At 70.8% G+C, this 115343-nt stretch carries 103 protein-coding genes (1 of these 103 running past the window's edge); 63 read left to right on the top strand and 40 right to left on the bottom strand.

Features of this window, described 5'->3' with window-relative positions; translation table 11 throughout:
- The 4 genes from IEY82_RS25765 to IEY82_RS25750 form a co-directional block, all read right to left on the bottom strand.
- Positions 1-485, bottom strand: partial view of an LLM class flavin-dependent oxidoreductase gene (locus IEY82_RS25765; protein ID WP_225262674.1) — the 5' portion only. The gene continues 358 nt to the left of window position 1, outside the view; 485 of the gene's 843 nt are visible here — the first part of the coding sequence; the start codon lies at positions 483-485; the stop codon falls past the left edge of the window.
- Between the two features lie 111 nt (positions 486-596).
- Entirely contained in the window at positions 597-1427 is an 831-nt protein-coding gene (locus tag IEY82_RS25760) for a GNAT family N-acetyltransferase (protein WP_225262676.1), read from the bottom strand.
- A gap of 129 nt (positions 1428-1556) precedes the next feature.
- The gene (locus tag IEY82_RS25755) at positions 1557-1904 is read right to left on the bottom strand and encodes an STAS domain-containing protein (RefSeq protein ID WP_189126789.1); all 348 of its coding nucleotides are present in this window, start codon (positions 1902-1904) and stop codon (positions 1557-1559) included.
- Between the two features lie 34 nt (positions 1905-1938).
- Positions 1939-3390: an LCP family protein gene (locus IEY82_RS25750; RefSeq protein WP_189126788.1), complete on the bottom strand. Its 1452-nt coding sequence runs from the start codon at positions 3388-3390 to the stop codon at positions 1939-1941.
- A gap of 80 nt (positions 3391-3470) precedes the next feature.
- Between IEY82_RS25750 and IEY82_RS25745 the strand changes: the two genes are divergently transcribed.
- Positions 3471-4490, top strand: coding sequence for a glycosyltransferase family 2 protein (locus tag IEY82_RS25745; RefSeq protein WP_189126787.1), 1020 nt, complete (start codon positions 3471-3473; stop codon positions 4488-4490).
- A gap of 16 nt (positions 4491-4506) precedes the next feature.
- On the opposite strand, the gene IEY82_RS25740 is transcribed toward IEY82_RS25745, so the two are convergent.
- Positions 4507-5781, bottom strand: a complete 1275-nt coding sequence (locus tag IEY82_RS25740) for a bifunctional cytidylyltransferase/SDR family oxidoreductase (protein ID WP_189126786.1) — start codon at positions 5779-5781, stop codon at positions 4507-4509.
- A 106-nt stretch (positions 5782-5887) separates the two neighbouring features.
- Between IEY82_RS25740 and IEY82_RS39965 the strand changes: the two genes are divergently transcribed.
- The 8 genes from IEY82_RS39965 to IEY82_RS25700 all read left to right on the top strand — a co-directional run bounded on the left by IEY82_RS39965 (position 5888) and on the right by IEY82_RS25700 (position 13957).
- Positions 5888-7330, top strand: coding sequence for a CDP-alcohol phosphatidyltransferase family protein (locus IEY82_RS39965; RefSeq protein ID WP_189126785.1), 1443 nt, complete (start codon positions 5888-5890; stop codon positions 7328-7330).
- Entirely contained in the window at positions 7327-7950 is a 624-nt protein-coding gene (locus tag IEY82_RS39960; protein ID WP_189126784.1) for a DUF5941 domain-containing protein, read from the top strand. Before IEY82_RS39965 ends, IEY82_RS39960 begins: the two co-directional genes overlap by 4 nt.
- 74 nt (positions 7951-8024) lie before the next feature.
- Complete coding sequence (locus tag IEY82_RS25725; protein ID WP_189126783.1) at positions 8025-8603, top strand: IS607 family transposase; 579 nt, start codon at positions 8025-8027, stop codon at positions 8601-8603.
- Complete coding sequence (locus IEY82_RS25720) at positions 8596-10257, top strand: transposase (RefSeq protein WP_189126782.1); 1662 nt, start codon at positions 8596-8598, stop codon at positions 10255-10257. Before IEY82_RS25725 ends, IEY82_RS25720 begins: the two co-directional genes overlap by 8 nt.
- Positions 10258-10338: 81 nt before the next feature.
- The gene (locus tag IEY82_RS25715; protein ID WP_189126781.1) at positions 10339-11073 is read left to right on the top strand and encodes a phosphocholine cytidylyltransferase family protein; all 735 of its coding nucleotides are present in this window, start codon (positions 10339-10341) and stop codon (positions 11071-11073) included.
- Between the two features lie 27 nt (positions 11074-11100).
- The gene (locus IEY82_RS25710; protein WP_189126822.1) at positions 11101-12141 is read left to right on the top strand and encodes an iron-containing alcohol dehydrogenase family protein; all 1041 of its coding nucleotides are present in this window, start codon (positions 11101-11103) and stop codon (positions 12139-12141) included.
- Positions 12119-12886: a CDP-alcohol phosphatidyltransferase family protein gene (locus IEY82_RS25705; RefSeq protein WP_189126780.1), complete on the top strand. Its 768-nt coding sequence runs from the start codon at positions 12119-12121 to the stop codon at positions 12884-12886. The genes IEY82_RS25710 and IEY82_RS25705 overlap by 23 nt, the downstream gene beginning before the upstream one ends.
- Positions 12887-13072: 186 nt before the next feature.
- Positions 13073-13957, top strand: a complete 885-nt coding sequence (locus tag IEY82_RS25700) for a glycosyltransferase family 2 protein (RefSeq protein ID WP_189126779.1) — start codon at positions 13073-13075, stop codon at positions 13955-13957.
- Between the two features lie 151 nt (positions 13958-14108).
- Here IEY82_RS25700 and IEY82_RS25695 read toward each other — a convergent pair whose 3' ends face one another.
- Positions 14109-14822 (bottom strand): acetoacetate decarboxylase family protein, encoded by a 714-nt coding sequence (locus tag IEY82_RS25695; RefSeq protein WP_189126778.1) that lies wholly within the window; start codon positions 14820-14822, stop codon positions 14109-14111.
- A 92-nt stretch (positions 14823-14914) separates the two neighbouring features.
- Between IEY82_RS25695 and IEY82_RS25690 the strand changes: the two genes are divergently transcribed.
- Both IEY82_RS25690 and IEY82_RS25685 read left to right on the top strand, forming a co-directional pair.
- The gene (locus IEY82_RS25690) at positions 14915-15370 is read left to right on the top strand and encodes an RNA polymerase sigma factor (protein ID WP_308425870.1); all 456 of its coding nucleotides are present in this window, start codon (positions 14915-14917) and stop codon (positions 15368-15370) included.
- Positions 15367-16287, top strand: coding sequence for a hypothetical protein (locus IEY82_RS25685; RefSeq protein ID WP_189126776.1), 921 nt, complete (start codon positions 15367-15369; stop codon positions 16285-16287). The genes IEY82_RS25690 and IEY82_RS25685 overlap by 4 nt, the downstream gene beginning before the upstream one ends.
- Here IEY82_RS25685 and IEY82_RS25680 read toward each other — a convergent pair.
- The 4 genes from IEY82_RS25680 to IEY82_RS25665 form a co-directional block, all read right to left on the bottom strand.
- On the bottom strand, positions 16284-16715 hold the full coding sequence (locus IEY82_RS25680) for a hypothetical protein (protein ID WP_308015955.1): 432 nt from the start codon (positions 16713-16715) through the stop codon (positions 16284-16286). The genes IEY82_RS25685 and IEY82_RS25680 overlap by 4 nt on opposite strands.
- A gap of 245 nt (positions 16716-16960) precedes the next feature.
- Positions 16961-18076, bottom strand: a complete 1116-nt coding sequence (locus IEY82_RS25675) for an acyltransferase family protein (RefSeq protein ID WP_189126775.1) — start codon at positions 18074-18076, stop codon at positions 16961-16963.
- 275 nt (positions 18077-18351) lie between these two features.
- A complete protein-coding gene (locus IEY82_RS25670) occupies positions 18352-19965 on the bottom strand; it encodes an LCP family protein (protein WP_189126774.1) in 1614 nt (537 codons plus the stop codon).
- Positions 19966-20165: 200 nt separating this feature from the next.
- Positions 20166-21704 (bottom strand): hypothetical protein, encoded by a 1539-nt coding sequence (locus tag IEY82_RS25665; RefSeq protein WP_225262679.1) that lies wholly within the window; start codon positions 21702-21704, stop codon positions 20166-20168.
- An 85-nt stretch (positions 21705-21789) separates the two neighbouring features.
- On the opposite strand from IEY82_RS25665, the gene IEY82_RS25660 reads away from it, so the two are divergent.
- From IEY82_RS25660 to IEY82_RS25650, 3 genes are all read left to right on the top strand, one after another.
- Positions 21790-23802: a hypothetical protein gene (locus tag IEY82_RS25660; protein WP_189126773.1), complete on the top strand. Its 2013-nt coding sequence runs from the start codon at positions 21790-21792 to the stop codon at positions 23800-23802.
- 95 nt (positions 23803-23897) lie between these two features.
- A complete protein-coding gene (locus tag IEY82_RS25655; RefSeq protein WP_225262682.1) occupies positions 23898-24791 on the top strand; it encodes a glycosyltransferase family 2 protein in 894 nt (297 codons plus the stop codon).
- Position 24792: 1 nt separating this feature from the next.
- Positions 24793-25854, top strand: coding sequence for a glycosyltransferase family 4 protein (locus IEY82_RS25650; protein ID WP_189126771.1), 1062 nt, complete (start codon positions 24793-24795; stop codon positions 25852-25854).
- On the opposite strand, the gene IEY82_RS25645 is transcribed toward IEY82_RS25650, so the two are convergent.
- Positions 25755-26714 (bottom strand): lysylphosphatidylglycerol synthase domain-containing protein, encoded by a 960-nt coding sequence (locus tag IEY82_RS25645; protein ID WP_189126770.1) that lies wholly within the window; start codon positions 26712-26714, stop codon positions 25755-25757. The genes IEY82_RS25650 and IEY82_RS25645 overlap by 100 nt on opposite strands.
- Before the next feature lie 1178 nt (positions 26715-27892).
- Between IEY82_RS25645 and IEY82_RS25640 the strand changes: the two genes are divergently transcribed.
- From IEY82_RS25640 to IEY82_RS25605, 8 genes are all read left to right on the top strand, one after another.
- Positions 27893-28285 carry a hypothetical protein gene (locus tag IEY82_RS25640; protein ID WP_189126769.1) on the top strand — a complete coding sequence of 131 codons (393 nt, stop codon included), beginning with the start codon at positions 27893-27895 and terminating at the stop codon, positions 28283-28285.
- A gap of 75 nt (positions 28286-28360) precedes the next feature.
- The gene (locus IEY82_RS25635; protein ID WP_225262684.1) at positions 28361-29188 is read left to right on the top strand and encodes a class I SAM-dependent methyltransferase; all 828 of its coding nucleotides are present in this window, start codon (positions 28361-28363) and stop codon (positions 29186-29188) included.
- A gap of 32 nt (positions 29189-29220) precedes the next feature.
- Positions 29221-30135: a lysylphosphatidylglycerol synthase transmembrane domain-containing protein gene (locus IEY82_RS25630; RefSeq protein WP_225262686.1), complete on the top strand. Its 915-nt coding sequence runs from the start codon at positions 29221-29223 to the stop codon at positions 30133-30135.
- Between the two features lie 94 nt (positions 30136-30229).
- Positions 30230-31348 (top strand): glycosyltransferase family 4 protein, encoded by a 1119-nt coding sequence (locus IEY82_RS25625; protein WP_189126768.1) that lies wholly within the window; start codon positions 30230-30232, stop codon positions 31346-31348.
- Between the two features lie 18 nt (positions 31349-31366).
- On the top strand, positions 31367-32461 hold the full coding sequence (gene manB, locus IEY82_RS25620; RefSeq protein WP_189126767.1) for a mannose-1-phosphate guanylyltransferase: 1095 nt from the start codon (positions 31367-31369) through the stop codon (positions 32459-32461).
- A 148-nt stretch (positions 32462-32609) separates the two neighbouring features.
- The gene (locus IEY82_RS25615) at positions 32610-33503 is read left to right on the top strand and encodes a DNA-3-methyladenine glycosylase family protein (RefSeq protein WP_189126818.1); all 894 of its coding nucleotides are present in this window, start codon (positions 32610-32612) and stop codon (positions 33501-33503) included.
- Between the two features lie 53 nt (positions 33504-33556).
- On the top strand, positions 33557-36124 hold the full coding sequence (locus IEY82_RS25610) for a bifunctional FO biosynthesis protein CofGH (protein ID WP_189126766.1): 2568 nt from the start codon (positions 33557-33559) through the stop codon (positions 36122-36124).
- A gap of 82 nt (positions 36125-36206) precedes the next feature.
- Positions 36207-37955: a substrate-binding and VWA domain-containing protein gene (locus IEY82_RS25605; protein WP_225262688.1), complete on the top strand. Its 1749-nt coding sequence runs from the start codon at positions 36207-36209 to the stop codon at positions 37953-37955.
- Between the two features lie 31 nt (positions 37956-37986).
- On the opposite strand, the gene IEY82_RS25600 is transcribed toward IEY82_RS25605, so the two are convergent.
- Entirely contained in the window at positions 37987-38763 is a 777-nt protein-coding gene (locus IEY82_RS25600; protein WP_189126765.1) for an ABC transporter permease, read from the bottom strand.
- Entirely contained in the window at positions 38760-39710 is a 951-nt protein-coding gene (locus IEY82_RS25595) for an ATP-binding cassette domain-containing protein (RefSeq protein ID WP_189126764.1), read from the bottom strand. The genes IEY82_RS25600 and IEY82_RS25595 overlap by 4 nt, the downstream gene beginning before the upstream one ends.
- A gap of 49 nt (positions 39711-39759) precedes the next feature.
- Here IEY82_RS25595 and IEY82_RS25590 point away from each other — a divergent pair, with 49 nt between their 5' ends.
- The gene (locus tag IEY82_RS25590; RefSeq protein WP_189126763.1) at positions 39760-40542 is read left to right on the top strand and encodes a TetR/AcrR family transcriptional regulator; all 783 of its coding nucleotides are present in this window, start codon (positions 39760-39762) and stop codon (positions 40540-40542) included.
- A gap of 76 nt (positions 40543-40618) precedes the next feature.
- Here IEY82_RS25590 and IEY82_RS25585 read toward each other — a convergent pair whose 3' ends face one another.
- The 3 genes from IEY82_RS25585 to cofD form a co-directional block, all read right to left on the bottom strand.
- Positions 40619-41362, bottom strand: a complete 744-nt coding sequence (locus tag IEY82_RS25585) for a lytic polysaccharide monooxygenase (protein ID WP_189126762.1) — start codon at positions 41360-41362, stop codon at positions 40619-40621.
- 90 nt (positions 41363-41452) lie between these two features.
- A complete protein-coding gene (locus IEY82_RS25580; RefSeq protein ID WP_225262691.1) occupies positions 41453-42925 on the bottom strand; it encodes a coenzyme F420-0:L-glutamate ligase in 1473 nt (490 codons plus the stop codon).
- Positions 42922-43860, bottom strand: coding sequence for a 2-phospho-L-lactate transferase (gene cofD, locus IEY82_RS25575; protein WP_189126761.1), 939 nt, complete (start codon positions 43858-43860; stop codon positions 42922-42924). The genes IEY82_RS25580 and cofD overlap by 4 nt, the downstream gene beginning before the upstream one ends.
- Before the next feature lie 180 nt (positions 43861-44040).
- Between cofD and IEY82_RS25570 the strand changes: the two genes are divergently transcribed.
- Both IEY82_RS25570 and IEY82_RS25565 read left to right on the top strand, forming a co-directional pair.
- Positions 44041-46569, top strand: coding sequence for a hypothetical protein (locus tag IEY82_RS25570; RefSeq protein ID WP_189126760.1), 2529 nt, complete (start codon positions 44041-44043; stop codon positions 46567-46569).
- Between the two features lie 319 nt (positions 46570-46888).
- On the top strand, positions 46889-47149 hold the full coding sequence (locus IEY82_RS25565) for a WhiB family transcriptional regulator (RefSeq protein WP_049564653.1): 261 nt from the start codon (positions 46889-46891) through the stop codon (positions 47147-47149).
- A gap of 98 nt (positions 47150-47247) precedes the next feature.
- Here IEY82_RS25565 and IEY82_RS25560 read toward each other — a convergent pair whose 3' ends face one another.
- Positions 47248-47688: a metallopeptidase family protein gene (locus IEY82_RS25560; RefSeq protein WP_189126759.1), complete on the bottom strand. Its 441-nt coding sequence runs from the start codon at positions 47686-47688 to the stop codon at positions 47248-47250.
- 135 nt (positions 47689-47823) lie between these two features.
- On the opposite strand from IEY82_RS25560, the gene IEY82_RS25555 reads away from it, so the two are divergent.
- Genes IEY82_RS25555 through IEY82_RS25535 form a run of 5 tightly spaced genes read left to right on the top strand, consistent with a single transcriptional unit; the run spans position 47824 to position 51810 of the window.
- A complete protein-coding gene (locus tag IEY82_RS25555; protein ID WP_189126758.1) occupies positions 47824-48192 on the top strand; it encodes a DUF3499 domain-containing protein in 369 nt (122 codons plus the stop codon).
- Positions 48193-48232: 40 nt separating this feature from the next.
- Entirely contained in the window at positions 48233-49582 is a 1350-nt protein-coding gene (locus IEY82_RS25550) for a phosphomannomutase/phosphoglucomutase (protein WP_189126757.1), read from the top strand.
- Complete coding sequence (locus tag IEY82_RS25545) at positions 49579-49740, top strand: Trm112 family protein (protein ID WP_189126756.1); 162 nt, start codon at positions 49579-49581, stop codon at positions 49738-49740. Before IEY82_RS25550 ends, IEY82_RS25545 begins: the two co-directional genes overlap by 4 nt.
- A complete protein-coding gene (locus tag IEY82_RS25540; RefSeq protein WP_189126755.1) occupies positions 49737-50843 on the top strand; it encodes an SIS domain-containing protein in 1107 nt (368 codons plus the stop codon). The genes IEY82_RS25545 and IEY82_RS25540 overlap by 4 nt, the downstream gene beginning before the upstream one ends.
- A gap of 43 nt (positions 50844-50886) precedes the next feature.
- A complete protein-coding gene (locus tag IEY82_RS25535) occupies positions 50887-51810 on the top strand; it encodes a cation diffusion facilitator family transporter (protein WP_189126754.1) in 924 nt (307 codons plus the stop codon).
- A gap of 40 nt (positions 51811-51850) precedes the next feature.
- On the opposite strand, the gene IEY82_RS25530 is transcribed toward IEY82_RS25535, so the two are convergent.
- The gene (locus tag IEY82_RS25530) at positions 51851-52321 is read right to left on the bottom strand and encodes a GerMN domain-containing protein (RefSeq protein ID WP_189126753.1); all 471 of its coding nucleotides are present in this window, start codon (positions 52319-52321) and stop codon (positions 51851-51853) included.
- Positions 52318-52677, bottom strand: a complete 360-nt coding sequence (locus IEY82_RS25525; RefSeq protein ID WP_189126752.1) for a MerR family transcriptional regulator — start codon at positions 52675-52677, stop codon at positions 52318-52320. Before IEY82_RS25525 ends, IEY82_RS25530 begins: the two co-directional genes overlap by 4 nt.
- Before the next feature lie 101 nt (positions 52678-52778).
- Here IEY82_RS25525 and ahcY point away from each other — a divergent pair, with 101 nt between their 5' ends.
- Complete coding sequence (gene ahcY / locus IEY82_RS25520; protein WP_189126751.1) at positions 52779-54206, top strand: adenosylhomocysteinase; 1428 nt, start codon at positions 52779-52781, stop codon at positions 54204-54206.
- Between the two features lie 169 nt (positions 54207-54375).
- The gene (locus tag IEY82_RS25515) at positions 54376-55611 is read left to right on the top strand and encodes an adenosylhomocysteinase (protein ID WP_189126750.1); all 1236 of its coding nucleotides are present in this window, start codon (positions 54376-54378) and stop codon (positions 55609-55611) included.
- 36 nt (positions 55612-55647) lie between these two features.
- Here the strand turns inward: IEY82_RS25515 and IEY82_RS25510 are convergent, their stop codons facing one another.
- Positions 55648-56280 carry a DUF305 domain-containing protein gene (locus tag IEY82_RS25510; RefSeq protein ID WP_189126749.1) on the bottom strand — a complete coding sequence of 211 codons (633 nt, stop codon included), beginning with the start codon at positions 56278-56280 and terminating at the stop codon, positions 55648-55650.
- A gap of 162 nt (positions 56281-56442) precedes the next feature.
- Here IEY82_RS25510 and IEY82_RS25505 point away from each other — a divergent pair, with 162 nt between their 5' ends.
- From IEY82_RS25505 to IEY82_RS25495, 3 genes are all read left to right on the top strand, one after another.
- The gene (locus IEY82_RS25505) at positions 56443-57864 is read left to right on the top strand and encodes an LVIVD repeat-containing protein (protein ID WP_189126748.1); all 1422 of its coding nucleotides are present in this window, start codon (positions 56443-56445) and stop codon (positions 57862-57864) included.
- Between the two features lie 177 nt (positions 57865-58041).
- Positions 58042-59469 (top strand): LVIVD repeat-containing protein, encoded by a 1428-nt coding sequence (locus IEY82_RS25500; RefSeq protein ID WP_189126747.1) that lies wholly within the window; start codon positions 58042-58044, stop codon positions 59467-59469.
- 126 nt (positions 59470-59595) lie between these two features.
- Positions 59596-60939, top strand: coding sequence for an LVIVD repeat-containing protein (locus IEY82_RS25495; protein WP_225262696.1), 1344 nt, complete (start codon positions 59596-59598; stop codon positions 60937-60939).
- A 7-nt stretch (positions 60940-60946) separates the two neighbouring features.
- Here the strand turns inward: IEY82_RS25495 and IEY82_RS25490 are convergent, their stop codons facing one another.
- Entirely contained in the window at positions 60947-61987 is a 1041-nt protein-coding gene (locus IEY82_RS25490) for an RDD family protein (protein ID WP_189126745.1), read from the bottom strand.
- Positions 61988-62038: 51 nt separating this feature from the next.
- On the opposite strand from IEY82_RS25490, the gene IEY82_RS25485 reads away from it, so the two are divergent.
- Positions 62039-63031: a stage II sporulation protein M gene (locus IEY82_RS25485; RefSeq protein WP_189126744.1), complete on the top strand. Its 993-nt coding sequence runs from the start codon at positions 62039-62041 to the stop codon at positions 63029-63031.
- A gap of 84 nt (positions 63032-63115) precedes the next feature.
- Here IEY82_RS25485 and IEY82_RS25480 read toward each other — a convergent pair whose 3' ends face one another.
- The 5 genes from IEY82_RS25480 to IEY82_RS25460 are packed head-to-tail and all read right to left on the bottom strand — an operon-like array spanning position 63116 to position 68582.
- On the bottom strand, positions 63116-64489 hold the full coding sequence (locus IEY82_RS25480) for a DUF58 domain-containing protein (protein WP_189126743.1): 1374 nt from the start codon (positions 64487-64489) through the stop codon (positions 63116-63118).
- Complete coding sequence (locus tag IEY82_RS25475; protein WP_189126742.1) at positions 64489-65466, bottom strand: AAA family ATPase; 978 nt, start codon at positions 65464-65466, stop codon at positions 64489-64491. Before IEY82_RS25475 ends, IEY82_RS25480 begins: the two co-directional genes overlap by 1 nt.
- Positions 65456-66634 (bottom strand): DUF4350 domain-containing protein, encoded by a 1179-nt coding sequence (locus IEY82_RS25470; RefSeq protein WP_189126741.1) that lies wholly within the window; start codon positions 66632-66634, stop codon positions 65456-65458. The genes IEY82_RS25475 and IEY82_RS25470 overlap by 11 nt, the downstream gene beginning before the upstream one ends.
- On the bottom strand, positions 66631-67248 hold the full coding sequence (locus IEY82_RS25465) for a DUF4129 domain-containing protein (protein WP_189126740.1): 618 nt from the start codon (positions 67246-67248) through the stop codon (positions 66631-66633). Before IEY82_RS25465 ends, IEY82_RS25470 begins: the two co-directional genes overlap by 4 nt.
- Complete coding sequence (locus tag IEY82_RS25460; RefSeq protein WP_189126739.1) at positions 67245-68582, bottom strand: DUF7847 domain-containing protein; 1338 nt, start codon at positions 68580-68582, stop codon at positions 67245-67247. Before IEY82_RS25460 ends, IEY82_RS25465 begins: the two co-directional genes overlap by 4 nt.
- A 270-nt stretch (positions 68583-68852) precedes the next feature.
- Between IEY82_RS25460 and mtrA the strand changes: the two genes are divergently transcribed.
- From mtrA to IEY82_RS25430, 6 genes are all read left to right on the top strand, one after another.
- Entirely contained in the window at positions 68853-69530 is a 678-nt protein-coding gene (gene mtrA, locus IEY82_RS25455) for an MtrAB system response regulator MtrA (protein ID WP_189126738.1), read from the top strand.
- A 19-nt stretch (positions 69531-69549) separates the two neighbouring features.
- Complete coding sequence (mtrB, locus tag IEY82_RS25450) at positions 69550-71292, top strand: MtrAB system histidine kinase MtrB (protein WP_189126737.1); 1743 nt, start codon at positions 69550-69552, stop codon at positions 71290-71292.
- Positions 71279-73042 (top strand): LpqB family beta-propeller domain-containing protein, encoded by a 1764-nt coding sequence (locus IEY82_RS25445; RefSeq protein ID WP_189126736.1) that lies wholly within the window; start codon positions 71279-71281, stop codon positions 73040-73042. The genes mtrB and IEY82_RS25445 overlap by 14 nt, the downstream gene beginning before the upstream one ends.
- A gap of 55 nt (positions 73043-73097) precedes the next feature.
- Positions 73098-73856, top strand: a complete 759-nt coding sequence (locus tag IEY82_RS25440) for a ComF family protein (RefSeq protein WP_189126735.1) — start codon at positions 73098-73100, stop codon at positions 73854-73856.
- Between the two features lie 602 nt (positions 73857-74458).
- The gene (gene hpf / locus IEY82_RS25435) at positions 74459-75109 is read left to right on the top strand and encodes a ribosome hibernation-promoting factor, HPF/YfiA family (protein ID WP_189126734.1); all 651 of its coding nucleotides are present in this window, start codon (positions 74459-74461) and stop codon (positions 75107-75109) included.
- Positions 75110-75269: 160 nt separating this feature from the next.
- Positions 75270-75968, top strand: a complete 699-nt coding sequence (locus IEY82_RS25430) for a response regulator (RefSeq protein WP_189126733.1) — start codon at positions 75270-75272, stop codon at positions 75966-75968.
- Here IEY82_RS25430 and IEY82_RS25425 read toward each other — a convergent pair.
- Positions 75961-77160 (bottom strand): winged helix-turn-helix domain-containing protein, encoded by a 1200-nt coding sequence (locus IEY82_RS25425; RefSeq protein WP_189126732.1) that lies wholly within the window; start codon positions 77158-77160, stop codon positions 75961-75963. The two genes, IEY82_RS25430 and IEY82_RS25425, sit on opposite strands and share 8 nt — an antisense overlap.
- 83 nt (positions 77161-77243) lie before the next feature.
- Positions 77244-77504, bottom strand: coding sequence for an HGxxPAAW family protein (locus IEY82_RS25420; protein ID WP_189126731.1), 261 nt, complete (start codon positions 77502-77504; stop codon positions 77244-77246).
- Between the two features lie 226 nt (positions 77505-77730).
- Between IEY82_RS25420 and secA the strand changes: the two genes are divergently transcribed.
- Entirely contained in the window at positions 77731-80523 is a 2793-nt protein-coding gene (gene secA / locus IEY82_RS25415; protein WP_189126730.1) for a preprotein translocase subunit SecA, read from the top strand.
- An 84-nt stretch (positions 80524-80607) separates the two neighbouring features.
- On the opposite strand, the gene IEY82_RS25410 is transcribed toward secA, so the two are convergent.
- The 3 genes from IEY82_RS25410 to IEY82_RS25400 all read right to left on the bottom strand — a co-directional run bounded on the left by IEY82_RS25410 (position 80608) and on the right by IEY82_RS25400 (position 83421).
- A complete protein-coding gene (locus tag IEY82_RS25410; protein ID WP_225262698.1) occupies positions 80608-81039 on the bottom strand; it encodes an Rv3235 family protein in 432 nt (143 codons plus the stop codon).
- Positions 81040-81320: 281 nt separating this feature from the next.
- On the bottom strand, positions 81321-82646 hold the full coding sequence (locus IEY82_RS25405) for a PTS transporter subunit EIIC (protein ID WP_225262701.1): 1326 nt from the start codon (positions 82644-82646) through the stop codon (positions 81321-81323).
- Between the two features lie 34 nt (positions 82647-82680).
- On the bottom strand, positions 82681-83421 hold the full coding sequence (locus IEY82_RS25400; protein WP_189126729.1) for a GntR family transcriptional regulator: 741 nt from the start codon (positions 83419-83421) through the stop codon (positions 82681-82683).
- A gap of 126 nt (positions 83422-83547) precedes the next feature.
- Between IEY82_RS25400 and IEY82_RS25395 the strand changes: the two genes are divergently transcribed.
- The 6 genes from IEY82_RS25395 (at position 83548) to nagZ (ending at position 88970) form a co-directional block, all read left to right on the top strand.
- Positions 83548-84582, top strand: coding sequence for an SIS domain-containing protein (locus IEY82_RS25395; RefSeq protein ID WP_189126728.1), 1035 nt, complete (start codon positions 83548-83550; stop codon positions 84580-84582).
- A 50-nt stretch (positions 84583-84632) separates the two neighbouring features.
- Positions 84633-84869, top strand: coding sequence for a PTS sugar transporter subunit IIB (locus tag IEY82_RS25390; protein WP_189126727.1), 237 nt, complete (start codon positions 84633-84635; stop codon positions 84867-84869).
- Positions 84870-84880: 11 nt separating this feature from the next.
- Complete coding sequence (locus tag IEY82_RS25385; RefSeq protein ID WP_189126726.1) at positions 84881-85327, top strand: PTS sugar transporter subunit IIA; 447 nt, start codon at positions 84881-84883, stop codon at positions 85325-85327.
- 55 nt (positions 85328-85382) lie between these two features.
- Complete coding sequence (locus IEY82_RS25380) at positions 85383-85643, top strand: HPr family phosphocarrier protein (RefSeq protein ID WP_189126725.1); 261 nt, start codon at positions 85383-85385, stop codon at positions 85641-85643.
- The gene (locus tag IEY82_RS25375; protein ID WP_189126724.1) at positions 85640-87397 is read left to right on the top strand and encodes a phosphoenolpyruvate--protein phosphotransferase; all 1758 of its coding nucleotides are present in this window, start codon (positions 85640-85642) and stop codon (positions 87395-87397) included. The genes IEY82_RS25380 and IEY82_RS25375 overlap by 4 nt, the downstream gene beginning before the upstream one ends.
- Before the next feature lie 244 nt (positions 87398-87641).
- Positions 87642-88970 carry a beta-N-acetylhexosaminidase gene (nagZ, locus tag IEY82_RS25370; protein ID WP_189126723.1) on the top strand — a complete coding sequence of 443 codons (1329 nt, stop codon included), beginning with the start codon at positions 87642-87644 and terminating at the stop codon, positions 88968-88970.
- Here nagZ and atpB read toward each other — a convergent pair.
- Complete coding sequence (gene atpB, locus IEY82_RS25365) at positions 88967-89761, bottom strand: F0F1 ATP synthase subunit A (protein ID WP_189126722.1); 795 nt, start codon at positions 89759-89761, stop codon at positions 88967-88969. The two genes, nagZ and atpB, sit on opposite strands and share 4 nt — an antisense overlap.
- A gap of 139 nt (positions 89762-89900) precedes the next feature.
- Here atpB and IEY82_RS25360 point away from each other — a divergent pair, with 139 nt between their 5' ends.
- The 4 genes from IEY82_RS25360 (at position 89901) to IEY82_RS25345 (ending at position 92622) form a co-directional block, all read left to right on the top strand.
- Positions 89901-90545 carry an HAD family hydrolase gene (locus IEY82_RS25360; RefSeq protein ID WP_229697675.1) on the top strand — a complete coding sequence of 215 codons (645 nt, stop codon included), beginning with the start codon at positions 89901-89903 and terminating at the stop codon, positions 90543-90545.
- A gap of 31 nt (positions 90546-90576) precedes the next feature.
- Positions 90577-91077, top strand: a complete 501-nt coding sequence (locus IEY82_RS25355) for a DUF6912 family protein (RefSeq protein ID WP_189126720.1) — start codon at positions 90577-90579, stop codon at positions 91075-91077.
- A gap of 116 nt (positions 91078-91193) precedes the next feature.
- Positions 91194-91820: an HAD family hydrolase gene (locus IEY82_RS25350; protein WP_189126719.1), complete on the top strand. Its 627-nt coding sequence runs from the start codon at positions 91194-91196 to the stop codon at positions 91818-91820.
- 79 nt (positions 91821-91899) lie between these two features.
- Positions 91900-92622 (top strand): HAD family hydrolase, encoded by a 723-nt coding sequence (locus IEY82_RS25345; protein WP_189126718.1) that lies wholly within the window; start codon positions 91900-91902, stop codon positions 92620-92622.
- A 73-nt stretch (positions 92623-92695) separates the two neighbouring features.
- Here the strand turns inward: IEY82_RS25345 and IEY82_RS25340 are convergent, their stop codons facing one another.
- The gene (locus IEY82_RS25340) at positions 92696-94288 is read right to left on the bottom strand and encodes a penicillin-binding transpeptidase domain-containing protein (protein WP_189126717.1); all 1593 of its coding nucleotides are present in this window, start codon (positions 94286-94288) and stop codon (positions 92696-92698) included.
- A 108-nt stretch (positions 94289-94396) separates the two neighbouring features.
- Between IEY82_RS25340 and IEY82_RS25335 the strand changes: the two genes are divergently transcribed.
- The 3 genes from IEY82_RS25335 (at position 94397) to IEY82_RS25325 (ending at position 98231) form a co-directional block, all read left to right on the top strand.
- Positions 94397-95314 (top strand): LysR family transcriptional regulator, encoded by a 918-nt coding sequence (locus IEY82_RS25335; RefSeq protein ID WP_189126716.1) that lies wholly within the window; start codon positions 94397-94399, stop codon positions 95312-95314.
- Positions 95311-96162, top strand: a complete 852-nt coding sequence (locus tag IEY82_RS25330; RefSeq protein WP_189126715.1) for a serine hydrolase — start codon at positions 95311-95313, stop codon at positions 96160-96162. The genes IEY82_RS25335 and IEY82_RS25330 overlap by 4 nt, the downstream gene beginning before the upstream one ends.
- 107 nt (positions 96163-96269) lie before the next feature.
- Entirely contained in the window at positions 96270-98231 is a 1962-nt protein-coding gene (locus IEY82_RS25325; RefSeq protein WP_189126714.1) for an acetoacetate--CoA ligase, read from the top strand.
- Between the two features lie 17 nt (positions 98232-98248).
- Here the strand turns inward: IEY82_RS25325 and IEY82_RS25320 are convergent, their stop codons facing one another.
- Together IEY82_RS25320 and IEY82_RS25315 are read right to left on the bottom strand one after the other, a co-directional pair.
- Positions 98249-98806: an NADPH-dependent FMN reductase gene (locus IEY82_RS25320; protein WP_189126713.1), complete on the bottom strand. Its 558-nt coding sequence runs from the start codon at positions 98804-98806 to the stop codon at positions 98249-98251.
- A complete protein-coding gene (locus tag IEY82_RS25315; RefSeq protein WP_189126712.1) occupies positions 98803-100512 on the bottom strand; it encodes an NmrA family NAD(P)-binding protein in 1710 nt (569 codons plus the stop codon). Before IEY82_RS25315 ends, IEY82_RS25320 begins: the two co-directional genes overlap by 4 nt.
- 102 nt (positions 100513-100614) lie before the next feature.
- Here IEY82_RS25315 and IEY82_RS25310 point away from each other — a divergent pair, with 102 nt between their 5' ends.
- Positions 100615-101634, top strand: coding sequence for an AraC family transcriptional regulator (locus tag IEY82_RS25310; protein ID WP_189126711.1), 1020 nt, complete (start codon positions 100615-100617; stop codon positions 101632-101634).
- A gap of 10 nt (positions 101635-101644) precedes the next feature.
- On the opposite strand, the gene IEY82_RS25305 is transcribed toward IEY82_RS25310, so the two are convergent.
- Entirely contained in the window at positions 101645-102394 is a 750-nt protein-coding gene (locus IEY82_RS25305; protein ID WP_189126710.1) for an SDR family oxidoreductase, read from the bottom strand.
- 100 nt (positions 102395-102494) lie between these two features.
- On the opposite strand from IEY82_RS25305, the gene IEY82_RS25300 reads away from it, so the two are divergent.
- Together IEY82_RS25300 and IEY82_RS25295 are read left to right on the top strand one after the other, a co-directional pair.
- Positions 102495-103283: a TetR/AcrR family transcriptional regulator gene (locus IEY82_RS25300; RefSeq protein ID WP_189126709.1), complete on the top strand. Its 789-nt coding sequence runs from the start codon at positions 102495-102497 to the stop codon at positions 103281-103283.
- A gap of 11 nt (positions 103284-103294) precedes the next feature.
- Complete coding sequence (locus tag IEY82_RS25295; RefSeq protein ID WP_189126708.1) at positions 103295-103945, top strand: GNAT family N-acetyltransferase; 651 nt, start codon at positions 103295-103297, stop codon at positions 103943-103945.
- Positions 103946-103973: 28 nt separating this feature from the next.
- Here the strand turns inward: IEY82_RS25295 and IEY82_RS25290 are convergent, their stop codons facing one another.
- The 4 genes from IEY82_RS25290 to IEY82_RS25275 all read right to left on the bottom strand — a co-directional run bounded on the left by IEY82_RS25290 (position 103974) and on the right by IEY82_RS25275 (position 108604).
- Positions 103974-105470, bottom strand: coding sequence for an NADH-quinone oxidoreductase subunit NuoF family protein (locus IEY82_RS25290; protein ID WP_189126707.1), 1497 nt, complete (start codon positions 105468-105470; stop codon positions 103974-103976).
- A gap of 28 nt (positions 105471-105498) precedes the next feature.
- On the bottom strand, positions 105499-106278 hold the full coding sequence (locus IEY82_RS25285; RefSeq protein ID WP_189126706.1) for a LamG domain-containing protein: 780 nt from the start codon (positions 106276-106278) through the stop codon (positions 105499-105501).
- 263 nt (positions 106279-106541) lie between these two features.
- Positions 106542-107963, bottom strand: a complete 1422-nt coding sequence (locus IEY82_RS25280; RefSeq protein ID WP_225262703.1) for a DUF1996 domain-containing protein — start codon at positions 107961-107963, stop codon at positions 106542-106544.
- Positions 107960-108604 carry a DUF4142 domain-containing protein gene (locus IEY82_RS25275; protein WP_189126705.1) on the bottom strand — a complete coding sequence of 215 codons (645 nt, stop codon included), beginning with the start codon at positions 108602-108604 and terminating at the stop codon, positions 107960-107962. Before IEY82_RS25275 ends, IEY82_RS25280 begins: the two co-directional genes overlap by 4 nt.
- Positions 108605-108712: 108 nt before the next feature.
- Here IEY82_RS25275 and IEY82_RS25270 point away from each other — a divergent pair, with 108 nt between their 5' ends.
- The 4 genes from IEY82_RS25270 (at position 108713) to IEY82_RS25255 (ending at position 115286) form a co-directional block, all read left to right on the top strand.
- On the top strand, positions 108713-109267 hold the full coding sequence (locus IEY82_RS25270; RefSeq protein WP_225262707.1) for a sigma-70 family RNA polymerase sigma factor: 555 nt from the start codon (positions 108713-108715) through the stop codon (positions 109265-109267).
- A complete protein-coding gene (locus IEY82_RS25265) occupies positions 109267-109464 on the top strand; it encodes a zf-HC2 domain-containing protein (RefSeq protein ID WP_189126704.1) in 198 nt (65 codons plus the stop codon). Before IEY82_RS25270 ends, IEY82_RS25265 begins: the two co-directional genes overlap by 1 nt.
- Before the next feature lie 84 nt (positions 109465-109548).
- The gene (locus IEY82_RS25260) at positions 109549-110361 is read left to right on the top strand and encodes a tryptophan 2,3-dioxygenase (protein ID WP_225262709.1); all 813 of its coding nucleotides are present in this window, start codon (positions 109549-109551) and stop codon (positions 110359-110361) included.
- Between the two features lie 38 nt (positions 110362-110399).
- Positions 110400-115286, top strand: coding sequence for an NAD-glutamate dehydrogenase (locus IEY82_RS25255; RefSeq protein WP_189126703.1), 4887 nt, complete (start codon positions 110400-110402; stop codon positions 115284-115286).
- The last annotated feature ends 57 nt before the right edge of the window (positions 115287-115343 follow it).

Genomic DNA, 115343 nt, shown 5'->3' with positions numbered 1-115343 from the left:
GGGCCGACCACCCCGGCCAGCAGCGGAGGCGGCTCGGCGGGCGGGTGGACGAGTGAGACGCCGTCGAGCCGCACGTGACGGCCGCGCATGGTCACCGTCTCGCCCCTGAGCAGCCCCTGGACCGAGGTGATCGTCTCCTCCAGCAGGCTCAGCGGGGACGACACGGCGGCCCCCGCCTGCCGCATCCACGCGGGCACCCCGTGCCCGATGCCCGCCGCGAGCCGCCCGGGATGCAGGCGGGCGAGATTGCCCAGCTCCATGGCCAGCAGCGCGGGGTTGCGCAGGGGAGCGGGCGTGATGCCGATGCCCACGCGCAGCCGCGAGGTCATGGCCAGCGCCGTCGCCGCCGAGGAGATGGCGCCCGTCCAGCCGAGGTCCTCCACGACCCACAGGTCGGACACCCCGTCGGCGGCGTCGAGCTCGCGGGCGAACGGCACGAGCCGCTCCGGCGGCAGCCCGCGGTCGAACATCACACCTAACCGCATGCCTGACTCCCCGCCTGATGTCACGCCGGCCTCCGACTGCCCACGTCGCGCTGCTCGGCACAGGTCAACGACACGTGCTCGCCTCTCACGGCATCCATACGCGCTCGCCTCTCACGGCATCCTCCAGTAGTAGCGGAACACGCGGCCGACCTCGGAGTAGCCGGCCCGCAGGAAGGCCGCCGCGGTCGGGGTGTTGGCGGTGTCGGTGGCGGCGACGATGCGTTGCAGGCCCGCCTCGGCGAGGGTGCGGGTGCCCTTGGCCAGCAGGTCGTCGACGTAGCCGTGGCCGCGGTGTTCGGGCACGACGCCGATGTAGGCGATGGAGTGGTCGTCGGGCGCCACCAGGCCCACGGGCGAGTCGCCGAGGTAGCCGATGACGAACCAGCCGGGCTTGGCCTTGCGGTTGACCAGGTCGTCGTACATCCACCGGGCCTCGTGCTCGGCCCCCTCGGTCGCCACCTCGACCCGCGTGTCGTAGTCGAGTGAGCCGTGCGAGATGCGTACCAGCAGGTCGAGCACCTCGGCCGGGTCCAGCCGCCGGGCGGCGACGTATCGCAGCCTGCCCGGCTCCTCTGGCAGGTCACTGCCGGCCTGCCATTCGAGCATCAGCCGCTCGACCTCCATCACGAACCCGGCCGCCGTCAGGGCCTCGTGCTCGACGGCCCGGTCGACGGTGGGGATCAGCCCAGGAGGAAGGGCGATGTCATGGATGATCTTGTTGAGCCGCATCGCCGCGAGGCTGTCCCGCAGCAGCCGGGCGGCCGTCTCCGGATCGGGGCCGGGGTCGAACTGCCAGGTGATCACCGGTGGCGCGTCGCGGAAGGGCGCCCAGAACGCGAGCCGCGCCTGGCCTTCCGTGAAGCACCACTCGGGCCGGGTCCTGCCCTCTTCGTACGCGGCGACCAGCTGGGATCGGGCAGGCTCGGGGAACTGATCGAACAACGTGAAAGCCTCCACCTGAAGGGCTCTCCCGGGCTCTACGCGGCCGGAGGGAGGTGCGCACCGACTGACGTGACCATCGTCTCGCACACCTCCGTCTCCGCGCGCGACGCCTCCTGGTATGAGGGCTGCCTAGGCCGCCGCGCCGAGGGCCGTGCGCGCGTCGTCCATCGACGCGCTCGTCTCGAAGTGCCGGTCGAGGTTGGTGATCGTCAGCAGGTGACTGATCATGCCAGGGGCCAGCACCAGGATCATCCGGCCGTGCCGGCGCTGGACGTGGTTGAGGCCGGCGACCAGCACGCCGAGCCCCACGGAGTCGCAGAACGGAACCTCGGTCAGATCGAGGACGAGATGGAGCGGATGGGGGAGGGCGAGGGCCTGATCGAGCTCCGCCCGCAGGCGGGGCGCGCCCGCCGCGTCGAGGTCTCCGACCACGCGGAGCACAGTGCAGGGATCCTCTCGCCAGCAGCTGACCACCATGGGTGTGACGTGCCCGTAGGCGGGATCATTATGCCTACTTTTTACAGATGTTCTGGGTTGCCGTCTTGGTTTCCGGTGTAGCGCCGGTGGACGGCTTTGCGGTCGGCGTGGACGTCACCGAGACTTTCTTGATCTTCGGCTGGTCGCTGCCGAGGATCACCTCGATCCCCTTCGTGTCGACCTCGCGCAACTCGGCGCCCGGGATGGCGGCGGCGACCGTGCGGGCGGAGTCCTCGCGATCGGGTCCGTAGCGGATGAGCGTCTTCTTGTGGTCCTTACGCGTGGTGTTGCCCGGCTCGCCGGGCACCGCGAACCCGGCCGCGACCAGCGCCGCCTTGCTGCGCGCGCCGAGCCCGGTGATGAGCGTGCCGTTCTTGACCACGAGCGAGATGCGCTCCGGCGGGATCGTGAGGGCGGTCGGCTTGGCGGAGGCCGAGGCGCTGGGCGAGGGGGTGGGCTCGGCCAGGTCCTCGTCGGCGGCGATCCGGGCGAACATGTCGCGCGCCGCGTCCTTGTCCCACAGCACCGCGGACTCGCCGGTCGGGGTCTTGAAGTCGACGTTGGACAGCGGCACGTCGGCGAACTTCACGTCGTTCAGGGAGACGTCCCTGAGCTGGGTGGCGAGCCCCATCAGCCCGTCGTCGGGGTCGACCTTGACGGTGCGCAGCGTGGAGTTGACGAACGAGGCCAGCCGGGCCGGGTTGGCCAGCGTGCCGGCGCTCAGCGCGCGGTCGAGCATCGCCGAGATGACCTGCTGCTGCCGGTCGATGCGGTCGAGGTCGGAGCGGGCCGTGGCGCGGGTGCGGGCGTAGCCGAGGGCCTGCGCCCCGCGCAGCTCGTGGGTGCCGGCGGCGAGGGTGAGCCCGGTCTTGGGGTCGTTGATCGGCACCGGGGTGCACACCGTCACCCCGCCGAGCGAGTCGACGACGTCGATGAAGCCGAGGACGTTGACCTCGATGTAGCGGTTGATCCGCAGCCCGGTGGCGTGCTGCACGGCCTGGACCGCGAGCTTCGGGCCGCCGAACTGGTAGGCCGAATTGATCTTGTGTTCGCCCTGGCCGGGGATGGTCGTCCAGGTGTCGCGGGGCAGGCTCACCACGGTGATGCGGGTGTGGTCCTCGGACAGGCGGATGACCATCATCGTGTCGGTGCGCTGGCCCGACTCGCGGCCGAGCTTGAGTTGGTTCTGCTGCTTGCGGGTGAGGTCGTCGCGCTTGTCGATGCCGACGAGCAGGATGTTCATCGCGCCGCGCGGCGCCGACTCGGCCACGCCGGCGTCGACCGAGCCGATCTGCCGGGGAGTCGCCCACACCACGCCGGTGCCGACCAGCACTCCGGTGGACAACAGGCCGGCGATGATCACATTTCGGCGACGGGCCCTGGCGCCTCTGCCACGCCTTCGCCGGCGACCGCCCGCGAGCCTGACGCCGCCGTAGGCGTCCCCGCCCACGTGCACCCCAGCGTCCTCCTCGCCCGGGTCGCGCATCCCGTCCCCCTCTGTGCTGCCGGAGGATCGGGCCTTCGATTGCCCTCCTCCCCTGGTCGTACAGTAGCGTGAGCCCCGCCATGAAGCAGTTCCCCGACTCGCCGCACGCGCCAGCGGAGACACGTAGCTGGCCACCCATCTCCGTCGTCATGCCGGTCCTCAACGAGGAGCGGCACCTACGCGAGGCCGTGTCCCAGGTCCTCGCCCAGAGCTATCCCGGCGAGATCGAGGTCGTCCTCGCCGTGGGGCCCTCACAAGACCGCACCCAGGAGGTCGCCGAGGCCATCTCCCAGGCCGACCGCCGGGTCGTCGTGGTGCCCAACCCTACGGGCCGCACCCCCAACGCGCTCAACGCCGCGATCGCCGCCTCCCGCAACGGCATCATCGCCAGGGTCGACGGGCACGCCATGCTGCCCTCCGACTACCTGCGCGTCGCGGTCGAGACGTTGGAGGAGACCGGCGCCGACAACGTGGGCGGCGTGATGGCCGCCGAGGGCGTCACCGCCTTCGAGAAGGCCGTGGCGTGCGCCATGACGTCCAAGATCGGCGTCGGCGCGGCGGCCTTCCACGTGGGCGGCACGGCCGGCCCGGCCGACACGGTCTACCTGGGGGTGTTCCGCCGCACGGCCCTCGACCGGGTCGGCGGCTACGACGAGCACTTCCAGCGGGCCCAGGACTGGGAGATGAACCACCGCATCCGCAAGACCGGCGGGCTCGTGTGGTTCCAGCCGCGGATGCGGGTCTCCTACCGGCCCCGGCCCACCGTGAAGGCACTGGCCAAGCAGTACTTCCACTACGGACGCTGGCGGCACGTGGTCTCACGCACCCACGAGGGCACGATCAACCTGCGCTACCTCGCGCCGCCGGCGGCGGTGGTGGCGATGGCGCTCGGCCTGGTCGTCGCGCCGTTCTTCCCGCTGTCGCTGATCGTCCCGGGCGGCTACGCGCTGGCCATCCTCGCGGGCTCGGCCCTGACCAGCAGCGGGCATCCGGCGGCGGTCAAGCTCAGGCTCCCCCTCGTGTACGCCACCATGCACATCTCCTGGGGCTGGGGCTTCCTGACCAGCCCGCGCAAGCTCGCCCGCCCACCGGGTTCGTGAGGCCGGGCGGCGTCCGTCAGGCGCCGCCCGGCACCCGCCCGGTGAGCCCGGACACCAGGATGTCGAGCCAGGTCTGAGCCGGCGCCCCGGGGTCGACGCAGTTGACCCGCACCCCCTCGCCGGCCCACTCGGCGGCCAGGGCCCGGGTCAGGTCGGCGACCGCGGCCCGGGCCGAGGAGCGGAGGCTGTGGGCGGCCCCGCCTTCGGTGTGGCCGTGGGTGCCGATCAGCAGCCCGCCCCGCGTCTCGCGCAGGTGGGGATGGGCGGCCCGGGCCACGTTGACCGGGCCCAGGTAGCCGGTCCGCAGGGTCTCGTCGGCGGCGTCGGCGAGCCCGCCCAGGTGCGGGACCTCCGGCGCGTAGACCACGTGGTCGACCCGCCCCACCGAGGCCAGCGCCTTGACGACCGCGTCGTGGTCCTCGACGCGCACCTCCCCGGCGAACACGCGCGTCCGAGCCCCCTCCTGCTCGGCCAGGAGCGCCAGGTCGCGCCCGGGGCCGAAGACGACCACGGTCGCGCCGTCCAGGCCGGCCCGCCGGCCCGCCGGCCCCGGCGCGGGCACGCCCGCGTCGGCCAGGTGGAAGAGCCGCTCGGCGAGGTGCAGGTCGTCGGGGTGGGTGACCTTCATGTTGCGCTCGCTGCCCGGCACGAGGTGGATCGGCACGTCCGGCAGGTAGCGCAGCACCACGCCGCAGTCGTCGGTGGCGGGCCGCCGCTCGAACTCGGGGTCGGCGAGGGCCCGCTCGTAGGCCTCGCGAATGACCGACAGCCGGAAGCACTGCGGGGTCTGGGCACGCCTCAACAGCGACCTGTCAAGGACGTCGCCGATGATCTCGCCGCCGGGCCCCGGAGCGGCCACCAGGATCGTGTCGGAGCTCGGGATGGCCACCTCCACGGCCGTGTGGGTCTGGAGGGCCCGGACACACGCCGTGATGATCCGGGGCTCCAGGAGAGGGCGTACAGCGTCGTGCAGGAGCACGTCGCACTCCCGGTGGCCGATCGCTCGCAACGCCCGCCAGGTGCTCTCCGTGCGGCTCTCGCCACCGTCGACGATCTGGCCGACCTTGCCGAAACCGCGGCGCTCCACGATCTCCCGCACCTGGTCGGCGTAGCCGGGCGTCATCAGCACCACGATCTCGTCGATCTCGGGCGAGCCGTCGAACACGGCCAGGGTGTGCTCCAGGATGGATCGTCCGGCGATCGGGATGAGCTGCTTGGGCGTGCCGCGCCCGACACGCCGGCCGACACCGCCCGCCAGAATCACGCCCACAGTGGACAACCGGGAATTCATACGGCGAGCGTAACGGCCCGGTTCCGTGTTATCGCGTCGCCCTGTCGCTACGCTGTGTCCACGCACTCCCTCGCGACCGGGAGGACCTGCGCTTTTGACTGATTCCATGACGCGTGCCAGCGCGACCACCTCGGTGGTGCTGCTCGCCACGACCCCGGCCGGCCGGCTTCCCTGCGGCGACGGCACCCTGCTCGACCGGATCAACGACCAGCTCGCCACGCTTCCAGTCCGTGACGTCCACGTGCTCTCGCCCGGCGACGGGCTCGGCGCCGACCTGCGCGGCGTCGCCAAGATCGTGAGGAGCGCGGAGGGCGCTGTCGTCGTGCTGCCGGCCGACCTGGTGGCGCACACCGAGGCTCTCGCGTCGCTGGTGGAGGACCCGTCTCGGGCCACGATGGCGCTGATCTCCCATGACACCGTCGAGGGCCCGTTGCGGCCGCCCGTCCGCGACGACAACGGCGTGGTCGGCGCCTCGGGAAGCTCCTTCCACACGGTTCCCGAGGCCAACGCCACGTTCCGGGGCGTGCTCCAGGTGAGCGAGACCGATCTCGCCACGCTGGCCGACCTGGCCGAGGAGCTGGCCGACCTGGCCGAGGCGGGCAAACTCGGGCCCGTCACCACGGTCGAGGCGATCGACCTGCTGCTGGTCGGCCTGGTGCGGTCCGGCGTGCGGGTGCGCGCCGTCCGGCTCGGGCCCCTGCACGCCGACCGCGTCACCGGCCAGTCCTCCGCCGAGGCGGCGATCGAACGGCTGGCCGAGGTGGACGAGGCCGAGGTCCGGCTCGACGGCGCGATCAAGTCCCGCGACGGCTTCTTCGCCACCTACTTCGTCTCGTCCTGGTCGCGCCACCTGGTGCGGCCCGCCGCCCGGCTCAAGCTCACGCCCAACTCCGTCACCGGCATCTCGGTCGCGCTGGCCGTGCTGTCGGCGGTGTGGTTCTCGGCGGGCGACCGCACCGCGCAGATCTGCGGGGCGGTGCTGCTCTACCTGTCGTTCGTGCTCGACTGCCTCGACGGCCAGCTGGCCCGCTACACCCGCACCTTCTCGCCGCTCGGCGCGTGGGCCGACGGCATGGCCGACCGGCTGAAGGAGTACATCGTCTATGTCGGCCTGGCCTTCGGCTACGCCGCCGGTGTGCCGTCCGGCCCTGGCGGGCCCGACGGCATCTGGTACCTCGCAGCCGCCGCGATGATCCTCCAGGTCGTACGCCACTCCGTCGACTTCTCGTACGGCGGGGCGCTGGCCGACGCGAGACGGGTCGGCGCGCTGTGGGCCAAGCCGGCGCGCTCGCTGCTGGAGCCGGCCGACGCGGCCCGCCACAACGTGCCGAGGCAGGGCGTGCTGCGGCTGGCCCAGCGGATGGAACGCGAGTCGATCACCCGCTGGGCCAAACGAATGATCGTGTTGCCGATCGGGGAGCGGATGGCGCTGATCGCGATCACCGCGGCGGTGTTCAACGCCCGCGTGACGTTCCTGGCCCTGCTGGGGTGGGGCGGGGTGGCGGCGGCCTACCAGCTCGCCGGCCGGATTGCGAGGTCGGCCCGATGATCACGGTGCACATGACGCCGGTTCCCGACAGCAAGGTCGTCGCCTACCGCGACGACGGACCGCTCTCGCGCGGCATGGGCCTGCTCGTGGCGGGCCAGTTGCCGCCGCTTCCGCCGGTGATCGCCGGGACGTTCGTCACCGGCGTGCTGCTGCTGCTCGGCGTGGCCGGGTCCGACGGCATCGCGTTCTTCGCGCCGCTCGTGACGCTCCTGCTGGCCGGACCGGGCAGCTCCCATCCGCACGACGGCCGGTTCGACTGGCTGGTGCCACCGATCCTGCGGATGATCGAATACTCGTTCATCGCGGCCTGCGGCTTCGCCCACGACGTGCATCCCGCGTTGATCTTCCTGCTGCTCGGCGCGCTGGCCTTCCATCACTACGATCTGGTCTACCGGCTGCGCCAACACGTCTATCCGCCGCCGTGGCTGTCGACGGCGGCGCTCGGCTGGGACGGCCGGATGCTGGTGATCTCACTGACCGCCGTCGTCGGCTTCATGACCGGCGGGTTCGTGCTGCTCGCGGTCTACCTGTGGGCGTTGTTCGGCTGGGAGAGCCTCACCTGCTGGCTCGCCGCGCCCCGCTCCAGGGTGGAAGCCACCCCACCGGTCGCGCCAGACTAGGGGCTGGCAACTGCTGCTGATTGAGTGTTTGTTAGTGACCATTACTGTTCAAGGGTGGTGTAGCGTCTTGTCTTGTGAACCTGACGGAATGGGCGCGAGCGCAGGGAATCGCTCCTCGCACCGCGTACCGCTGGTTCCGTGAGGGCACGTTGCCGGTTCCCGCGGAGCGAGTGGGGCCACGCACGATCCTGGTCAACATCGACGCGAACACCTCACCGCCGGTGACCGGCGGCGTGGGTCTGTACGCCCGCGTCTCCTCCCACGATCAGAAGGCGGACCTGGAACGCCAGGTCGCCCGGCTGTCGCAGTGGGCGGCGAAGGCGGGGCACACGGTCGTCCGTGTCGAGTCCGAGATCGCGTCCGGTATGAACGGCGGGCGCATGAAGGCCCGTCGTCTGCTGGCCGATGCGAAGGTGACGACCGTGGTGGTCGAGCATCGTGACCGGCTGGGCCGGATGAACACCGAACTCGTTGAAGCCGCGCTGGAGGCCGCTGGTCGTCGTCTTGTCGTCCTGGATGACGGTGAAGTCGAAGACGACCTCGTGCGGGACATGGTCGAGGTGCTGACCTCGTTCTGCGCCCGCCTGTACGGTCGCCGCTCGGCGAAGAACCGGGCGAGGAAGGCCCTGAAAGCGGCGGCTGCCGATGAGTGAGACGCCGAAGAAGAGGAAGAAGGAGCAACCGCGCGCCATCGATGCGCCGTTCGTCGCCCTCGGCCCGTCCGGTGTGGCGATACGCGACCGTCTCAAGAACCTCACGATCGAGGACGACAAGGTGTTGCGGCTGATCGGTGATCACCTGGGCACTCTGGCGTCGCTGGACCTCAAGGTACGCTGCGCGGACGGAAGCGATCACAGCCCGGAGAAATGGGCGGCCCGTAAGCAGCGGCTGACCTGCGAGTCTTCGTCCCGATGGGCCGGGTCGATCACGAAGGCCACGCACGATCAGTGGGCTCTGTCGCGCCGTTGCCAGCTCGCCCACATCGAAACCCTCGAAGCCGGTGTGCGCATGCTGATGCACCGGCTGTCGCAGCCGCTCGGGGACAAGGGCACCAAACGGGCTGCGGGCGGCTACCGCTCGAAGGGCGAGTGGTTCCACAAGTCCCGTCGCCTGCACATCCTTCGGCACCGCCTCGACAGGGCCCGCACCGATCGCGAAGATGGGCGCGTGCATGTGGTGCGCGGCGGCAGGCGACTCCTGGGCGCCCGCCACAACCTCGGCAAAGCCCAGCTCACCGAGCATGAGTGGCGGCAGCGGTGGGAAGCCGAGCGCTGGTTCCTCGCCGCCGATGGAGAGTCAGGCAAACGCTTCGGCAACGAGACGATCCGCCTCACCCCGGACGGCGAAGTCTCCATCAAGCTCCCAGCCCCGCTGGCGCACCTGGCCAACAGCGAGCACGGCCGGTACATCCTCGCCTCCAAGGTCGCCTTCGCGCATCGAGGACACGAGTGGCGCGACAGGATCGACAGCAACCGGGCCGTGGCCTACCGCATCCACCTCGACGTGGAACGTGGACGCTGGTACCTGACCGCATCCTGGCAACGCCCGGTCGTCACGACCGTCCCGCTGGAGACCGCCCGCGCGAACGGCATGATCGGTGTCGATACCAACGCCGATCACTTTGCCGCCTACCGGCTCGACCGGCACGGCAACCCGGTCGGTGAACCACACCGGTTCTCCTACGACCTGTCCGGGCCGGCCGATCACCGTGACGCGCAGATCCGGCACGCCATCACCCGACTCCTGCACTGGGCCAAGAGCTGTGGCGTGGCCGCCATCGCGATTGAAGACCTCGACTTCACCGCCGCCAAGACCCGCGAGAAGCACGGCCGTAAGAAGCGGTTCCGCCAGTTGATCTCCGGCATGCCCACCGGCAAGCTCAAGGCCCGGTTGATCTCGATGGCCGCCGAGGCGGGTCTGTCCATCGTCGCGGTCGATCCCGCCTACACCTCTCAGTGGGGAGGCCGGCACTGGCAAAAGCCGCTGGTCTCCCCGCGCCGCACAATGTCCCGTCACGATGCCGCCGGTATCGCGATCGGGCGACGCGCCCTCGGGCACCCGATCCGGCGACGGACGGCACCGCCCCCACCCGGCCAGAGCGATCGTGTGGGGCATCGGACCGTCCAGGCCGGGCCAGGTATCCGAGGACGTGAGGAAACCCGCCCACCCGTCACGGAGCGTGCACATGATGCACGTACCCGAACGGGGACCACACGAGGAACGCGGGAGACCAGCGCGTCCAAGACCGTTCGGGATGCGCGCAATGCCGGGACGTGGGTCCAAGACCCACTCCTGATCATTGATTAGGAACGGTTTGATTACCCGCGGAGGGGTCAAAGCCAACTAACCTTTGGCCCTACGTAGTCATGTTCGACTGAGGAGTGCACGTTGCTGGGAATGGTGCTGGCCGCTGGAGCCGGAAGACGTCTGCGGCCCTACACCGACACGCTGCCCAAGGCGCTCGTGCCGGTCGACGGTGAGACGACGATCATGGACATCTCGCTGCGCAACCTCGCCGCGGTCGACCTGCGCGAGGTCGTGGTCGTGATCGGCTACGCGGCGCAGGCCGTACACGACCGCAAGGAGGAGCTGGAGCGGCGGCACGGCGTCAAGCTCACGCTCGTGCACAACGACAAGGCCGAGGAGTGGAACAACGCCTACTCCCTCTGGTGCGCCCGCGACTACTTCGCGCAGGGCGCGCTGCTCGTCAACGGCGACACCGTGCACCCCGTCTCGGTCGAGAAGACGCTCCTGTCGGCCCCCGAGACCAGCGAGATCCTGCTCGCGGTCGACGACGTCAAGAAGCTGGCCGACGAGGAGATGAAGGTGACCCTCGACGACGCCGGCGCGCTCAGGCGCATCACCAAGCTGATGGACCCGGCCGAGGCCCACGGCGAGTACATCGGGGCCACCCTGATCCGGCCGGGCGCCGCCGAGGGCCTGGCCGACGCGCTGCGGGCGACGTTCGAGCGCGACCCTCAGCTCTACTACGAGGACGGCTACCAGGAGATGGTCGACCGTGGCGCGCGCATCAACGTGGCGCCGATCGGCGAGGTCGACTGGGTCGAAGTGGACAACCACGACGACCTGGCGAAGGCTCGCACCATAGCCGTCCGCTACTGAGGAGGCGGGATGCCGCTTCTAGCGCGAATGTTGCCCGCGCCCCTGACCATGTCGGTCAGGCGCGGCGCGGTGGCACAGCTCGGCGCCCTGCTGGCCGACAGCAGGGTCGCGACGTCCGGCAGGGTCGCGGTCGCCGTCGGCCCCGGCCAGGGTGACCACATCGAGGGCCTGATCGCGCCCACGCTGGGGGAGGCCGAGGTCTTCAGGGTGGCCGACGGGTCGGTCGACGCGGCCGTCTCGCTCGGCGCCGACCTGCGCAAGGGCGCCTACGAGGTGGTCGTGGGCGTCGGCGGCGGGCGCACCATCGACGCGACCAAGTACGCCGCGTCGCTGGCGGGCATCCCGATGGTCGCCGTGGCCACCAACCTGTCCCACGACGGCATCTGCTCGCCCACCGCCTCGCTGGTGTACGAAGGCGGCAAGGGCACGTTCGGCGTGCCGATGCCGCTGGCGATCCTGGTCGACCTCGACTTCGTGCAATCCGCGCCCCGGGTGCTGGTCAGGGCGGGCATCGGCGACGTGGTCAGCAACCTGTCGGCCATCGAGGACTGGCAGCTCGGCAACGTCGAGCACGGCGAGCCCATCGACGGGCTGGCCTGCTCGATGGCGCGCACCGCCGCCGAGGCGCTGATCGGCCGCGCCGACTCCATCGAGTCCGACGCCTTCCTCATCGTCCTGGCCGAAGCCCTGATCCTGTCGGGCATGTCGATGGTGATCGCGGGCTCGTCCCGGCCCGCGAGTGGTGGAGATCATGAGATCCTGCATGCCGTGGATCAGCTCTTTCCCGGCACCTCCAACCACGGCGAGCTCGCCGGCATCGGTGCCGCTTTCTGCTTCTCCCTCCGGCAGGACACGGCCAGGCTGGCGCAGGTGACCGACTGCCTGCGCCGTCACGGGCTGCCGGTCGTCCCCGCCGACATCGGGCTGACCAGCGCGCAGTTCGCCGAGGCCGTGGCGCTGGCCCCGTCGACCCGTCCCGGCCGTTACACGATCCTGGAGCACCTAGACATGGGCGACACCGAGATTCGCGATCGGGTGGAGGACTATGTCCGGGCCGTCGGTCGCTGAGCTCCGGCGGGTCGCGCAGCCCGCCGGCACCATGGACCGTGAGAGCGGTGAGCACTGGGCGGGCTCCCTCTACATGCGCAAGGTGTCGCCCTACCTGACCTGGCTGCTCGCCAAGACGCCGATCTCGCCCAACCAGGCGACCTGGCTGATGATCGTGAGCGGCCTGGCCGCCGCGGTGGTGGTGGCGCTGCCGGGGCTCTGGGCGGCCGTGCTCGCGGCCCTGCTCATCCAGCTCTACCTGCTGCTCGACTGCTCCGACGGCGAGCTGGCCCGCTGGACCGGACGCACCTCGATCACCGGCGTCTACCTCGACCGGGTGGGCCACTACCTGTGCGAGGCGGCCCTGCTGGTGGGGCTCGGCTTCCGCGCCTCGGAGGTGCTGCCCGACTGGTACACCGTGCTGGGCCTGGCCACCGCGCTGGGCGCGATCCTGATCAAGGCCGAGACCGATCTCGTCGACGTGGCCCGGGCCCGCGCGGGCATGCCGGCCGCCACGGAGTCGGCCGCGGGCCAGATGAGGTCGGGGCTGCTGGCGCTCGGCCGCCGGATCGTGGGGGCGACCAAGTTCCACCGTCTCGTGCAGGCGGTCGAGCTGTCGATCCTCGTGGTGGTGGCCGCCGTGGTCGACGTCTTCACCGGCGACCTGCTGGCCACGAGGGTGTTGCTGGTGGCCTGTTTCGCGGCTGCGGCGCTGCAGACGGTGCTGCATCTGGTGAGCATTCTGGCATCGAGGCGGCTTGCGTGATCTTCTTCCGGAACCGTCAGCGCGTGTCGTCCGTCGTATTGATCGGACGTCCGCTGTTCGGTGGGGGTTCAACAGCGGTTCCGATACGCTTAGCTCCACCAAATCCAGGAAATGACAGACCAGCAGACTCGGTGATCATGAAAGAATGCTCCGCCCGTGCTCTCAACGCGTCAGGACGATGATTCGTTGAAGATCTCGTGCGTCATCCTCACCATGGGCAACCGGGTCGCGGAGCTGAACCGGGCGGTCGAATCCGCGCTCAACCAGGTCGACGGCGACGTCGAAGTGGTGATCGTAGGCAACGGCGCCGACGTGCCCGCGGTGTCGGCGACGCCACCCGAGGGCTCGGCCGCGACCGTGAAGACGATCCGGCTTGACAGCAACACCGGCATTCCGGCCGGCCGCAACCGCGGTGTCGAGGAGTGCTCGGGCGACGTCGTGCTGTTCCTCGACGATGACGGCTGGTACGCCAACCAGAAGGTCGTCGCGCATGTTCGAGACCGCTTCGCCACCGAGCCCGACCTCGCGGTGATCTCCTTCCGGGTGATGGATCCCGAGGGCGGCATCGGCCAGCGCCGCCACGTCCCCCGCCTGCGGGCGGGCGACCCGCAGCGCTCCTCGCCGGTCACCACCTTCCTCGGCGGCGCCTCGGCCATCCGGCGCTCGGCCTTCCTGCAGGTCGGCGGGCTCCCCGAACGCTTCTTCTACGCGCACGAGGAGACCGACCTGGCCTGGCGGCTGCTGGGCGAGGGCTACCGGATCGAGTACGACGCCGAGACGGTCATGTACCACCCGCAGGTCCCGCCGACACGCCACGCGGAGTTCTACCGGCTCAACGCCCGCAACCGCGTGTGGCTGGCCCGCCGCAACCTGCCGTGGCCGCTGGCGGTCCTCTACCTGCTCGACTGGATCGTGCTCACCCTGATTCGCGAGCGTGGCTCCGGTGTCGCCCTCAAAGCCTGGTTCACCGGCTTCTTCGAGGGGCTCCGCACATCCGCCGGAGAGCGCCGTCCGATGGCCTGGCGCACGGCCTGGCGCATGGTCAAGCTCGGCCGCCCGCCGATCGTCTGACGTCGACGGCCCGACCACTACGGCACTACGGCCTGACCACTACGGTCTGACCGCCACGGCTTGACCTGCGCGGTCTGACCTGCGCGGTCTGACCTGCGCGGTCTGACCTGCGCGGTCTGACCTGCGCGGCCTGGCCTGCGCGGCCTGGCCGTTACAGGCGCTCCGCGCCGCCGAAGGTCATCGTGACGTGCGCGACCGTCGAGCTGAACAGCGCGCGTTTCGGCAGGCCCAGCTCGCTCAGCTCCTTGGCGACCGGGTGGTTGCCGAGCCTGATCAGCGCGCCGCCCGGACGCGCTCGCACCCCGCGTGCCTGGACCGACCACGGCACGCGGCGCGTCACCCCCTCCTGGTGGGTGAAGGCGTCGAGCGGCATCATCGCTCCGGGCCCGATCAGCGGCACGCCGGGTTTGAGCAGCATGTCGAGCACCAGCCGACCGTCCTTGCGAACGATGCACCGTTTGTACGGCGAGTCGAGCCGCAACTCGATGTCGGCCAGCTCCTTCGGGAAGCCCCAGATGGTGCGCCCCGCCTCCAGCGTGAACCGCTGGTCGACGGGGAGCCAGTGAATGAACACCCCGGCCTGCCGCAGATCGCCCAGGCCGGGGGAGCCGGTCGAGCCGGGCGGCCGGATCAGGAACGCCACGCCGAACTCGTGGTAGGTGTCGAGGTCGCCGTCGAGGTAGTCGACGAACGTCAGCGCGCAGATCGCCTTGCCGGGGAGGAACTCGGCCACGTCCAGCCCCGAGTAGGCGATCACCGCCCTGGCGGCGTCGGCGCGCACGGGATACATCGCGCTGCAGACGCTGGCGTCTCTCACCCGGACAGGCATGCTGACCGTTCGGCCCTGGATCAGATGCGATGCCATGCGTCCAGTACATCAATCGGGAAGGGCTGTGACCATTCCTTCCTGGTGCGCGTCTGTTCTGTTGTGACAATCGCTAGCACGCGGAGGGCGACATCATCGAGGAGCTGTACCGCGAGCACTGGCCGCTCGTGTGCGGGTTCCTCCTACGCCGGACCCGCGATCCCCACCTGGCCGAGGACCTCGCGCAGGAGACCTTCGTCAAGGCGACCCGGGCGCTGCTCGGCTGGCGGGGTGAGAACGCCGCCGCCTGGCTGCTGGCCATCGCGCGCAACGTCCTCCTCGACCATGTCCGGCGCAGCCGCCACGAGCCGGCGCTGCCTGACCCGGACGAGCTCGGCGTGCCGCCGCTGCACGTCGAGGCCCTGGACGTGCACGACGTTCTGGACCGGCTGCCCGAGCGGCACCGCAGGCTGCTCACCCTGGTCTACCTCGACGGTTTCTCGATGGTGGAGGTGGCCGCGATGACCGGCAGAAGCCATTCGACGATCAAGACCGCGGTGTGGCGGGCCAGAGCCGCGTTCGCCGACAGCTACGGAGCCTCCCGATGACCGAAGACGATCTGCCGCCCATGCCGGACTTCGACCCCCGCAGGACCCGCCGGGCGGTCCGCAGGGGCCTGGTGCGGACCACCTCCATGGTGCTGGCGGCCCTGACCGTGGTCGCGCTGGTGGCGACGCTCGGCTCGGCCCTGGTGCAGAAACGCGGTGACCGGCAGCAACGGATGACCGACGTGCTCGGCACCGCGTTCAAGATCTACAACCCGGCCTACAACCTGAGCGTCGAGCACTGCTGCGAGGCCACGCCGTTGTCGTTGTCGTTCACGGTGAGCGGCAGCCCGATCCGAGCGGCGGGAGGCTTCACCGGCTACGGCGGCTCCGGCCACACCATCACGCAGGACTTCTTCGGCCGGGTCGGCAGGCTGCCACTCGGCAACTCGGCCAACACCACGCTGAGCACCGCGCTGGCCAACGTGCGGACCGGAAACCAGCCGGCGGACAGCAGCCGGAAGGTGCTGGCCAGGCTGCCCGAAGGGCTCAACGCGCTGGCGGTCGTCGAGTTCGACCGGCCTCTCACGCCCGACGAGCTCGTACGCTTCGGCCGCGACCACGGCGCCTGCCCGAAGAAGGTCGTCTACGAGCAGCGGCCGAGGGCGATCCCCATCACCTGGGGCACGACCACCTGGGACAGAGCTCCGTTGCCGAACAGCGGCATGTGCTACGAGACGCCCCGGGACTTCGTGAAGAACCTCCGGGCCTGGACCGGACTGCTGCGCGACCATGACGACGCCAACCTGCGCCACTTCGACCTGACCCTGGATCGGCTGCGCAAGGCGGCGGACGCCGGGCTGGCCTACGCGTACGTGGACAACCTGGTCACGGTCGGGAAGCTGCGCCGCCTCCTCGACGATCCGCGGGTCCGCACGGTCCGGGTGGCCGACGTGACCTACGACGTCGAACGGCCCTAGACGGTCAGCGGCTGGACCGGGGCGCCGAGCCCGGCCCAGGTCTCCATCAGGGCGACGAAGTCCGGGGCGTGGTCGGGCCAGCGGTGGTGCAGGCGGGCCTCGGCGTGGCCGCGGGCGCCGAGCTCGGCCCGCCGTACGGGATCCTCTTTCAGGTCGAGCACGGCCCGTACGACAGCGCCCACGTCCAGGGGCACCACCACCCCGCAGCCGGCCCGTTCGACCAGCGGGGCGGCCGGCGGGGTGGTGACCGGGCGCACGTCGCGGTCGGCGGGCCCGATCAGGTCCATCCGGACGCCGTGCGGGACGGGCCGACCGGCCACCTCGATCAGCTCGGCTACGCCGTGTCCGGCGGACAGGCGCCCGATGTGGACCACCCGGGTGTCGCCGGGAGGGGGCGGCGCCGCCGCCACCACGGTGGCCTCCGGCACCAGGGCGGGCGCGGCCGTATCCCGGGTCGCGGGGCACGTCGATCGCGGTGATGCCCATCGCGGGCGTGACGTTGAAGTGGGTGAACGGGGCGACGTAGGTCACCTCGTGACCTGCGTCGAGCAGCGCCCCGATCTGCCGATGCATGATCCGGGCGTCCTCGGGGTGGTGGACGATCGTGGCGACGCAAACCCGCATACGCCGATGCTGAGCGGCCAGCGGGTCAGGGGCGTGAACGCGGGCCGAACTACCGCTTAACTTCCCTGGAGGGCCGGCGGTACAGCCAGGTCAGGCGAGGTTCGAGGACCCACTTGAACACCGTGCGCGTCTCGGGCAGGCACAGCACGATCGCCAGCGCGAAACAGCTCGCGCTGATCGCCAGCACGCCTAGCGGGCCGTACAGCCACGGGAACTCCAGCCAGCCCATCTCCTTGGCGATGAGCACGGGCACGCCGTGCAGGAGATAGCAGTAGAGGGTGCGGGTGCCGAGGTCGGAGTACCAGGTCTCCTTGCGGGGGATCAGCGCCAGGACCGCGAAGCACATGGCCAGCGCGCAGACCAGCAGCCCGGTGCGCACGCCGAGGCCCATCCACCAGGACAGGTCCATGTCCTGGTAGCTGTTCTTGTAGTAGAAGGGCTTCAGGCTCGCCTTGGGCGCGATGAGGACGGCCACGGCGGCGGCGGCCAACAGGACCACCGCCGAGAGGATCTTGATCCAGCGGCGGTTGAGCATCTCGAAGTGCTCGGGCTGCATCACCAGCCCGATGACGAAGAACGGCATCAGACCGAAGAAGCGGTCCATGCTGAAGTCGCCGGAGATCTGTGAGAACCCGGCGAACAGATAGATCGCGATCGCCACCGGGATCGGATATTTCATCCGCTTCCACACCGGCGTGGACAGCCGCCAGAACAGCAGTGCCAGCAGGTACCAGTTGAGCCACGCCGGGTCGATGATCGTGAGAGACCACTTCTGGCCCAGCGCGAAGCGCAGCGCGGCGTAGCCGACCTCCACGATCACGTAGGGGACGAGGAACGTGTCGACCAGCTTGTTGGTCTTCGCGTTGGAGTTCCAGAAGTTGCGTGACAGGTAGCCGCTGATGAGCACGAACAGCGGCATGTGGAAGGTGTAGACGAAGATGTAGAGCGTCTTGGCGGAGTCGGCGCCGAGCGTGGGCACCAGCGAGTGACCGATCACGACCAGCGCGATCAGGATGAACTTGACGTTGTCGAGGTAGGGGTCGCGCTTGCGCTTGGGCGGCTCTGGCTCGGGCTCCGGCTCGGCGTCGGGCCGCTCCTGCTCCGTGTCGCCCGGCCGCACGCCGCGCGGATCGGTCTGGTCGCCCCAGAAGGTCTGCTCGGGCAACGGCCAGCTGGCTCCCGTGCTGGCGGGGCCGGAGCTCTCGCCAGGGGCCTCCGGGCGTGCGGGGGGCGTGACCGGGGGAGAGTGCTTGGTCTCAGACACTACGGAGTCGCTCAGCTTCGCTCGGGGCCGGGGGAACGCGACAACCGCCACGCCTGACGAGAACCCTTGACGACGCGGGCGAGAGGTGTCGCCGACCCGCATTACATTATCCCGGCCGGACGGGTCCTGTCTCTCGCCTCGGTCGCCAGACCCCTGTTACACAGGGAATCCGGAGGTCAGGTGCAGACATTCTTCTGATCTGCGGTGATCGTGCTGTTATTGACACTGTCGGGGAGCTTGGTCACCTTGACCGCCTTGAAGTCACCGCCGACGATCAGTTGGATCACCGGCGTGCCCTTGGCCTTAACCCCCTCGGAGGGCAGGGGCACCGGGGAGACGTAGGCGTCGGTGGTGGACGGGATGATCTTGCCCGCCGTGGGCGCGGGCTTGGGGGTGACCATCCCGGCGAGCACGTTGGCGTAGTCGGCGCCGGTCGCGGCCCGCTTCGCGTAGCGGATCTGGGTGGTCGGCTGGGGCTGGCCGTCGGCGGCCGTGTAGTTGCCCACTCCGGTGACCTTGAAGCCCTGTTTGCTCAGCATGTCGGCGACTTCCTTGGCCTTGCCCATCGTCGTCGTGCCGTTGAGCACCTGGACCTGCACCTGCTCGGGCTTGATGGCGACCTTGGGCTTGCCGGTGCTCGCCGACGGCTCGGGGGTGGCGACCTCGGTGTCGCTCTTGATCGCGTTGAACAGCTCGTTGGCGTCGGGCTGCTTCCAGACCACGCGGTTGGCGTCCTCGGGGTCGGGCATCCAGGGGATCGTGGTGAACGTGACCCCGCCCGCGGTCATCTTCTGGGCGCTCTGCGCGATCTGGATGAGCTGCTCGGGGTCCTCGGCCAGGTCGGGGTCCATGGTCACCGACTGGGCGGCGGCCTTGACGAAGCCGGGGAGCTTGACCGGGTTGGTGAGCAGGTCGCTGCTGGTGGCCTTCTGCACCACCTTGGTGAGGAAGATCTGCTGGCGCTTGATGCGCTGGATGTCGCTGCCGTCGCCGTACTTGCGCAGCCGTACGTAGCCGAGTGCCTGCTCGCCGTTGAGGAGGCTCTTGCCCGGGGGGAGCGTGAGCTTGGAGGCCTTGTCGTTGACGCCCGACTTGAGGCAGATCTCGATGCCGCCGAGCGAGTCGACGATGTTCTTGAAGCCGCTGAAGTCGACCTCGACGAAGTGGTTGATGCGGATGCCGGTGAGGGTCTCGAGGGTGGAGATGGTGCACGCGATGCCGCCTGAGTTGTAGGCGGAGTTGATCATGTCGCGGCGGGCCGGCATCTCCTGCTTGGTCGTCTCGTTCTTGCACCTGGGGATCTGCACCATCGAGTCGCGCGGGAAGCTGACCAGCCTCGCCTGATCGCGGTTGGGCGAGATGTGCATGAGGATCATGGTGTCGGTGCGCTTGCCGCCGGCGTCGGCGGTCCTGGCCAGCTCCTGGCCGTATTTGGCGTTGCCCTCACCCGCCCGGGTGTCGGAGCCGACCAGCAGCACGTTGAGCGCGCCGGTGGCCGGAGGCCGCGGGTTGATGATGTCGTCCTTGATGCCCTTCTGCTTGATCTCGCCGAAGGCGTCGCGGTAGAGCGTGTAGCCGGTCAGGGAGCCGACGACCATCAGGCTGGTGGTCGCGATGCTCACCCAGGCCAGGATCCGCATCTTGCCGTTGCCGTCGCCTCCCCCGCGGTGGCGGCGTGGCGGCGGGCCCTCGGGAGGAGGTGGCGGCGCCGCCCGACGGGCGCCGCGGTGGCCGGGATCGGTCTGGGCGGTCCTGCGGTCCTCCAAGGACGCGCTCCTGTAGTCGTTCATGCGCCCCCTCGCCCAGTCCGTCGCGCGCCGGCTCGGTCTCTCTTTGCGCCACGAGACTAGGTCACGTACGGCGTACCCGCAGCCAGGACTGGGAGATCAGCCGTGACCCGAGCGTGATGTTTCAAGGGCAGATCATACTCAGAGCTGGACATTTCGTGGAATATCAAGGGCAAAATCTTTGCCTTTTGCCAGCGCGCGGCTCACGGCGCGCGGCTCACGCACAGCGCGGCCGCCAGGCACGCCAGAGGCACGGCCGGCAGGACGTACCTGTAGTCGAACTCCGCCACGGCCGGTGGCACGATGAGCAGGACGACGGCCGTCGACCAGGGCAGCAGCCAGCCGGGCGGACCCGCGACGCGCCACCCGCCGGCCCGCTCACCCGGCCGGCCCGCGACGCGCCGCCGGCGGACGATCGCGACCACGGGCGGGACCAGCAGGATCACCAGCAACGCGGTGCCGGGCAGGCGCGCCACGTCCTGGTAGGCGCGCATCCAGCCGGCGTAGGGCTCGGCCACCTCGGTGCCGATCGGGCCCGCCTCGTAACGCCGGCCCATCTCCACGCCCAGCCGCGCGGCCCAGCGACCCGGCGGGGGCGGTGACGCCGACGGGAACTCGTAGTAGTCGTAGATCTCCTGGTCGGGGTAGATCGGGCGGCCCCAGACGAAGGTGCGGCCGAGCTCCGTCAGCACCGAGGCCGCGTAGTCGAGCGGCTGGCTGCGGATGGCCAGCGCCGCGAACCGGCCCGCCAGGTCGTCGGTCTCCTGGCTGAACGTGATGCCGGGCAGCACGACCAGCGGGGAGTCCTTGGCCCAGAGATAGTCCTGCGAGGGCGGCCGCCGCTCGGCGGGCCGCGGATCGCACAGCACCCGCAGCTCCGGCGGCGGATCCATCTTCGCGCAGTCGGCGAAGGACATCGTCCGGGCGTAGAGGAAGGCGCCGTTGGCCCCGACCAGGCCGACCCGCTGGTAGGTGGCGTGGAACCAGGCGCCGTAGACGAGCACCGGCACCAGCGCGGCGGCCAGCAGCACCCCGGCGAACCTGATCCGGCCCCCGACCCGCCCCCCGACCCGCCCGCGCAGCACGAACCAGCCCGCCAGCACCACGATCAGCGGTTGCCCGACCGTCCGCGTCAGCGTGGCGGCGGCGAGCAGCAGCCCGATGGCCACGGCCGAGCCTGTCACGGCCGGGCCTGTCACGGCCGAGCGTCTGCCCGCCAGGCTCAGCGTCACGGCCGCCACGACCAGGAACATGAACAGCGTGTCGGAGACGAGCAGGTGCTCGACCTCGATCTGGTAGGCGTCGAGCAGCACCGGCACGGTGGCGAGCGTGGCCGCCCACCTGGGCGCCCGGCGCGCGGCCCGGTAGATCAGCACGCCGGTGGCCAGCCCGAGCAGGTGCTGCACGGCGGTCACCATGGCGAAGGAGTGGAACGGCTCCAGCAGCTTGAGGAACGCCGAGTAGCCCGCCGGGCGCACCAGGTCGGGACGCGGCCGGAAGACGGTGACGATGTAGGTGTAGGAGTCGGGGAACCACAGCGCCGGGCGGTAGCCCAGCATGGTGAGCACGCGCAGCGCCGTGCCGGCGGCCAGGATCACCAGGAACCAGCGGTGCCGCCGCAGCGCCGGGAGCGCCCGCAGCCACGAGCGCGGGCCCGCGGCCGGGCGGCGCCTGGGGCCGGGGGAGCCGGCACCGGCGGGGTCGAGCTCTCCCGTGACCACCCGCACGACCTCCTGTTTCACCGGCTCCTCGGGTACGGTACCCGCGTTTCGCACCGCCCCGCGTCACCCAGGCGCGCCTCCCGGTTGGATACCCTCGCGATCACCGATGGGATCCGACCGGCTCGACCAGGCGCGACGGCCATCGGCGGGCCGGGTGCTCGCCGTGGTCTCGGTGCTGCCCGCCCTCGTGGTGGCCGGCTGGCTGGCGTCGGGGCTGGCGCTGCTGCTCCTCGGCCACTACCGGCCGCTGCCCGCGCTGGCGCTCGGGCTGCCGGTCATCGCCGCGTTCTGCGTGGTCGCGCTGCGTCACCTCGGCGACGTGGTCGAGGCCACCGCGCGGCAGGTCGCCGCGGTCGTCGCCGTCGCCGCCGGATCGACGGCCTTCAACCTGGTCATGCACGCCGAGGCGCTGATCGTCCGGCGCGACCCGGCCACCTACGCCCAGTACGCCGTCTGGCTCGCCGGGCACGGCTCGCTGCCGATTCCGGCCCAGGCCGAGGCGTTCGGCGGGCCCGACCCGTGGCTGATCTTCGAGAGCGTCGGCTTCTACGGGGTGGACGGCTCGGTGGTGCCGCAGTTCATGCCGGGACCGCCGCTGCTGTACGCCGCCGGGGCCTGGCTCGGCGGGTTGCTGCTGACGCCGCCCGTGCTGGGCGGGTTCGCGGTGCTGCTGGTGGCGGGGGTGACGGCCCGGCTGGCGGGCGGGCGGTGGGCGGCGCCGGCCGCGCTCGTGTTCGCGGTGAGCCTGCCGATCCTCTACACCTCGCGCACCACGCTCAGCGAGATCCCGTCGCTGATCCTGCTGTTCGGCGGCATCGCGCTGCTGCACGACGCGATGTCCGGACCCGTGCCGCGCCGGGCGGCGGGCGCGCTGGCCGGGCTGGTGTTCGGGCTCGCGGTCCTGGTCAGGATCGACGGGCTGCGTGACGTGCTGCCGGTCCTGGTGTTCGCGGGGCTGCTCATCGGGATGCGCCGGCTCGGCCGGCCGCCGGGGGCGATCGGGGCGCCGCTGCTGGCGGGGGTGCTCGCCGGAGCGGGGGTGGGGCTGTTCGCGGCGTACGAGCTGGCCGCGCCGTACCTGACCTACCTGTCGCGTTCGGTCCGGCCGCTGCTGATGATCTGCGGCGCCGTGCTGGCGCTCACCCTCGTCGGCGCCGCCCTGGCGCCGTGGCTCGCGCGGATCCGGCTGCCGCGCCGGCTGCCGGAGATCGGCGCGGCGCTGGTCGTGCTCGTCGTGGCCGGCCTCGCCGCCCGCCCGTGGTTCCAGACCGTACGCCGTACACCGACGACGCCCGAAGACCGGCTGAACAGCCTGTTCATCGAGCAGATCCAGCGGGACAACGGGCTGGCCGCCGACGCCACCCGGCTCTACTTCGAGCAGTCGCTGCAGTGGGTGTCCTGGTACGTCGGGGCGCCCGTGATCGTGCTGGCCACGCTGGCGGCGGCCGTGCTGACGCGCCGGCTGCTGCGGGACGGCCGGCCGTTCGCCTGGCTGCCGGCCCTGGCGATCATCGGCTTCACCACGGTCACCACGCTGCTGCGCCCCGAGATCACCCCCGACCATCCATGGGCCTCCCGCCGCCTGGTCCCCGTCGTCATCCCCGGCCTGATCCTGCTCGCGGTGTGGGGGCTGGGCCTGCTGCGCGACCTGGCGCCGGGCAGGCGCTGGGTGGCCGTGCTGGGCGTCGTGCTCCTCGTGGCGCCGCCGGCCGTGACCTCGATCGGCACCGCGTTCACCCCGGTCGAGCGGGGCGAGCGGGCGGCCGTGGCGGCGCTGTGCGAGCGCATCCCGGCCGACGCCTCGGTCCTGATCGTCGAGCGGGTCACCGCTGAGCGCTTCACCGAGGTGGTGCGCGGCACCTGTGGCTTCCCGTCCGCCCAGGTGCGCCGGGTGGTCGACGACACGGCGCCCGACGCCGAGGTGCACCGGCTGATCCGCCGGGTCCGGGCCGCCGGCCGGGTGCCGGTCGTGCTGGGCGCGGACGCGGAGCAGGTCTCGGCGTACGGGTCGCCCACGCAGGTGATGGGCCTGGTCACCCGCCAGGACGAACGCTCCCTCGTCAGCCCGCCGGACGGCACCTGGTCGTTGCGGATCAACGTCTGGATGGCCGTGGGCTGATCGGCGCGCGGCGGTGATGTGGGCTCGGGGCCCTGCCGGGCAGAGTAATCTCGACGCACGTGAACACGCCCGAGACCTCTCAGAGTGGAATCACCGTGGAAGAAGCGCCATACGTCACGATCGTCCTGCCCTGTTACAACGAGCAGGACCACGTCATCGACGAGGTCGAGCGCATCACCAAGGCGATGGACTCGAGCGGCTACACCTACGAGCTCGTCGCGGTCGACGACTGCTCGACCGACGCGACGCTGGCCCGGCTGCAGGAGGCGGCGGACAGGTTCCCCTACCTGCGGGTGCGCGCCTTCCACCGCAACGGCGGCTCCGGCACCGTGCGCCGGATCGGCACCCAGGAGGCCAGGGGCGAGATCGTCGTCTGGACCGACGCCGACATGACCTACCCCAACGAGCGCATCCCCGAGCTGGTGCAGATCCTGGAGAAGGACCAGACGATCGACCAGGTGGTCGGCGCGCGCACCAGCGAGGAGGGGTCGCACAAGCTGCTGCGGGTCCCGGCCAAGTGGGTGATCCGCAAGGTGGCCGAGAAGCTGGCCGGGCAGAAGATCCCCGACCTCAACTCCGGGCTGCGCGCCTTCCGCAAGTCGGTGGCCAGGCCCTACCTGCGGCTGCTGCCGCCCGGGTTCTCGTGCGTCACGACGATCACGCTGTCGTTCCTGTCCAACCAGCACGACATCTTCTACCTGCCGATCGACTACGCCAAGCGGGCCGGCACCTCGAAGTTCAGCTTCGTCTCCGACGCCTACCGCTACATCCTGCAGGTGCTCCGGATGATCATGTACTTCAACCCGCTCAAGGTGCTCATGCCGCCCGCGCTGTGGCTGGTGGCGATCGGCCTGGTCAAGGGTGTCTGGGACATGATCCAGCACCCGTTCTACTTCCCCGCCAACACCGTGATGATCTTCCTGTCCGGGATGCTGATCGGGTCGGTCGCCCTGCTGGCCGACCTGATCGTGCGGTCGCGGGGCGAATAGCGTGCGCATCGCCATCGTCGGCCCCACCTATCCGTACAAAGGGGGCGGGGCGCAGCACACCACCGAGCTCGCGCACCGGCTGGCCGCGCTGGGCCACGACGTGGTGATCGAGTCGTGGCGGGCGCAGTATCCGTCGTTCCTCTACCCCGGGCAGCAGACGATCTCCGCGCCCGAGGGCACGCCCTACCCCGCGACCCTGCGCGAGCTCGACTGGCGCCGGCCCGACGGGTGGTTCGCCGCCGGTCGGCGGCTCCGGTCGGCCGACCTGGTGGTGCTCGCCGTGCTCAGCCCGGTGCAGGTGCCCGCCTACCTGGGCATCCTGGCCGGGCTGCGGCGCGGGGCGCGGACCGTCGCGCTCTGCCACAACGTGCTGCCGCACGAGCGCAAGCCGTACGACCGGCCGCTGATGAAGGCGCTGCTCAAACGGGTCGACGGCGTGCTGGCCCATTCCGAGCAGCAGGCCGCGCTGGCCCGCGAGCTGACCTCCCGGCCGGTGAGCGTGGCGGGGCTGCCGCCGCACCTGCCGTCCACCCACGCCACCCCTGGCACCGGGGTCCACCACCGGCTGCTGTTCTTCGGCATCGTCCGCCCCTACAAGGGGCTCGACCTGCTGCTGCGGGCTCTGCCCGAGGGGGTCGGCCTGACCGTGGCCGGTGAGTTCTGGGGCGGGCTCGACGGTACGAAAGCGCTGGTCGACGAGCTGGGCCTGGCCGACCGGGTGGAGCTGCGGCCCGGCTACGTGGCCGCCGAGGACGTGCCCGAGCTGTTCGCGCGGGCCGACGCGCTGGTGCTGCCCTACCGGCAGGCGACCGCGAGCCAGAACGTGTGGCTCGGCTACGAGCACGGCGTGCCGGTGATCGCCACCCGGGTCGGCGCGCTCGCCGACCACGTCACCGACGGGGTCGACGGGCTGCTGGTCGAGCCGGGCGACGTCGGGGCGCTCCGCCAGGCGATCGAACGCTTCTACGCCTCCGGTGAGCCCGAGAGGTTGCGGTCGGGCGTCAAGGCGGTCGACCCCGAGCCCTTCTGGTCGGCGTACACGGGCGCGCTGCTGGGCGCCTGACGGCCCAGCAGCCACGCGACTCCCGCGGCCACGGCGTCGGCCAGCGTGAACGCCAGCCGCGACACCACGGCGACCGCCAGCGCCGCGGGCGTGCCGATGAGCGGGGTGAGCACCAGCACGAGGGCGCCCTCGCGCACCCCCACCCCGGCGGGCACCACGAAGAAGAGCAGCCCGGTGGCCCAGGCGAAGGCGTAGGCCCCGGTGGCGATCACGTAGAGGTCCCACCGGCCGGCGAGCAGCCAGATGTGCAGGCCGTACACGAACCAGCCGAGGGCGGTCCACGCGACGGCGACCAGCACCGTGCGGCCGGGCAGCACGCTCTCCAGCGGCTCCTTGCGGGCGAGCCGCAGCGCCAGGTTGAGGCCCCAGGTGAGCATCCGGGGATGCAGGCCGACGACGATCAACGGCAGGAGCAGCAGGAGATACCAGGCCTCGCGGACGGCCTGCTGGGAGGCGAGCGTCGCGGCCGCGATCGAGATGGCCACCCCGAGGTTGATCACCAGGGCCAGCGAGATGCAGGCGAACGTCCGCCTGGGCGGGCTGCCGTGGTCGCGCCCGAGCTCCATCATCGCCGCGTACGCCCAGACCGAGCCCGGGATGTACTTGCCCAGCTGGCCCACGAACATGATCCGGCCTGTCACTCTCAGTGACAGTGGCGAGCCGAGTCCGGCCAGCACCTGACGCCAGGCCACGAGCATGCAGAACTGGCCCAGCAGCACCGCGCCGAACGCGCCGAGCACCGCCCACGGCGACAGCCCGCCGACCGCCGCCAGGGTGGCGTCCCAGTTGCGCGCCAGGCCGTAGCCGAGGAAGCCGAGGGCGACCAGCGCGAGCGATGCGCGCAGCAGGCGGCGAAACATCCGCCCAGGGTACGCGCGCACCCCTACCGGCGGGTAGGGCCCAGGTTCGGAAGTCATCCCGGGTCGACGCGATGGAATTCCGGTGGACCGCATACTTACGCATGGTCGCTTTACGAATACGGAGAGTGAAACGACTTCGGTGGCCACCTTCCGGCGCCGCGGCACGTGCCGGGCAACACGCCGGGCCGCGAAATTTTACCTTCTCCGCTTCTGTGGCCCCGGAGGCCTGATCGATAATCCGTGGCCGGTTCTGTCCGGCGAAATATAAATCAATGTCCGGGCGTAATCGGCCGACCGGTCGATTGTCTGTGAGAAGAGTTCTCGGTGGGCTGTGGTTCTGATTTTCGGGAGCGGGTCAGGGGGCTGCCGTAATGATCGGGAGGGCGCTCCGCGGGATCGACCCGAACTGCTCGGTAATTGAAATCTAGACGAAACTCGCGTGGTGTTTCGAGCCATCTGGGTGGCGATCGTGCGGATTGACGGTCGGGCTCCGTGCCGCCCTGTTGTGCTTCGGCGTACTTTGATGTGATTTATTGGGAATTGGAGTCTGGGGCGGGGGGATCAAACTAGGGCATAAACCGTCAAGTGGGTGCCGAGATCCCTACCTTCCGTAGGCGGACACCTACTCCTAGCAGGGGGTTTGGCCTCGTCGGGCTGTTCTGGGCCCTTCGGGCTGGTTGGGAGATGTACGATTAAGTGATTCGACTTGCGACCGCCGCCCGGTGGTCGTGGTCGGACAGGGGGCGTGGCGGAGTCGCCGCTCATTGTGCGACGCGACGCCGTCCCTTCCCGATTCCGAGGCGACTGTCTGTTGAGTCCAGGTGGGCATCGGAATGAAGAGGTCTTCCGCGGCAACGGGAGGCCTCTTCGCATTTCCGGACCTAAGCCGGCCGGTCCGAAAGCGACTTCGCGCGAAAGAAAGTCCGCCGACATCCACGCGACTTTCATCATGGACCGGCGGATCCTCGGCGCTCCGGTCATGTGGCGCGAGGCGGGCCGAAGGTGTCACACTCCCTACAAGGAACTTCCGCGAATCGTTCTTGTTTGCCGACAGGCGTTCCACGGGATTCCGCAGGCCAGTGCCGACGGCCATGACCAGCCGTGTCAGGTGCCCACCTGGACTCAACGCATACACCACCACCCATCGTCGTTTCGGTATTCGCGGAAAGGACAACACGATGACCGCGTCGACCACGCCTGCCTCGGGCAGGGACCAGAAGTGCGACAGGCCCCGGAAGTTCGGCGGAGCCCGGAAGTTCGGCGGGATTCGTAAGTCCGGCGAGGGCGGGAGCCCGGCCGGCCGGTCGTCCGGGAGATCGCGCGCCTCCCGGGCGATCGTGTTCGCCAGCGTGCTGCTCACCCACGTGGCCTTCGTGGTCACGCTGCTCCCGCACGGCTACGACCTCTGGATCGTCCTCGGGGCGGCCACCACCACCTGCGTGGCCGCGGGCCAGGTGACGCGTACGGTCACCCTGGGTCAGGACGTGGCGGAGGCTCCCGGCTCGCTGCTGAGCCGGATGGTGGCCTGCTGGATCCGGGCCGTCGTGGCGAACGTGCCCACCGCCGAGTGAGGGCCGGCGTGCGCCGGGCGATGCCGCGGCCGGTTCGACGGCCGGGGGCGCCCGGCGCAGGTACTGTTGGGCGGCGTGGGTAAGGAACGCGTCGCGCAGCTCGAATACTCCGAGTTCCAGTCGGCCATGCTCGACGAGGACAAACGCCGGCGCAAGGCCGCGAAGATCATCGCGGTCCTGGAGCACTTCCACGGGCCGCTCACCGGGCTGACCGTCGGCGACGTGGGCTGCTCCGCCGGGTTCATCGCCGACGAGCTGGCCGGAGCCGGCGCGGCCCGCACCCTCGGCATCGACATCGACGTGCCGGGGCTGCGCCGGGCGGCCGACCGATTCGGCGAGCGGGTGGCGTTCGTCTGCGGCGACGGCACCGCGCTGCCGTTCCCCGACGGCTCGATCGACGTGCTGGTGTTCAACCACATCTACGAGCACGTGGTCGACCCCGACGGCGTGGTGGCCGAGATGCACCGGGTGCTGTCCGACCGCGGGGTGCTCTACCTGGGCCTGGGCAACCGGCTGGGCGTCATGGAGCCCCACTACAAGCTGCCGTTCCTGTCCTACCTGCCGCCGGCGCTCGCCGACCGCTACGTGCGCGCCTCCGGTCGCGCCGACCACTACTACGAACGCTTCCGCACCCGCCGGGGCCTGCGCCGGATGCTGCGCGCCTTCCACGTCTGGGACTACACGTTCCCCGTGCTCGCCACGCCTGCCCGCTTCGCCGGCTCCGAGTTGTTCCCCGGCGCGCTCGGCCGGGTGGCGCGGGCCGTGCTCGGCCGCACTCCGCGGGCCGTGCTGCGGCTGCTGCTGCCACTCGTGCCGACCTATCTGTGGGTGGCGACCAAGACGCCGCGCGCTCCGGCGGGCGCCGCGCTGCCCAGGCCGCCCGAGCGGGTCCGCCCGCTGTGAGCGCGGCCGGACCTCCAGGGCCGCGCCCGGCCGTGAGCGGCGGACACGAAGCCCTGCCCGCGGGTCCGGCCAGGGCCCGGCGCCCGCTCCTGCGGCGGGTCCTGCGCCTCGGGTTCCTGCTGGTCGCCCTCGGCTTCGGCGGGTGGGCCGTGGCGAGGCAGTGGGACGCCGTGCTGGCCGGGTTCGCCAGGCTCAGCCTGCCGATGGTCGCCGCCTCGCTCGGCGCGGTCATCGCCGCGCTGCTCGGCGCCATGCTCACCTGGCGCACCCTGCTGGCCGATCTCGGCTCGCCGCTGCCGTTTCGCCCCGCGACCAAGGTGTTCTTCGTGGGCCAGCTCGGCAAGTACATCCCCGGAGCCGTGTGGCCGGTGATCGCCCAGATGGAGATGGGGCGCGACCTGGGCGTGCCCCGATCCCGCAGCGCGGCGGCGTTCTTCCTGATGATGCCGGTCCAGCTGGCCAGCGGGCTGCTCGTCGCGCTGGCCACGCTCGGCTGGAACCGCTACGGCTGGCTGCTGCTGCTCATCCCGGTGCTGCTGGTGCTGCTCGAACCCAAGGTGATCAACGGCCTGATCGGCTTCGGGCTGCGCAGGCTCAAGCGCGAGCCGCTGGAGCGCCCGCTCACCCGGCGGGGGATGCTGACCGCGCTCGGCTGGGCGCTGGCGGGCTGGATCTGCTACGGGCTGCATCTCTACTTCGTCTTCCCGCAGGGTGGCCTGATCTTCGCCGTCGGGGCGTTCGCGCTGTCGTGGTGCCTGGGCATCATGACCTTCGTGGTGCCGGCCGGTGCCGGGGTGCGCGAGGTGGCGATGGTGGCCGTGCTGTCACCCGTGCTCGACGCCGGCTCGGCGATCGCCGTCGCCCTCTGCTCGCGCATTGTCATCATCATTGGGGACCTGATCTGCGCTGGTTTGGCGGGGATGGCGGCTCGTCGCCGCCATGGGTGATTTAAGCCACGATTTGGGGGAGGCTGGTCATAAGCTGAACCCCAGAGGGGGACGCCGGATCCCACGTTGATCTTGAGGGGAGAAGATCTACGTAATGCCTCGAGTGCTCGTCGACGCGGCGGCGGTCCCCGCGGACCGTGGCGCACTGATCAGATATGTGGACGGGCTGGTCTCCGGGCTCGACCGCGCGGGAGCCGACCTCGTGGTCGTCTGCCAGCGGGCCGACGCCGGCAAGTACGAACGGCTGGCGCCGTCGGCCCGTGTCATGCCGGGCCCGGTCGCGATCACCAACCGGGCCGCCCGGCTCGCCTGGGAGCAGACCGGTGTGCCGTTGCTCGCCCGCCAGGCCGGGGCCCAGGTCATCCACGCGCCCTACTACTCCATCCCGCTCCGCTCCGGCCTGCCCACGGTCGTGACGGTGCACGACGTCACCTGGTTCACCGACCCCGAGCAGCACGGCGCGGTCAAGGCGTCGTTCTTCCGCTCGGCCACCCGCACCGCCGTCCGCCACGCCAACCGGGTCATCGTGCCGTCCAAGGCGACCAGGGAAGAGCTGGTGCGGGTGCTCGCCGCCGACCCGACCCGCATCGACGTCGCCTACCACGGCGTCGACCAGACGCTGTTCCACCCGCCCACCGACCTGGAGAGGCGGCGCTCGGCCGAGCGGTGCGGGCTGCACGGCCGGCCGTACGTCGCCTTCCTCGGCGCGCTCGACCCCCGCAAGAACGTCCCCAATCTGATCCGCGGCTTCGCCGCCGCCGTCAAGAACCTCGACGAGCCGCCCGCGCTGGTGCTCGGCGGCGGCGTGCACGAGGACGACGTCGACGCGGCCTGCCGCGAGGTGGAGGCCACGGTCAAGGTGGTGCGCCCCGGCTACCTCGGGGTGCCCGACCTGGCGGGGTTCCTCGGCGGGGCGGTCGTGGTGGCGTTCCCGTCGCGCGGCGAGGGCTTCGGGCTGCCGGTGCTGGAGGCGATGGCCTGCGGGGCGCCGGTGCTCACCACCCACCGCACGTCGCTGCCCGAGGTGGGCGGCGACGCCGTGGCCTACACCGAGCCCGACGCCGACAGCATCGCGACCGCGCTCGGGCAGCTGCTGGCCTCTCCCGACAGGCGCCTGCGGCTGCAGGAGGCGGGGCTGGCCAGAGCCCGTGAGTTCACCTGGGAAGCCTCGGTCGAAGCCCATCTCAGCTCCTATCAACGAGCCATCGAATAGTTCGGTAGCCTCACCGGGATGATGGAGAGTTCACTACCGGCCCTTGAGGCGATTCTGCTGGTCGGAGGGCAGGGCACGCGCCTGCGTCCGCTGACGCTGGGCACGCCCAAGCCCCTGCTGCCGACCGCCGGGGTGCCGTTCCTGGCGCACCAACTGGCCCGTGCCCGCTCGTTCGGGGTGCGCCGGATCGTCTTCGCCACTTCGTACAAGGCGTCGATGTTCGAGCCGGTCTTCGGTGACGGCGCGGCGTTCGGGCTCTCCATCGAGTACATGACCGAAGAGACGCCGCTCGGCACGGGCGGCGCGATCCGCAACGCCGCCGAGGCGCTGACGTCGGCGCCGTCCGACCCCGTGCTGATCCTCAACGGTGACATCCTGTCCGGCCACGACATCGGCCTGCAGGTGCGCGAGCACCTCAGTCGCGACGCGGCCGTCACGTTGCACCTCACCGAGGTCGACGATCCCTCCCGGTTCGGCTGCGTCCCCACCGACGACGAGGGCCGGGTGACGGCCTTCCTGGAGAAGACCCCCCACCCGGTGACCAACCGGATCAACGCCGGCTGCTACGTCTTCACCCGTTCGGTCATCGACCGGATCCCGCGTGGAGAGGTCGTCTCGGTGGAGCGGGAGACGTTCCCCGGGCTCATCGAGTCGGGTGAGCTGGTCCTGGGCTACGCCGACCGCACCTACTGGCTCGACGTCGGCACCCCGGCCGCCTTCGTCCGCGGCTCCAGCGACCTGGTCCTCGGGCGGCTCGGCTCGCCGGCGCTGCCCGGCCCGCCGGGGGAGTTCCTGGCGCTCGACGGAGCGTCGGTCTCCCCGGAGGCCAAGGTGCACGGCGGCTCGGCGGTGGGCTCCGGCGTCGTGGTCGAGGCGGGGGCCGTGGTCTCGGGCAGCGTGCTCTGCGACGGCAGCGTGGTCCGCTCGGGCGCCACCGTGGCCGACTCCGTGATCGGCGTCGGCGCGCGGGTGTGCTCGGGTGCCGTGGTGCGTGACGCGGTGATCGGTGACGGCGCCGTGGTGGGTCCGGGCAACGAGCTGCGGGCCGGGATCCGGCTGTGGCCGGGCGTCGAGCTGCCGGAGTGCGCGGTCCGCTACTCCAGCGACGTCTGACCTGCCCTCAAGACTCCAGTGACGTGCTGACCTGCCTTCAGGGCTCCGGCGGCCTCTGACCTGCCCGCGGGGCCCCGGCGGCGGCTGATCCGGCCTCCGGACTCCGGCGTCTGGTTCGGGTCCCGGGGCGGGGCACACTGGACACGTGATGGAGCGCAGGTGGACGCCCGAGGGGCCGCTGGACGTGGAGCTCGCGCTGAGCCCGCACCGGCGCGGTTCCGGTGACCCCGCCTGGCGCAGGACCCTCGACGGGGCCGTGTGGCGCACCTGCCGCACTCCCGACGGGCCCGGCACGCTCAGGGTGAGCGTGGCGGTCGGCACCGTGGCCGGGCAGGCGTGGGGGCCAGGAGCCGGGTGGCTCCTGGAGACGCTGCCGGCGCTGCTCGGCGCCGATGACGACGTCTCGGGATTCCGGGTCGAGCACGAGGTGCTGGCCGACGTGGCCAGGAAGCACGCCGGGCTGCGCATCGGCAGGACCGGCCGGGTCATGGAGGCCCTGGTGCCCGCCGTGCTCGAGCAGAAGGTCGTCGGCCGTGAGGCGTGGCGGGCCTGGCGCTGGCTGCTGCACCGCTACGGCGAGCCCGCCCCCGGACCGGCGCCCGACGGCATGCGGGTGATCCCCGAGGCGGAGGTGTGGCGGCAGATCCCCTCCTGGCACTGGCACAGGGCGGGGGCCGAGGCCGTACGGGCCCGTACGATCGCCACCGCCGCCTGGCACGCCGCCAAGCTGGAGGCGGCCGGCACCACCGAGGAGCTCGACCGGTTGCTGCGGGCGTTGCCCGGGATCGGCGTGTGGACGTCGGCCGAGGTGCGGCAGCGGGCCGTCGGCGATCCCGATGCCGTCAGCGTGGGCGACTTCCACCTGGCCAAGATCGTCGGCTATGCGCTGACCGGTGAGACGACCGACGATCCCGGGATGCTGCGGCTGCTGGAGCCCTACCGGGGACACCGGCACCGCGCCGCGGTCCTCATCACGCTCACCGGCCTGCGGGCGCCCGCGCGGGGGCCGAGGATGCCCGCGCGCGACTACCGCTCCTTCTGACGACCGCCCCCTGAGTGCGCTCGGCGAATCCAGACACACGTAGTGTTCCGTACATGAGTCTCGTCAGTGATTCCGCCCTCCGTCGTGCGCTGGCCCGCGCGCGAGACGGGAAAACCCTTGACGTCACCGAGGCGACCGTGTTGCTGCACGCCCGAGGCGCGCACCTGGACCCGCTTCTCGACCACGCCTCCCGGGTGCGGGACGCCGGGCTCGCCGCGGTCGGGCGGGAAGGGGTGATCACCTACAGCCGCAAGGTGTTCATCCCGCTGACTAGGCTGTGCCGCGACCGCTGCGGCTACTGCACCTTCGCCACCGCGCCGCACAAGCTGGAGGCGCCCTTCCTGAGCCCCGACGAGGTGCTGGAGATAGCCCGGCAGGGCGCCGCGATGGGCTGCAAGGAAGCGCTGTTCACGTTGGGGGACCGGCCGGAGGACCGCTGGCACCAGGCGCGGGAGTGGCTCGACGCGCACGGCTATGACGACACGCTCTCCTATGTGCGGGCGATGGCGATCAGGGTGCTGGAGGAGACCGGGCTGCTGCCGCACCTCAACCCGGGCGTGCTCGGCTGGCGTGACCTGCAGCGGCTGAAGCCCGTGGCGCCGTCGATGGGGATGATGCTGGAGACCACCTCGCGGCGGTTGTTCGAGGAGAAGGGCCAGCCGCACTACGGCTCCCCGGACAAGGACCCCGAGGTACGCCTGCGCGTGCTGGAGGACGCCGGGCGCTCCAACGTGCCGTTCACGACCGGGATCCTGATCGGCATCGGCGAGACCGTCGAGGACCGCGCCGAGTCGATCTTCGCGATCCGGCGGGTGGCGCGGGAGTACAACGGCGTCCAGGAGGTCATCGTGCAGAACTTCCGCGCCAAGCCCGACACGGCCATGCGCGGCCTGCCCGACGCCGACCTGCAGGAGCTGGCGGCCACGATCGCCGTGGCCCGGCTGGTGCTCGGGCCACGGACGCGCCTGCAGGCGCCGCCCAACCTGGTGGACTCCGAGTACGAGCTGATGATCCGCGCCGGGATCGACGACTGGGGCGGCGTCTCGCCGCTGACGCCCGACCATGTCAATCCCGAGCGCCCCTGGCCGCAGATCGACGACCTGGCCGCCCGCACCGAGGCCGCCGGGTTCCGGCTGCGCGAGCGGCTCACCATCTATCCCGAGTACGTGCTGGCCGGCGAGCCCTGGCTGGACCCGAGGCTGTTCGGTCACGTCCGGGCCCTGGCCGACCCCGACACCGGGCTGGCCCGGGAGGACGCGGTGCTCGAAGGGCGGCCGTGGCAGGAGCCGGACGGCGGCTTCGCCCCCTCCGGGCGGGTGGACCTGCACGTCGAGGTCGACACCTCGGGACGCACCGCCGACCGCCGCGACGACTTCGACCACGTCTACGGCGACTGGGACGCCCTGCGCGACCGCCTGGACCCCGCCGCGAAGGGGAGCGTCACCGCGAGCACGCCCGCCGAGGTGCGCCAGGCGCTCAGGAAGGCCGAGAGCGACCCCGCCGGGCTCACCGACGCCGAGGCCGTGGCGCTGCTGTCGGCCGAGGGCGAGGCGCTGGAGGAGCTGGCCGGCATCGCCGACGAGTACCGCAGGCAGGCCGCGGGCGACGACGTCACCTACGTGGTCAACCGGAACATCAACTTCACCAACGTCTGCTACACCGGCTGCCGGTTCTGCGCGTTCGCCCAGCGCCGCACCGACGCCGACGCCTACACGCTGAGCCTCGACCAGGTGGCCGACCGGGCCGAGGAGGCCTGGCTGGCCGGCGCGACCGAGGTGTGCATGCAGGGCGGCATCCACCCCGACCTGCCCGGCAGCGCCTACTTCGACATCGCCAGGGCGGTCAAGGCCAGGACACCGGACATGCACGTGCACGCCTTCTCCCCGATGGAGGTCATCAACGGCGCCAGCCGTACGAACCTGTCGATCGAGGAGTGGCTGCTGGCCGCGAAGGAGGCCGGGCTCGACTCACTGCCGGGGACCGCCGCCGAGATCCTGGACGACGACGTGCGGTGGGTGCTCACCAAGGGCAAGCTGCCCACCAGGGAGTGGATCGACGTCATCACCACCGCCCACCGGGTGGGCCTGCCGACGACGTCCACGATGATGTACGGCCACGTCGACACCCACCTGCACTGGGTCAGGCACATCAAGCTGATCAGGCGGTTGCAGGAGGAGACCGGCGGGTTCTCGGAGTTCGTGCTGCTGCCGTTCGTGCACACCAGCGCGCCGATCTACCTGGCTGGCGTCGCCCGGCCGGGCCCCACCGCGCGGGAGAACCGCGCCGTGCACGCGCTGGCCCGCATCCTGCTGCACGGCGCGATCGGCAACATCCAGTGCTCCTGGGTCAAGCTCGGCGACGACCTGTGCCGCCAGGTGCTCCAGGGCGGGGTGAACGACCTCGGCGGCACGCTCATGGAGGAGACGATCAGCCGGATGGCCGGGTCGGAGAACGGCTCGTACAAGACGATCAGCGAGCTGCGCGAGATGGCGGAGCTCAGCGGGCGGCCGGTCACGCAGCGCACCACCGGGTACGGCCGGCCGAGCGCCGAGCGACTGGCCGCCTCCGAGGCGAGTGACGGCGTCTGCCAGAGCGTCCGAAGGGTCCTGCCGATGGCGTAGGTATAACATGTTCTAGATTGCACTTGCGCCCGCTATGGGAGTCGCTGGAAGAATCGTCACTCCCCTGGAGAGAGGTTCACCCGTGCGGTTGGGTCGACACCGCGCCGCGTTGAGTCCAGAGCTGCGGCGAAGGAAGGCACTCCAGCGAGGCATGCTGGCCGGGTTCACCGTCGTGGCCGTCGTCGCGGGCACGCTCGTGGTCGTGTTCGGCGGTGGCGGCGCGCTGTGCTCCACACGAGAGCCTGTTCTGGTCAGCGTGGCCGCCGCGGTCGACGTGGCGCCGGTGGCGATGGAGGCCGCCGCGCGCTTCAACGAGACCAAGGCCACGACCGGCGGCAGGTGCGTGCTCGTACAGGTCACCGAGCAGCCGCCGGCCACCGTGCTGCGCACGCTGATCGGCGATCGGGCGGGCGTGCTGCGCGAACGGCCGGACGGCTGGATCGCCGACTCCTCGGCCTGGATCCGGCTGGCCCGCAAGCAGGGCGCGAGCGCGCTGCCCGCGGGCGAGAGCGTGGTGGCCACCTCGCCGCTGGTGTTCGCCACCCGGGGCTCGCTGGCGCAGCGCTTCTCCGTCGGCAAGACCGAGATGAACTGGCGGATGGTCTTCCCCTCCACCGTGCGGGGACGGCTCAAGCCCAACGAGAGCGAGCCGGACGTCGTGCGCGTGCCCGACCCCTCGCTGGCCGGCGCGGGCATCGCCACGGTCGCCGCCGCCCGGGACGTCGTGGGCACCGGCCCGGAGGCGGACAAGGCGCTGACCGCGTTCGTACGCTGGGCCCAGGCCGGTTCGGCGCCTGACTACCGCACGATGCTGACCGCCGTCGACGACCGTGCGTTCTGGCAGCGACCGGTGGTCATCGTGCCGGAGCAGTCGGTGTGGGCGCACAACCAGCGCCTGTCGCCCGACCCGGTCGTGGCGTTGCACCCGCGTGAGGGGACGATCAGCCTCGACTATCCGTACGTGGTGACCGCGACCGACCCGGTGGTGGCCGAGGCTTCGACGATCTTCGCCGACTGGCTGAGCGGCGCGGAGGCGCAGGAGATGGTGCGCCGGGCCGGGTTCCGGTCGGGCGACGGTCTGCAGGGCCCGATCTCGCCGGGGCCGCAGATCCCGGCCGAGACGCCCAAGACCCGCTCCTCGGTCTCCCCGGAGGACATCGACGAGGCGCTGCGCGCCTGGAGCCGGTTGGCCCCGCCGACCAACATCCTGGTGCTGGCCGACACCTCCAAGCACATGGCCGAGCCCATGAAGGGGACCACCCGGGTGGGCGTCGCGCTGGAGGCGGCCAAGATCGGTCTCCAGCTCTTCCCCGACTCCACGCACATGGGGTTATGGGAGTTCGCCCACAAGGTGGGCCAGATCAGGGACTACCGGCAGTGGGTGGGGCTCGGCCCCATCAACCAGCCCGAGACGGGCCAGCTCGTCCGTCGGGGCGTCCTCACTGAGCTGACCAAAACGATCAATGCGCACCCCCGGCTGGAGAGCTCGCTCTACGACTCGATCCTGAGCGGCTTCCGCGAGGTCTCCAGCGAATTCCGCGAGGAGATGAACAACACGCTCCTGGTGATCACTGCGGGCAAGGACGACGGGCGCGGCGTCAAGCTCCAGACGTTGCTCGACCGGCTGGAGGGCGAGTGGGATCCGGACCGGCCCGTCCAGATCGTCGTCATCGCGTTCGGCAGCGGCGTCGACCGGGACAGTCTGACCAGGATCACGACCGCCACCAACGGCTCCCTGCACGTGGCCCAGCAGCCGGACGAGATCATCGACGTCTTCCTCGCGGCGCTGGCGCGCCGCCTGTGTCACCCCACCTGCAAGCCGGCGGCGTGAGGACCGGCGCGCGCCGCCGGGTCGAGCGGAGCTAGGCGGAGGTCCTGCGGCGGAACAGTAGTGCCGCGATCGGCACGCTGACCAGCACCATGCCCGCCAGCCAGGCTGCCGTCACCGCCCCGGAGGAGCCCATCGGCTGGTTCAGGAGCAATGATCGGAGCGTCGCCACGATCGGAGTGATCGGCTGGTTCTCGGCGAAGTCGCGCAACACGTCCGGCATGGTTTCGGCCGGTACGACCCCGTCCGACAGGTACGGCAGGAAGAGTACGACGAAGCTGAACGCGCCGGCCGCCTGGGTCGACCTGACCAGCAGCCCCCAGAGCACCGCCAGCGACGACATCGCCAGGACGTACCCCGTCACCACGGCCAGCGCCAGGGCCCAGTCGGCCGGCGTGGCATCCGGCCGAAAGCCCAGGGCGACCGCCGCGAGCAGGGCGAATCCGGACGCCGCCACGTTGCGGATCACCGAGGCGACCACATGCCCGGCGGGGACCGTCCAGCCGCCGATCGGCAGCGTGCGCAGCCGGTCGATCATGCCCGCTGTCAGGTCGTCGGCGATGTTCACGGCGGTCAGCGCGGCGCCGTACCCGCCGGACATGAGCAGCACGGCGGGCACCACGAAGTCGATGTAGGCCAGCCCGCTGGAGCCGGTGGTGATCGCCCCGCCGAAGACGTACACGAACAGCACCATGATGATCACGGGCAGAGCGGTGTTCACGATGAGGCCGTCGAGGATGCGCAGCTCGCGGCGCAGATTGCGGACGACGAGGCGGTGCAGGTCGCCCGCCGCGGTCAGGGCGGCGCTCATGCCGCGACCGCCGTGAGCTCGAAGAAGACGTCGTTGAGGGTCGGGGTGGACAACGCCACGTGCTCGACGACGACGCCCGCGCGATGCAGCAGGTCCAGCGTGTGGCGCAGGTGGTCGGGGCCCTGGACGGCCAGAGTGATCTCGCGTTCGCCCGCGCCGGGACGCGTTTCGGCCTCGCCGAGCGCCGATCTGGCGCGAGGGACGTCCTCGGTACGGGACAGGCGCAGTATCAGGCGTTCGGCGCCGACCTGGCGCTTCAGCGCGGCGGGGGAGTCGTCGGCCACGACGCGGCCGCCGTTGATCACCGCGATGCGGTCGGCGAGTTGGTCGGCCTCCTCCAGGTACTGCGTGGTGAGCAGGATGGTGGTGCCGCCCGCCAGCAGTTCGCGGATCACCGACCACAGCTCGGCCCGGCTGCGGGGGTCGAGCCCGGTCGTGGGCTCGTCGAGGAAGAGGATCCGTGGCGCTGACACCATGCTCGCCGCGAGGTCGAGACGGCGCCGCATCCCGCCGGAGTAGGTCGCGACCCGCCGGTTCGCGGCCGCGGCCAGATCGAAGCGCTCCAGGAGCTCCTGCGCCCGTCGCCGCGCCTGCCGCCGGCCCAGGTGGTAGAGGCCGGCGAACAGCTCCAGGTTCTCCCTCCCGGTCAGCAGGCCGTCCACGGTGGCCTGCTGGGAGGTCAGGCCGATCAACCGGCGCACCGCGACGCCCTCGCGGGTGACGTCGTGTCCGCCCACCGTGGCGGTGCCGCCATCAGGGGCGAGCAGTGTGGTCAGGATGCGCACCGTGGTGGTCTTGCCGGAGCCGTTGGGGCCGAGCAGAGCCAGCAGCGAGCCGGTGGGCACGGTCAGGTCGATCCCGGCCAGCACCTGCGTGCTGCCGAAGGACTTCGTCAGTCCTCGGACGAGTACAGCATCTGTGAATGACGTACTGTGTATGACGTTCATAGTTTTAACTTAATGCACAATCCAAGGAGTGGGTCAAGGAGGGGATTCGATGGAGCAGGAGCGGCCGCTGCCGTCCGTGGTGGAGCGCATGTGGGGGCGTGAGCCGGTGCCACGCCGGGGGCCCCGGCCTCGGCTGGATCTGGCCACGATCACCACCGCCGCCATCGAGATCGCCGACGCCGAAGGCTTGGGCGGGGTCTCGATGGCCAGCGTGGCCTCGCGGGTCGGGGTGGCGGCGACCGCGCTCTACAGGTACATCGGCAGCAAGGACGACCTGCTCACCATCATGGCCGACGGCGTCGCCCCGCCGCCGCCCGAGCCGGAGGGCAGGTCCTGGCGGGACTACCTCGCCCTCTGGACCCGGATCCAGCGCGACCTCCTGCTGGAGCACGCGTGGCTGCTGTCCGTCGGCCGGCTGAGTCCGCCGCTGGGCCCACGGCGGCTGCTGTGGTTCGACCGGGCGCTGGCCGCTCTCGACGGCACGGGGCTCGATCACGGAGAGAAGATCAACGTGGCCAGCACCCTGACGGGCTACGCGCTCACCGATGCCGCACTCGTCCACGGCATCGGCGGCGGGGCCCCGCAGCCGGAAGAGCACGCGATCGGCGGAGCCGCCGAGTACGGCGAGGTGCTCGCCGGCTTGCTCGACCCCGCGGCCTACCCGGCCCTGTCGGCCGCGATGCGCTCGGGCGTCATGCGCGGCGCCGAGGGGTGGGTGGAGGACGAGGACTTCGTCTTCGGACTCAATCTGCTGCTCGACGGCATCGAGGCGCTCATCGGGCGACGGGCCTCAGAGGAGCGGAGCTGCTGTGGCGAGGGTGTCCCGGAGTGACGGACCTCTTCCACGGCGGCTCCGCTCCCTCGTTCACGGGCCCTGACGAACGGGCCCTGACCGAACGGCGCCGGTTCTAGAGGCGCTGCCAGAGCGCCGGGACGTTCGGCGGCTCCCAGCCGGTGAGGGCGGTGTGTGCCTGGATGCACCGGTAGGTCAGGCCGGCGTAGGTGACCTGGGAGCCGACGGCGTAGGCGGTGCCGGCCTTCCAGGTGCCTCCGGGCGTCGAGGTCGGGGTGGGGGTGGGGGTGGGGGGCGGCTGCGTCGGCGTGGGCGTCGGCGTCGGAGTGGGGGTCGGGTTTCCGCCACCGCCGCCGATCTGCAGGTCGACGCAGGCGTAGAAGGCGTTGACCGTGTCGGCGATGTTCCAGATGGCGAGGACCTTCTGCCTGCCGGAGAACCCGGACAGGTTCACGGCGTGGGAGACCGTCGCGCCGGGTTGCCGGCCGCCGTCGTTGAACACCGCCACCCGGGTGCCGCCGATGTAGTACTCCCACGTGCTGGTGGCGTGCCGGGCCGTGAGGGTCCAGTTGAAGGTGACCGAGGTGCCGACCGAGGTCGCGGGCCAGGGCTTGCTCTCGTCGCTGAGCTGGGCGAAGCGGGCGACGCCGCCGTGGCAGTTGCGCTGGCCCTTGGGGCCTTCCACGCTCTGCGGCTCGTAGATGATGTCACCGCAGCCGCTCACCTTGCCCTGGGCGCAGAGAGCCTGCCGGCTGGGGGGTGAGTTGATGTAACCGTGAGCCAGCGCGGGCTGCGCGACGATCATCGTGCCGGCCATGGCGATCACCGCCGCGGCGACTAACGTGAGGGTTCTTCGCATGCGAGTGCTCCTCTACATGGGGGGTTCGCCCTAATGTAAAGGAAAGTTTCCTAACGGTAAATGGTTCTTGACTGCTCCGGGTTGATCGTGTCAGCGCGTCAGGATGAAGTCGCCCGGGTCGCGCGGGGCCCGGTCGCGGGGCGGGGCGGCGGCGTGGCCGACCGCGACGCACCCCATCGGATCCCACGACCCGGGCAGGTCGAGCACTTCGCGGACCACCGGGCGGCAGAACATCGTGGACGACACCCACGCCGAGCCGAGCCCCTCGACCGCGAGCTGGATGAGGAGGTTCTCGACGCCCGCGCCGGTGGCCACCACGAACATCTCCCGCTCCGCCGCGTTGCGCCGATCGTCGCGGTAGGTGTGGGAGCCCTCCATCACCAGGCAGGGGACGATCAGATAGGGGGCGCGGCGCAGCACGTCGCCGCGCCTGACCCGCTTGGCGATCGACTCCTCGGTGAAGCCGTCGCCTTGCAGATCGGTGATCCAGGCCTCGCGCATCGCGTCGAGCAGCCTGCCTCGGGTCTCGGCCGACTCGACCAGGACGAACCGCCACGGCGTCGTGTGGTGGGGAGCCGGGGCCGCGATGCCCGCCGCCACCGCCCGCCGCACCGCCGCAGGATCGACGGGCTCGGCGGAGAACTCCCGGATCGTACGGCGGGCGAACACCACGTCGCGCGCCCCGTAGCGGAACAGGTCCTCGTCGGCGGGCCGGAGCAGCGGCCGGACCCCCGGGCCGTCGCCGGCCGTGACGAGATGGGCGAGACCCCGCACGATCGCGACCGGGACACCGGCCAGCTTGCCCTTGACCAGCTCGGCGGCCGAGGCGATCTCGTCGGCCAGCGCGGTCACGGTGGCGCTGAGCGGGTTGCCGTAGGAGTCGACGGCCCCGCGGAAGTCGTCGACCGGGGTCACTCCCGCGGCGCCGATGGCCACGTCGGTCAGGCCCTGGCGCCACGGGCGGCCGAACGTGTCGGAGACGATCACGCCCACGCCCGCGGGCAGGCCCGCCCGGATGCGCCGGGCCGAGGCGTCGGGGTCCTCGGGGAGCAGCAGGACGGTGCCGGGGTCGGTGTTGGAGGTGTCGACCCCGGCCGCGGCCATCACGAAGCCGTGGCGGGTCTGGGAGATCACGGTGTCGCCGCGCCTGGCGACCACCCGCTCGGTCTCCTCCTCGATCGCCGCGGCGCGGTCGGGGGCCTGCCGGATCCGGCCCTCGGCCTTACTGACGATCTTGGACGTGATGACGACGATGTCGCCCTCGCGCAGATCGGCGCCCTTCAACAGGGCGGCCACGTCGTCGCCCGGCCGTACCTCGCCGATGCCGAGCACGGGGATCACCTCGACGGTCCCGCCGACGGACGGCACGGCGCGAGCCGGGTCGGTCTCGGTCGATGTGCCGTCGGGTGGGTCGTGCGGGCCGGACTTGGACGGTGTGTTGTCGTGCGGGGTGGTGTGGGGCGATGTGGGGGTGGTGTCGTGCGGTGGGATGTCGTGCGGTGGGATGTCGTGCGGTGGGATGTCGTGCGGGGTAGTGTCACGCGGGGTGGTGGCGGGGGTCATCGGGCGAGCTCCTGGGCCAGGTCGAGAGCGGTGCGGGCGATGTCGGCGGCCGCGTCGACGTCGTGCATGATGATGGGCCCGGCGACCACGCGGACGCCGTCGAGGGCGACCCCCTCGTCCTCGGGCGCCACCAGCCATCCGTCGATCAGGTCGGCGCCGTAGAGGTCGAGCACCGCCTGGGCCGTGGTCTCGACGCCGATGGCCGTGAGGCAGGCGTCGGCCATGCCGCGCACCGGCGCGCCGCCGACGATGGGGGAGACGCCCACCACGGTCTTCGGCAGCAGCGCGTCGCGGATGCCCGGGACCTGCAGGATCGTGCCGATGCTCACCACCGGGTTGGACGGAGGCAGGATCACCACGTCGGCCTCTTCGATCGCCTCCAGCACACCAGGGGCGGGTCGTGCGGTGTCGACGCCCACCAGGGCGATCGACTCGGCGGGGACCGAGGCGCGCAGGCGTACCCACCACTCCTGGAAGTGGATCGCGCGGCGGCCCTGCTCGTCACTGATCACCACGTGGGTCTCGCAGCGGTCGTCGGACATCGGCAGCAGGCGGACGCCGGGCTGCCAGCGGACGCACAGCGCCCGCGTGATCTGCGACAGCGGATAGCCCGCCTCCAGCATCTGCGAGCGGACGATGTGCGTGGCGAAGTCGCGGTCGCCGAGCCCGAACCACTGCGGCTCGACCCCGTAGGCCGCCAGCTCCTCCTTGACGACGTGGGACTCCTTGGCGCGACCCCAGCCCTGCTCCTCGTCGATGCCGTGGCCGAGGGTGTACATGACCGTGTCGAGGTCGGGACAGACCCGCAGGCCGAACAGGGTGATGTCGTCGCCGGTGTTGCCGATCACGGTTATCTGGGCATCCGGGGCGGTCGCGCGCAGACCACGCAGGAAGCGGGCGCCGCCGATGCCGCCTGCGAGGGAGACGATGTGCATGCGGCCCAGTCTTCCACCGGCCTCCGACACGCCTGTCTGGGGAGTCAGCTTTACCGCCAAAAAACCCGTCATAGTGGTCGAAGTGCGGCTTTTGGGGTTGAAGAGGTTCCAGGTACCTCCGTCGTGACAGTCAGCGATGTGGCAAACTCCCTTCGGGCTAAAGGGTCGATGGGGGTAGTTGTGAGCAAACTTGACGTCGCCCGGCTGAGAGAGCCGGCCGCCTGGCTGATGCTCGCGGCCGGCGGACTGAACGTGCTGGTGGCGATCGGCAGAGTGCTGATCGGCCCATCGGGCATGGCCGGCGTCGGCCTGTCATTCGCCGACCGCGCCGCCATCGGTTTCGGCGGCTTCACCAGCCCGGTCACGACCGCGCTCCTCCTGGGATCGGTGCTGCTGGTCACCAAGGTCGGGCCGCCCTCGTCCAAGGCCAGGCCCATCACCTCCATCGCGGCCGGGGCGCTCGGCCTCGCCACGGTGTTCGGCGCCCTGTCGTTGCTCCTCGGCCTCTTCTCCGGCGACGGTGCCCGGTCGCTGGTGGAGTTCCTGCTCACCGGGGTGCCCCTGCTCGCGCTGACCGCCGTCGCCCTGGTCTACCTGCTGCCGCAGGTCCTGCCCGAACGGCCCGCCTACCCGCAGAGCCACGGCCAGCCGCCGCACGCCGCCCCCGCGTACGGCCAGCAGCCCGGCTACGGCCAGCAGCCGCCCGGCCAGGGCCCGCCGTCCTATGGCCAGCCCGGTTACGGCCAGCCCGGATATGACCAGCCCGGATATGACCAGCCGGGTTACGACCAGCCGGGTTACGACCAGCCTCCCGGTCAGGGTCCCGCCTCGTACGGCCAGCAGCCTGGTTACAGCCCGCAGCCGCCGAGTTTCGGCGGCCACCCCGACGGCCCCGCGCGTGACCAGCAGTCCCACGTCCAGGCCGGACACGGGCAGCAGGAGCCCTACCAGCAGCCCGCGCCCCAGCCCAGGGCCGCGCTGCCCGCCGCCCCGGCCGACCAGCACCACCCTCAGCAGGACCCCTCGTTCGGGCCCGACCCCCAGGGCTACGGTCAGCCGGATGCGGCTCAGGGCTCCATCGACACGTCGCCGGGTCAGCATCATCTGCCGTCGGGTCAGCCCGGTTATGGGCAGACCGATCCTGCGGCGGGCCGGCCGGACGCGTTCGGACAGCCGGACCAGCGCGGTTACGGCCAGCCCGACCCCTCACAGGGCTACGGTCAGGCCGACCCTGCGCAGGCTCACGGTTACGGCCAGGCCGACCCCTCGCAGGGGTACGGTCAGCAAGGTTCCTCCTATGGCCAGCTCGAGCCGCAGGGCCATGGTCAGCCGGATGCGGCTCAGGGCTCCATCGACACGTCGCCGGGTCAGCATCATCTGCCGTCGGGTCAGCCCGGTTACGGGCAGACCGATCCTGCGGCGGGCCGGCCGGACGCGTTCGGCCAGCCGGATCAGCGCGGTTACGGCCAGCCCGACCCTTCACAGGGCTACGGTCAGGCCGACCCTGCGCAGGGTCACGGTTACGGCCAGGCCGACCCCTCGCAGGGGTACGGTCAGCAAGGTCCCTCCTATGGCCAGCCCGACCCCCAGGGCTACGGTCAGCCGGATGCGGCTCAGGGCTCCATCGACACGTCGCCGGGTCAGCATCATCTGCCGTCGGGTCAGCCCGGTTACGGGCAGACCGATCTTCCGGCGGGCCGGCCGGACGCGTTCGGCCAGCCGGACCAGCGCGGTTACGGCCAGACCGACCCTTCGGGCGGCCAGTCGAACTCCTCGCCCGGCCGGGCGGACCAGCAGGGCCATGGCCAGTCCGCGGCCCCGCTCGGCCAGCACGGCTCGTCGGCGGGCCGGCCCGACCAGCGCGGCTACGGGCAGCCCGACCCATCCCCGGGACACAGCCCACAGGGAACGTCCTACGGCCAGACCGACCCATCCTCGGGGCACAGCCCGCAGGGAACGTCCTATGGTCAGGCCCCATCCTCGGAGCACAGCCCGCAGGGGACGCCCTACGGGCAGCCCGACCAGGGCTACGGGCCGACCAACCAGACCCAGGTGTACACCCCGTCGGAGACGCTCCCCAACAGCGGCTACCAGCCGGCCCCCTACGTCCCCGCGGACAGCCAGCCCAACGCCTACAGCCCGGCGGCGCACTCCTACGCGCCGTCCCAGGACAGCGGCGGGTTCGGGGCGCCGGCCGGGCAGCAGCCCAACGCCTTCAACGCCCCCGCCGACCCGGTCTACCCGGCCGCCGAGACGGCGCCGAGCGTGCCGTACCCGCCGGCCGCCGCGCAGGGCGGCCAGCCCTTCACCGGCTACTCGGGACACGAGTACGCGACACCCGCGTACCAGGAGCCCGACCCGCCGGTGGATCCGCGCTCCCAGCAGCTCCTGGACGCCTACCAGCAGGCCGAGACCTACCAGCACTCCCTGTCGGGCGCGCAGGGAGACCTGCGCGTACCCGACTACTCGGGTCAGCCGCCCAGGCCGCACGACGATCCGTTCGGCCACCCGCAGCAGCCTCAGCAGGGCCAGTACGAGCCGCAGGCCTACCGGCCGCAGCACCAGTCGGGCGGCTGGGAGCCGGCGCCGGACTCCACGGTCAGGCTGGACCAGCAACTCGGCGGCGACGCGCTGGGCGAGCGGCCCAGGCACGGTGACGACCCGATCGACCCCACAGCCATATACACCCCCAACGAGCCCCGCAGGTAACGGACCCGCAAAGCACGGCTAGAGAGAAGGTGGGCCACGGGCGGGCGTCTATACCGCCCTGGTACGGTTCCGACCGCTGACAGCGAATGAACACGCCAGGCCGATGCGCCGGATTCGGGGCGGAGGCCGGGTGCGAACATCACATGCCGAGCACACCGGGGCGAGGGCTGGCCTTTCCCCGGATACCGGCATGCCGCTTGACGCCGCGCACGACACGCGCGTGTAATTACAACCATGTTGTTACGCCTTCCTGTGGGTGGGTAATAAGGAAGGCGTCCATGGGGGGCTCCATTGCGGGCGGGCGGCAGGGAGGTGTGCAGTGACCGATCTGGTCATCGCACAAGATCAGCTTGACGCTGAAGAACTCGGATGGCAGGAGCGCGCACTGTGCGCGCAGACTGATCCGGAAGCGTTCTTCCCGGAGAAGGGCGGCTCCACCCGAGAGGCCAAGAAGGTCTGCCGATCGTGCGAGGTTCGTGCCGAGTGTCTTGAATACGCACTCGAGCACGACGAGCGGTTCGGCATCTGGGGTGGGTTGTCCGAGCGGGAGCGCAGAAGGATCAAGCGCCAGGCCGTTTAGGGATATCTGCGAAGGGGTCACGCGGGCTGCCGCGTGACCCCTTTCCGCAGGTACGGCGCCTTGCCCGATCATCAGCCAGGAGGCCGCGAGTGCCGCCCCTAGCGCCGGTCGTCGTAGCCGGGGTCGACCGTCTCGGGTGACAGGCCCAGCAGCGCGGCCACCTGCTCGACCACCGTGTCGTGGACCAGCGCCCCCAACGTGTCGCGGTCGCGGGCGCGGGCTTCGAGCGGTCGGCGGTAGATCACGACCGAGGCGGGCTCGGCGCCCGTGGCGGCGAGGGCGCGGCCGAACGGGATGGGCTCGGCGCCGATGCGCGGGCCGTCGCCCAGCTCGCTCAGCGGCGGCACCTCCTCCACCGCGAACTCCACCACCGACAACTGCCTGCCCCACTGCGGCCGGAGCCGGTCGACGGCGTCGAGCACCAGGTCGTCGAACCGCTCGCTGCGCGACCGGGCGAGCGGGACGTGAGAGGGCGCCAGCGGGCCCCGCAGGCCACGGCCGTGCCGGTCACGACGCCTCGGCCCGCGCTTCTCAGTCACCTGCCAAGTCTAAGCGGAGACCGCATCGGTGCATGTGGGTGGAAAGGCTGCGACAGGTGTCCGAATTGTGGCGACACGCTCGTTAAGAGCGCTCAGATAGTGGCGCCTCGCACTCTTACCAGATACGGTCCCTCCGTGAGCCCCGTCCGCCGCTGTTCCCGCACCGCTTGCAGCCAGCCTGCCGTCTTCACGCTCACGTACGTATACGCCGACTCGACCGCAGTCCTAGGCCCTCTGGCGACGTACGCCGAGCCACACTGCTACGACCTGTGCGCCGAACACGCCGAGCGGCTGACCGCTCCCCGCGGCTGGGAGGTGGTCCGTCTCCCCACCGACGGCGGCTCCCCGAGTTCCGACGATCTGGAGGCGCTGGCCAACGCCGTCAGAGAGGCCGCCAGGCCGACCCCCACCGGTGGCGCGGAGCCGGTCGGACAGGGGGTCGAGGTCGGTCGCCGGGGCCACCTGCGGGTTCTCCGGTCCGCCCAGCAACATCGTGACCGGTAGGCTCGTCCTGACGTAGTCGACCTAGGGGCGGAGCTGGAGAGTGGGCGACCTCGCCAAGATCTTCAAGGCCTACGACGTTCGCGGTGTGGTGCCCGACGAATTCGACGAGGCGGCCGCCGAGGCCGTGGGAGCGGCCTTCGTGGAGGTGACCGGGGCCGGCGCGGCCGTGGTCGCGCACGACATGCGGGAGTCCTCGGGGCCGCTGGCCGCCGCGTTCATCCGGGGCGCCCGCTCGCGTGGAGCCGACATCGTGCACGCCGGGCTCGGCTCGACCGACCTGCTCTACTACGCCAGCGGCAGCCTCGGCCTGCCGGGTGTGATGTTCACCGCCAGCCACAATCCCGCCCGCTACAACGGCATGAAGATGTGCCGCGCGGGCGCGGTGCCGATCGGCGGCGACTCGGGCCTCACCGAGATCCGCGACCGGGCCGCCGAGCTGGTCGGCGTCACCGCGCCGCCCGTCGGTGACCTCGTCGAGAGAGACCTGCTCCAGGGCTACGCCGACCACCTGCGCAGCCTGGTCGACCTGTCCGCCGTCCGGCCGCTCAAGGTGGTCGTCGACGCGGGCAACGGCATGGCCGGTCACACCGTGCCCGCCGTCTTCGACGGGCTGCCGATCGAGCTCGTCCCGCTCTACTTCGAGCTCGACGGCTCCTTCCCCAACCACGAGGCCAACCCGATCGAGCCCGCCAACCTGGTCGACCTGCAGCGGGCCGTCGTCGAGACGGGCGCCGACCTGGGCCTCGCCTTCGACGGCGACGCCGACCGCTGCTGGGTGATCGACGAGCGCGGCGCGTCGGTCTCGCCGTCCACCGTCACCGCGCTGGTGGCGGCCCGCGAGCTGGCCAAGCACCCGGGTTCGACGATCATCCACAACCTGATCACCTCGCTCGGGGTCCCCGAGATCGTCCGCGAGCACGGCGGCGAGCCGGTGCGCACCCGGGTCGGCCACTCGTTCATCAAGGCCGAGATGGCCCGCACGGGCGCGGTCTTCGGCGGGGAGCACTCCGCCCACTACTACTTCCGCGACTTCTGGTTCGCCGACTCGGGCATGCTGGCCGCGATGCACGTGCTGGCCGCGCTCGGCGAGCAGGACGGTCCGCTGTCGCAGGTGGTGGCGGCCTACTCCCGCTACCACGCCTCGGGTGAGATCAACAGCACCGTCGACGACCAGGACAAGGCGCTGCGCCAGGTGCGTGAGGCCTTCGAGTCCCGGGGCCGGTTCGACGAGCTCGACGGCCTGACCGTGACCGGGTCCGGCTGGTGGTTCAACCTGCGCGCGTCCAACACCGAGCCGCTGCTCCGGCTGAATGCCGAGGCGGCCGACCAGACCACGATGACGGCGATCAGGGACGAAGTCCTCGCCATCGTCAGAAAGGTGTCAGTGTGAAGATCGACGACTGGCTGCTGGAGATCCTGGCCTGTCCGGCGTGCAAGTCGCCGCTGCGCGCGGAGGCCGAGGAGCTGGCCTGCACGGGCTGCGGCCTGATCTATCCGGTCAGGGATGACATTCCCGTCCTGCTCGTCGACGAGGCCAGGAAGCCGTGATCTGGGAGCCCGAGCGGCTCGACGACCAACAGCACCTGACCGACGGCGATCCCGGTGGCATGCTGCTCGCGGTGGCCGCCTCGGCGGCCCAGGTGCGCACCGGCTACCGGACCGCGATCGAAGCGGGCATCGACCGATTGGCGGCGCAGGGCCGGCCGCGCGCGATCGTGGTCGCCGGCATGGGCGGATCGGCGATCGCCGGCGACCTCATGGCGGCGGTCTGCGGCCGGGGCGCCCCGACGCCGTTCGTGACCCTGCGCTCCTACCAACTGCCCGGCTGGGTCGGCGCGACCGACCTGGTCGTCGCGGTCTCCTCCTCGGGGCGCACCGAGGAGACGCTGTCCGTGGCGGCCGAGGCCGTCCGGCGGGGTTGCTCGCTGCTCGCCGTGGGCGGCGCGGGGTCGCCCCTGGAGGCGGTGGCCACGCAGTCCTCGGCCCTTTTCGTCCCCGTCCCCACGAGCGGTCAGCCGAGGGCCAATCTCTGGCTGCTGACCGTGCCGCTGATCGTGGCCGCCGCCTCGCTCGGCCTGGTCCAAGCCGACGCCGCGTTGTTCGAGGACGTGGCCACGGCGCTGGAGAACATCGCCCACCAGTGCCGCCCGTCCAGCGAGTCGTTCGTCAATCCCGGCAAGACGCTGGCCATGGAGCTGGCCGAGAGCCTGCCGATGATCTGGGGCACCTCGCCGCTCGCCGCCGCCGCCGGCTACCGGCTGGCCTGCCAGCTCGGCGAGAACGCCAAGTATCCGGCCGTCTTCGGCGAGCTGCCCGAGGCCGGCCACAACCAGCTGGTGGCCTTCGACGGGCCGCTCGCCCAGCGCGACCTCTTCGCCGACACCCCGTCCCGCACGCTGCGGCTCGTGATGCTGCGCGACGCCGACGAGCACCCGCAGGTGACCCGGCAGCGCGAGGTGTCCCTCCGGCTCGCGCGTGACCGTGACGTGCCGGTCACCGAGCTCGCGGGTGAGGGCGCCCATCCCCTGCAGCGGGTGGCGACGCTGATCGGGCTCGGCGACTACGCGAGCACCTACCTGGCGCTCGGCTATGGAATCGACCCGACACCAGTGGCGGCGATCACAGAACTGAAGGCCAGGATTTCGCAATAGGATCCCTTTTCATGCCATTAATGCTTATGAGTGGAGTGCGTCGGTGAGTGCGAGCGGCGGTACCAAAGCGATCGTTGCTGCCCTGATCGCGAACATGTCCATCGCGGTGGCCAAGTTCGTGGCGGCGTTCTTCACCGGGTCGTCGTCGATGCTGGCCGAGGGCATTCACTCGGTCGCCGACTCGGGCAACCAGTTGCTGCTGCTGATCGGCGGCAAGCGGGCCCAGCGGGCGCGCACCAGGGAGCACCCGTTCGGCTACGGTCGTGAGCGCTACTTCTACGCCTTCGTGGTGGCCGTCGTGCTGTTCACGATCGGCGCGGCCTTCTCGCTCTACGAGGGCGTGCACAAGATCGCCGACCCGCACCAGGTGGAGGCGCCGATCTGGGCGTTCTCGGTGCTGATCTTCGCGATCATCGCCGAGGCGTTCTCGTTCCGCACCGCGATCAAGGAGTCAAACGCGGTGCGCGGCACGCAGTCGTGGACCTCCTTCATCCGCCGGTCCAAGTCGCCGGAGCTGCCGGTCATTTTGCTGGAGGATCTGGGCGCCCTGCTGGGTCTCGTCTTCGCGCTGTTCGGCGTGACGATGGCCGTCGTCACCGGCGACGGCGTCTGGGACGGCGTCGGCACCCTGATGATCGGCGTGCTGCTCGCGGTGATCGCGGTCGTGCTGGCCATCGAGACCAAGTCGCTGCTGGTCGGTGAGGGCGCCACTCCGCAGATGGAGGCCGACATCCGCGCCGCGCTCGAAGCCGCCGACGAGGTCGACCGGGTGATCCACATGCGCACGCTGCACCTGGGGCCGGAGGAGCTGCTGGTGGCCGCCAAGATCGCGGTGTCGCACGACGACACCGCGGCCGAGGTCGCCCGGGGCATCGACGAGGCCGAGCGCCGCATCCGCGAGGCCGTGCCGATCGCCCGGGTCATCTATCTGGAGCCCGACCTCGACCGCTCACGGGCCACGGTCTGACCGACGCGGCACCGAGTGACTCCCCGCCGTGACCGGGGAGTCACTCGCGCCCGGTCAGGCAGGACGTGCCGGCGTCGGTCTGGTCGAACAGGCACCGGCCGTCCTTGTCGAGCGTGACGACCTTGCGTACGGTCCCGAACTGCTTCAGCGTGGTGTCGAGCATGTGCAGCACCCGGGCGTCGGAGCCGATCCCGTTGCCCAGGACGGTGCGGCAGAAGCGCAGCGTGGCCCGGCTCTTCTTGATCTTGATGGTGAAGTCGGCCCCGCCGCAGTTGGAGCGGCCGCGCAGCTGACCGGTCAGCTCCGAGTGGAGCCCCCTGCGCCGCTCGGCCTTGGTCGGCCCGGCGATCAGCTGCTCGACGGCGAACCTGGCGACGCCCCGATCGGGCGCCTTCCTGGTCACCGCGACCACCTTGCCGGGAATGTCGTGTCCCTGGGAGAAGTAGACCTTGACGTCGGTCGCCTGGAGCGGCGAGACGGCGAGCACGGTGGCGATCAGCAGCTCCTTCATGCCCTCTTTGACGTCTGGCCGGGAGTCGAGGTTCGGAGCAGGCGCAGGGCTTTCTCCTTCTCGAAGTCGAGGGCCCGGCGGGGGACCTGGATGCGGCCGATCCGTACGCCGAGGTCGCGCACGGCGGCGGCCACGGCGGGATCGCTCAGCACGCGCACCGCGAAGGCCAGCTCGGCGGGGGAGACGTCGAACCGCTTCTCCAGCTCGACGCCCTGCGCGACCGCCGACAGCTCCTCGGGGCCGAACCTTCGGTGCGCTCCCTGCTCGCGTACGGGTGGCAGCAGGCCCAGGGCCTCGCGGTATCGGAGCATTCGAGGGGACATGCCCAGCCGCCGGGCGGCTTCGGTGATGCGCATCCTTACATTATTGCGTCAGATTCCGGCCTTGCGAGGTGCGAGGGTGTTCGGGTGACGCCTAAACTCGTGCGCGACACACATCGTCACGCGAGGGGTAACAGATGGACTTCAAGGTCGCCGACCTGTCACTTGCCGACTTCGGCCGCAAGGAGATCCGGCTCGCCGAGCACGAGATGCCCGGCCTCATGGCGATTCGCAAGGAGTACGCGGCCGCACAGCCCCTTCGCGGCGCGAAGATCATGGGCTCCCTGCACATGACGATCCAGACCGCCGTCCTCATCGAGACGCTGGTCGCCCTCGGCGCCGAGGTGCGCTGGGTCAGCTGCAACATCTTCTCCACCCAGGACCACGCCGCCGCCGCGGTCGTGGTCGGCCCCGACGGCACCGTCGACGACCCGCGCGGTGTGCCGGTCTTCGCCTGGAAGGGCGAGACCCTCGAGGAATACTGGTGGTGCACCGAGCAGGCGCTCACCTGGCCCGGCGGCGACGCCCCCAACATGATCCTCGACGACGGCGGCGACGCCACGCTGCTCGTTCACAAGGGCGCCGAGTACGAGAAGGCCGGGGCCGTGCCCGCCGCCACCGCCGACGACCCGGAGGAGTGGCACGTCATCATCGACCTGCTCAACCGCACGGTCGGCGACGACAAGCGGTGGACCACGATCGCCGAGGCCATCAAGGGCGTCACCGAGGAGACCACCACCGGTGTGCACCGCCTCTACGAGATGCACAAGAACGGGCAGCTGCTGTTCCCGGCGATCAACGTCAACGACTCGGTCACCAAGTCCAAGTTCGACAACAAGTACGGCTGCCGCCACTCCGTCATCGACGGCCTCAACCGCGCCACCGACGTGCTGATCGGCGGCAAGGTGGCCGTGGTCTGCGGCTACGGCGACGTCGGCAAGGGCTGCGCCGACGCGCTCCGCGGCCAGGGCGCCCGCGTCATCGTGACCGAGATCGACCCGATCTGCGCGCTCCAGGCGGCGATGGACGGCTTCCAGGTCACCACGCTGGAGGAGGTCGTCGGCATCGCCGACATCTTCGTCACCTCGACCGGCAACTTCAACATCATCACCGCCGACCACATGGCGCGGATGAAGCACCAGGCGATCGTCTCCAACATCGGCCACTTCGACAACGAGATCGACATGGCCGGCCTGGCCAAGCTGCCCGGCATCGAGAAGCGCAACATCAAGCCGCAGGTCGACGAGTGGGTCTTCGCCGACGGCCACTCGATCCTCGTGCTCGCCGAGGGCCGCCTGATGAACCTCGGCTGCGCCACCGGCCACCCGAGCTTCGTGATGTCCAACTCGTTCACCAACCAGGTGATCGCGCAGATCGAGCTGTTCACCAAGACCGACGAGTACCCGATCGGCGTCTACACGCTGCCCAAGCACCTCGACGAGAAGGTCGCCCGGCTGCACCTCGACGCGCTCGGCGTCAAGCTCACCGAGCTCACCAAGGAGCAGGCCGAGTACATCGGCGTGCACATCGAGGGCCCGTACAAGTCCGACCACTACCGGTACTGAGTTCGTCGGGGCTTTCGCCGCACGACCACTTTGTACGGCCACGCACGGCCGGCGCCGCCCGCCGTGCGTGGCCGGGCCCCGCGGATCGTCGGGTTCCAGTGAGCGGGGCTGAGCACCATAACGGATCTCCGGTGGGCCGTGGCCTCCGGCGATCGTGGGGGGAAGGGCGTTGGAGCGTTCGGAGAGCGGCGAGCGGCAGATCAGCTGGGCCGCCCGGTCGATGCCGGTGTTGACGGCCATCGGCGAGCGGTTCGCCGCCGATCGGCCGCTCGACGGGCTGCGGATCTCCGCGTGCCTGCACGTGACGGCGGAGACCGCGGTGCTGATGGGCGCGCTCAGGGCCGGGGGCGCCGAGATCGCGCTGGCCGCGTCCAATCCGTTGTCCACCCGGGATGACGTGGCCGAGGCGCTGCGTGGTTACGGCGTCGCGGTGCACGCGCGGGCGGGCGTCGATCGGGCCACCTACTACCGGCACATCCACCAGGCGCTCGACCTCGGGCCCGATCTGGTGCTCGACGACGGGTGCGACCTGGTCAACATCCTGCACACCGAGCGGACCGACCTGCTGGAGGGCGTGTCCGGCGGGTGCGAGGAGACCACGACCGGCATCATCCGGCTGCGGCAGATGGCCGCCGAGGGGGCGCTGCGCTTTCCCGTCGTCGCGGTCAACGACACGCGGACCAAGCGGATGTTCGACAACCGCTACGGCACGGGGCAGTCGACGCTCGACGGGATCATGCGGGCCACCAACACGATGCTGGCGGGCCGGACCGTGGTGGTGGCCGGGTTCGGGTTCTGCGGCCGGGGTGTGGCCGAGCGGGCCAAGGGGCTCGGCGCGCGGGTGGTGGTCACCGAGATCGACGCGGTCAAGGCGCTCGACGCCACCCTGCAGGGCTACGAGGTGCGGCCGATGGCGGAGGCGGCGGCGCTGGGTGACCTGTTCATCACGGTGACGGGCAATCGTGACGTGGTCCGGGGCGAGCATCTGGCCGCGATGAGGGACGGCGCGATGCTGGCCAACGCCGGGCACTTCGACGTGGAGATCGACGTGCGGGCGCTGGACGAGCTGGCCGTGGAGGTGCACCGCGGCGTGCGGCCCAACACCGACGAGTACGTCCTGGCCGACGGCCGGAGGCTGCTCCTGCTGGCCGAGGGTCGCCTGGTGAACCTGACGGCCGCCGAGGGGCATCCGGCGGCGGTCATGGACATGTCGTTCTCGGCCCAGGCGCTCGCCGTCGCCTGGCTGGCCGGGGAGCGGGCCCGCCTGGCGCCGGGCGTCTACGACGTGCCGGAGGAGATCGACCACGAGGTGGCCCGGCTCAAGCTGGCCGCTGCGGGCATCGGCATCGACACGCTCACCGGCGACCAGGAGGACTACCTGCACTCCTGGCGCGTCGGCTCCTGAGCGAGCCGGAGCGGCCTGCGTCCACCCGCGTCCGGCTCAGGCCGCGGCCTGCATCTCCCGCATGCGGCGGATCTCGGCCGTCTGGGTGACGCTGACGTCGCTGGCCAGCTCCTCGATCCGGATGTGCGAGCCGTGGGTCAGCACCTCCGTCGACATCTTGATGGCTCCCTCATGGTGGGCGATCATGAGCTGCAGGAACAGCGCGTCGAACGCCTTGCCCTTCGCCGCCTTGAGGGCCTCCATCTGCTCGGGGGTGACCATGCCGGGCATCCCGTCGTGGGCCGCGTGATGGCCGGGCACCTTCTGGCCGAGGTCCTGCAGCCAGTTGGTCATGTACTGGATCTCCGGCCCCTGGGCGTCCTTGATGCGCGAGGCCAGGCCCTTGAGCTTGGTGGACTCGGCCCGGTTGGGAGCCAGGATCGCCATGTCGAGGGCCTGACGGTGGTGGACGACCATGTCCTGGACGTAGGTGATGTCGGCGGCGTTCGCGGTGGCCGAGGGGACGGCGGTGGCCGCCTCGGAGGGGGAGAGGGTCCGCGCCTCCTCGCCGGGCTTTCCGGGGGCGATCACCGGAACGGTCGAGTCGGCGCGCGGGGCGGGCGGGGGCGTGCTGGAGCAGCTCGTGAGGGCAACGACCGTGCCCGTGATGACGATGAGCGCGGCGCGCACCCGGCCTCCCTGTGAACTCGGTCGAGAGTGGGCACTCTAGGCGAAAACGCCCACTGGCGAAAGACTGCAAAGTTGTACAAGATTTAACAGGTTGCACTCTGGCATCGCGTACCTCCGAACCGTGACCATTTGCTTGATTTATGCCGTTATAGGAGGTTCTTAGTGTTAACTCTCCGCAGGACCCTCGTCCTGGTGGGGGCCGCTGTCGCTCTCGTGGGCGGCGCGTTGCCGGCTCAGGCGATGGACATCCCGGCGCCCGGCGAGATCGTCATGAGCTCCAACATCCAGCACGTGACGAACGTCCCCAAGCCTGAAGCGCTGAACGACATCCACACCGACATGGCCTTCCAGGGCGACTACGCCTATGTCGGCAACTACGCGGGCTTCTCCATCTACGACATCAAGAACCCCAAGAAGACGTCGCTGGTGAGCTCGGTGGTCTGCCCCGGCGGCCAGATGGACATCTCCGTCTACGGCAACCTGCTGTTCGGATCCGTCGACTCCTCCCGCAACGACGACTCGTGCAACAGCACCGGGCAGTCGGCCGCGAACAAGAACTCGTGGGAGGGCATGCGCATCTTCGATATCTCCGACAAGCGCAACCCCACCTACATCAAGTCCGTCGAGACGAACTGTGGGTCGCACACCCACACGCTCGTGCCGGACAAGCAGGGCCAGAACGTCTACGTCTACGTCTCGTCCTACTCGCCCAGCGCGAGCTTCCCCGACTGCCAGCCGCCGCACGACCTGATCTCGATCATCAAGGTCCCGCTGCAGAACCCGACGGCGGCCGAGGTCATCTCGACGCCGGTCCTGTTCCCCGACGGTGGCTTCCCCGGCATCCCGGGCTCCTACCCGAACGGCAAGTCCGCCACCAGCGGCTGCCACGACATCACCGCCTTCCCGGAGAAGGGCATCGCGGCCGGCGCCTGCATGGGTGAGGGCATCCTGCTCGACATCTCCGACCCCGAGCAGCCGAAGGTCACGGCCACCGTGCGCGACGAGGTCAACTTCGCCTTCTGGCACTCGGCCACGTTCAACAACAAGGGCACGAAGGTCATCTTCACCGACGAACTCGGTGGCGGCAGCCGGGCGACCTGCAACGCGGCGATCGGCCCTGACAAGGGCGCCAACGCCTACTACGACATCGCCGGCGGTCAGCTCGCGTTCAAGAGCTACTTCAAGATCGCGCGGCACCAGGCCGACACCGAGAACTGCGTGGCCCACAACGGCTCGCTGATCCCGGTCAAGAACAAGGACATCATGGTCCAGGCGTGGTACCAGGGCGGCATCTCGGTGGTGGACTTCACCGACTCGGCCAACCCGCAGGAGATCGCCTACTTCGAGCGGGGCCCGGACAACACCGCGCCCGCGCTGAGCGGTGGCTTCTGGTCCGCGTACTACTACAACGGCTACATCTACGGCTCGGACTTCAACCTGGGCCTCGATGTGTTGAAGATCAACGACCCGCGTACCAACCAGGCCAACAGCGTCAAGATGGACTCGTTGAACGCGCAGACCCAGGCTTCCTACGCCGAGCACGGCAAGGGCAGCCCGGGCGGTCCCGGCGGCAACGGTCACTGATGAGCTCGGTGCGGCGGGGGTTCAGGTCTCCGCCGCATCGGCATGACGTCGGATCTTACGTTTCTGACACCTCCCCAGCAAGACGTCAGTTCTGGATATTTCTTGACAACATGACATCTGGCTAGATAGGCGGCATTCGGTTGACACTTGATCACTTATGTCTTCTTTATCTGGGACATGCGTGATCAAGGAGGCCCATCAGTGTTCAAACCGAGCCGTGCTCTCGTCGTGCTCGGGGCGGCCATCGCGTTAGCCCTGCCCGCGACTCCCGCCCTCGCCGCCGACATCCCGCCGGCCGACACCGTGGTCACCAGCCCGAACGTGACCCACGTGCTGAACGTCCCCAAGCCGGCCCCGATCGCCGCCGGCATCAACACCGACCTGGCCTTCCAGGGTGACTACGCCTACGTCGGCAACTACAACGGCTTCTCGATCTACGACATCAGGAACCCGAAGAAGGCCAAGCCGGTCAGCTCGGTCGTCTGCCCCGGCGGCCAGATGGACGTGTCCGTCTATGGGAACCTGCTCTTCGCCGCCGTCGACAGCTCGCGCAGTGACGACTCCTGCAACAGCACCGGACTGCCGGCGGACCGCAAGGAGGCCTGGGAAGGCGTCCGGATCTTCGACGTCAGCGACAAGGCGGCGCCCAGGTACATCAAGTCCGTCGAGACCAACTGCGGCTCGCACACCCTGACGCTGGTGCCGGGCAGGGGACAGGACCGTAACAAGAACGTCTACGTCTACGTCTCCTCCTACGCCCCGAACGAGGCCTTCCCCGACTGTCAGCCGCCGCACGACCTGATCTCGATCATCAAGGTGCCGCTGAGGAACCCGACGGCCGCCGCGCTCGCCGCCGCCCCGGTCGTCTTCCCCGACGGCGGTTTCCCCGGCGTCCCGGGTCCCTACCCGGACGGCAAGTCCGCCACCAGCGGCTGCCACGACATCACCGTCTACGCGGAGAAGGACATCGCGGCCGGCGCGTGCATGGGGGACGGTGTCCTGTTCGACATCCGTGACCGGCTGAACCCGAGGATCACGGCCAGGGTGACCGACGCGAACTTCGCGTTCTGGCACTCGGCGACGTTCAGCAACGACGCCCGCAAGGTCGTCTTCACCGACGAGCTCGGCGGCGGCGGGGCGGCCACCTGTAACGAGGCGATCGGGCCGAACCGCGGCGCGAACGCGATCTACGACGTCGTCCGCGGTCAGCTGGTCTTCAAGAGCTACTTCAAGATCGCGCGGCACCAGGCCGACAGCGAGAACTGCGTGGCGCACAACGGCTCGCTGATCCCGGTCAAGGGCAAGGACATCATGGTCCAGGCCTGGTACATGGGCGGCGTCTCGATCTGGGACTTCACCGACTCGGCGCGGCCCAGGGAGATCGGCTACTTCGAGCGCGGTCCCCGGGCCGACAACAGCGGCGGCGGCGTGTGGTCGGCCTACTACTACAACGGCCACATCTACGCGGCCGACTTCCACGAGGGGCTCGACGTCATCAAGATCAACGATCCGCTGACCAACGGCGCGAACCGGGTCCGCAGTGACCTGCTGAACGTGCAGACCCAGGAGTCCTACCACGAGGGAGGCCGCGGCCACCGCGACTGATCGATCCTGACCCCTCGTACGGCGGAGCCTGCCCGGCTTCGCCGTACGAGGGGCCCGTTTTTACAGTGACTTTTCCTGTCATAGTGGGTGCCCCTGATTCTTCCAACCCCTTGCAGGAGGTCCTCGGTGGCGTTCAGATTCGGCCGCGCTCTGGCGGTGATCGGAGCGGTGCTGGCCCTCGCGGCGTCGCCGGTCCACGCCTCGGACGGCGTCAAGACGAGCCCCAACGTCAAACGCGTGGCCAGCGTGCCCCAGCAGGCGCCGTTCGACGGGCCCGAGGCGTACGGCAGCGACCTGGCGTTCCAGGGAAACTACGCCTACCAGGGCAACTTCCACGGCTTCACCGTCTACGACATCAGGAACCCGGCCAAGCCGAAGGTCGTGAGCCGCGTCACCTGCCCGGGGGCGCAGAACGACATCTCGGTCACGGGTGACCTGCTCTTCCTGTCGGTGGACGAGCCGATGCGCGACGACTCCTGCAGGACCGGCCACGGCTCCGAGACGTCCAAGACGGCGTGGGAGGGCATCCGGATCTTCGACATCTCCAACAAGTCCCGCCCGAAGTACATCAAGTCGATCAAGACCGCCTGCGGCTCGCACACGCACACCCTCGTGCCGGACAAGAAGGGTAAGTCGGTCTACCTGTACGTGTCCTCGTACGATCCGGGCGCAAGGTACCCCGGCTGCAAGCCGCCGCACGACCGGATCTCGATCATCAAGGTGCCGCTGAAGAAGCCCACGGCGGCGAAGGTCGTCTCCAGGCCGGTGCTCTTCCCCGACGGCGGCAACGAGACCCAGTCCAACCTGCTGGTGCCGACCAGCGGCTGCCACGACATCACGGTGTTCCCCAAGAAGGACCTGGCCGCGGGCGCCTGCATGGGCGACGGCATCCTGATGGACATCTCCGACCGCGAACGCCCCAAGGTCACCACCAGGGTCACCGACGAGAACTTCGCGTTCTGGCACTCGGCCACGTTCAACAACACCGGTGACAAGGTCGTCTTCACCGACGAGCTCGGCGGCGGCATCGCCGCGACCTGCACCAAGGGATTCAACCCCGAGCGCGGCGCGGACGCCGTCTACGACATCGAGGGCGGCGAGCTGGTCCACAGGTCCTACTTCAAGATCTCCCGGGTGCAGACCAGCGCGGAGAACTGCGTGGCCCACAACGGCTCGCTGATCCCGGTCAAGGGCAAGGACATCATGGTCCAGGCGTGGTACCAGGGCGGCGTGTCGGTCTGGGACTTCACCGACTCGGCCAAGCCGGTGGAGATCGGCTACTTCGACCCGCCCCCGCTCAAGCCGATCGATCTCGGCGGCTCGTGGTCGGCGTACTACTACAACGGTCACATCTACAGCAGCGACATCCAGAAGGGCCTGGACGTGTTGCGCATCTCGGACAAGCGTCTCGGCTCCGCGGCCAAGGTGCGGATGAAGGCGCTCAACGCCCAGACGCAGTACGCCTACTGAGCGGCCGTCACTGGGGCGGCGCGAACCCGCCCGGAGTCGTCCGGGGCGGCTCCGGGGCGGGCCGCCCGTCGTAACCCGGCACTCCCTGCCCCGCCTGCGGGTTGAGGACGGCCGGAGGCCCGCCCACGAAGGGGCCGCCCGCCGAAGGGCCAGGCTGTGGCCCGCCCGCCAAGGGGTCGCCCGCCGAAAATCCAGGTTGTGGCCCGCCCGCCAAGGGGCCAGGTTGTGGCCCGCCCGCCAAGGGGCCAGGTTGTGGCCGGCCCGCCGAGGGGCCGGACGGGGCAGTCGCCGGGCCGTCGCCCGTCCGCCGCGCGAGACGTACCTGGTCGCGCCTGCGACGCTCGGCCAGGACGGCGCTCAGGTAGGCGTGCGGCGGCACCCCGGACGGCGCGGCGGGCGAGACGAACGCGGCGACCTGCGTCGCGATGCGCACGCCCATCTCGTGCCGGATCTGCGGCGACAGCTGGTGCCAGCGGATGATGTACTGCCGGGCGGCTGTCGCCAGCCCCTCGGGCAGCTGCGACAGCTCCAGCGTCGCGGCCCAGGCGGCCAGCTGCGGCGGCATCCAGATGACCTGACCCGCCTCACGCGGCCCCCGGTCGGAGATCACGATCGTGCCCGCGAAGATGTCACCCAGCCGCTTACCCCGCTGCGAGACGAGTGACGAGATCAGCGCGGGCGCCCCGAAGAACATCCAGAACTCCAGCAGCCCGGCCAGCCCCCGGAACAACGCCTGCCTGAACCGCTCGGGACCGCCGTCGTCGCTGACCACCCGCAGCCCCAGCGCGAGCTTGCCCAGGCTGCGCCCGCCGCTGAGCGACTCGAAGAGCACCGGGTAACCGACCGTCACGAGCAGGCTCGCCACGATCGCCACCGCCGCGTACATCGCCGGGTCGCTGATCACGGAAAAGGCCTCCAGCACCTCGGAGGCGCCGATCAGCACGGTCAACTGGACGGCCAGGTCGATGGCGAGCGCGACGGCCCGGGACGGCATCTGCGCCACCCGCACCTCGACGACGACCGCGTCTCCGGTCACAACCTCTGACATACGTGGAGCCTAACGGCAATGACCTGCTGATCGAGCGGTCACAATGGTCGGGTGGACATCGATGCGTTCGTCGCCGCACACCGCCCCGAATGGGACAGGCTGGATCACCTCGTCAAGCGGCGCTCGTCGCTGACCGGGGCAGAGGTCGATGAGCTGGTCGACCTCTACCAGCGGGTGTCCACCCACTTGTCCATCGTCCGCTCGGGTTCGACCGACGCGATGCTGGTCGGCCGGCTGTCCGCGCTGGTCGCCCAGGCCAGGTCAGCGGTGACCGGGGCACGCACTCCGGCCTGGCGGGAGCTGGTCAGGTTCTTCACGGTGTCGTTTCCGGTAGTGGCCTACCGGGCCAGATGGTGGTGGCTGGCCACCGGGGTGGCGTGCGTGGCGGTGGGCTGGGTGGTAGGTGCCTGGGTGGCGGGCGACCCCGCCGTGCAGGCGGCCGTGGCCTCGCCCGAGGAGATCACCCAGTTGGTCGAGCATGACTTCGCCGACTACTACTCGGAGCACCCCGCCGCCTCCTTCGCCAGCCAAGTGTGGGTGAACAACGCCCTGGTGTCGGCGCAGGTCATCCTCTACGCGATCTTCATGGGGCTGCCGATCCCCTACGTGCTCTGGGCCAACACCTGGAGCGTCGGCGTGTCCGGCGGGCTGATGGCCTCGCGCGACAAGCTCGACATCTTCTTCGGGCTGATCATGCCGCACGGGCTGCTGGAGCTCACCGCCGTCTTCCTTGCGGCGGCCGTCGGCATGCGGCTGGGCTGGACCGTCATCGACCCCGGGCCGCGCAGGCGGGTCGACGCGCTGGCCGAGCAGGGCCGGGCGGTGATCAGCGTGGCGCTCGGGCTCGTCGTGGTGTTGTTCGTGTCGGGGCTGATCGAGGCGTTCGTCACGCCGTCGGGCCTGCCCACCTGGGCGCGCATCGGCATCGGGGTGCTCGCCGAGGTGGCGTTTTTGGCGTACGTGGTGGTGTTCGGGCGTCGGGCGCTGCGCCAGAACGAGACCGGCGACCTGGAACGCGCCCCCGACCTGGCCCCCACCGCCTGACGTCCGCGCCCCTGACCTGGCCCCCACCGCCTGACGTCCGTGCCCCCGACCTGTGGCCCCACCGCGTCACGCCGGCGGCCCCGGTCAGAGGCGGCCGGCGGCCTTCAGCGCCAGGTAGGCGTCGGCCAGCGCGGGAGCGATGTCGTCCGGCGGCGCGTCGACCACCTCGACGCCGTGGCGGCGCAACCGCGCGGTGACGCGCCGGCGATCCAGCCGGGCACGCTCGGCGGCGGCCGCGTCGTAGACCTGCTCCGCCGAGGCCCGCTGGGCGGCCATGGCGGCCACGCGCGGGTCGGAGACGGCCGCGACCAGCAGCAGGTGCCGCGAGGAGAGCTGGGGCAGCACCGGCATCAGGCCCTCGTCCAGCGACGCCGAGTTGAGGTCGGTGAGCAGCACGACCAGGCAGCGCCGCTTGGCCCGTGACAGGATCGCGGCGACCATCGCCTGCGAATCGGCCTCGACCAGCTCCGCCTCGATCGGCGCCATCGCGGTGACCAGCGAGCTCAGCAGCTCGGTGCGCGACGCGCCGCTCACCCAGGCCCGCACGGCCCGGTCATGGGCCAGGAAGTCGACCTGGTCGCCGGCTCGGGCGGCGAGCGCGGCGAGCAGCAGCGCGGCGTCCATCGACCAGTCGAGCCGCGGCCAGCCCGGCACCGGGCGCGGGTCCGGCCTGACCAGCAGGCCGCCGCCGTTGGCCTGGGCCCCGGCCAGCGGGACCGGCGCGTCGCCCACCCGGCCCGCCGAGGTGCGGCCGGTGTCGAGCACGATGAGCACCCGCCGGTCCCGCTCGGGCCGCCAGGTGCGGACGACCACGTCATGGCGTCTCGCCGTGGCCCGCCAGTCGATCGACCGTACGTCGTCGCCCACGACGTACTCGCGCAGCGAGTCGAACTCGGTGCCCTGGCCGCGTACGAGAGCGGGGTGCCGGCCGTCGAGCTCGCGCAGCCGGGCCAGCCGGGAGGGCAGGTGCTTGCGCGACAGGAACGGCGGCAGCACCCGCACCGACCAGGGCGCCCGGTGGCTGCCCTGGCGGGCGGCCAGGCCGAGCGGCCCGAGCGAGCGCACGGTGACGGCCACGGAGGCGCGGTCGCCGCGCCGGGTGGGATCGAGCGTGAGCACCAGCCTGCGCCGCTCGCCCGCGGGCACGTCGAGCGGCAGCACACGCGGCGATGCCCCGGCCGAGGGCGGCCAGGCGTCCCTGAGCGCGCCGCGCACCCGCCTGCCGCCGGGGTTCTCCACGACCAGCTCGACCTCGGCGCGCTGGCCGAGCCGGATCAGCCGGTCGCCCGAGCGGTGGAAGCGCAACGGCCGGACCGCGCCCGCGAACACCAGGTCCACGAGGATCGCGGCGGCCAGCAGCAGGCAGACCCCGGCCAGCGCGGCGCCCGGTTGGGGCGCGAGCAGCACCACCACGATGCCGAGCGCGGCGACCAGCGCGGCGCGTCCCGTCAGAGCCATCAGCGCGGAACCGGGACCGAGGCCAGGATGCCGTCGAGCAGGCCGTCGGCGGTGGCGCCCTCAAGCTCCGCCTCGGGCCGCAGCTGCACCCGGTGCCGCAGCGCGGGCCGTGCCAGCGCCTTGACGTCGTCGGGTGTGACGTAGGACCGGCCCGACAGCCACGCCCACGCCCGGGAGGCGGCCAGCAGCGCGGTCGCGCCACGGGGCGAGACACCCAGCTGCAAAGACGGAGAGCTGCGGGTGGCCCGTGCCACGTCCACGATGTAGCCGAGCACCTCGGCCGCCACGTGCACCTGCGCCACCGCCGCGCGTCCCGCGGCCAGGTCCATCGCGGTGGCGACGGGCTTGATCTCGGACAGGTCGCGCGGGTCGAAGCCGCGCGCGTGCCGGTCGAGGACGGCGATCTCCTGCTCGCGCGGCGGCAGCGGCACGGTCAGCTTGAGCAGGAACCGGTCGAGCTGGGCCTCGGGCAGCTGGTAGGTGCCTTCGTACTCGACGGGGTTCTGCGTCGCGCACACCACGAACGGGTCGGGCAGCATGCGGGCGTCGCCCTCGACGCTGACCTGCCGCTCCTCCATCGCCTCCAGCAGCGCGGCCTGTGTCTTCGGCGGGGTGCGGTTGATCTCGTCGGCGAGCAGCAGGTTGGTGAACACCGGCCCCTCGCGGAACTCGAACCGGGCCGTCTTGGCGTCGTAGATCAGCGAGCCCGTGACGTCGCCGGGCATCAGGTCGGGCGTGAACTGCACCCGCTTGAAGTCCAGCGCGAGCGCCGCCGACAGGGTGCGGACCATCAGCGTCTTGGCCACGCCGGGCACGCCTTCGAGCAGCACGTGCCCCCTGCACAACAGCGCGATGACCAGCCCGGTCACCACCGCGTCCTGGCCGACCACGGCCTTGGACACCTCGGTGCGGAGCGCCGCCAGCGCGGCCCTGGCCGACTCGCTCTGGCCCGTCAGGTGGGTGGTGTCAATGTTCACTGACCGTCCTTTCGATCGCGTCCAAGTATCCGGCCAGGGCGACGAGCCCGGCGTCGTCGACCGGAGCGGGGCCGTACAGTGCGGCGCCGACCTGCTGCGGGTCCTGCCCGGTCCGTACGGCGAGCGCGGCCACGACCTCGTGCCGCTCGGCGCCGGAGCCCAGGCCGAGCCGCGGCGTGACGCGGTCGATCGTGCCCGCCCGCAGCGAGTCGGCCGCGCTGGCCCTGGCCCGCCTGGCCCGGTAGAGCCGGCCGCGCCCCTCGACCGTCTCGGCGGCCCGGACCACGACCGGCAGCCGCTCCATCACGACCGGGCCCAGCCGCCTGCCCCGCCACAGGGCGAGGAGCAGCACGGTGATGGCCGCCATGCCCACCGCCCACGGGATGCCCGGCGGCATCAGGTCGTGGACGCTCTTGCCCTCGGGCCCCGCCAGGTCGCCCACGGCCGGCTGGTCGGGCTCGACCAGCCAGGTGACGGCCTTGGCGGTGCCGAGCAGGTTGAGGGCGAGCGCGGCGTTGCCGTCCTCGGACAGCCGCAGGTTGCTCATGAACTCGCCGCTGCCGACGACCGTGATGGTGCCGCCCGCGTGGGGGTAGCTGACCAGGCTCCAGCCCTTGCCGGCGGGGTAGCAGCCGGTCGAGCCGGGTGGGCCGGTGAGCACCGAGCCGCCGATGAACACGCTGCCGGCGGCGGTCGCGGCGGGCAGCGGGCATTCGGGCTCGCGCGAGCGTTCGCGGGAGCCGCCGGGCAGGTCGCGCACACCAGGAGCCAGTTGGGAGGGCAGGCGGGTGCTGCCGACGATCACCCGGTCGCCCGGGACGCGGGCCAGCGCGGGATCGTCCGTGAACCAGGTGGCGGTGACCAGCAGCAGCCGGCCGGGCTCGGTGGCCTTGGCGACGGCCGCCTCGACGGAGTCGACCCGGTCGACGGTGACGCCCCGGTCGCGCAGCAGCTGGGCCAGCGCCTTGGAACCGGCCAGGGAGGTGTCGGCGGGATCGAGCGGGCGCGACTCACCCTGTTCGGGGCTGAACAGGGTGATGAGGACGCCGACCGCCAGGATGACCAGGCCGAGCGCCACCGCCGCCCGGCCGGTCCGCCAGACGGAGCACACGGTGGGGGAAGTGGAGTGGGACCCCTGGGTCTCGCCGGGGCGCAGGTCGACGCTCACGCCGTGCCTCCCAGTGGCACCGGCCTGGCCAGGCGGAGCCGTTCGTCGAGCCCGGTCATGGTGTCGTAGGCGGCCCTGGTGCCGGGCTCGCCACCGTAGGTGACGTCGTCGAACGATCGCGCGGCGGCGGCGAGCTCTTGGGCGAACTCGGGCAGTGCCTGGCCCGCCTCGGCGGCCAGCTCGTCGGCGGTGCGCCCGGGCATCCCGTCGACCAGCGCGCGTTCCTCGAGGTCGCGGGCGATGGCGCGCAGGCGCTCCTGGATCGCCTCGGTGTGGCGCCCCTCGGCGGCGTGGGCCTCGGCCGCCAGGCGGTGCTCGGCGGCGGTGAGCCGCCGCTCGTCGAAGAGGGCCGCCTGCCCCGCCGAGTTGCGGCGGGAGGTCCTGCGGAGCTGCCACGAGACCAGCACGATCACGCTCACGATGATCAGCGTGATGATCACGGCGGCGATGACGCCGCCGGTGGTGCCGCCACCGCCCACGGCGTCGAGCAGGTCGCCGAGGAACTCGCCGAACCGGCGGAAAAGCCGCTCGCGCAGCGGCTCCTTGGCGTATTCAGCCCTGAGGAGCTCCGCCGCGGCCTGGCGCGCGGCCTCCTCTCTGCCGATCGGGCTCACGATCCGAAGGAGCTCGTGGGACTCGCGGACTCCGGCGAGCCCGTGGAGCCCGTGGAGCCCGTGGAGCTCGCGGAGTTGGACGGGTGCCAGAGCTCGTCGGCCGAGGCGTGCACCCAGCCCTGGCGCTGCTGCTCGATCGCCGCGGTCTGCAACACCAGGTCGAACGCCTCGCTGCGCATCCGCCGGTCGGCGTAGAGCAGGCCCGCGACGCCGGCCTCGAACGGGTAGGTGAGCATGGCGCCCAGCGTGCCGCCGACGGCGATCAGGACCGCGGCCGCGATGGTGGCTCCCGAGCTCTCGCCGAGCAGGCCGAACAGCGAGCCGATGATGCTGAACGGGATCTCCAGGATGCCCGCCAGGAAGAAAACCATCACCGAGGTGAGCAGCAGGATGCCGAGGACCCGCCAGAAGTCGCCGGTCACCAGGTGCCAGGAGCGGCGCATCGCGTCGATCGGCCCCCTGCCCTCCAGCACCACGGCCGGCGCCGCGAACGCGAACCGGGCCTTGAAGAACAGCGCGTAGCCCAGGTAGAGGACGAGCCCCACCAGCGTGATGGCCACCAGCGCGGCCTGGCCGCCGGACGACTCGGCCGCACCGGACACGATCAGGGCCGCGATGATCCCGCCCAGGGCAAGGAGGGGCACGAGCATGATGACGGCCATCAGCCCGACCACGCCGAAGAGCGCGGGAACCCGGCCCCGGGTGAGCTGCCACGCCTCGCCCGCGGTCATGGTGCCGCCGAAGACGGCCCGGCCGAGGATCCGGGTCAGCACCCCGGTCAGCAGGGTCACCACGACGAAGCTGATCGCCATCGACACGAACAGCCCGCCGTACTGGGCGACCAGGCCGTCGTACATCTGGTAGGTGGCGACCGGGGTCGACGGGTCGAGGCTCGCCCTCAGCGAGTCGAACGAGAACATCTGCCCCACGGCCACCGGGACGGCGCCCAGCAGAGCCGCGACGGCCGACAGGCCGAGCACCGCCTTGGGGTTGGACCGGATCAGCTTGATGGTGCCGTCGAGGATGTCACCGAGGCCGAGGGGACGCAGCGGGATGATGCCCGGGCGCAGCGCGGGCGGGTGCGGCATGGGGCCGTAGCCCGGTGGCCCATAGCCCGGCGGCACGTAGCCCGGTGGTGGCTGCTGGGAATAGGGCTGCTGGGGGTAGGGCGGACGGGCGTGCGGTGGAGGCCCCTGCTGGGCGGCGCCTTGGGGGGTGTCCTGCTGGGGGCCGGGCGCGGTCCACGGCGAGGCCTGCGGAGCGCCGTAGGGCGGAGGCTGCTCGGCCGCCCAGCCGGGTGGCGTCTCGGGCGTGGAACCGTGACCGTCTGACATATCCCAATCCTGGCATGCGAGACGGGCCCTTGGTGTCAGGCAGGGCATTCGCCGACTCACCTTGCCCACATTCCACGGCGAATCGGGTCAAGGGACTCATCTGAGGGATGGCAGAAAGTTGGTCCGTTACCGCAGACTGTGGTTGCGGTCCTGGCTGGGAGCTTAAAATTCGCCTTTTGTAGGTCTCATGTCCCACACATGAGTCCACCAAGGGTAACCTTCAGCGATCGTGCGGGTATGTCCCACAATGCGTAGAACGAATGAGGGGCCATGAAAGGTCGCGTGCTGGTCGTCGACGACGATGCCGCTCTCGCCGAGATGCTTGGCATCGTGTTGCGCGGAGAAGGCTTCGAACCATCCTTTGTCTCCGACGGCGACAAGGCCCTCGACGCGTTCCGGGATACACGCCCGGACCTGGTCCTGCTCGACCTGATGCTGCCGGGGGCCGACGGCATCGACGTCGCACGCAGGATCAGGGCGGAGTCGGGGGTTCCGATCGTCATGCTCACCGCCAAGAGCGACACGATCGACATCGTGCTCGGCCTCGAGTCGGGGGCCGACGACTACATCGTCAAGCCGTTCAAGCCGAAGGAGCTGGTGGCGCGGGTGCGGGCGCGGCTGCGCCGCACCGACGAGCCCACCCCCGAGATCCTGCAGATCGGCGACATCACCATCGACGTGGCCGGCCACTCGGTCAAGCGCGGCGAGGAGACCATCAACCTGACGCCGCTCGAGTTCGACCTGCTCGTCGCGCTGGCCCGCAAGCCGCGCCAGGTGTTCACCCGCGAGGTGCTGCTGGAGCAGGTCTGGGGCTACCGGCACGCGGCCGACACCAGGCTGGTCAACGTGCACGTGCAGCGGCTCAGGGCCAAGATCGAGAGAGACCCGGAGCACCCCGAGATCGTGGTGACGGTCCGGGGCGTCGGCTACAAGGCCGGACCGGCCTAGCCTTCGCCCCCTCCCCGCCATGCCGCCGCCGAAGACGAAGCGTTTTCGCCGCCGGACCCTCCGCCAGATCCTCGGCGGCGTCCGCCGGCGGGCGCGTCGTGCGGCGGGTACGGTGCGGCGCGTCTGGCGGCGCTCGCTCCAGCTCCAGGTCGTCACCAGCACGCTGGTCATCTCCGTGACCGTGGTGGTCGTGCTGGGCGTCTTCCTGTCCGACCAGATCAACAAGTCGGTCATCACCGGCCGCCAGGACGCGGCCGCCGGCGAGGCCTTCGCCGACCGCGTGCAGATCGCCGACGCGCTCAACCAGGAGCTCGACGACCAGGCCAAACCCGCCTCCGGCAAGAACGCCCCCGCCGACCCGCTCGACGCCGTCATGGAGACCATCACCGGCTCCGGCGACGACGGCTCGAAGAAACGCTACGAGGTGCTGATCCTCAACCCGGCCAGCCCGGGCAGGTCGCGCGCCTCGGGCAACGTGATGCCGGCGAACGTGCCCGAGCCGCTCCAGCAGTGGCTGCACCGCCAGGTCGAGAAGGTCCCCAACGACAAGCCCTACCTGCACAAGGCGTACATCAAGTTCACCGGCGAGAGCCAGTCCAGGCTCACCCTGGTCATCGGTGGCCTGGTCAGCGTCGACGGCGGCGCGACCTACGAGGTCTACCACTTCTTCCCGTTCAGCGAGGAAGAGCAGATGCTGTCCAACGTCCGGCTGGCCATCGTGGTGGTCGGCTTCGGGCTCGTGCTGCTGCTCGCCGCGATCGCCTCGCTGGTCACCCGCCAGGTCGTGAGCCCGGTGCGGCTGGCGCGGCAGGCCGCCGAGCGGCTGGCCTCGGGCAAGCTCGACGAGCGGCTCAGGGTGCGCGGCGAGGACGACCTGGCCCGCCTGGCGGCCTCGTTCAACGAGATGGCCGGCAACCTGGCGCTCAAGATCCACCAGCTGGAGGAGCTGTCGCAGGTCCAGCGGCAGTTCGTCTCCGACGTCTCCCACGAGCTGCGCACCCCGCTGACCACCGTGCGCATGGCCGCCGACCTGCTGTACGACGCCCGCGAGGACTTCGAGCCGATGGCCGCCCGCTCGGCCGAGCTCATGCAGGCCCAGCTCGAACGGTTCGAGTCGATGCTGGCCGACCTGCTGGAGATCAGCCGCTACGACGCCGGCGCCGCCACGCTCGACCTCGACTCGGTCGACGTGCGTGACGTGGTTCTGCGCGCGATCGGCGACTCCGAGGCGCTGGCCGAGCGCCACAACACCCGCTTCGAGCTCAGGCTGCCCAACGAGCCGTGCATGGCCGAGGTCGACAACCGCCGCGTCGAGCGCATCCTGCGCAACCTGCTGTTCAACGCCATCGAGCACGGCGAGGGCAAGGACGTCGTGGTGACCGTGGGCGCCGACCGTGACGCCGTGGCCGTCGCCGTACGCGACCACGGGATCGGGCTGAAGCCGGGCGAGGAGACCCTGGTGTTCGACCGGTTCTGGCGCGCCGACCCGTCGCGGGCCAGGACCATCGGCGGCACCGGGCTCGGCCTGGCGATCTCCCGCGAGGACGCCACGCTGCACGGCGGCTGGTTGCAGGCGTGGGGCCAGCCGGGGGAGGGCACGCAGTTCAGGCTGACGCTGCCCCGGGAGGCCGGCGCCGATCTCAAGGGCTCGCCGCTGTCGCTGGTGCCGCCGGAGATCGAGATGCGCCGCACCTGGCGCGGGCAGATGACGCCGGTGCTGCTGCCGGCGACGGGGGACGGAGCCGGCCATGACGAGGACTAGCCGGCTCGGCGCCGCCCTGGTGCTCGCGGCCGCCGTGGCGTGCGCGGGGTCGGGCTGCGCGGTGATCCCCGTCGGAGGGCCGTTCCCCGTGGAGGAGGCCGGCGGAGGCGACCTGAGCAAGCCGTTCCAGCGCATGATCGCGGTCTCGCCCCGCGACGACTGGAGCCCCCAGCAGGTGGTGCAGGGGCTGCAGGCCGCGATGGCCGCCTACGCCGACGACCCCGAGGTGCTGCCCGGCTACCTGACGGGCGAGGCCGCGAAGACCTGGCGGCCGGACGGCCCGGTCACCGTGATCGGCAACACTCCCAAGTACGAGTACGTGGGCAAGGGCGACGGCAAGGAGGTCCGCATCAGGCTGACCGGCACCCCGGTCGCCCGGATCGAGGACGACGACACCTACGTGCCCATCTCGGGCGCGCAGCCCCAGCGGATCGACTTCCTGCTCCTGCAGAACGAACAGGGCGCCTACCGCGTCACGTCGATGGAAGGCGGCTCCGGCCTGCTGCTCACGCAGGACGACGTGAGCCGCGCGTACCGGCCGACGAGCCTCTACTACCTGGCCGGACCGCCCGGCGTGGCCGACCCGGCGACCGACCGGCGGCTGGTGGCCGACCGGGTGCGGCTGCGCGTCAAGCCCACGGAGAACTTCGCCGAGACCATCGTCAGACGCCTGCTCCAGGGCCCGAGCAGGGCTCTGTCGGGCGCGGTCGGCAGCGTCTTCCCGCAGGGCCTGAGCGTCAGGTCGGTCCGCTCGGCCGACGACCGCGTGGTGGTCAACCTGAGCGGCCCGATCGACGCCGGCGGCGTCTTCGCCGACGGGCTCAAGGCCCAGCTGAAGTGGAGCCTCAACGCCAACAACGTGGCCAACGGCCGGATCATCGAGGTGCAGCTCGACGGCGAGCCGTTCTTCTCGTCCGAGGCGCTGACGATCCCCGCCATCCTGCGCGAGGAGTGGCTGGACAACGACGTCCGCCCCGCCTACTACACGAGCAAGGGGGCGGTCCACTCGCTGAACGACGACGGCGCGGGCAACGCCGTCCAGGGCCCCGCCGGTCAGCCGGGCGAGACCTACACGAACCTGGCGATGTCCGGCGGCGGCGATCTGATCGCGGGCAAGCACCAGGGCGGTGGCGGCATCTGGGTCACCCGCGTCGCCCCGGACGGCCGGTGGGAGCAGTGGATCCCCGGCAACGAGCTCACGGCCCCGTCCTGGCATCGCGACGGCACCCTGTGGACCTACGACAAGGCCGCCGGAGCCGTGCTGCGCTGCGATGTGACGGCCGGTCGCGGCCCCGAGCGCGTCGCCGCGCCCGGCCTTGACAACCTCGACGTCACCCGGCTCCGGATCGCCAGGGACGGTGTCCGGGTCGCGGTGACCATCGGCGAGAACCAGGTCATGATCGGCGCGATCACCAGTGGGGCCGGCGCCACGATGCTGGGCAACTTCCAGACGCTGACCACGGTCAAGGACGAGGAGATCAGGGACATCGCCTGGCGAGACGGCGAGCGGCTGCTGGTGCTCGTGCAGAGCAACGCCGTACAGAGCGTCAGGGAGATCAACATCGGCGACGGCGAGACCACGCAGCTTCCCACAGGCAACAAGGGGCTCAAGAGCCTCACCGCGCTGAGTGACCGCGTCCTGGCCGCCACGCAGGACGGCGGCGAGGTCCTCGAGTTCAAGCGCGAGTCGCAGGCCTGGACGTCCAAGGTGGAGTCCGACGCCGACAGCCCCCTCTTCCCCCTGGGCTGACGCGCCGGAAGCTGACGCCCCGGAAACCGTCGGTGACGGTGGGCATGCTGGCGGTGTGCTGACTGCCCTGCTGGATCTGCTCCTGCCGCAGCCGTGCGTGGGCTGTGGCGTGAGGGGCGCCCCGCTCTGCGACCGCTGCCAGGAGGGTCTCTTCGCCGACCCGGCGCGCCGCTCGCCCAGCCCGCGCCCGCCGGGGCTGCCCGAGTGCTGGTCGGCGGCCGACTACGCGGGTCCCGTCCGGCGGGCCATCGTCTCCTACAAGGAACGGGCTCAGGTGGCGCTCGCCGCGCCCCTGGCCGACGCGCTGGCCTTCACCGTGGCCTTCGGGATGGCTTCCGAGGTGTCCGCCGGGATGCCCGCCGGGATGCCCGCGGTGATGGCAACCAGGATGTCCGCCGGGATGCCCGGCCGCCCAGGGGCGGGCGGGTTCACGCTGGTGCCGGTGCCGAGCGCGCGCCGCACCCGTCGGGCGAGGGGGCATGACCCCGTCGGGCGGCTGGCCGCGCTGACCGCCGCCCGGCTGGGGCGGCTCGGTCATCGGGCAGAGGTGCGCCACGTGCTGGCCCCGGCCCGGCGCGTGGCCGACCAGACCGGTCTGGGCGCCGCGGGCCGGGCCGCCAACCTGGCCGGCTCGCTGCGCCTGGCCGGGCCCGTCGACGGTCCCGTGGTGCTGGTGGACGACCTGGTGACCACCGGTTCCACCCTGGCCGAGGCCGCCAGGGCACTTCGCGCGGGCGGCGCGCCGGTGCTCTTCGCCGCGACGGTGGCGGCGACACGCCGAAGATCTCAAGAAGGATACGGTGACCCTCTGTGAAGAAAGATCCAATGAGAGGTGGTCGCCAGATCGTGATATATCGCTCACCTCTGGACGCTGACCGACCAGCTCAGCGTCCATCGATCCCATGCCCATACGGGGTGCTCCGTATCAACCGGTGCACCCTTCACCCCCGTAACAAAGTACGAAAATCACGGAAAGTGATCATTTGGGGGTTTGTCCGGCTGACATCAGCCGCCGAGGAGAGATAGCGTTCAGACATGGCACCCGTTCGGGTCCGTGGTTGCGCAGGGTCGGGGCTCCCGGCTCTGCTAGCCGATGCCAGCCGCAGGCGAAACGGTCCACGTAAGGCGACTCTTTGTCGATCGAGCACGGTGCGGCTTAGGGGTAAGTCCTGCCTCCCCGAGGGTCCAGATGTCCCTCGTCAGGAGAGAAGGGCAGTAGTGGCGACAGAGCTGCGAACCCCTCAGCAGGCGGATGTGGGGTCGAAGACCAGGTCGGCCGGGCGGGTGCCACCCGAGATCCCGGTGACGCGACGTCGGAAGAGGGTACCGGTGAGAGAAAGGCAAGTAAAAGGCCCCGTCCGGCAGGCGCATCGTCGGGCGCTCGTTCTCAGTCGTTAGACGAAGGGGGGCTGTTGTATGGACATCATCGTCAAGGGCCGGCACACAGGAGTGAGCGATCGGTTCCGAGACCACGTGACGACCAAGCTGGCCAGGATCGAGCGCCTGGACAGCAAGCTCATCCGAGTCGATGTGGAGGTGTCCAAGGAGCGCAACCCGCGACTCGCCCAGCAGCGCGAGCGCGTGGAGCTGACCATCCACTCCCGGGGGCCGGCGATCCGTGCCGAAGCCTCCGCCGATGACCGATTCGGCGCTCTCGATCTGGCCCTCGACAAGCTGGAAGGCCGCATGCGCAGGCTCGCCGACCGGCGCAAGGTCCACCATGGCAACCACGCCCCGCCCTCGGTGGCGGAGATCACCGCGACGCTGCCCGACGTCGCCGATCTGACGCCCAGCGAGACCAAGCCGGTCGAGCCCGAGGAAGACGAGCTGCCGGACGACAGGCAGTACGACGACATCGTCCCCATCGAGATGGACGGGGACGGCCCGCTCATCGTGAGGGAGAAGTTTCACAAAGCCGATCCCATGACCATCGACCAGGCCCTCCTCGAGATGGAGCTGGTCGGCCACGACTTTTACCTGTTCCGCGACAAGGAGAGCGGCCAGCCGTGTGTCGTGTACAACCGGCGTGGCTACAACTACGGCGTGTTGCGGCTCGTGGAGCCCTGATACGGTCTTAAAAGATCTTCTCGACCACCCGAGAACCGTGGCACCCGTGCCATCATGGCGGTTCGACGGCTCTGGCCCCCCGACGAGGAGGAGACGTGAGCGAGCTCAGTCAGGTGATGGGCGAGCGAACCGAGGTCGCGAGGCGGATCAAGGAGGCCTCGTGACAGAGTCCAGCGAGACCGGCGCGCCGAGTGGCGAGCCCATCCGTGTGCTGATCGTCGACGATCACGAACTGATCAGGCGGAGCCTGGCACTGGCGCTGGCGGCCGAGCCGGATATCGAGGTGGTCGGTGAGGCGAGCGACGGGCAGGAGGCGGTCGAGGCGGCCGATCGCCTCATGCCCGACGTGGCGCTGATGGACGTGCGGATGCCCCGGCAGGACGGCATCGAGGCGACGAAGGGCATCAAGGCCTCGGTGCCGAGCACCCGGATCATCATGCTGACCGTCAGCGACGAGGAGGAGGACCTGTTCGAGGCCATCAAGGCCGGCGCGACGGGCTACCTCCTCAAGGACGTGCAGATCAACGACGTGCCCGCCGCGGTGCGTGGGGTGCACGAAGGGCAGTCGCTCATCAACCCGGCCATGGCCGCGAAGCTCATCAGTGAGTTCGCGAACATGAGCCGCAAGGAGAGCGAGCGGCCGCCCCAGCTGCCGGTGCCCAGGCTGACCGACCGCGAGATGGAGGTGCTCCGTCTGGTCGCCAAGGGCATGAACAACCGCGAGATCGCCAAGCAGTTGTTCATCAGCGAGAACACCGTGAAGAACCACGTCCGCAACATCCTGGACAAGCTCCAGCTGCACTCGCGCATGGAGGCCGTGGTCTACGCGGTGCGCGAGCGCATGCTGGAGATCACCTGACGCCGGCCGCCAGGTGGGCGGCGAGCTCCGGGTCGGCGCGCTCGACTCGTACGGCGTCGCAACCCACCCAGTCGGCGGCCGACCAGAGGGCGTCGCCGATCGCGCCGGCCCACTTGGCGGCGCTGAGCCCGGGTTCGAGGCTGACCTGCCGGGCGACCAGGGTGGTGCCCTCGCGCGCCGGGTCGACCCGGCCGATCAGCCGGCCGCCGGCCAGCACCGGCATGGTGAAGTAGCCGTGGACGCGCTTGTGCTTGGGCACGTAGAGCTCCAGCTGGTAGGCGAAGCCGAAGACCCGCTCGGTGCGGCCGCGGTGCCAGATGAGCGAGTCGAACGGTGACACGAGCGTCGTGCGGTGCCGGCCGCGGGGCTGGGACTCCAGGGCGGCGGGATCGGCCCACGCGCCCGCCTGGCCCCTCTTGGCTGGCCAGCCGGCGACGTTCACGGGCACCAGCCCGGCGGCGCCGCTGAGCAGGCTCTCGTCGAGCATCGCGGCGTGGCGGCCCTTGAGCCGCAGGAAGTCGATCAGGTCGCCCCGGGTCGCGACGCCCAGCGAACGGCCCGCGACACGCGCGAGCCGCAGCACGCATTCCTCGTCGGAGAGCTCCTCGGCCAGGAGGTCGGCGGGCACCACCCGTTCGGCCAGGTCGTAGACGCGGCGCCAGCCGACGCGGCGGGTGCAGACCAGCTCGCCGATGTCGAGCAGCCACTCCAGACCGATCTTGGAGTCGGACCAGTCCCACCACTCGCCGGTCGAGCCGTCGGCCTTGACGGGGCGTGCGCCGCCCACGTCGGCGGTCGTCACCGGGCCGGAGTCGCGGACCTGCCGCAGCAAGGTGTCCACGTGGTCGGGGACCTCGTGCCAGCGGTAGCGGCGCTCGCGGAAGGCGCGGCGGCGGAACGCGTAGAGCGGCCAGTGCTCGATGGGCAGGATGCAGGCGGCGTGGCACCAGTATTCGAAGCTCTGAGCGGGGTTGTGCCAGTAGGCGCGCTCGACCTTGGGGCGGCTGACCGCGCCCAGCCGGGCGTAGGCGACCAGCTCGTGGGAGCGGGCGACGGTCGAGATCGTGTCGAGCTGGACCGCGCCGAGTCTGCGGAGCATGCCGTGCACCCCGCCTCGCCGGACGTCAGCTCCGAGCAACCCCTGCGCCCACAGGATGATCCGGCGTGCCTCGTCGGCCGTCAGATCGGACATTGCGCTGATTTCGTACGGCAAAGCATGCCGCGCATGCTAGCGGCGGGCACCGACAGAACGCGATGCCCGCCGCCGGCCTGGAATCAGCGGTGGTCTTCGACCGACATCCCCACGCGGGGCGCGTCGACCACGACATCGGTGAAGATGTCGAAGACGAGTGCCAGGATCCCTCCGACGACCAGCAGGCCGACGCCGACCCAGATCAGGGTCCAGCTCGCCATGGTCATCCCGAACCCAGCGACGATGAAGGCGATCAGCATGACCGTGACGGCGAGCCACGAAGACGCGCGTCCGCCGTGACTGCCCAGATTCTCGGTCTGTTCCGTCTTCGTGCCTTCAACCATGACAAAATCCTTCCCTTGCCGGATATCCCGCCATTTGGTGCGAGCCGGCTGTCAACCGGCATACCCTCTGCCTAGGGCCCCATTCTCCCAGACTCGTTCGGCGCCCACGATGTCGCGGTGGCTGTGTCCGCTGGCGGAACCGCCTACCATGGCAACGGGGAAGTTTGTCTCGGCCTCTCCTCCTGGCGGCGCCGCCGGGGTAGACCTGCGAGGAGCTTTACATAAAGTGGTAGCCATTCTCGACAAGATCCTGCGTGCCGGCGAAGGCAAGATCCTGCGCAAGCTCAAGAGGATCGCAGACCAGGTCAACTCCATTGAGGACGACTTCACGAGCCTGTCCGACGCGGAGTTGCGCGCCCTGACGGACGAATACAAGCAGCGCCACGCCGACGGTGAGTCGCTCGACGACCTGCTTCCCGAGGCGTTCGCCACCGTGCGCGAGGCGGCCCGCCGCGTGCTCGGCCAGCGGCCCTTCGACGTGCAGATCATGGGTGGGGCCAATCTCCACATGGGCAACATCTCCGAGATGAAGACCGGTGAGGGCAAGACGCTCACCTGCACCCTTCCCGCCTATCTCAACGCCCTGTCCGGCAAGGGCGTCCACGTGGTCACGGTCAACGACTACCTGGTCAAGGTCGGCGCCGAGAACATGGGGCGCGTCTACCGGTTCCTCGGTCTCGAGGTCGGCATGATCCTGTCCGGGCAGCCGTCCGAGGAGCGCCGCCGGCAGTACGAAGCCGACATCACCTACGGCACCAACAACGAGTTCGGCTTCGACTACCTCCGCGACAACATGGCCTGGTCGCTCGACGAGTGCGTGCAGCGCGGCCACAACTTCGCGATCGTCGACGAGGTCGACTCCATCCTCATCGACGAGGCCCGCACGCCGCTGATCATCTCCGGTCCCGGCGAGCAGTCCGGCAAATGGTATGCCGAGTTCGCCAAGATCGTGCCCCGCCTGCGCAAGGGCGTCGAGGCCAAGAACCCCGGCGAGGAGAGCACCGGCGACTACGTCGTCGACGAGAAGAAGCGCACGGTCGGCATCCTCGAATCGGGCGTCGCCAAGGTCGAGGACTGGCTCGGCATCGACAACCTCTACAAGCCCGAGCACACCCACCTGGTCGGCTTCCTGAACAACGCGCTCAAGGCCAAGGAGCTGTTCAAGAAGGACAAGGACTACATCGTCTCCGACGGCGAGGTCCTGATCGTCGACGAGTTCACCGGCCGAGTGCTGCACGGGCGCCGCTACAACGAGGGCATGCACCAGGCGATCGAGGCCAAGGAGAGCGTGAAGATCAAGGACGAGAACCAAACTCTCGCCACGATCACCCTCCAGAACTACTTCCGCCTCTACACCAAGCTGTCCGGCATGACCGGCACGGCCACGACCGAGGCCAACGAGTTCCACCAGACCTACAAGCTCGGCGTGGTGCCCGTCCCGACCAACCGGCCGATGATCCGCAAGGACCAGGCCGACGTCGTCTACAAGACCGAGGACGCCAAGTTCAACGCGGTCGTCGAGGACATCAAGGAGCGCTACGAGAACGGCCAGCCCGTCCTCGTCGGCACCACCTCGGTGGAGAAGTCCGAAAGGCTGTCCAAGGCGCTCAAGCGCCGCGGCGTGCCGCACGAGGTGCTCAACGCCAAGAACCACGCGCGTGAGGCCGCGATCGTGGCCGAGGCGGGCCGCAAGGGCGCCGTCACCGTCGCCACCAACATGGCCGGCCGCGGCACCGACATCATGCTCGGCGGCAACCCCGAGTTCCGCGCCGACCTCGAGCTGCGCCAGCGCGGGCTCGACCCGCTCGAGACGCCCGACGAGTACGAGAAGGCCTACCCCGAGGCGCTCGAGAAGGCCAAGGCGGCGGTCAAGACCGAGCACGACGAGGTCACCGAGCTCGGCGGCCTCTACGTCCTCGGCACCGAGCGCCACGAGTCGCGCCGCATCGACAACCAGCTGCGCGGTCGTTCCGGCCGCCAGGGCGACCCGGGCGAGTCGCGGTTCTACCTCTCGCTCGGCGACGACCTGATGCGTCTGTTCAACTCGGCCAGGGTCGAGATGATCATGACCAGGCTCAACATCCCCGACGAGCAGCCGATCGAGTCGGGCATCGTCTCCAAGGCCATCGCCTCCGCCCAGCACCAGGTCGAGACCCAGAACTTCGAGATCCGCAAGGACGTTCTGAAGTACGACGAGGTGATGAACCGCCAGCGCAAGGTCATCTACGCCGAGCGTCACCGCGTCCTGGAGGGCGCCGACCTGCACGAGCAGGTGCAGGGCTTCGTCGGCGACGTGATCGACGGCTATGTCGCGGGCGCCACGGGCGAGGGCTTCGCCGAGGAGTGGGACCTCGAGAAGCTGTGGAAGGCGTTCAGCGAGCTCTACCCGGTCACGCTCACGATCGACAACCTGATCGAGCAGGCCGGCGGTCGCGAGGAGCTCAGCGCCGACTTCATCTCCGAGAAGGTCAAGAAGGACGCGCTGGAGGCCTACGCCAGGCGTGAGGAGCAGCTCGGCCCGGAGGCGATGCGCGAGTTCGAGCGCCGGGTGATCCTGTCGGTCCTCGACCGCAAGTGGCGCGAGCACCTCTACGAGATGGACTACCTGCGCGAGGGCATCGGCATGCGGGCCTACGCGCAGAAGGACCCGCAGATCGAGTACCAACGCGAGGGCTACGAGATGTTCTCCGCGATGCTCGAGGGCATCAAGGAGGACTCGGTCGGCTTCCTGTTCAACATGGAGGTCGAGGTCCAGGAGAACCCGATCGTCGAGGAAGAGGACGCGATGGTGGCGGAGACCCGCTCGATCATCGCGCGCGGGCTGCGCGGGCCTGAGCGTCCCGCGGAGCTCGAATACTCCGCCCCCGGCGAGCAGGGCGACGTCGAGCACACCAGGGTCCGCACCAGTCAGGCCGAGCGGGCCGCCTACGGCAACGTCGAGCGCAACGCCCCGTGCCCCTGCGGCTCGGGCAAGAAGTACAAGCGCTGCCACGGCGACCCCAAGCACGCCCAGTCCTGATCCGGAGACGGCCCCGCCCACCTCGACGGGCGGGGCCGTTCCCTGCTCGTGGCCGGTGCGCGGTGCCTCCCGGGGCCGGCGGGCTCAGGCGGTTTCGACGTCGGTGACCAGCCACTGGACCCCGCGCCGTTCGAGCCGGACGGCGAGGACATGGCTGCGGTCGCCGCAGTGCACCAGCAGGCACATCTCCACGGCTCCGTCTCTCGGCTCCTTCACATGCGGCACCCCGGCGAACGGCGGTCTGCGGGACTCGATCATCCGGCCCGCCCGGACGAGCTCACGGTAGGCCTGGTCGGTGAGCCGTTCGGCGACGGTCTCGGGCGGGCGCCTGCCGGTGAGCACCTCGGCCAGCGCCTGTCCGAGCAGCCGCAGCCGCCGCTCGTCGGGGATCGAGCCCGGCGGGCCCCACACGAGGGGGCGTGGCTCCAGGGCGAGTGCTCCGCGCACCTGCGGGACCTGCTCGGGGCGCGGGTCGGACGACTCGGGGACGGGAGTGACGCGGGACAGCGCTGACATGGGCCCTCCAAGGGCATCCGGGGGGATGAGAAAGCGATACAAGGAGTTTTCGGCCCGGCCGCCAGATACGCCGGTCGCCAACTTTCCCGCGTTCGCCACCGTCCCGGCCGCATTGGTGGAGAAGATCACCTCGACCTGGATCGGGCATCCGCCGCCGTCTTCCGTGTTTCGGTCCGCCACGCCGAGGGCCCGGCCTGTCCCCAACCCGTTTCGGCCGGCGTCACCCACCTGCGCCGCACGGCCCGGGGTGCTCGGGAGGCTCACGACCGGACGGTCAGGGGTCAGGTCTCGGGGGTGCGGGCCTCGCCCGAGTCGACGTCGGGCTCCGGCTCACGGCCCGGCGTCAGGATGTCCAGCCTTCGGATCAGGAAGCTGAACACCACGTAGTAGACGACCCCGTAGACCACGCCGAGCAGGAGGATGCCCGGGAGGTTCTGGGTGTTGGACTTGCTGGCGTTGAGCAGCATGTCGAGCAGACCGGCGGAGAAGCCGAAGCCGAGCTGGCCGCCGATCAGCGTGGTGAGCGCCATCGCGAGTCCGGTCAGTACGGCGTGCACGACCAGCAGCAGAGGCGCCACGAAGATGAAGGCGAACTCGATCGGCTCGGTGATGCCGGTGACGAACGAGGCCAGGGCGGCCGAGAGCATGATGCCGCCCACCGCCGGACGCCGGTGCCGGGGAGCGGCCCGCCACATCGCGAGCGCGGCGGCCGGCAGCGCGAACATCATGATCGGGAAGAAACCGGCCATGAACTGCCCGGAGTGCTCGGCGCCGCCGAAGTAGCAGTTCCAGTCGCCGCCGAGGACCCGTCCGCCGACCTCGCACTGCGGCACGACGTGCCAGACGATCGAGTTGACGAAATGGTGCAGCCCGAGCGGGATCAGCAGCCGGTTGACCAGGCCGTAGATGCCGGTGCCCAGGGGGCCGAGAGTGGTCAGCGCCTCGCCCGCGTGGCCGATCCACTCGCCCAGGATCGGCCACACCCAGCCGATGAGCACGCCGAGCAGGAGCGCCACGATCGCGGTGACGATGGGCACGAACCGCCGACCACCGAAGAACGCCAGCCACGACGGCAGCTTGATCCGGTGGAACCGCTGCCAGAGCAGGGCGGTGACCAGACCCATCATGATGCCGCCGAGCACCTTGGTGGGGTTCTGCATGCCGTAGTTGACGATCTCCACGATGCCCTGGTCCTGGACCTGCCTGAGCAGGACGGTCTCCCTGATCCCGGAGCCGAAGAACATCACCTTGGTCACCCGGTCGAAGACCAGGTAGCCGACCACCGCGGCGAGCGCGGTCGTACCGTCGGACTTGCGCGCGAACCCGATCGCCACGCCCACGGCGAACAGCAGGGGCAGGTTCTCGAACAGCGCGGCTCCCGCGGCGGCCAGCACCTCGGCCACCTGGTTCATCCACGCGAACCCGGCCACGTCGGCCAGGCCGCCCGGCTCGGCGCCGTTGGAGCCGAGCATGTCGGGCTGGCCGAAGCGGAGCAGCAGCGCGGCGGCCGGCAGCGCGGCGATGGGCAGCATGAGGGAGCGGCCCAGGCGCTGGAGCACGTTCATCACGCGTGCGAACGGCGAAGGCCTGGCGGTGGTCTCGTTCACCGGGCGTTCCTCCGGGGGAATGGGAGTCGGGCCCTCAGCCCCGTCGAGCGGGCATTTCCAGGATGGTACGCAGCTGGTAGCGGTCGGCGCGGTAGGTGGAGACGCCGAGCTCGGCACAGACGCCGCCGGAGAACGACCGGCGCTGGAGCAGGAGCACGGCGCCGCCGCGTGGCAGCTTCAGCAGGTCGGCGTCGCTGGGGTCGGCGATGCCGCCGTCGATGGTGAGCTCGCCCGCGTCCATGACGAGTCCGTAGCGGGTCTCCAGCAGGGAGTAGAGCGATCTGCCGGACAGGTCGTGCTCGGCGAGGTCGGGGGCCAGCTTGACCGGGATGTGCGCCCGCTCGATCGACAGCGGCTCGCCGTCGGCGGTGCGCAGACGCTCGATGAAGTGCACTTCCTCGCCGGGCTGGATGCCCAGCTCCTTGGCCAGGTGGGCGCTGGCGCGCACGATCCTGCGGTCGAGGTCGCGCGAGCCCGGCGCCATGCCACGGGCCCGCATGTCGTCGGTGAACGAGGTCAGCTGGAGAGACAGCTCGATCTTGGGCCGGGCGACGAAGGTGCCCTTGCCGGGGACCCGGTGCAGTCTGCCTTCGGACACCAGGTGGTCGACGGCCTGGCGCACGGTCATGCGGGACAGGCCGAACCGCTGGCAGAGCTCGCGCTCGGACGGGATCGCCGCGCCGATGCTGAGCTCGTCGCTGTCGATGAGATCCAGCAGGATCTCGCGGAGCTGGAAGTACTTGGGCACCGGGCTGTCCGGATCGATGTGCGCCACGGATCCTCCCCTCGATCGGACGTGGGCAATGGGCTATGGTTCGTACTGGTCTAGTCCGGACTAGACCACCACATCTCGGAAAACAGGGTCAAGTCCGAACGGTAACGATTGAAGGATGAGCGCCACATGACGACCAAGATGCGCAGCGAGATCGCCGAGCAGCCCGCGGCGCTGCGCGCCACCCTCGACTCCCTGCTTCCCCGGGTCGGTGAGGTGAGGGAGCTGGGCGAGCGGACCCGTCAACTGTTGTTCATCGCGCGTGGCACCTCCGACAACGCCGCAGTCTACGGGCGCTATCTGGTGGAGTCGCACGCCGGGCGGCTGGCCGGGCTCGCCGCCCCGTCCATCGCGACGACCTACCGGCGCCGGCTCGACCTCGACGGCGTGCTGGCCGTGGCGATCTCCCAGTCGGGCCGGACCGAGGAGATCGTGGAGACGCTGCACTGGGCCAGGGACTGCGGCGCGAAGACCGTCGGCATCACCAACGGCGGTCCGGACAGCCCGCTAGCCCAGGCCGCCGACGTGGCGCTGTGCACGGTCGCCGGCGAGGAGCAGGCGGTACCCGCGACCAAGACCTACACGACGCAGCTCGCCGCGCTCGCCGTGCTCGCGCTCGGGCTGGGCGCCGACGTTGACGCGGCGGACCTCCAGCGGGTTCCCGAGGCGGTCGAGAAGCTCATCGGCGACCCCGGTGACCTGGACGCGGTGGTCGAGGGGCTGGCCGACAAGCACGGCGCCGTCGTCTCCGCGCGCGGGCTGGCCTTCTCCACCGCCCTGGAGACCGCGCTCAAGCTCAAGGAGGCCTGCTACCTGCACGCCATGGGCCTGTCCTACGCGGACCTGCTGCACGGGCCGATCGCGGTCGTCGACGCCGAGACCCCGGCGGTGCTGGTCGCCTCGGAGAACAGCCCGACCCTGCCCGGCACGGTGGCCCTGGCCGAACGGGTCGTGGCGGCCGGCGCGGCGGCGTACACGATCGGTGGGGGAGCCGAGCTGGCGCGGGCGGGCACGGCCGCGCTGAAGGGCCCCGACCTGCCCGAGTGGGTCGCGCCGATGGGCCTGATCGTGCCGGGGCAACTGCTCACCGAGGCGCTGGCCAGGAGGCTCGGCATCGACCCCGACGCGCCGCGCGGGCTGAACAAGGTGACCCAGACCGACTGATCGGGGAGTGTCGTCTAGCCTGATCGAAGCGTGAGGACGAGGAGGATCGGATGGCGGCGGACGTCAACGCGATCATCGCCGGGCTCGGAGGCGTCGGCAACATCATCGACATCGAACCGTGCATCACCCGGCTGCGCACCGAGGTGCACGACGCCTCCAAGGTCGACCAGGCGGCCCTCAGGGCGGCGGGGGCCCACGGGGTGATGGCCGCGGGCAACGTGGTGCAGGTCGTCGTGGGACCCGAGGCCGACACGATCGCCAGCGACATCGAGGACATCATCGGCTAGAGGGCGAGACCATGACGACTGTTCTCGCTCCGGTGGAGGGGGCGGCTGTGGGGTTGGCGGCCGTGCCGGATCCGGTCTTCTCCGCGGGCATGGTGGGGCCTGGCACGGCGATCGACCCGCTGAGGGAGCCGGGCATGGCCGTGGCCCCCATCGCCGGAAAAATCATGAAACTGCATCCACATGCCTACGTCATCGTGGGGGACGACGGCAGGGGGGTGCTGGTGCACCTCGGCATCGACACGGTCCAGCTCAAGGGGGAGGGCTTCACGTTACTGGCCGCCGAGGGCGATCGGGTGCGCGCGGGTCAGCCCGTGGTGGCCTGGGATCCGTCGGTCGTCGAGGCTGGGGGTCGCTCCCCCGTCTGCCCGGTCGTCGCGCTCGACGCGGTGGCGGGGTCGGTGTGGGGTGTGGCGGCAGGAACCGTACATGTGGGGGATGAGTTGTTCCGATGGCATTAAAAGTGGCTTTAGACATGGTTCCGGGTGGTCCGGACCGGCACATGAGGAGGACCGCATGCCTGAACGCAAGGTGACCGTGGTGGCGGAGGTGGGGCTGCACGCCCGTCCGGCGGCCACGTTCGTGCGAGCGGCGACGAAGGCGCCGATGGACGTCACCGTCGCCAAGGTGCCGGGAGGCGACCCGATCAACGCCAAGAGCATCCTGCAGATCCTGGCGCTCGACGTCAGGCAGGACGAGACGATCGTGATCAAGGCTGAGGGCAAGGGAGCTGACGAAGTGCTGGACGAACTAGCGAAGATCGCCGGATCGCCATGAATCTGACGGGGGTGGGGGCCAGCCCGGGCACCGGGCAGGGCCCCGCGTTCATCGTGACCGTCTCCGTGCCCGAACCCCCCGAGGGCGCCACCTACACAGGAGAGGCGGATCAGGAGAAGCAGCGCGCGGCCGACGCGCTCCAGCAGGTCGCCGGAGTGCTGGAGCTCCGCGGCGACCGGGCGGGCGGCCAGGCCGGAGAGATCCTCAGGGCGCAGGCCATGATGGCCGAGGATCCCGGACTGGCCGTGGCCGTCCGGAGCTTCATCGACCAGGGCATCGCCGCGCCCAGGGCCGTCTACCAGGCGTTCGCCAGGTTCCGCGAAACGCTGGCGGGAGCCGGCGGCTACCTCGGCGAGCGGGCCGCGGATCTCGACGACGTCAGGGACCGGGTGATCGGCGAGCTCACCGGCCACCCCATGCCGGGCATCCCGTCGGAGCCCGCCCCGCCCGACGAGCCGGGCGGGGCGCCCCGGCCGTACGTGCTGGTCGCCCATGACCTGGCGCCCGCCGACACGGTGCTGCTGACGAAGGACCTCGTCGCCGCGTTCGTCACGGAGAAGGGCGGGCCGACCAGCCACACCGCGATCGTGGCCCGGTCGATGGGCGTGCCCGCCGTCGTCGGCTGCCGAGGGGCGACCGGCATCCGGCCCGGCGTGCGCGTTCGGGTCGACGGGACGTCCGGTCAGGTACAGGTCGAGCCGCCGCCCGACTTCTCCGACAGCCGGTCGGCCGGCCCGGAGGCGGGCCGGTCGGCCGGATCCGGCGTGGGCCGGTCGGGCGGCGACGCGTGGGCCGGGCAGGTGGCCGCCCGCGACACCGGCGGTCCCGGCCGGACCAGCGACGGCCACGCGGTGCCGCTGCTGGCCAACGTCGGCGGCCAGAGCGACCTGGACGCGGCGGTGGCCCACGGCGCCGAGGGCATCGGGCTCTACCGCACCGAGTTCCTCTTCCTCGGCAGGAGCGAGGCGCCCTCGGCCGACGAGCAGCGGCAGGTCTACCGGGCCGCGCTGGAGGCGTTCCCCGGCCGGACGGTCGTGGTGCGGGTCCTCGACGCCGGGGCCGACAAGCCGCTCTCCTTCCTGCCCCCCTCAGGCGGGGAGCCGAACCCCGCGCTGGGGGAACGCGGCCTGCGGCTGCTGCGCAGGTTTCCGGACGTGCTGGACACGCAGGTGGAGGCGCTCGCCGGCGCCGCCGACGGCAGCTCGGCGCACCTCATGATCATGGCTCCGATGGTGGCCACCGCCGAGGAGGCCTCCTGGTTCGCGGGCGTCTGCCACGTCAGAGGGCTGGCGTCGGCCGGTGCGATGATCGAGATCCCGGCGGCCGCGCTGCGCGCCGAGAGCCTGGTCACCGTGGTCGACTTCGTGTCGATCGGCACCAACGACCTCGCCCAGTACACCTTCGCCGCCGACCGCGAACTCGGCACGCTGGGCACCCTGCAGGACCCGTGGCAGCCGGCGCTGCTCGATCTCGTGCACCGCACCGCGACCGCGGCCTCCGACAACGGCAAGCCGTGCGGGGTCTGTGGGGAGGCGGCCGCCGATCCGCTGCTGGCCTGCGTGCTCGTCGGGCTGGGCGCGACCTCGTTGTCGATGTCGCCCCGCGCGTTGCCCGCCGTACGGGTCGCGCTGGCGGGGCAGACGCTCGGCCAGTGCCAGCTCGCCGCGCAGGCCGCGCGGGGGATGGAGACGCCCGCGCACGCCCGTGCCGCGGCCCGGTCCGAGCTGCCGGAGCTCGCCCGCCTGGGCCTGTAGACGGTCCGCGGGCCATCCTGTGGGGGGACATGAGCAGACGGTCCGCGGGCCATCCTGTGGGGGGACATGAGCAGACGGTCCGCGGACCATCCTGAGGGGACGTGAGCAGAGGGTCCGCGGACGGCCCCGCGGGACGCGTGCAGGCGTCGTACGGGCGGGCCTGTGGGCGGTAAGCGGGGCTGTGGAGGGGGTTTCGGCGTCGTGCGGTGCTCGCGCACGACGCCGCGTGGATACGGTTGGACGCATGCTTGGACGGATCGGTGCGGCGGGCCTGTTGGTGATCGCTCTCTCGGCCTGCGCCGGAGGCGGCGGCTCGGCCGGCGCGCCGGCGACGGGGGAGACGGGCACGACGGCGAAACCGCCGGCGCCCACGAGCGCCGCCCCTTCCGCCCCTTCCTCGCCGCCCGCCGCCCGCACTCCCGCGCAGGGCGACGAGGTGCGCCGCACACTGTCGCGGATGAGCGTCGAGGAGAAGGTCGGCCAGCTGTTCATGCCGGTCCTGTACGGCACGTCTGCCGACAGCGTCTCGGGCGAGAACCAGGCCAGGTACGGCGCCCAGACCCCGGCCAAGGTGATCGCCCGCTACCACCTCGGCGGCGTCATCCTCTTTCCCGCCAACGTCAAGAGCACGGCCCAGGTGGTCGGGCTGACCAACGGGATGCAGCGGGCGTCGCCGAGGGTGCCGCTGCTCATCGGCACCGACCAGGAGAACGGCCTGGTGTCGCGGATGTCGGCGCTGATGACGCGCTTCCCCGGCGCCTCGCAGATCGGCTCCACCCAGAAGACCTCCATGTCGCGGGCGGTCGCCAAGGCCACCGGCGCGGAGTTGCGCGCGGTCGGCGTCAACCTCGACTTCGCCCCGGTCGCCGACGTCAACATCAACCCGCGCAACCCGGTCATCGGCCAGCGGGCCTTCGGCGACGACCCGGCCAGGGTGGCCGGCATGGTCTCGGCCGCGGTCAAGGGGTTCGGCGACGCCGGCATCGCCGCCACCGCCAAGCACTTCCCGGGCCACGGCGACACCAACGTCGACAGCCACACCGGGCTGCCCGTGATCAAGCACACTCGGGCCGAGTGGGAGCGCGTCGACGCGCCGCCGTTCAAGGCCGCGATCGCCGCCGGGGTCGACGCCGTGATGAGCGCCCACATCGTCTTCCCCAAGCTCGACCCGTCGGGCGATCCCGCGACCCTGTCCAAGCCCATCCTGACCGGGCTGCTCCGCGAGAAGCTCGGCTTCAGGGGCGTGATCTCGACCGACGCGCTCAACATGGAGGGCGTGCGCAAGAAGTACGCCGATGGCGAGGTGGCCGTGCGAGCCGTCCTGGCCGGGGCCGATTTGCTGCTCATGCCGTACGACTTCCCGAAGGCGTACCACGCGGTGCTGGCCGCGGCGAAGTCCGGCAAGATCAGCCGGCAGCGGCTCGACCAGTCGGTCACCCGGCTGCTCACGCTCAAGCAGGCCCGCGGCATCCTGCACGAGGCGCCGGTCGCGTCGGCGGAGCGGGCGGCCAAGGTGCTGCGCTCGGCCGAGCACCGCGCGCTGGCCGCCCGGGTCACCCGCGCGGCGCGTTAGTGCTCGCCGTGTAAGCCGCTGGCCACGTACATCGCGGCCAGCATGGCGAACAGGTACGCCTGCAGGAACTGGATGAACATCTCGAACGCGGTCAGCACGATGGTCATCACCACGCCGAGCAGCCCGATCCCGGCGCCGAGCGGCGTGAGCCGTTCGAACACGAACCAGAAGCCGACCGCGCTGAAGAACGCCAGCAGGATGTGCCCGGCGAACATGTTCGCGAAGAGCCGGATGAAGTGCGTGAACAGCGAGGTGACGAAGACCTCGGCGAGGATCAGCGGCGCGTAGATCGAGTACGCCCACCACGGCAGGCCGGGCAGGTGCACGATGCCCTTGAGGTAGCCGCGCACTCCGTGGTGCCTGATGCCCAGGTAGAGCTTGATCAGGTACACGCCGACGGCCACCACCAGCGGGAAGGCGATGTGCGCGGCGACGGGGAACTGGATGAGGGGGATGACGCCCATCAGGTTCCAGACCAGCACGGTCAGGAAGATCGTGAACAGCAGGCCCATCCACCGGTCGGCGTCCTTGCCGAGGCTGGGCCGGGCGACCTGGTCGCGGACGAACACGTAGGCGTATTCGCCGAGGTTCTGCCAGCCGCGCGGGACGATCGCGGGTCTGGCGAAGGCGGCCCAGCACAGCGCGATGACGACGACGGAGCTGAGCAGCGCGATCAGGACGGGTTTGGTGAGCCATTCGGGTCCGCCGGCGAAGATCGGCGGGAGGTCGAAGAGTTCCAGGCCGGGGGCCGTGAACCTGTCGGGGGAGGTGATCAGGATCGTCGTTCGCACGGCGGTCCCTTCTCGGTTCGATGGGAACGGAGCACCACCCTAGCCAGGGGAATTGGTGGTCCTTTATCCCGGTTTTATGTGGTCACCCAGGGCTGTGGGACGCTCTAATCTGGAGCGGATGTCCGATCGAGGAGGCAGCGTGGTCGCAGGTGTTCTGATCGACTGGGGCGGGGTGCTGACGACCAGCATGTCCGACTCCATCAGGCACTGGATCGTGGCCGACCGCATCGACGACGCCCACTATCGCGAGGTGATGGGCGAGCTCGTCCGTCATGCCTACAGCGGTGACGGCGAGACCGTCGTGCACGCGCTCGAACGCGGTGAGATCGACGGCTCCACGTTCGAGCGTGACCTGGCCGCCCGGCTGCGCACCGTCGACGGCGCCCCGCCCGTGGCCGACGGGCTGCTGGAGCGGATGTTCGCCGGGTTCGAGCGGGCCGAGGCGATGTACGACATGCTGCGCGACGTCAGGGAGGCCGGCGTCCGCACGTGCCTGCTGTCCAACTCGTGGTCCAACACCTATCCCCGCGAGGGCTGGGACGAGATCTTCGACGCGGTGGTGATCTCGGGCGAGGTGGGCATGCGCAAGCCCGAGCCGCGCATCTTCCAGCACGCGCTCGGCCTGGTGGGGCTGCCCGGTGAGGCGTGCGTGTTCATCGACGACATCGAGGCCAACATCGTGGCCGCGCGGGCGCTCGGCATCGAGGGGATCCACCACACCGATCCGGACACGACCATCACGCGACTCGAGACACTCCTTCAACTCTCGCTGAGACGGGCATGATGGTCTCTCCGCACGCTGCGAAAGGTTTCTGATGCGCGTCTACCTGCCCTGCACACTCCCCGAGCTGGCCCGAGCGGTCGAGTCGGGGGAGCTGGGCCCGGCTCCGCTGACCGGCTACGCGGTGACGCCCGCGCTGACCGAGTGGTACGCCTCGGGTGACGCCGAGGAGCTCGAATACGTGGCCCTCACCGAGGCCGCCCGCGCCTCGCTGCGCATGCTGGCCGCCGACGGGGGCGCCACGGCGCCCCGCCGGGTGGTGGTCGTCGCCGAGGTGCCCGACGCCGCCCTGTCGGCGGGCACCGATCTGGAGGACCGGGGCAGGGTACGCGTCGGAGACGGGGTGCCGCTGGCCAAGGTCGCCGCGGTGCACGTCGACGACCTCCAGGCGACCGGCGACGTCGAGGCCGCGATCGCCGCGCTGCCCGCCGCCGACCAGGGTGATGACGACGCCCGCTTCACGGTCGACGGCGCCGAGGCGCACGAGCTCATGTGGTACGCCACCCAGGAGATCCCCGACCTCCTCGGCTCCTGACTGGACCGGCGCCCGCCGCCGGCCGCGGCAAGCCGGATCGGTGAGGGAGCCGAGCCGAAGGTCGCGGCTCCGTCGTCCCGCGAAATGTCGGGCCCGACGGCTAGGCTGTCCGGGACATGACAAAGCACATCATCTGGGATTGGAACGGCACCCTCTTCCACGACATCGACGCCGTGGTGGGAGCCACCAACGAGGTTTTCAGGTCCTACGAGCTGCCCCCGCTCGACGCCGACGGGTTCCGCGCGGTCTACACGCGGCCCATCTGGCTCGCCTACGAGCGGCTGCTGGGCCGCCCGCTGGACGAAGGCGAGTGGGAGCTGCTCGACACCGGCTTCCACGACCACTACTTCCGGCTGGCCGTCGCCTGCGGGCTGGCCGCCGACGCCGAGCTCACGCTCACCAGCTGGACGGGCACCCAGTCGCTCTGCTCCATGGCTCCGCACGCCCACCTGGTCCCGACGGTCGACTCCTTCGGCATCACCCGCCACTTCACCCGGGTCGACGGGCTGGTCGGGGTGACCGGCGGCGAGAAGGCCGCCCACATGACCGCCCACATCCAGGCGCTGGAGGTCGAGCCGGACGAGGTCCTGGTGATCGGCGACAGCGTGGACGACGGGCTGGCGGCCCGGCACGTGGGCGCCCGAGCGGTCCTCTACACGGGCGGCATGACCACGCGGGCCGAGCTGGAGGGCACCGGCCTGCCGGTCGTCGACACCCTGGCCCAGGCGCTCGACCATGCCTGATCCGCCTGGTCGGCAGCCCTAGCCCCGCGGCAGGCCCTACTCTTGCAGCACCCCTCAGGAGGCTGCCATCAACCGTCTAGTGCTCTGGAACATCGATCTGACCCTGGTCGACGTCGCCATCGTCACCCGAGACGCCTACGCCGAGGCGTTCCGGGCCGTGACCGGGCGCCCGCTGGTCAAGCTGGTGCCCCCGCTGGGCCGGCCGGATTCCGAGATCATCTTTGAGACTCTCGCCGTCAACGGCATCGTGGCCGAGGACGGCCACCTGCCCGCGTTCATCTCCGCCCTGGCCACGGCGTTCGCCGACCGGCGCAAGCGGCTGCCCAAGGAGGGCCGCGCCCTGCCGGGGGCCAGAGACGCGCTCAAGGCCGTGGCCCGGCTCGACGGCGTGGTGCAGACGGTGCTCACCGGCACCATCAAGGGCAACGCCGTGCTCAAGCTCCAGGCGTTCGGGCTCGACAAGTACATCGACTTCGAGCTCGGCGGCTACGGCGAGGAGGTCTACCCCAAGGCGACGCTGCTGCAGGTCGCCCAGGGACGGGCCAAGGCGCGGCTCGGCACCCCGTTCACCGCGGCCAACACGGTCGTCATCGGCGACTCGGCGCGTGACGTACAGGCCGCCAAGATCGGCGGCGCCGCGATGATCGGGGTGGCCTCGGGCCGGTCGATGGAGGCCGAGTTGCGCGCCGCCGGGGCCGACGTGGTGCTGCCCGACCTGTCCAACGCGTCGGAGGTGGTGGCCGCCGTCGCGGGCCTCACCTCGCCGGTGGTGGCGCGCGGGCCGGTCAGCCCGGCGTCCTGAGGGAGCGGGCCGGTCGGTCGGGTGCCGTGAGGCGGCGGGCCGGTCGGTCGGGTGCCGTGAGCTCGCGGGCCGGTCAGTCGAGGGCGTTGAGGAAGCGGGCCGCGATCGGAGCCGCCACGGCCGAGCCCGCGCCGCCGCCCTCCACGATGACCGCGAACGCCAGGTCGCCCCGGTAGCCGATGAACCACGAGTGCGCGGGCGGCTCCTTGCCCGAGCCGTACTCCGCCGTGCCGGTCTTGCCGGCCGTGCCGGAGGGGAAGCGTACGGCGTGGGCGGTGCCGTCGGTGACGACGGCGGGCATGAGCCGGCGCAGCGCGCGCACCACGGCGTCCTCCAGTGGGCGTGGGCGCAGCGTGTGGTCGGGCACCAGCTCCTCGGCGACCAGGCGGGGCGGACGCCAGGCGCCGTCGGCGACGGCGGCCGCGACCGAGGCCATGTTCAGCGGGCTGGCCAGCACCCTGCCCTGCCCGATCGAGGCGGAGGCCAGGTCGGTGGCGTCCTTCGGGGCCGGGAACTCCGCGCGCACGGCCGGCACGCCCGGTGTGATCGCGGCGCCGAAGCCGAAGCTGCCGGCCACCTCGGCGAGCCGGCCCTTGCCCAGGTCGTCCACCGCCATCGCGCCGAACGTCGTGTTGCACGAGTGCGCGAACGCGTCGCGGAAGGCCAGCGTGCCGTAGTCCTTGAAACCGGCGTTGTGGAAGGGGAAGCCGCCGATGTTCTGCTCGGCGGGGCAGCTGACCTTCCGGTCCGGCTCCAGGCCGCCGGCGACCAGCGCGGAGGCCGTGACGACCTTGAACGTCGAGCCGGGCGGATACTTGCCGAGCAGCGCCCGGTTGAACCCGCCGGGCCTGTTGACCACCGACAGGATCTCGCCGGTCGACGGGCGCAGCGCGACCAGCGAGGCGGGCTTGCCGGCGTCCTCCAGGGCGGCGGCTCCGGCGCGGTGCACCTTGAGGTCGATCGTGGTGGGCAACGGCAGGCTCTCGCTCGCCTCGACCACGGTCTTGACCTGCTCGTCGCCCTGGTAGAGGTCGATCCTGGCGCTGCCCGTCGTGCCGAACCTGTCGGGATAGGTCTGCTTGAGCCCTTCGACGAGTTGCTGCACGGAGCCGGGAGCGTCGGGGGTGTCGATGCGGCTGCCGTCGGCGGCCAGCACCGGGAGCGGCTGTCCCTTCACAGTGACCACCCGCAGTGACCGGCCCCGCTTGAGCAGCGGGTGGATGGCGGCCGGGGTCCAGGCGACCTTCCAGCCGCCGTCGCGCTCGACCAGCTTGAGCTGCCCGTCGTACTCCCAGTCCTTGGGGCCGATCAGCGTGGCGTGGAAGCTCACCTCGCCGCCCCGGTCCTCGGCGCTCGCCGGGAAGATCCCGGTGGGCCTGGGCCGGTGGAAAATGGCCTGGATGAGCTTGAGGTCCTTGCGGAAGAGCCGGTGCAGTCGTTCGAAGTCGGCGGGCGGATCGGCCACCAGTTCGCGCATCGCCAGGTAGTCCTCCGACGACCAGGCGGTGAGGTAGCGGTCGGCGGTCTCCTCGGGCGAGCCGGTCGTGCGCAGCGCCCAGAACGTCCCCCCGGCGGCGAGCACGGGCACGAGGATGGCGGCGGTGATCCAGCGCCCCTTGCGCCGTCGTCTCGGAGGAGGGGCCTCCTCCTTGAGATGTGCGTACATTGTCCCCCTTTGTGGTGCCATGGAGGAGAGGACAGCAGAGGTGCCTTATCGGTGTCCAATACTGATATGAGGACTTCATCGATATAAATCTGGCTATAGTTGCTGGCTGTGGACCTTGTCCGGCACCTTCGCTACTTCATCGTGGTGGCGGAGGAACTCCACTTCGGCAACGCCGCGATCCGGCTCGGCATCGCCCAGCCGCCGCTCAGCCAGCGGATCAAGCGCCTGGAGCAGGAGCTCGGCGTGCGGCTCTTCGACCGTTCCGCCCGCCAGGTCCGGCTGACCGGGGCGGGCCGGCTGCTGCTCACCGAGGCCCGCGAGATCGTGATCCGCGTCGACCGGCTGCACGAGCTCGCCCGCCACGGCGAGGACTCCGTGCTCAAGGTCGGGGTCCCGCCCGACCTGGCCGCCGCCGTCATCGCCGCTCTGGTCGCCGGCTTCCGCGAGACCCGGCCCGAGGTACGGCTCGCGCCCGCCGAGATCTGGACGGCCGACCAGGTGGCCGCGCTCACGGACGGCACGATCGACGTCGGCATCGTCCGGCACCCCGTCACGGCGCCCGGCCTGCACTTCGGCCGGTTGCTGACGCAGTCCCAGGGCGTGCTGCTGGCCGCCGACCACCCCCTCGCCCGCGGGGGCGAGCTGCACCTGGCCGACCTGGCCGGGCAGGAGTTGCTGCTGCCGCCCCGGGAAGGGGAGCCGGGGCTGTACGCCGAGGTGCTGGTCGAGTGCCGTCGCCACGGCTACGTGCCGGCCCAGGTGCACGAGGGCGCGGGGCTGGGGCTGGTGCTCGCGGGCGCCGCGGTCGCCTTCGGGCCTCGGGAGGAGGTGCCGGGACTGGCCTGGCGACCGCTGCTAGGCTCGCCGATCGCCCTTCGGTTCTCCACGGCCTGGCGGGCGGCGACGGACGCGGTCACCGGCTTCTCGGCGGTGGCCGTACGTACTCTGAAGGAGCGCGCCGGGATGGCGGACGAGGGCGCGACGCCCGCGCGGCGGGTCAGCCGGCGGCCGGGGTCGCTGGCATGAGCGACTTCGACGGGCTGTTCCGCGCGGCGGGTGTGACGGGCTGGCTGCACGCCGCCGACCTCGACACCGGCCGGGAGGTGGGGCACGGGTCCGACGAGCCGGTGCCGACCGCGTCGGTCTTCAAGGTGCCGCTGCTGGTCGAGCTCTGCCGGCAGGCGGACGCCGGGCTGCTCGACCCCGCCTCGCGGGTGACCGTGGGGGCCGCCGAGCGCGCCTTCGGGCCCACCGGTGTCTCTGTCATGCTCGACGACGTCACGATGTCACTGCGCGACCTGGCCTACCTGATGATCGCGGTGAGCGACAACACCGCGGCCGACGTGCTGGCCGGCGTGGTCGGGCTCGACGCGGTCAACGCGATGCTGGCCGGGTTCGGGCTGCACGGCACGCACGTGGCGCACACGACCAGGGGCCTCTACCAGAGCATGGCCGACGACATCGGGCACGGCTGGCCGTACCTCGACGTGGAGGAGATCGCCCGGCTGCGGGTGCTCGACCCGCGGCACACCAACCGCAGCACGCCGCGCGAGACGGCCGCGCTGTTCGGGCTGATCTGGCGCGACGAGGCCGCCTCCGCCGAGTCGTGCGCCTGGATGCGCACCGTCCTCAACCTGCAGGTCTGGCCGCACCGGCTGGCCTCCGGCTTCCCGTACGACGACGTCGAGGTCAGCGGCAAGACCGGCACGCTGCCGACGCTGCGCAACGAGGCGGGCGTGGTCGAGTACCCCGACGGGGGCCGCTACGCGGTCGCGGTCTTCACCCGCTCGTTCAGCCCCGCGGTCAACCAGCCGCGCGCCGACGCGGTGATCGGCACGGCCGCGCGGATGGCGGTGGACCACCTGCGCCGTTGACGCGCTCCCGGGCCGAATCCGAGGGCGGAACCGCGGGCGAACCAGGTAGCGCGTTGGGGGGGACGACAGGTATGACTTTCGTCAGGACCAGCGACAGGATGGGACACATGGTTGTTGAAGGTGCACTTCTCTGGGAACCGGCCGATGACGTCGTCGCGGGCGCCAGGCTGACCCGCTACCTGGAGTCGCTGGGACGGCCAGGGGCCGGCTACGACGAGGTGTGGCAGTGGTCCGTCGACAGTCCGGCGGAGTTCTGGACGTCCATCTGGGACTACTTCGGGGTGATCGGCGAACGTGGTGCCGGGCCCGTCATCACCGGGACGATGCCTGACGCCACCTGGTTCGCCGGAAGCAGCCTCAACTACGCCGAGAACGCGCTGCGCCACGAGGACGGCACCGCGCTGGTGTTCGTCTCCGAGGACGGCGGCCGGCAGGAGATGTCCCGCGCCGAGCTGCGCGAGGAGGTCGCCCGCGTCAGGGCCGGCCTGGTGCGCCTCGGCGTCGGGCGCGGCGACCGGGTCGCCGGCTACCTGCCGAACATCCCGCAGGCGCTGATCGCCTTCCTGGCCACCGCCTCCCTGGGCGCGATCTGGTCGGCCGGATCGCCCGACTTCGGCGTGCCGAGCATCGTCGACCGGTTCCGGCAGATCGAGCCCAAGGTGCTGATCGCGGTCGACGGCTACCACTACAACGGCAAGAGCTACGACCGCTCGGCGGCGGTGAAGGAGATCGCCGCCGAGCTGCCCTCGCTCCGCGCCACCGTGTGGATCCCCTACCTGGCAGCGGCCGGGGACGGCCGGCCCCCGCAGCGGGCCGAGCCCGCTCCCGCCCACACCGACGCCCTGCCGCACGGCGAGGTGATCGGCTGGGAGGGGCTGCGGGCCGAGACCGGGCCGTTGGAGTTCGAGCGGGTGCCGTTCGACCACCCGCTGTGGATCCTCTACTCCAGCGGGACGACCGGGCTGCCCAAGCCGATCGTGCACGGGCACGGCGGCATCGTGCTGGAGCACCTCAAGTCGCTCTCCTTCCACCAGGACCTGGGCGAGGGGGACGTGTTCTTCTGGTACACCACCACGGGCTGGATGATGTGGAACTACCTCATCGGCGCCCTGCTGGTGGGCGCCACCCCCGTGCTCTACGACGGCTCGGCCGCCTACCCGTCGGCCGCCGTGCTGTGGCGCATCGCCGCCTCCGAGCGGGTGACCTACTTCGGGGTCGGCGCGCCGTACGTCATGGCCTCGCTGAAGGCCGGCATCCACCCCGAGGGCCTCGACCGGCTCCGGGGCCTCGGCTCCACCGGGTCGCCGCTGCCGCCGGAGGGGTTCTCCTGGGTGGCCGAGGAGCTGCCCGGGGTCCCGCTCGGGTCGTTCTCCGGCGGCACCGACGTGTGCACCGGGTTCGTCGGCGCGACCGTGCTGCACCCGATCCGGGCGGGGATCATCCCGTGCCGTTCGCTGGGGGCCCGGGTGGAGTCGTACGACATCGAGGGCAGGCCGGTCGTGGGGGAGGTCGGCGAGCTGGTGATCACCTCGCCGATGCCCTCGATGCCGGTGATGTTCTGGAACGACCCGTCCGGCGAGCGCTACCGCGAGAGCTACTTCGACGTCTACCCCGGCGTGTGGCGGCACGGTGACTGGATCAAGATCAACGAAGACGGCAGCTGCGTGATCTACGGCCGCTCCGACTCGACACTGAACCGGGGCGGCGTCCGGATGGGCACCAGCGAGTTCTACCGCGTGGTCGAGCGGTTTGAGGAGATCACCGACAGCCTGGTGATCGACACCGGGCAGCTCGGCCAGGAGGGACGGCTGCTGCTCTACGTGACGCTCGCCGAGGGCGCCGAGCTCACCGAGACGCTGACCGGTGCCCTGTGCGCGGCGTTGCGCGAGGAGCTGTCACCCCGGCACGTGCCCAACGAGATCCGCGCGGTGCCCGGCATCCCGCGCACCCTGTCGGGCAAGAAGCTCGAGGTGCCGGTCCGCAAGATCCTCCTCGGCACCCCCGTCGAGCAGGCGGCCAACCCCGACGCCATGGCCAACCCCGAGGTGCTGCGCCACTTCACCCCCTGAGCGTCACGCCTTGAGCTTCACACTCTGAGCGGCCGGAGCGCCTCGCTCCAGGAGACGACCTGGTCCAGCATCGCGGTGACCGCGTCCTCATGGCGGGCCGCCGGCTTGAATACCGTCATCTCCTCGAAGTCGGTGAAGAGGGACAACGCGACCTGGGCCGACACGTCGGCGACCTTGACCCGGCCGAGCATCTGCCTGAGGTGCTCGGCCGCCCGCACCCCGCCGTCGACGCCGTAGCCGACGAACCCGGCGGCCTTGTCGGCCCACTCGGAGAAGAGGAAGTCGATCGCGTTCTTCAGCACCCCCGAGGTCGAGGAGTTGTACTCCGGTGTGACGAACACGAAGCCGTCGAAGGACGCGATCCGCTCCGCCCACGCCCTGGTGTGCTCGTGCTCGTACACGCCCGCCGCGGCCGGCAGGCTCTCATCCAGGTGGGGCAGGTCGTAGTCCTTCAGGTCGACCAGCTCGTAGTCGGCGTCACCTCGCTTGACGGCCAGGTCGTGCACCCAGCCGGCGACGGCCTCGCCGTTGCGGACGGGGCGGGTGCTGCCGATGATGATGGCGATCCGGGTCATGGCGTGCCTTTCGGAATGATGATGATCTTGCCGCGGGTCTGGCCGGACTCCGCCCGGAGGTGGATGTGGTGCAGGCCGGTCAGCGGGTGCGACTCGGCGATCTCGACGGTGAGCCGCCCGGCGTCGATCAGGGCCACGAGCTCGGCGAGCTGCCCGGGATCGTTGCGGCTGACGAAATGGGTGGCCCGCGGAGAGTCGATCGGGGTGGCGACGGTGACGATCACGCCGTCCGGCCGCGCCAGGGCGGCCAGCTCGCCCGCCGCCTCCGGGGTGATCCCGGCGAGGTTCAGGACCACGTCCATCCCGCCGGGCAAGGGGTCCCGGGTGTAGTCGACCACCTCGTCGGCGCCCAGCGCGCGCACCGCGTCCCGGCTGCGGGGGCTCGCGGTGGCGATCACCGTGGCGCCCGCCCGTTTCGCCAGCTGGACGGCGAACAGGCCGATCCCGCCGCCCGCGCCGTTGACCAGCACCCGCTGGCCGGCGGTGACGCGGGCGTGCTCGAAGACGGCCTGCCAGGCGGTGAGCCCGGCGACGGGGACGGCGGCGGCGGCTTCCAGCGGGATCGTCTCGGGCGCCCTGGCCAGCGCGCTCGCCGAAGCCACCGTGTACTCCGCCGCCGCGCCGTCCACCAGGCCGATCACCTGGTCGCCGGGGGCGAACTCCGTGACGCCCGCGCCGGTCTCGACGACCCTGCCCGAGACGTCCCAGCCCAGCGTGTGCGGCAGCGTCACGGGCAGCACCCCGTCGAGCAGTCCGAGCCGCAGGCCCACCTCCGACGGGTTGAACGAGGTGGCCGCCACCTCGATGAGCACCTCACCGGAGCCCGGCCGCGGTCTCGGCACCTCGTCGTAGCGGATCACCGACGCCTCGCCGTACTCGTGGATCCGCGCCGCACGCATCAGGTCGTCCGCTTCGCGGAAGGCGTGCGCGTGGTCCCGCGCCCAGTCCCGGAAGGTGCGGGCCGGGGTGCCTGTCACGTCTTCGACCGCGGACGTGGTGGGGCCCGGGGTTTCCACGAGGGCGGCCTGCGCGTCCAGCATGGCGTCCGTGGCGTCGGGGGGCCAGCCCGAGGCGAGGAGGCGGTCACGGGTCGCCTGGGGTGGGAGCTCGTGCCAGCGCACCGGGCGGCCGAGCGCCTCGCCGATGAGGCGTGCCTGGTCGGCCTGGGTGAGTGACTCGGGGCCGGTGAGGACGTGGGTGGCGCCGTGGTGACCGTCGTCGAGGAGCGCGCGCACCGCGACGGCCGCGATGTCCCGCTCGTCCACCGGCGACATGGCGGCCTTCCCGTACGACTCGCGGACGACCCCGGCCGGCACCTGGTCGGCCCACCGCAGGGCGTTGGCCGCGAAGGCGTGCGGCCGCAGGATCGTCCACTCCAGCCCCGACCGTCCGACCAGCCGCTCGATCTCGCGCTCGTGGTCGCGTACGGCGGCGGAGGAGAGGTAGACGACCCGCCGGGCCCGTTGGGCGACCACCTCCAGCACCGCTCCGGCGCCCTCGGCCGTGCCGAAGGGCCAGACCAGGAACACCGCCTCCACGCCGTCGAGTGCGTCCACCAGAGATTTCGGATCTCGCAAATCACCGGTGAATCCGGATTTCCCGGGATCGCGGGTCAGCGCTCTGACCTCGACTCCCGCTTCTCTCAACTGAGTGACCACGTGTCGACCGACCCTGCCGGTCGCACCTGTCACCAGAACCACGCTCATGGAACCTCCTTCGCTGGTCAACCGTAGGAGGCGCACGAGAGATAACCAATGCGCTGATGTCTGCTCTTTATACGCGTACGTCTCACCGGATAGACTCCCGGCGTGGACGTGCTCAGTGACGTGATGGCCATCGTGCGCACCGGATGCCCCCGCTCCGCGCGGGTCGAGTGGCATGCCCCCTGGGGGCAGAGATTCCCCTCGGCGCCCGGTTCGGCGGGCTTCCAGGTCATTCTCCAGGGGTCCTGCTGGCTCATCCCGCCCGCCGGTGATCCGATCCCGGTCAACGTCGGCGACGTGCTGTTCTTCCCCCACGGCGACGGCTACGCCATGGCCGACAGCCCGGCGACCCCGCTCCCCGAGTCCGTCTGCGATCCCGGCGACGAGGCGGGCCTGTTCGCCTCGGCGTCCTTCCCCGGCCCCGGCGCGGCCACGGTCATGCTCTGCGGCGGTTACCAACTCGATCCCAGCCGGAGCCACCCGATCCTGCGCGAGTTGCCAGAGGTGATCCATCTGCCGGCTCACCTCGGCCACCGTCCCGAGCTGCGCGCCGCGGTCGAGTTGCTCGGCAGTGAGATCGCCAACCCCCGTCTGGGCGCGGACACCGTGGTGTCGTCACTTCTCGACACACTGCTGCTCTACATCTTGCGGGCCTGGTATGACTCGGGCCCCGGCCAGTGCCAGGTCAGCGGATGGGCCGCGGCCCTGGCCGACCCCGCGATCAGCGCCGCCCTCGACGCCGTCCACCGCGACCCGGGGCACGCGTGGACGCTGCCGTCGCTGGCCGGTCTGGCGGGCCTGTCCCGGGCCGCCTTCTCGCGCCGCTTCACGACCCTGGTCGGGCAGTCGCCGATGGCCTACCTCACCTGGTGGCGGCTGGCGGTCGCCGGTCGCCTCCTGCACGAGTCGGACGCCTCGCAGGCGGAGGTGGCGGCGCGCGTCGGCTACGGCTCGGAGTTCGCCTTCGCCAACGCCTTCAAGCGCCATTACGGCATCGCCCCCGGCAGATACCGCCGCCACACCTGCCCACAGCCTGCGGATCCGGTGACCAGAGGCGCGACCGATGGCGAGTCCGGCCGTGCGACCGGCCGTCAGTCCGGTGGTGAGAGGGTGGCGGTGCGTTGAGCCGGCGCCGTCAGGCGAGGCCGCCGTTGGCGTAGAGGGTCTGGCCGTTGACCCAGCGCGCCGGGCCGGCCAGGAAGGAGACGACCTCGGCGGTGTCCTCGGGCCGGCCGAGGCGCTCCAGCGGGGTCATGTGGGCCATCCGGTCGATGGTCTCCTCGTCCTTGCCACGAAGGAAGAGGGGCGTGGCCGTGGGGCCGGGCGCCACGGCGTTGACCGTGATGTCACGGCCGCGCAGCTCCTTGGCGAGCACCGGGCTGATCGCGTCGACCGCCGCCTTGCTCGCCGCGTAGGCGGAGTAGGTGGGCAGGGCGAGCTTCGTCACGGAGGTGGAGAAGTTGATGATCGCTCCGCCGCCCCGCACCCGGCGGGCGGCCTGCTGCGCGACGACGAAGGTGCCGCGGACGTTGGTGCGGTGCATGCGGTCGAAGTCGGCGAGATCCATCTCGGCCAGCGGGGCGAGGAGCATGATGCCGGCCGCGTTGACGACCACGTCGACCCCGCCGAACTCCCGCTCGGCCGCGTCGAAGGCCTGCTCGACCGACTGCTCGTCGGCCACGTCGGCCTGCACGGCGATCGCCGAGCCGCCTGACGCGGTGATCGCGTCGACCACCTCGCCGGCGGTCGCCTTGTTGCCCGCGTAGACGATGACCACGGACTGGCCGTCGGCCGCCAGGCGCTCGGCGACGGCGCGGCCGATGCCGCCCGATCCGCCGGTCACGATCGCCACGCGCCGGCCCTGCTCGCTGCGCTGAGTGCTCATGATGCCCGCTTCCCGGTCGATGATGCTCAGGCCGCTAACACTTACACACTAGCAACGCTAACGTCAACGCCGCTAACAGGTTTCTGTTATCGTCGATATCATGAGTGAGCGGACGTCCAGGGAGCGGATCGTGGCGGCGGCCGCCGACCTGCTGACCGAGGGGGGCAGGGAGGCCGTGTCCACCCGTTCGGTGTGCGCCGCCGCCGGGGTCCAGGCGCCGACCATCTACCGGCTGTTCGGCGACAAGCAGGGGCTGCTCGACGCGGTGGCGAGCCACGGCTTCGCCACCTACCTGACGGCCAAGACCGCCCGGCGGCCAAGCGACGACCCCCTGCGCGACCTGCGCCACGGCTGGGATCTGCACGTCGAGTTCGGCGTCGCCAACCCCGCCTACTACACGCTGATGTACGGCCAGGCCCGCCCCGGCGCCGAGCCGCCCGCGGCGCGCGAGGCCGCCGCCATCCTGCGCGGGCTCGTCCACCGCGTCGCCGAGGCGGGCCTGCTGCGGGTGCCCGTGGAGCGGGCCGCCCAGATGATCCACTCGGCCGGCTGCGGGGTCACGCTCACCCTGATCGCCACCGAGCCCCGGCACCGCGATCCCGAGTTGTCGCCGCTCACCCGCGAAGCCGTGCTGGCCGCCGTGACGATTCCCGCGTCGGGCGAGCCGGAGCCGGCCGAGGCCACCGGCTCGCCGGCGCGCGGCGCGATCAGCCTGCTGGCCGCGCTGGCGGCGCCGCCGAGCCCGCCTGGGCCATCCGGGTCGCCCGGCTCGCCTGGGCCGCCGGGCGTCGGTCTGCCGTTGTCGGCCGCCGAGCGCGGTCTGCTCACCGAGTGGCTGCAACGCATCGCCGACCCGGAAAAGGAGAGGCGTCCCGCTGAGCGGCGGTGAAACGATGCGGTATGCGTAACTGGCCGTTGTTCGAGCTGTCCGTGACCACGCCGAGGCTGGAGCTGCGCTACCCCTCGCTCGCGGACCTCGACGAGCTGGGAGAGCGGGCGGCCGAGGGCGTGCACGACGAGGAGACCATGCCCTTCCTGTTCCCGTGGACCGACGCCGGGCCGGCGGAGCGGGCCAGGAGCACCGTCCAGTACCACTTCCGGCAGTGGGCCGAGTTCGCACCGGCCGCCTGGTCCATCGACCTGGTGGCCGTTCACGAGGGCCGGATCGTGGGCACCCAGGGGTTCTCGGCGGCCGACTTCCCCGTCCTGCGTGAGGTCAGGTCGGGGTCCTGGGTGGGCCGGCGCTTCCAGGGGCGCGGCATCGGCACCGAGATGCGCGCGGCCATGCTGCACCTGGCCTTCGCGGGGCTGGGCGCCGAGTACGCCACGACGGAGGCGTTCGTGGACAACCCCGCCTCGCTCGCGGTGACCGCGAAGCTCGGCTACCGCGACGACGGCGTCACACGCCACGTCCGCCGGGGCGAACCGGCGGTCATGCGGCGGTTCCGCCTCGCCCGTACGGACTGGAAGCCGCTGGACGGCGTCCGGATCCACGGCCTGGAGCCCTGCCTGCCGCTGTTCGGTCTGGAGGAACAGCGGCAGGCCGAGTGAAACGGCCCGGTCCGTCCGGCGGCGGTGGTCAGCCCGTCTTCGCCATCACGGCCTCGCCCAGGCGAAGGGCCAGCGCGGGGCACATGTCGACCGCCCGCCGTGCCTCCTTGACCATCCAGCCGGGCACGGTGTTGAAGGACGGGAAGCCGTAGTCGTCCAGGTTGACGAACTCCGGCAGCAGGTGCGCGCACAGGCCGTGGCCCTGGCAGCGGGTCCAGTCGACCTCCAGGCGATACTCCGGCTCCTCCTCCCGCTCGGGCAGCGGCAGCACGCCGCGCACCGGCCTGCCGCACGACCCGTAGTCGCGGTGCAGCGCGATGTCGGCCTCGAACGCCTCCAGCGCCGACAGCACGAACCTGGCCGTGCCGTCCGGATGGAAGCAGGCGCCACGGCGCTCGACGGCCCGGACGGAACGCCGGATGGCGTCCTGTGAGCCGCTGCCGTCGGTGAGGGCGAGCATCTGCCGGGCGATGTCCGGCAGGCCCAGCCGGCACGGCCCGCACTGGCCGGACGACTGCGCGGCCAGGTAGGCGGTGACCCGGGCCGCCTCACCCAGCGGGCAGGTGTTCGCCCCGAGCGGCACCACGATCCCGGCGCCCAGCTCGCCGCCGGCCTTCTTCATGCCCTCGCGCGAGATCACCGCCGAGACGGCGGTCTCCGGGCTCAGGAACGCGCCGTGATAGCCGCCGATCAGCACGCCGTCGCCGGGCTCCGCGTCGCACAGGTCGAGCACGTCGGCCAGCATGGTGCCGGTCGGCGCCTCCACGATCGCGTTGGTCGCGGCCCCGCCGCTCACGCTGAGCAGCACGGTGCCGGGCTCCCTGCTCGTGCCGACCTCGGCGTACTTCTGCGGTCCCAGCTCGGCGAGCAGGGCGAGCTGCGCGTACGTCTCGGTGTTGGACAGCAGCGTCGGCAGCCCGTTCACGCCGCTCGTGCTGGCGCGGCGCTTGCGGCCTGGAGGCACCGCCTCCTCGCCGTTCACGGCGCGGACGAGCGCGCCGCCTTCGCCGGAGATGAACCTCTCCTGCAGGCCGACCACCCGGATCCGGAGGTGGCTCTCCTTGGCGCCCGCGACGTTGGCGGCCCGCCGTTCGGCCACGGCGGCGGAGATCGACGCCTCGGCCAGCTCGCCCGCGACGGTCGCGACGACCACCTCGCGGGCGTTCAGCGCCTCGGCCGCGAGGATCGCGCCGTCGAGCACCTGGTGCGGGGTGCGGACGAGCAGCATGGCGTCCTTCGAGCTGGCCGGCTCGCCCTCGGCGCCGTTGACCAGCACCACGCTCTCCTTGGCGCCGGCCGCGTCGGCGACCGCCCGCAGCTTGCGGCCGAACGGGAACGCCGCCCCGCCTCTGCCGCGCATGTCCACCTCGTTGACCAGGGCGATGAGGGTGCCGACGTCCTGCGCGACGGGCTGGCCGTGCAGGGTGCGGTGGGCGGGCAGGTCCAGCCGCCGGGTGTGGTCGAGCCCGGCGGTCAGCCGGGCGGGACCCAGGCGTAAGACGCTCGGTGCCTTGTGCGGGATCATGTCTGTTCCTGGATGTCGAGGTGGAGGGTCATCCCGCCTCCCGGAACTTGCGCCGGGCGGCGTCGAGGCTCACTGGAGCATTGATCTCTTCCGGGCGTTCGATCGGCGAGTCGTCGACCTCGAGCAGGTCGACGGGCTCCGGCATGGCGGGCGGCCTGCGCAGCGTGGCGAGCACGCGGACGAGCAGGGCCGAGCCGACCGCCACCAGGCACGCCACGTACGACCAGGTCACCCAGCCCGCGGCCGGCCGGCCGGCGGTCAGGCCGTGCAGGATCGCCACCGGCCAGGCGAGGTAGGACCCCGCGTGCAGGATCCGCCAGACCCAGGGTCTGCCCGTGACGGCGAACCGCCCGCGGACGACGCCCGTGATGATGATCAGAACCATCATGTCGGCGGCCAGCGTGCCGAACCCGATCCAGATCCCCGCCACCGGGAGCACGGCCGCGGCCGGTGGCACGTGCCCGAGACTGATCATGAGCGTCACGTGCGTGACGAGGTACGCCAGGCCGATCGCGGCGGTGGCCCGGTGCGCGAGCTGCGCCCGGACCCGGTTGGCGGGGGAGAGAAAGACCTTCTCGGTGGTGAGCAGGCCGAGCGCGACGGTCGCGGTCAGCAGCACGAGCGCGAACACGCCCGCGTAGAACTCGAGGAAACCCACTCCGCGGCCGAGCAGCGACATACCGCTGTTGGTCAAGGTCAGCGCGAACGCCGACAACAGCAAGGCCGCGATCGAGGCGCTCACCCCGAGCCGGACGTTGCGCCTGTCCAGCTTCGTCGGGGCGTGCAGGGGGTGTCGTCTGTGGAGCATCGGTTTCGTTTCCCTCCAAGGTCGGGTGAGGGTGCGACTCGGGAGGGTCGGGGCTGGTCTCGCTCCGCGCCCGACCGGCTTCGCCCGTCCGGTCCCGCCTGCCGGACCGCCGCCTCCGGCGAGCCGTCGGGCCGGGCCCCTCGGGACGGGGGCCCGGCCGTCTCGGCCGAGCCCAGGGGGGCGGGCTCGGGCGCCGGTGCGGCGGGAGGGTGGTGTGGGCAGGCGGGACCGGTGCGGTTCGGGGGAAGGGGCCTGGCCAAATATCAGCAGCGGCGGCCCCTGTTGATGCAGTTGACCACGAAGGACATCAGCCTGTCGGGCATGACGTTGGCGAAGTCGGCGTGGTCGGTGACCGGGTTGTGAAGTTGTTCGGGGAATGCGTCCAGGGCGTATGACGGACCCTGGGGCACCGTGTAGGTGAGCGTCATCCGGAGTTGCGGAACCGCTCTGGTGCCCTGCGGGCAGGCGCCACCCTCGCCTGGGAAGACGATGTGCGTGCGGTGGTTGGCGCTGTCGGTGTTCTGACCGTCCCAGCAACTGGGGAAGTCCAGAATACGGGCGACCTGGCTGCCGCGCGGGCAGAGCGGATATTTGGTAGTAATCCGGTTGTTGAAGCCGGTGCACGTCCACGCGGCGCGGGCGTTGGCCCCGCCGTTCGTGGCGGCCTTGGCGTCACCGGTGATGATCCGCAGGAACCTCGGCATCGCGCTCACCCGGCTGGTCGCGTTGCCCCTGAACTGGAGCGTCACGGAGCGGGGCCGGAGCACCTGGCCGACGTTGCCGTCCGGGTCCTCGGTGTTGACGTCCACCTTGCGGTCGCGCAGCACCGGCCAGAAGTAGGTCGACCTGTCGCCGAGCCGGCAGGTGGTGCCGGCGGCGGCCAGGCTCTCGTCGGTCGAGAACGCGTCCGTCGACAGGTTGCCCACGTAGTCGTGCAGGTGGTGCGCCCCGTTGCTCACGCCGGGGGCGACGATGAAGTTGTCCGGGTTGTTGTGCCCGTTGCGGTTGGTGCCGCAGGACGAGACGAACGTGCCCCGGGAGCCGTTCCGGCCGCGGCGGCCGTCGAGCTGGTTGGACGGCGGGACCTGGCGGATGTCGATGAAGTCGGTCACGAACGGGCCGAGGTCGGCGCACTCGTTGTGCTCCTCGTCCTCGCCGGGGTCGGTCGGGGACGGTGACGAGGTGGCGGTCCGCGTCGGCTGCCCGGTGGGCTGTCCGGTGGGCTGCCGGCTGGCTGTCGGGCTCGGCGTCGGCGTGTTCCGCCGGCGGGAGAACGGCTGCGCGGACTCGGCCGGCGCCTGCTCCTGCGCCTCCTCCTCGGGCTGCGGGGCGGGTTCGAGGGCGCCGCCGCCCGAATCCTGCTGCCCGGTGCTCTCCTGACCCGTGCTCTCCTGACCCGTGTTCTGCTGCTGGTCGTCCTGCTGTCGCTGGTCGCCGCCGTCCTGGCCGCCGTCCTGGCCGTCGGGGGCCTGGGACTGGTCGTCCTGGCCGTCCGGAGCCTGCGTCTCCTGCCCGCGCCGCTGCTGTTGCCGCTGCTGGGACTGCGTGGGCGAGGCGGTGGCTTCGGCCGGGTCGCAGTGATCCGCGAGTGCCGGACCGACGCCGATGACGGCCGCGGACACCAGCCCGCCGGCCACGACGGCCAGGGCGGACACGGCCGCGGCCATGCGTCTGGAACTGCTCATGGTTGTCTCCTAGGATCGACCGCCGCGGGGGCGGGTGGAGTGGCCGATGGAGTCGGGGGCTCGGGGAGCTGGTCGTAGTCGACCAGCCCGGTCGACTCGAGCAGCGTCATGTGTTTCATGACGACGTTCACCGCGTGCTGGCTGAACTTCCTGATCTCGCTGTTGCGGGTGCCCGCTCGTACGCCCGCGACGACGGAGAAGACCTTGCCGTGGGCGGCACGCAGCAGGTTGGCGAAGTCCCGGTCGAAGGCGGGGCCGCTCTCGGCGGCCAGCTGGGCCATCCAGCTCTGCTGTTCAGGGCTGGGCTCGTCCGGCAGGGCCACGCCGAGCCGGGCGGCGTACTGGCGGGTGACCGCGTCCAGTTTGGTGTGGTCCTCCACCAGATGCTCCCCGACCTCCTTGACCCGCTGGGACTCCGCGCGCTCCGCGGTCCATCGGCCGACGGGGATCTCCCACAGGCCCGCCTGGCGTACCTTGACCAGGAGGTCGTGGTCCGCCGGCCCGAGCGGGCCGGAGGGCAGCACCGTCCACTGCGCGGACACGGGTGTGGTCATGGGGGGCATGACCAGCAGGATCGCGACCGCCGCCGCCACGGCGAAGGCGCCGAACATGAGGACTTCGCCACGCAAAAGCCTGTGCATGATCGGAGGTACGCGGGTTTCTCCGGGCCGGTTCACTCATCAACCGGAATAGTCAGAAATGACTGGAGTTATCGGAGTGGCTGCCGGACTGATAACGAAGGTGTAAAGATGTGCCCCGTGCTAGGTCACCTCGACGGCAGATTCGAGAGTGCGGATGCTGAGGCTGAGCATCGCATCACGGCGCTCTACCAGGAGTTCGGCGGCCCTCTGCTGCGCCACGTACGCAAGTCGACCGGAAACGATCTGCAATGGGCGGAAGACGTCGTACAGGAGACGATCGTCAGAGCCTGGCGTAACTCGGCAAGACTGCAATGGGAACCGAGCCTCATCTGGGCGTGGCTGCTGACCGTGGCCCGCCGCATTGTGATCGACGGACGTCGACGCAAGAGTGTTCGTCCTCATGAGGTCGAGCCACCGGAAGTCGACATGCTCGCGGTCCCAGACGGGTCAGACCGTGCGTTATCGGCGATGGTTGTCGCCGACGCACTACGCAATCTGTCAGAAGAACACCGCGAAGTCATTGAACAGACCTACCTCCGGGACCGTACGATAAGTGAAGCGGCGGAGATTCTGGGGATCCCGCCGGGCACGGTGAAGTCCAGGCTCTACTACGGGATCAGGGCTCTGCGCGTGCTTCTGCAAGACAAGGGGGTAGCCGGGTAATGCACGAAGGGGTGGCGGCCTACGTTCTCGGCGTCCTCGACGAGGGCGAGCACGAGGCCTTCGAGCGTCACCTCGACACGTGCACCTCCTGTCAGGCCGAGCTCAAGGAGCTGGTCGACGTTCCCAGTCGGCTCGACGAGCTCAGGCACATTCCCTCCGCCTCCGAAGACGACCCTCCGATGTCCATGTCGCGTTGACGTATCTGCCCTTTTCGGGTGGTATCGGTACTGCAACGCGTTCGCCCGGTCAACGACGACCGGGCGAGGTGGGGGAGGTGTTCGGTGGGGTCCAAGCCTGATGCGGCCATCCCTTCCGACCCCTCCGACCGGCGGTTCGGTGAGGAAGGCGGCCGCCTGTCCTACGGCGAATACCTCAGTCTGCCCGGCCTGCTCTCCCAGCAGCGGCCGCAGTCCGAGGCGCCGGACGAGCTGCTCTTCATCACCATCCACCAGGTCTACGAGCTCTGGTTCAAGCTCCTGCTGCACGAGCTTGAGTCCGCCCGCGACGCCATGTTCGCGGGGGAGCTCTGGCGGGCCAGGCACCTGTTCCGCCGGGTGCACACGGTGGAGAGGGTGCTGATCGAGCAGGTCGACGTCCTGGAGACGATGACCCCGCAGGACTTCCTGGAGTTCCGCGCGAAGCTGGCCCCGGCCAGCGGGTTCCAGTCGGTGCAGTTCCGGGAGTTGGAGTTCCTGTCCGGCCTCAAGGATCACCGCTATCTCGGACGGCTGCGGGACGCCACGGACGACGAACTCGCCAGGCTGCGCCGTCGCCTGGATGAACCCACATTGTGGGATGCTTATCTCACCGCCCTCTCCCAGCGTGGCCTGCCGGTCTCAGACGACGAGATCATGGGCTCGCTGCTGTCCGTGGCGAGGGATCGCAGGTCGTACGACGACCTGTGGCAACTGGCCGAAGACCTGCTGACGCACGACGAGACCGCCGCCCAGTGGCGGACGCGACACGTGCGGATGGTCGAACGGCAGATCGGCACCAAATCCGGCACCGGCGGCTCGACGGGCGCCCCCTACCTGCACGGTAGGACCGGCCTGCACTACTTCCCGCAGCTGTGGGAACTAAGAGCCTGCCTATGAACATGTATGGCAAACCCTCACAAAGGAGTGAGAGCGAAATGCCGCTCGACGAGGCCAAGGACGAGCTGCTCCAGAGAGTCGCGCAGCAGTGCGCGGCCGGCAGCGACCATGTGAGCCCCGAGGAAGCGCTGTCCTTCTTGCGGATCTACTACCGTCACGTCGCCCCCGACGACCTGTTCGATCGCGACCCGGTCGACGTGTACGGTCCAGCGATGTCGCAGCGGCAGCTCGCCGAGGTGCGTCCGCAGGGCCGAGCGGTGATCCGGGCCTTCACCCCCACCCTGGAGGACAACGGCTGGGACCCGGGGCGGTCGGTGGTGGAGGTCGTCACCGACGACATGCCGTTCCTCGTCGACTCGGTGACGATGGAGCTCGACCGGCAGGGCATCGGCACCTACCTGGTGGTGCACCCCCAGATGCGGGTCAACCGCGACATGACGGGCCGGGCGCTCGGGCGCGGCCAGGAGGACGTCACCGGTCAGCTGCTGGTCGAGTCGTGGATGCACATCGAGATCGACAAGCAGTCCGACCCCGGCGTGCTCACCTCGCTGGAGGCCGCCCTGCAGCGGGTCCTGGCCGACGTGCGCCACGCGGTCGAGGACTTCGCCAAGATGCGCACCCAGGCCGTGCAGACCGCCGAGGACCTGTCGGTCAACCCGCCGCCGCTGGAGCCGGCCGAGGTCGAGGACAGCCTCCACCTGCTGCGCTGGCTCGCCGACGGTCACTTCACCTTCCTCGGCTACCGCGAGTACCGGCTGGAGGCCACCGACCAGGGCGACGCGCTGCGCGCGGTGCCCGGCGCGGCGCTCGGCATCCTGCGCGACGACAAGATCGGCTCGTCCAGCTTCTCCGTGCTGCCGCCCGAGGTGCGCGCCAAGGCCCGCGAGAAGCGCCTGCTGATCATCACCAAGGCCAACTCCCGGGCCACCGTCCACCGCGCCGCCTACCTCGACTACATCGGGGTCAAGCTGTTCTCGCCCGACGGCGAGGTGGTCGGCGAGCGCCGCTTCCTCGGCCTGTTCACGCACGTGGCCTACAACGAGTCGATCACCCGGATCCCGGTGCTCCGGCGCAAGCTGGGCGACGTGCTGGAGCTGGCCGGGCTGGCGGCCGAGAGCCACGACGGCAAGGATCTGATGGAGATCCTGGAGACGTTCCCGCGCGACGAGCTGTTCCAGACCTCGGTCGAGCAACTGCTGCCGATCGCGCTCGGCGTGCTGCGGCTGCGCGAGCGCAAGCAGGTCAAGCTGTTCCTGCGCCGCGACGACTACGGCCGCTTCATCTCCTGCCTGATCTACCTGCCGCGCGACCGCTACACCACGCAGGTCCGGCTGCGCATGCAGGAGGTGCTGCTCAAGGCGCTGGGCGGCGCCACGCTCGACTACAGCGCGATGGTCGGCGAGTCGGCCCTGGCCCGGCTGCACGTGGTCGTGCGCGGCGAGCGGGGCAAGCAGCTGCCCCAGCCCAAGGTCGACGTCGAGGAGCTGGAGGCGCGGCTGGCCGCGATCACCCGCTCGTGGGGCGACGACCTGGCCACGGCGCTGACCGAGATGGCCTCCGAGGAGGAGGCCCCGGTGCTCATCAAGCGCTACCAGTCAGCCTTCCCTGAGGGGTACAAGGCCGACTTCCCGCCCAAGGTGGCCGTGGCCGACCTGCGCCGCCTGGAGCGCCTGTCCGGCGCACCCGACGACGAGATCGAGCTCAACCTGTACGAGCCGTACGACGCCGCAGAGGGGGAGCGGCGGCTGAAGGTCTACAAGGTGGGCTCACCCATCTCGCTGTCGAAGGCGCTGCCGCTGATCCAGCGGCTCGGCGTGGAGGTCGTGGACGAGCGGCCCTACGAGATCGACACGGACAACGACCCCGCCACCAGGAACGCCTGGATCTACGACTTCGGGCTGCGGTTCACGCCGTCGGCCGAGGTCGACCGGAACGACTTCAAGCGGCTCTTCCAGGACGGGCTCACCGCGCTGTGGAAGGGCGAGGTCGAGGCCGACAACTTCAACGCGCTCATCCTGCGCGCCGGGCTCACCTGGGAGCAGGTCGAGATCCTGCGGGTCTACGCCAAGTACCTCCGCCAGGCCGGCACCACCTTCTCGCAGCGCTACATGGAACGCGTGCTGCTCGGCAACGTGCGGCTGGCCCGGCTGCTGGTGCGGCTCTTCGAGGCGCGGCTCGACCCCCGGCGCGCCGACGACGTGCGGGCCGACCTGGTCGAGGCGCTGCACGAGGAGATCCTGGGCGCGCTCGACGCGGTCGCCTCGCTGGACGAGGACCGGATCCTGCGGGCCTACCTGGAGATGATCCAGGCGACGCTGCGCACCAACTACTTCCAGAGCGCCGACGAGACCGCGCCTTCTCGCCGCAAGCCGTACATCTCCCTGAAGTTCGACCCGCAGGCGATCAGCGTGCTGCCGCTGCCGCGGCCGAAGTACGAGATCTTCGTGTACTCGCCGCGGGTCGAGGGAGTGCACCTGCGCTTCGGCAATGTGGCCCGGGGCGGGCTGCGGTGGTCGGACCGGATGGAGGACTTCCGGACGGAGATCCTCGGCCTGGTCAAGGCGCAGATGGTGAAAAATACTGTCATCGTGCCCACTGGGTCTAAAGGTGGATTTGTCGTCAAGCGTCCGCCGAAGTCCGGTTCGCGGGAGGACCTGCTGGCCGAGGGCGTCGCCTGCTACCGGATGTTCATCTCCGGCCTGCTCGACGTCACGGACAACCTGGTCGACGGCAAGGTCTCGCCGCCGCCCGACGTCGTACGGCACGACGGCGACGACCCCTACCTGGTGGTCGCCGCCGACAAGGGCACCGCGACGTTCTCCGACATCGCCAACGCCGTGGCCAAGGAGTACGGCTTCTGGCTCGGCGACGCCTTCGCCTCCGGCGGTTCGATCGGCTACGACCACAAGGCCATGGGCATCACCGCCCGGGGCGCCTGGGAGTCGGTCAAGTACCACTTCCGCACGATGGGCGTCGACGTGCAGAACACCGACTTCACCGTGGTCGGCATCGGTGACATGTCGGGCGACGTGTTCGGCAACGGCATGCTGCTGTCCCAGCACGTCCGGCTGGTGGCCGCCTTCGACCACCGGCACATCTTCGTCGATCCCACGCCCGACGCGGCCCGCTCCTACGCCGAGCGGCAGCGGCTGTTCGAGCTGCCCCGCAGCTCCTGGCTCGACTACTCCGACAAGCTCATCTCGGCGGGCGGCGGCGTCTTCCCGCGTACGGCCAAGTCCATCTCCATCACGCCGCAGATGCGCGAGGTGCTCGACCTGCCGGCGGGCGTCGCCTCTATGGCACCCAACGACCTGATCAGCGCCATCCTGCGGGCGCCCGTCGACCTGCTGTGGAACGGCGGCATCGGCACCTACGTCAAGGCCGGCGTCGAGTCCAACACCGACGTGGGCGACAAGGGCAACGACGGGCTCCGGGTCGACGCCGGAGAGCTGCGCTGCAAGGTCGTCGGCGAGGGCGGCAACCTGGGCCTCACCCAGCTGGCCCGGATCGAGTTCGCCCGCGACGGCGGCCTGATCAACACCGACTTCATCGACAACTCGGCCGGCGTCGACACCTCCGACCACGAGGTGAACATCAAGATCCTGCTCGACCAGGTCCTGCGCGACGGCGAGCTGACCGACAAGCAGCGCAACCAGCTCTTCACCTCGATGACCGGCGAGGTCGCCGACCTCGTGCTGCGCGACAACTACGCGCAGAACGTGGTGCTGGCCGCGGCCAGCACCCAGGCCGTGGAGATGCTCCACATCCACTCCCGCTACCTGCGCAAGCTGGAACGCGACGAGCTGCTCAACCGCGACCTGGAGTTCCTGCCGTCCGACAAGACGCTGGCCGAACGGCGCCAGGCCAGGCTCGGCCTGACCCAGCCCGAGTTCGCCGTGCTGCTGGCCTACACGAAGCTGGGGCTCGACGCCGACCTGCTCGGCTCCGACCTGCCCGACGACCCCTACCTGGCCTCCTGGCTGGTGTCATACTTCCCGTCGGCGCTGCGCGACCGGTTCCGGACGTACATGGACGCCCACCCGCTGCGCCGCGAGATCATCACCACCGGCGTGGTGAACGAGCTGGTCAACTCGATGGGCACCACGTTCATGTTCCGCTTCGCGGAGGAGACCGGCGCCTCGGCGCCCGACATCGTCCGCGCCTACCTGGTCGCCCGCGAGGTGTTCGACCTGCCCGGCTTCTACCGCCAGGTCGAGGCCCTGGACAACCAGATCGACACCGACACACAGATCGCCATGCTGCTGGAGGGCCGCAAGCTGGCCGAGCGCGGCACCCGCTGGCTGCTCATCAACCGGCGTCCGCCGCTCGACCTCGCGGGCTCGGTCGGCTTCTTCGTCAAGGGCGTGGACGGTCTGCTCGCGCACATGCCGAAGCTGCTGGCCGGCCCCGACCTGACGGCCTTCGAGGATCGCCGCGACTCGTTCGTCGCCAGGGGAGTGCCGATCGAACTGGCCGAGCGGGTGGCGGCCATGGTGCCCGCCTACTCCACCTTCGACCTGGTGGAGATCTCGTCGCTGACGAGCCGGCCGGTCAACGAGGTGGCGGAGGTCTACTTCGACCTCGCCGAACGCCTGCAACTGGCCCGGCTCAGGGAGCGCGTCATCGCGCTGCCCCGCGACAACCGGTGGAACTCGATGGCCCGATCGGCCCTGCGCGACGACCTCTACGCGGCCCACGCCTCGCTCACCCGGGACGTGCTGACCCACAGCACCCCCGGCCTGTCGCCGGAGGACCGCCTGGCCCACTGGACCGAGGGCAACGCGGCGGCGGTCAGGCGCTCGCGGCAGACGCTGTCGGAGATCTGGGAGAGCGACACCTTCGACCTGGCCACCCTGTCGGTCGCGCTGCGCGCGATCCGCACCCTGGTCGCGGCCAGTACGCTGCCTCCCCACACGGAGGCCTGACACCTCGTCCGGTACGGCGAGGCGCGCGGCGGTGACCCCCACAGGTCACCGCCGCGC

The sequence above is a fragment of the Nonomuraea cavernae genome (genome assembly GCF_014646355.1).
Lineage (GTDB): Bacteria > Actinomycetota > Actinomycetes > Streptosporangiales > Streptosporangiaceae > Nonomuraea > Nonomuraea cavernae.
This window is presented reverse-complemented; position numbering and strand designations above follow the sequence as displayed.

Coding starts and splice junctions, on each gene's coding strand:
- IEY82_RS25755 (WP_189126789.1), bottom strand. CDS start 1,904: ATGGTGGTCAGCTGCTGGCGAGAGGATCCCTGCACTGTGCTCCGCGTG.
- IEY82_RS25750 (WP_189126788.1), bottom strand. CDS start 3,390: ATGCGCGACCCGGGCGAGGAGGACGCTGGGGTGCACGTGGGCGGGGAC.
- IEY82_RS25745 (WP_189126787.1), top strand. CDS start 3,471: ATGAAGCAGTTCCCCGACTCGCCGCACGCGCCAGCGGAGACACGTAGC.
- IEY82_RS25740 (WP_189126786.1), bottom strand. CDS start 5,781: ATGAATTCCCGGTTGTCCACTGTGGGCGTGATTCTGGCGGGCGGTGTC.
- IEY82_RS39965 (WP_189126785.1), top strand. CDS start 5,888: ATGACGCGTGCCAGCGCGACCACCTCGGTGGTGCTGCTCGCCACGACC.
- IEY82_RS39960 (WP_189126784.1), top strand. CDS start 7,327: ATGATCACGGTGCACATGACGCCGGTTCCCGACAGCAAGGTCGTCGCC.
- IEY82_RS25720 (WP_189126782.1), top strand. CDS start 8,596: ATGAGTGAGACGCCGAAGAAGAGGAAGAAGGAGCAACCGCGCGCCATC.
- IEY82_RS25710 (WP_189126822.1), top strand. CDS start 11,101: ATGTTGCCCGCGCCCCTGACCATGTCGGTCAGGCGCGGCGCGGTGGCA.
- IEY82_RS25705 (WP_189126780.1), top strand. CDS start 12,119: ATGTCCGGGCCGTCGGTCGCTGAGCTCCGGCGGGTCGCGCAGCCCGCC.
- IEY82_RS25695 (WP_189126778.1), bottom strand. CDS start 14,822: ATGGCATCGCATCTGATCCAGGGCCGAACGGTCAGCATGCCTGTCCGG.
- IEY82_RS25685 (WP_189126776.1), top strand. CDS start 15,367: ATGACCGAAGACGATCTGCCGCCCATGCCGGACTTCGACCCCCGCAGG.
- IEY82_RS25670 (WP_189126774.1), bottom strand. CDS start 19,965: ATGAACGACTACAGGAGCGCGTCCTTGGAGGACCGCAGGACCGCCCAG.
- IEY82_RS25660 (WP_189126773.1), top strand. CDS start 21,790: ATGGGATCCGACCGGCTCGACCAGGCGCGACGGCCATCGGCGGGCCGG.
- IEY82_RS25645 (WP_189126770.1), bottom strand. CDS start 26,714: ATGTTTCGCCGCCTGCTGCGCGCATCGCTCGCGCTGGTCGCCCTCGGC.
- IEY82_RS25640 (WP_189126769.1), top strand. CDS start 27,893: ATGACCGCGTCGACCACGCCTGCCTCGGGCAGGGACCAGAAGTGCGAC.
- IEY82_RS25625 (WP_189126768.1), top strand. CDS start 30,230: ATGCCTCGAGTGCTCGTCGACGCGGCGGCGGTCCCCGCGGACCGTGGC.
- manB (WP_189126767.1), top strand. CDS start 31,367: ATGATGGAGAGTTCACTACCGGCCCTTGAGGCGATTCTGCTGGTCGGA.
- IEY82_RS25615 (WP_189126818.1), top strand. CDS start 32,610: ATGGAGCGCAGGTGGACGCCCGAGGGGCCGCTGGACGTGGAGCTCGCG.
- IEY82_RS25610 (WP_189126766.1), top strand. CDS start 33,557: ATGAGTCTCGTCAGTGATTCCGCCCTCCGTCGTGCGCTGGCCCGCGCG.
- IEY82_RS25600 (WP_189126765.1), bottom strand. CDS start 38,763: ATGAGCGCCGCCCTGACCGCGGCGGGCGACCTGCACCGCCTCGTCGTC.
- IEY82_RS25595 (WP_189126764.1), bottom strand. CDS start 39,710: ATGAACGTCATACACAGTACGTCATTCACAGATGCTGTACTCGTCCGA.
- IEY82_RS25590 (WP_189126763.1), top strand. CDS start 39,760: ATGGAGCAGGAGCGGCCGCTGCCGTCCGTGGTGGAGCGCATGTGGGGG.
- IEY82_RS25585 (WP_189126762.1), bottom strand. CDS start 41,362: ATGCGAAGAACCCTCACGTTAGTCGCCGCGGCGGTGATCGCCATGGCC.
- IEY82_RS25580 (WP_225262691.1), bottom strand. CDS start 42,925: ATGACCCCCGCCACCACCCCGCGTGACACTACCCCGCACGACATCCCA.
- cofD (WP_189126761.1), bottom strand. CDS start 43,860: ATGCACATCGTCTCCCTCGCAGGCGGCATCGGCGGCGCCCGCTTCCTG.
- IEY82_RS25530 (WP_189126753.1), bottom strand. CDS start 52,321: ATGAAGGAGCTGCTGATCGCCACCGTGCTCGCCGTCTCGCCGCTCCAG.
- IEY82_RS25525 (WP_189126752.1), bottom strand. CDS start 52,677: ATGCGCATCACCGAAGCCGCCCGGCGGCTGGGCATGTCCCCTCGAATG.
- ahcY (WP_189126751.1), top strand. CDS start 52,779: ATGGACTTCAAGGTCGCCGACCTGTCACTTGCCGACTTCGGCCGCAAG.
- IEY82_RS25500 (WP_189126747.1), top strand. CDS start 58,042: ATGCGTGATCAAGGAGGCCCATCAGTGTTCAAACCGAGCCGTGCTCTC.
- IEY82_RS25490 (WP_189126745.1), bottom strand. CDS start 61,987: ATGTCAGAGGTTGTGACCGGAGACGCGGTCGTCGTCGAGGTGCGGGTG.
- IEY82_RS25480 (WP_189126743.1), bottom strand. CDS start 64,489: ATGGCTCTGACGGGACGCGCCGCGCTGGTCGCCGCGCTCGGCATCGTG.
- IEY82_RS25460 (WP_189126739.1), bottom strand. CDS start 68,582: ATGTCAGACGGTCACGGTTCCACGCCCGAGACGCCACCCGGCTGGGCG.
- mtrA (WP_189126738.1), top strand. CDS start 68,853: ATGAAAGGTCGCGTGCTGGTCGTCGACGACGATGCCGCTCTCGCCGAG.
- mtrB (WP_189126737.1), top strand. CDS start 69,550: ATGCCGCCGCCGAAGACGAAGCGTTTTCGCCGCCGGACCCTCCGCCAG.
- IEY82_RS25445 (WP_189126736.1), top strand. CDS start 71,279: ATGACGAGGACTAGCCGGCTCGGCGCCGCCCTGGTGCTCGCGGCCGCC.
- hpf (WP_189126734.1), top strand. CDS start 74,459: ATGGACATCATCGTCAAGGGCCGGCACACAGGAGTGAGCGATCGGTTC.
- IEY82_RS25425 (WP_189126732.1), bottom strand. CDS start 77,160: ATGTCCGATCTGACGGCCGACGAGGCACGCCGGATCATCCTGTGGGCG.
- IEY82_RS25420 (WP_189126731.1), bottom strand. CDS start 77,504: ATGGTTGAAGGCACGAAGACGGAACAGACCGAGAATCTGGGCAGTCAC.
- IEY82_RS25410 (WP_225262698.1), bottom strand. CDS start 81,039: ATGTCAGCGCTGTCCCGCGTCACTCCCGTCCCCGAGTCGTCCGACCCG.
- IEY82_RS25395 (WP_189126728.1), top strand. CDS start 83,548: ATGACGACCAAGATGCGCAGCGAGATCGCCGAGCAGCCCGCGGCGCTG.
- IEY82_RS25390 (WP_189126727.1), top strand. CDS start 84,633: ATGGCGGCGGACGTCAACGCGATCATCGCCGGGCTCGGAGGCGTCGGC.
- IEY82_RS25385 (WP_189126726.1), top strand. CDS start 84,881: ATGACGACTGTTCTCGCTCCGGTGGAGGGGGCGGCTGTGGGGTTGGCG.
- IEY82_RS25380 (WP_189126725.1), top strand. CDS start 85,383: ATGCCTGAACGCAAGGTGACCGTGGTGGCGGAGGTGGGGCTGCACGCC.
- IEY82_RS25375 (WP_189126724.1), top strand. CDS start 85,640: ATGAATCTGACGGGGGTGGGGGCCAGCCCGGGCACCGGGCAGGGCCCC.
- nagZ (WP_189126723.1), top strand. CDS start 87,642: ATGCTTGGACGGATCGGTGCGGCGGGCCTGTTGGTGATCGCTCTCTCG.
- IEY82_RS25355 (WP_189126720.1), top strand. CDS start 90,577: ATGCGCGTCTACCTGCCCTGCACACTCCCCGAGCTGGCCCGAGCGGTC.
- IEY82_RS25350 (WP_189126719.1), top strand. CDS start 91,194: ATGACAAAGCACATCATCTGGGATTGGAACGGCACCCTCTTCCACGAC.
- IEY82_RS25340 (WP_189126717.1), bottom strand. CDS start 94,288: ATGTACGCACATCTCAAGGAGGAGGCCCCTCCTCCGAGACGACGGCGC.
- IEY82_RS25330 (WP_189126715.1), top strand. CDS start 95,311: ATGAGCGACTTCGACGGGCTGTTCCGCGCGGCGGGTGTGACGGGCTGG.
- IEY82_RS25325 (WP_189126714.1), top strand. CDS start 96,270: ATGGTTGTTGAAGGTGCACTTCTCTGGGAACCGGCCGATGACGTCGTC.
- IEY82_RS25320 (WP_189126713.1), bottom strand. CDS start 98,806: ATGACCCGGATCGCCATCATCATCGGCAGCACCCGCCCCGTCCGCAAC.
- IEY82_RS25315 (WP_189126712.1), bottom strand. CDS start 100,512: ATGAGCGTGGTTCTGGTGACAGGTGCGACCGGCAGGGTCGGTCGACAC.
- IEY82_RS25305 (WP_189126710.1), bottom strand. CDS start 102,394: ATGAGCACTCAGCGCAGCGAGCAGGGCCGGCGCGTGGCGATCGTGACC.
- IEY82_RS25300 (WP_189126709.1), top strand. CDS start 102,495: ATGAGTGAGCGGACGTCCAGGGAGCGGATCGTGGCGGCGGCCGCCGAC.
- IEY82_RS25295 (WP_189126708.1), top strand. CDS start 103,295: ATGCGTAACTGGCCGTTGTTCGAGCTGTCCGTGACCACGCCGAGGCTG.
- IEY82_RS25290 (WP_189126707.1), bottom strand. CDS start 105,470: ATGATCCCGCACAAGGCACCGAGCGTCTTACGCCTGGGTCCCGCCCGG.
- IEY82_RS25285 (WP_189126706.1), bottom strand. CDS start 106,278: ATGCTCCACAGACGACACCCCCTGCACGCCCCGACGAAGCTGGACAGG.
- IEY82_RS25280 (WP_225262703.1), bottom strand. CDS start 107,963: ATGAGCAGTTCCAGACGCATGGCCGCGGCCGTGTCCGCCCTGGCCGTC.
- IEY82_RS25275 (WP_189126705.1), bottom strand. CDS start 108,604: ATGCACAGGCTTTTGCGTGGCGAAGTCCTCATGTTCGGCGCCTTCGCC.
- IEY82_RS25270 (WP_225262707.1), top strand. CDS start 108,713: ATGTGCCCCGTGCTAGGTCACCTCGACGGCAGATTCGAGAGTGCGGAT.
- IEY82_RS25265 (WP_189126704.1), top strand. CDS start 109,267: ATGCACGAAGGGGTGGCGGCCTACGTTCTCGGCGTCCTCGACGAGGGC.
- IEY82_RS25255 (WP_189126703.1), top strand. CDS start 110,400: ATGCCGCTCGACGAGGCCAAGGACGAGCTGCTCCAGAGAGTCGCGCAG.